Annotated in this window: 98 protein-coding genes and 1 pseudogene (2 of these 99 only partly in view); 60 read left to right on the top strand and 39 right to left on the bottom strand. The window is 59.8% G+C overall.

Going from position 1 to position 115,343, the window contains the following annotated elements:
* The 6 genes from hflK to cfaB all read left to right on the top strand — a co-directional run.
* Positions 1–769 carry the 3' portion of a protease modulator HflK gene (gene hflK, locus ACA068_RS29405; protein WP_497306581.1) on the top strand. It extends 290 nt beyond the left edge of the window, so 769 of the gene's 1,059 nt are visible here — the last part of the coding sequence; the start codon falls outside the window, past its left edge; its stop codon occupies positions 767–769.
* Positions 766–2,676, top strand: a complete 1,911-nt coding sequence (locus tag ACA068_RS29400) for a cation-translocating P-type ATPase (RefSeq protein WP_497306579.1) — start codon at positions 766–768, stop codon at positions 2,674–2,676. Before hflK ends, ACA068_RS29400 begins: the two co-directional genes overlap by 4 nt.
* 119 nt (positions 2,677–2,795) lie before the next feature.
* Positions 2,796–3,050, top strand: coding sequence for a BufA2 family periplasmic bufferin-type metallophore (gene bufA2 / locus ACA068_RS29395; RefSeq protein ID WP_497306577.1), 255 nt, complete (start codon positions 2,796–2,798; stop codon positions 3,048–3,050).
* Between the two features lie 63 nt (positions 3,051–3,113).
* Positions 3,114–3,959, top strand: a complete 846-nt coding sequence (gene bufB, locus ACA068_RS29390) for an MNIO family bufferin maturase (protein WP_497306575.1) — start codon at positions 3,114–3,116, stop codon at positions 3,957–3,959.
* Positions 3,950–4,738 (top strand): HvfC/BufC family peptide modification chaperone, encoded by a 789-nt coding sequence (locus ACA068_RS29385; RefSeq protein ID WP_497306573.1) that lies wholly within the window; start codon positions 3,950–3,952, stop codon positions 4,736–4,738. The genes bufB and ACA068_RS29385 overlap by 10 nt, the downstream gene beginning before the upstream one ends.
* Positions 4,739–4,822: 84 nt before the next feature.
* Positions 4,823–6,007, top strand: coding sequence for a C17 cyclopropane fatty acid synthase CfaB (gene cfaB, locus ACA068_RS29380; RefSeq protein WP_497306571.1), 1,185 nt, complete (start codon positions 4,823–4,825; stop codon positions 6,005–6,007).
* On the opposite strand, the gene cls is transcribed toward cfaB, so the two are convergent.
* Complete coding sequence (gene cls, locus ACA068_RS29375) at positions 6,004–7,443, bottom strand: cardiolipin synthase (protein ID WP_497306569.1); 1,440 nt, start codon at positions 7,441–7,443, stop codon at positions 6,004–6,006. The genes cfaB and cls overlap by 4 nt on opposite strands.
* Before the next feature lie 133 nt (positions 7,444–7,576).
* Here cls and ACA068_RS29370 point away from each other — a divergent pair, with 133 nt between their 5' ends.
* Positions 7,577–8,098: a DUF3617 domain-containing protein gene (locus ACA068_RS29370; RefSeq protein ID WP_497306567.1), complete on the top strand. Its 522-nt coding sequence runs from the start codon at positions 7,577–7,579 to the stop codon at positions 8,096–8,098.
* 77 nt (positions 8,099–8,175) lie between these two features.
* Here ACA068_RS29370 and ACA068_RS29365 read toward each other — a convergent pair whose 3' ends face one another.
* Genes ACA068_RS29365 through folE2 form a run of 7 tightly spaced genes read right to left on the bottom strand, consistent with a single transcriptional unit; the run spans position 8,176 to position 14,323 of the window.
* The gene (locus ACA068_RS29365) at positions 8,176–9,081 is read right to left on the bottom strand and encodes a His/Gly/Thr/Pro-type tRNA ligase C-terminal domain-containing protein (protein ID WP_497306566.1); all 906 of its coding nucleotides are present in this window, start codon (positions 9,079–9,081) and stop codon (positions 8,176–8,178) included.
* Positions 9,082–9,111: 30 nt separating this feature from the next.
* Positions 9,112–10,449, bottom strand: a complete 1,338-nt coding sequence (locus ACA068_RS29360; RefSeq protein WP_497306565.1) for a dihydroorotase — start codon at positions 10,447–10,449, stop codon at positions 9,112–9,114.
* A 2-nt stretch (positions 10,450–10,451) separates the two neighbouring features.
* On the bottom strand, positions 10,452–11,012 hold the full coding sequence (locus tag ACA068_RS29355) for a gamma carbonic anhydrase family protein (protein ID WP_497306564.1): 561 nt from the start codon (positions 11,010–11,012) through the stop codon (positions 10,452–10,454).
* Positions 11,009–11,884, bottom strand: coding sequence for a metal ABC transporter substrate-binding protein (locus ACA068_RS29350; RefSeq protein ID WP_497306563.1), 876 nt, complete (start codon positions 11,882–11,884; stop codon positions 11,009–11,011). The genes ACA068_RS29355 and ACA068_RS29350 overlap by 4 nt, the downstream gene beginning before the upstream one ends.
* Positions 11,885–11,895: 11 nt before the next feature.
* On the bottom strand, positions 11,896–12,762 hold the full coding sequence (locus tag ACA068_RS29345; protein WP_497306561.1) for a metal ABC transporter permease: 867 nt from the start codon (positions 12,760–12,762) through the stop codon (positions 11,896–11,898).
* Positions 12,762–13,430, bottom strand: a complete 669-nt coding sequence (locus ACA068_RS29340) for a metal ABC transporter ATP-binding protein (protein WP_497310683.1) — start codon at positions 13,428–13,430, stop codon at positions 12,762–12,764. Before ACA068_RS29340 ends, ACA068_RS29345 begins: the two co-directional genes overlap by 1 nt.
* Entirely contained in the window at positions 13,427–14,323 is an 897-nt protein-coding gene (gene folE2 / locus ACA068_RS29335; RefSeq protein WP_497306559.1) for a GTP cyclohydrolase FolE2, read from the bottom strand. The genes ACA068_RS29340 and folE2 overlap by 4 nt, the downstream gene beginning before the upstream one ends.
* An 86-nt stretch (positions 14,324–14,409) precedes the next feature.
* On the opposite strand from folE2, the pseudogene ACA068_RS29330 reads away from it, so the two are divergent.
* Positions 14,410–15,173, top strand: a pseudogene (locus tag ACA068_RS29330) (N-acetylmuramoyl-L-alanine amidase).
* Here ACA068_RS29330 and ACA068_RS29325 read toward each other — a convergent pair.
* Positions 15,170–15,547 carry a glutamine synthetase gene (locus ACA068_RS29325; RefSeq protein WP_497306557.1) on the bottom strand — a complete coding sequence of 126 codons (378 nt, stop codon included), beginning with the start codon at positions 15,545–15,547 and terminating at the stop codon, positions 15,170–15,172. The pseudogene ACA068_RS29330 and the gene ACA068_RS29325 overlap by 4 nt on opposite strands.
* 143 nt (positions 15,548–15,690) lie before the next feature.
* On the opposite strand from ACA068_RS29325, the gene zigA reads away from it, so the two are divergent.
* Complete coding sequence (zigA, locus tag ACA068_RS29320) at positions 15,691–16,899, top strand: zinc metallochaperone GTPase ZigA (protein WP_497306555.1); 1,209 nt, start codon at positions 15,691–15,693, stop codon at positions 16,897–16,899.
* Positions 16,899–17,549, top strand: a complete 651-nt coding sequence (locus ACA068_RS29315; RefSeq protein ID WP_497306553.1) for a DUF1826 domain-containing protein — start codon at positions 16,899–16,901, stop codon at positions 17,547–17,549. Before zigA ends, ACA068_RS29315 begins: the two co-directional genes overlap by 1 nt.
* On the opposite strand, the gene ACA068_RS29310 is transcribed toward ACA068_RS29315, so the two are convergent.
* On the bottom strand, positions 17,546–17,902 hold the full coding sequence (locus tag ACA068_RS29310; protein WP_497306552.1) for an NADH:ubiquinone oxidoreductase: 357 nt from the start codon (positions 17,900–17,902) through the stop codon (positions 17,546–17,548). The two genes, ACA068_RS29315 and ACA068_RS29310, sit on opposite strands and share 4 nt — an antisense overlap.
* A 27-nt stretch (positions 17,903–17,929) precedes the next feature.
* On the opposite strand from ACA068_RS29310, the gene ACA068_RS29305 reads away from it, so the two are divergent.
* On the top strand, positions 17,930–18,895 hold the full coding sequence (locus ACA068_RS29305) for a CobW family GTP-binding protein (protein ID WP_497306550.1): 966 nt from the start codon (positions 17,930–17,932) through the stop codon (positions 18,893–18,895).
* Here ACA068_RS29305 and ACA068_RS29300 read toward each other — a convergent pair.
* A complete protein-coding gene (locus tag ACA068_RS29300) occupies positions 18,892–19,305 on the bottom strand; it encodes a DUF3301 domain-containing protein (protein WP_497306548.1) in 414 nt (137 codons plus the stop codon). The two genes, ACA068_RS29305 and ACA068_RS29300, sit on opposite strands and share 4 nt — an antisense overlap.
* A gap of 120 nt (positions 19,306–19,425) precedes the next feature.
* Here ACA068_RS29300 and pdxY point away from each other — a divergent pair, with 120 nt between their 5' ends.
* Entirely contained in the window at positions 19,426–20,298 is an 873-nt protein-coding gene (pdxY, locus tag ACA068_RS29295) for a pyridoxal kinase PdxY (RefSeq protein WP_497306546.1), read from the top strand.
* A 128-nt stretch (positions 20,299–20,426) separates the two neighbouring features.
* Here the strand turns inward: pdxY and ACA068_RS29290 are convergent, their stop codons facing one another.
* Positions 20,427–20,909 carry an acyl-CoA thioesterase gene (locus ACA068_RS29290; RefSeq protein ID WP_219094686.1) on the bottom strand — a complete coding sequence of 161 codons (483 nt, stop codon included), beginning with the start codon at positions 20,907–20,909 and terminating at the stop codon, positions 20,427–20,429.
* A 204-nt stretch (positions 20,910–21,113) separates the two neighbouring features.
* Here ACA068_RS29290 and ACA068_RS29285 point away from each other — a divergent pair, with 204 nt between their 5' ends.
* Positions 21,114–22,877 carry a cation:proton antiporter gene (locus ACA068_RS29285; protein ID WP_497306545.1) on the top strand — a complete coding sequence of 588 codons (1,764 nt, stop codon included), beginning with the start codon at positions 21,114–21,116 and terminating at the stop codon, positions 22,875–22,877.
* Between the two features lie 21 nt (positions 22,878–22,898).
* Here the strand turns inward: ACA068_RS29285 and ACA068_RS29280 are convergent, their stop codons facing one another.
* From ACA068_RS29280 to uvrD, 3 genes are all read right to left on the bottom strand, one after another.
* Positions 22,899–23,306 carry an SMI1/KNR4 family protein gene (locus ACA068_RS29280; protein WP_007943369.1) on the bottom strand — a complete coding sequence of 136 codons (408 nt, stop codon included), beginning with the start codon at positions 23,304–23,306 and terminating at the stop codon, positions 22,899–22,901.
* 136 nt (positions 23,307–23,442) lie between these two features.
* Positions 23,443–24,318 carry a Tim44 domain-containing protein gene (locus ACA068_RS29275; RefSeq protein ID WP_497306543.1) on the bottom strand — a complete coding sequence of 292 codons (876 nt, stop codon included), beginning with the start codon at positions 24,316–24,318 and terminating at the stop codon, positions 23,443–23,445.
* A 291-nt stretch (positions 24,319–24,609) separates the two neighbouring features.
* The gene (gene uvrD / locus ACA068_RS29270) at positions 24,610–26,793 is read right to left on the bottom strand and encodes a DNA helicase II (protein ID WP_056738578.1); all 2,184 of its coding nucleotides are present in this window, start codon (positions 26,791–26,793) and stop codon (positions 24,610–24,612) included.
* Positions 26,794–27,051: 258 nt separating this feature from the next.
* Here uvrD and ACA068_RS29265 point away from each other — a divergent pair, with 258 nt between their 5' ends.
* The 3 genes from ACA068_RS29265 to ACA068_RS29255 all read left to right on the top strand — a co-directional run bounded on the left by ACA068_RS29265 (position 27,052) and on the right by ACA068_RS29255 (position 31,397).
* Entirely contained in the window at positions 27,052–29,925 is a 2,874-nt protein-coding gene (locus ACA068_RS29265) for an EAL domain-containing protein (protein WP_497306541.1), read from the top strand.
* Positions 29,926–30,060: 135 nt separating this feature from the next.
* Complete coding sequence (hexR, locus tag ACA068_RS29260) at positions 30,061–30,927, top strand: transcriptional regulator HexR (RefSeq protein ID WP_008027445.1); 867 nt, start codon at positions 30,061–30,063, stop codon at positions 30,925–30,927.
* A 260-nt stretch (positions 30,928–31,187) separates the two neighbouring features.
* Positions 31,188–31,397 carry a PA3496 family putative envelope integrity protein gene (locus tag ACA068_RS29255; RefSeq protein ID WP_109626853.1) on the top strand — a complete coding sequence of 70 codons (210 nt, stop codon included), beginning with the start codon at positions 31,188–31,190 and terminating at the stop codon, positions 31,395–31,397.
* On the opposite strand, the gene ACA068_RS29250 is transcribed toward ACA068_RS29255, so the two are convergent.
* The gene (locus ACA068_RS29250; protein WP_497306539.1) at positions 31,339–32,301 is read right to left on the bottom strand and encodes a LysR family transcriptional regulator; all 963 of its coding nucleotides are present in this window, start codon (positions 32,299–32,301) and stop codon (positions 31,339–31,341) included. The two genes, ACA068_RS29255 and ACA068_RS29250, sit on opposite strands and share 59 nt — an antisense overlap.
* A gap of 190 nt (positions 32,302–32,491) precedes the next feature.
* Between ACA068_RS29250 and ACA068_RS29245 the strand changes: the two genes are divergently transcribed.
* Positions 32,492–33,907 (top strand): acetyl-CoA carboxylase biotin carboxylase subunit, encoded by a 1,416-nt coding sequence (locus ACA068_RS29245; RefSeq protein ID WP_046030798.1) that lies wholly within the window; start codon positions 32,492–32,494, stop codon positions 33,905–33,907.
* 11 nt (positions 33,908–33,918) lie between these two features.
* The gene (oadA, locus tag ACA068_RS29240; RefSeq protein WP_497306538.1) at positions 33,919–35,742 is read left to right on the top strand and encodes a sodium-extruding oxaloacetate decarboxylase subunit alpha; all 1,824 of its coding nucleotides are present in this window, start codon (positions 33,919–33,921) and stop codon (positions 35,740–35,742) included.
* A 142-nt stretch (positions 35,743–35,884) separates the two neighbouring features.
* On the opposite strand, the gene ACA068_RS29235 is transcribed toward oadA, so the two are convergent.
* Together ACA068_RS29235 and ACA068_RS29230 are read right to left on the bottom strand one after the other, a co-directional pair.
* Positions 35,885–37,744 carry an autotransporter outer membrane beta-barrel domain-containing protein gene (locus ACA068_RS29235; RefSeq protein ID WP_497310682.1) on the bottom strand — a complete coding sequence of 620 codons (1,860 nt, stop codon included), beginning with the start codon at positions 37,742–37,744 and terminating at the stop codon, positions 35,885–35,887.
* A gap of 947 nt (positions 37,745–38,691) precedes the next feature.
* Positions 38,692–41,655, bottom strand: a complete 2,964-nt coding sequence (locus ACA068_RS29230; protein ID WP_497306536.1) for an autotransporter outer membrane beta-barrel domain-containing protein — start codon at positions 41,653–41,655, stop codon at positions 38,692–38,694.
* Between the two features lie 234 nt (positions 41,656–41,889).
* Here ACA068_RS29230 and ACA068_RS29225 point away from each other — a divergent pair, with 234 nt between their 5' ends.
* Positions 41,890–43,242 (top strand): HipA domain-containing protein, encoded by a 1,353-nt coding sequence (locus ACA068_RS29225; protein ID WP_497306534.1) that lies wholly within the window; start codon positions 41,890–41,892, stop codon positions 43,240–43,242.
* A complete protein-coding gene (locus ACA068_RS29220; RefSeq protein WP_497306532.1) occupies positions 43,239–43,517 on the top strand; it encodes a helix-turn-helix domain-containing protein in 279 nt (92 codons plus the stop codon). Before ACA068_RS29225 ends, ACA068_RS29220 begins: the two co-directional genes overlap by 4 nt.
* A gap of 77 nt (positions 43,518–43,594) precedes the next feature.
* Here ACA068_RS29220 and ACA068_RS29215 read toward each other — a convergent pair whose 3' ends face one another.
* Both ACA068_RS29215 and ACA068_RS29210 read right to left on the bottom strand, forming a co-directional pair.
* On the bottom strand, positions 43,595–44,431 hold the full coding sequence (locus ACA068_RS29215) for an amino acid ABC transporter permease (protein ID WP_497306530.1): 837 nt from the start codon (positions 44,429–44,431) through the stop codon (positions 43,595–43,597).
* Complete coding sequence (locus tag ACA068_RS29210) at positions 44,428–45,249, bottom strand: ABC transporter substrate-binding protein (protein WP_497306528.1); 822 nt, start codon at positions 45,247–45,249, stop codon at positions 44,428–44,430. The genes ACA068_RS29215 and ACA068_RS29210 overlap by 4 nt, the downstream gene beginning before the upstream one ends.
* A gap of 110 nt (positions 45,250–45,359) precedes the next feature.
* On the opposite strand from ACA068_RS29210, the gene ACA068_RS29205 reads away from it, so the two are divergent.
* The gene (locus ACA068_RS29205; RefSeq protein ID WP_497306526.1) at positions 45,360–46,259 is read left to right on the top strand and encodes a homocysteine S-methyltransferase family protein; all 900 of its coding nucleotides are present in this window, start codon (positions 45,360–45,362) and stop codon (positions 46,257–46,259) included.
* 133 nt (positions 46,260–46,392) lie between these two features.
* Here ACA068_RS29205 and ACA068_RS29200 read toward each other — a convergent pair whose 3' ends face one another.
* Genes ACA068_RS29200 through ACA068_RS29190 form a run of 3 tightly spaced genes read right to left on the bottom strand, consistent with a single transcriptional unit; the run spans position 46,393 to position 48,161 of the window.
* Positions 46,393–47,064, bottom strand: a complete 672-nt coding sequence (locus tag ACA068_RS29200) for a GNAT family N-acetyltransferase (RefSeq protein WP_497306524.1) — start codon at positions 47,062–47,064, stop codon at positions 46,393–46,395.
* A 17-nt stretch (positions 47,065–47,081) separates the two neighbouring features.
* A complete protein-coding gene (locus ACA068_RS29195; RefSeq protein WP_497306522.1) occupies positions 47,082–47,528 on the bottom strand; it encodes a GNAT family N-acetyltransferase in 447 nt (148 codons plus the stop codon).
* Positions 47,529–47,537: 9 nt separating this feature from the next.
* Entirely contained in the window at positions 47,538–48,161 is a 624-nt protein-coding gene (locus ACA068_RS29190; protein ID WP_497306521.1) for an FMN-binding negative transcriptional regulator, read from the bottom strand.
* Positions 48,162–48,251: 90 nt separating this feature from the next.
* Here ACA068_RS29190 and pdxR point away from each other — a divergent pair, with 90 nt between their 5' ends.
* A complete protein-coding gene (gene pdxR / locus ACA068_RS29185) occupies positions 48,252–49,802 on the top strand; it encodes a MocR-like pyridoxine biosynthesis transcription factor PdxR (RefSeq protein WP_497306519.1) in 1,551 nt (516 codons plus the stop codon).
* A 4-nt stretch (positions 49,803–49,806) separates the two neighbouring features.
* Here the strand turns inward: pdxR and ACA068_RS29180 are convergent, their stop codons facing one another.
* The 8 genes from ACA068_RS29180 to ACA068_RS29145 form a co-directional block, all read right to left on the bottom strand.
* Complete coding sequence (locus tag ACA068_RS29180) at positions 49,807–54,345, bottom strand: dermonecrotic toxin domain-containing protein (protein WP_497306517.1); 4,539 nt, start codon at positions 54,343–54,345, stop codon at positions 49,807–49,809.
* Positions 54,346–54,488: 143 nt separating this feature from the next.
* Positions 54,489–59,054, bottom strand: a complete 4,566-nt coding sequence (locus ACA068_RS29175; RefSeq protein ID WP_497306516.1) for a dermonecrotic toxin domain-containing protein — start codon at positions 59,052–59,054, stop codon at positions 54,489–54,491.
* 152 nt (positions 59,055–59,206) lie between these two features.
* On the bottom strand, positions 59,207–60,307 hold the full coding sequence (locus ACA068_RS29170) for a polyamine ABC transporter substrate-binding protein (RefSeq protein WP_497306514.1): 1,101 nt from the start codon (positions 60,305–60,307) through the stop codon (positions 59,207–59,209).
* Positions 60,308–60,319: 12 nt separating this feature from the next.
* Complete coding sequence (locus ACA068_RS29165) at positions 60,320–61,351, bottom strand: histone deacetylase family protein (RefSeq protein ID WP_497306512.1); 1,032 nt, start codon at positions 61,349–61,351, stop codon at positions 60,320–60,322.
* 248 nt (positions 61,352–61,599) lie between these two features.
* Complete coding sequence (locus ACA068_RS29160; RefSeq protein WP_497306510.1) at positions 61,600–62,592, bottom strand: AraC family transcriptional regulator; 993 nt, start codon at positions 62,590–62,592, stop codon at positions 61,600–61,602.
* 78 nt (positions 62,593–62,670) lie between these two features.
* Positions 62,671–63,666 (bottom strand): IS110 family RNA-guided transposase, encoded by a 996-nt coding sequence (locus ACA068_RS29155; RefSeq protein ID WP_497303007.1) that lies wholly within the window; start codon positions 63,664–63,666, stop codon positions 62,671–62,673.
* Between the two features lie 351 nt (positions 63,667–64,017).
* Positions 64,018–65,022: an asparaginase gene (locus tag ACA068_RS29150; protein WP_497306508.1), complete on the bottom strand. Its 1,005-nt coding sequence runs from the start codon at positions 65,020–65,022 to the stop codon at positions 64,018–64,020.
* A gap of 165 nt (positions 65,023–65,187) precedes the next feature.
* Positions 65,188–66,639, bottom strand: coding sequence for an alanine/glycine:cation symporter family protein (locus ACA068_RS29145; RefSeq protein ID WP_497306506.1), 1,452 nt, complete (start codon positions 66,637–66,639; stop codon positions 65,188–65,190).
* Positions 66,640–66,783: 144 nt separating this feature from the next.
* Between ACA068_RS29145 and ACA068_RS29140 the strand changes: the two genes are divergently transcribed.
* Positions 66,784–67,101 (top strand): hypothetical protein, encoded by a 318-nt coding sequence (locus ACA068_RS29140; RefSeq protein ID WP_497306504.1) that lies wholly within the window; start codon positions 66,784–66,786, stop codon positions 67,099–67,101.
* A gap of 41 nt (positions 67,102–67,142) precedes the next feature.
* Here the strand turns inward: ACA068_RS29140 and aspA are convergent, their stop codons facing one another.
* The gene (aspA, locus tag ACA068_RS29135; protein ID WP_497306502.1) at positions 67,143–68,567 is read right to left on the bottom strand and encodes an aspartate ammonia-lyase; all 1,425 of its coding nucleotides are present in this window, start codon (positions 68,565–68,567) and stop codon (positions 67,143–67,145) included.
* 180 nt (positions 68,568–68,747) lie between these two features.
* Between aspA and ACA068_RS29130 the strand changes: the two genes are divergently transcribed.
* The 5 genes from ACA068_RS29130 (at position 68,748) to ACA068_RS29110 (ending at position 72,537) form a co-directional block, all read left to right on the top strand.
* The gene (locus ACA068_RS29130; RefSeq protein WP_497306500.1) at positions 68,748–69,665 is read left to right on the top strand and encodes a LysR substrate-binding domain-containing protein; all 918 of its coding nucleotides are present in this window, start codon (positions 68,748–68,750) and stop codon (positions 69,663–69,665) included.
* Positions 69,666–69,970: 305 nt separating this feature from the next.
* Positions 69,971–70,462 (top strand): 5-(carboxyamino)imidazole ribonucleotide mutase, encoded by a 492-nt coding sequence (gene purE / locus ACA068_RS29125; RefSeq protein ID WP_017341565.1) that lies wholly within the window; start codon positions 69,971–69,973, stop codon positions 70,460–70,462.
* An 11-nt stretch (positions 70,463–70,473) separates the two neighbouring features.
* Entirely contained in the window at positions 70,474–71,556 is a 1,083-nt protein-coding gene (locus ACA068_RS29120) for a 5-(carboxyamino)imidazole ribonucleotide synthase (RefSeq protein ID WP_438659681.1), read from the top strand.
* A gap of 111 nt (positions 71,557–71,667) precedes the next feature.
* Positions 71,668–71,913 carry a GlsB/YeaQ/YmgE family stress response membrane protein gene (locus tag ACA068_RS29115; RefSeq protein ID WP_497306498.1) on the top strand — a complete coding sequence of 82 codons (246 nt, stop codon included), beginning with the start codon at positions 71,668–71,670 and terminating at the stop codon, positions 71,911–71,913.
* Positions 71,914–72,000: 87 nt separating this feature from the next.
* Positions 72,001–72,537: a DUF3299 domain-containing protein gene (locus tag ACA068_RS29110; protein ID WP_497306496.1), complete on the top strand. Its 537-nt coding sequence runs from the start codon at positions 72,001–72,003 to the stop codon at positions 72,535–72,537.
* Positions 72,538–72,654: 117 nt separating this feature from the next.
* Here ACA068_RS29110 and ACA068_RS29105 read toward each other — a convergent pair whose 3' ends face one another.
* Both ACA068_RS29105 and ACA068_RS29100 read right to left on the bottom strand, forming a co-directional pair.
* Positions 72,655–73,554, bottom strand: a complete 900-nt coding sequence (locus tag ACA068_RS29105) for a D-hexose-6-phosphate mutarotase (protein ID WP_497306495.1) — start codon at positions 73,552–73,554, stop codon at positions 72,655–72,657.
* Between the two features lie 57 nt (positions 73,555–73,611).
* Complete coding sequence (locus tag ACA068_RS29100) at positions 73,612–74,016, bottom strand: acyl-CoA thioesterase (RefSeq protein ID WP_007896491.1); 405 nt, start codon at positions 74,014–74,016, stop codon at positions 73,612–73,614.
* A gap of 382 nt (positions 74,017–74,398) precedes the next feature.
* On the opposite strand from ACA068_RS29100, the gene ACA068_RS29095 reads away from it, so the two are divergent.
* From ACA068_RS29095 to ACA068_RS29060, 8 genes are all read left to right on the top strand, one after another.
* Positions 74,399–75,697: an MFS transporter gene (locus tag ACA068_RS29095; protein WP_497306493.1), complete on the top strand. Its 1,299-nt coding sequence runs from the start codon at positions 74,399–74,401 to the stop codon at positions 75,695–75,697.
* A gap of 258 nt (positions 75,698–75,955) precedes the next feature.
* Positions 75,956–76,954: a phosphate ABC transporter substrate-binding protein PstS family protein gene (locus ACA068_RS29090; protein WP_497269450.1), complete on the top strand. Its 999-nt coding sequence runs from the start codon at positions 75,956–75,958 to the stop codon at positions 76,952–76,954.
* 237 nt (positions 76,955–77,191) lie between these two features.
* The gene (locus tag ACA068_RS29085; protein WP_497306491.1) at positions 77,192–79,474 is read left to right on the top strand and encodes an ABC transporter permease subunit; all 2,283 of its coding nucleotides are present in this window, start codon (positions 77,192–77,194) and stop codon (positions 79,472–79,474) included.
* Positions 79,475–79,489: 15 nt separating this feature from the next.
* Positions 79,490–81,160, top strand: coding sequence for a phosphate ABC transporter permease PstA (pstA, locus tag ACA068_RS29080; protein ID WP_497306489.1), 1,671 nt, complete (start codon positions 79,490–79,492; stop codon positions 81,158–81,160).
* A gap of 157 nt (positions 81,161–81,317) precedes the next feature.
* Positions 81,318–82,151, top strand: a complete 834-nt coding sequence (gene pstB / locus ACA068_RS29075; protein ID WP_497306487.1) for a phosphate ABC transporter ATP-binding protein PstB — start codon at positions 81,318–81,320, stop codon at positions 82,149–82,151.
* Positions 82,152–82,222: 71 nt separating this feature from the next.
* On the top strand, positions 82,223–82,984 hold the full coding sequence (phoU, locus tag ACA068_RS29070; protein ID WP_008150055.1) for a phosphate signaling complex protein PhoU: 762 nt from the start codon (positions 82,223–82,225) through the stop codon (positions 82,982–82,984).
* Positions 82,985–83,151: 167 nt separating this feature from the next.
* Positions 83,152–84,057 (top strand): response regulator, encoded by a 906-nt coding sequence (locus ACA068_RS29065; RefSeq protein ID WP_497306486.1) that lies wholly within the window; start codon positions 83,152–83,154, stop codon positions 84,055–84,057.
* 205 nt (positions 84,058–84,262) lie between these two features.
* On the top strand, positions 84,263–85,159 hold the full coding sequence (locus ACA068_RS29060) for a peptidoglycan DD-metalloendopeptidase family protein (RefSeq protein WP_497306484.1): 897 nt from the start codon (positions 84,263–84,265) through the stop codon (positions 85,157–85,159).
* Positions 85,160–85,365: 206 nt separating this feature from the next.
* On the opposite strand, the gene ACA068_RS29055 is transcribed toward ACA068_RS29060, so the two are convergent.
* The 3 genes from ACA068_RS29055 to phoB all read right to left on the bottom strand — a co-directional run bounded on the left by ACA068_RS29055 (position 85,366) and on the right by phoB (position 88,887).
* A complete protein-coding gene (locus ACA068_RS29055) occupies positions 85,366–86,706 on the bottom strand; it encodes a hemolysin family protein (RefSeq protein WP_497306482.1) in 1,341 nt (446 codons plus the stop codon).
* Between the two features lie 123 nt (positions 86,707–86,829).
* Positions 86,830–88,116, bottom strand: a complete 1,287-nt coding sequence (phoR, locus tag ACA068_RS29050) for a phosphate regulon sensor histidine kinase PhoR (RefSeq protein ID WP_497310681.1) — start codon at positions 88,114–88,116, stop codon at positions 86,830–86,832.
* A gap of 81 nt (positions 88,117–88,197) precedes the next feature.
* Positions 88,198–88,887, bottom strand: a complete 690-nt coding sequence (gene phoB / locus ACA068_RS29045) for a phosphate regulon transcriptional regulator PhoB (protein ID WP_007896474.1) — start codon at positions 88,885–88,887, stop codon at positions 88,198–88,200.
* 152 nt (positions 88,888–89,039) lie between these two features.
* Here phoB and ACA068_RS29040 point away from each other — a divergent pair, with 152 nt between their 5' ends.
* The gene (locus ACA068_RS29040) at positions 89,040–89,432 is read left to right on the top strand and encodes a COG4315 family predicted lipoprotein (protein ID WP_497306480.1); all 393 of its coding nucleotides are present in this window, start codon (positions 89,040–89,042) and stop codon (positions 89,430–89,432) included.
* A 48-nt stretch (positions 89,433–89,480) separates the two neighbouring features.
* Here the strand turns inward: ACA068_RS29040 and ubiA are convergent, their stop codons facing one another.
* Complete coding sequence (gene ubiA, locus ACA068_RS29035; RefSeq protein ID WP_497306478.1) at positions 89,481–90,371, bottom strand: 4-hydroxybenzoate octaprenyltransferase; 891 nt, start codon at positions 90,369–90,371, stop codon at positions 89,481–89,483.
* Positions 90,371–90,934 carry a chorismate--pyruvate lyase family protein gene (locus tag ACA068_RS29030; RefSeq protein ID WP_497306476.1) on the bottom strand — a complete coding sequence of 188 codons (564 nt, stop codon included), beginning with the start codon at positions 90,932–90,934 and terminating at the stop codon, positions 90,371–90,373. The genes ubiA and ACA068_RS29030 overlap by 1 nt, the downstream gene beginning before the upstream one ends.
* Before the next feature lie 202 nt (positions 90,935–91,136).
* Between ACA068_RS29030 and ACA068_RS29025 the strand changes: the two genes are divergently transcribed.
* From ACA068_RS29025 to ACA068_RS28915, 23 genes are all read left to right on the top strand, one after another.
* Positions 91,137–91,304, top strand: a complete 168-nt coding sequence (locus ACA068_RS29025) for a rubredoxin (RefSeq protein WP_007954349.1) — start codon at positions 91,137–91,139, stop codon at positions 91,302–91,304.
* A gap of 20 nt (positions 91,305–91,324) precedes the next feature.
* Positions 91,325–92,473: an NAD(P)/FAD-dependent oxidoreductase gene (locus ACA068_RS29020; RefSeq protein ID WP_497306475.1), complete on the top strand. Its 1,149-nt coding sequence runs from the start codon at positions 91,325–91,327 to the stop codon at positions 92,471–92,473.
* Positions 92,474–92,665: 192 nt separating this feature from the next.
* Positions 92,666–92,941 carry an HU family DNA-binding protein gene (locus ACA068_RS29015; RefSeq protein WP_003213368.1) on the top strand — a complete coding sequence of 92 codons (276 nt, stop codon included), beginning with the start codon at positions 92,666–92,668 and terminating at the stop codon, positions 92,939–92,941.
* A gap of 652 nt (positions 92,942–93,593) precedes the next feature.
* Positions 93,594–95,150: a type VI secretion system protein TssA gene (gene tssA, locus ACA068_RS29010; RefSeq protein ID WP_497306473.1), complete on the top strand. Its 1,557-nt coding sequence runs from the start codon at positions 93,594–93,596 to the stop codon at positions 95,148–95,150.
* Positions 95,151–95,182: 32 nt separating this feature from the next.
* Positions 95,183–95,686 carry a type VI secretion system contractile sheath small subunit gene (gene tssB, locus ACA068_RS29005; protein ID WP_095633651.1) on the top strand — a complete coding sequence of 168 codons (504 nt, stop codon included), beginning with the start codon at positions 95,183–95,185 and terminating at the stop codon, positions 95,684–95,686.
* A gap of 28 nt (positions 95,687–95,714) precedes the next feature.
* Positions 95,715–97,190, top strand: a complete 1,476-nt coding sequence (gene tssC / locus ACA068_RS29000) for a type VI secretion system contractile sheath large subunit (RefSeq protein ID WP_109626782.1) — start codon at positions 95,715–95,717, stop codon at positions 97,188–97,190.
* Between the two features lie 14 nt (positions 97,191–97,204).
* Complete coding sequence (gene tssE, locus ACA068_RS28995; protein ID WP_008150080.1) at positions 97,205–97,612, top strand: type VI secretion system baseplate subunit TssE; 408 nt, start codon at positions 97,205–97,207, stop codon at positions 97,610–97,612.
* A gap of 10 nt (positions 97,613–97,622) precedes the next feature.
* The gene (locus ACA068_RS28990) at positions 97,623–98,129 is read left to right on the top strand and encodes a PAAR domain-containing protein (RefSeq protein WP_497306470.1); all 507 of its coding nucleotides are present in this window, start codon (positions 97,623–97,625) and stop codon (positions 98,127–98,129) included.
* A 5-nt stretch (positions 98,130–98,134) separates the two neighbouring features.
* Complete coding sequence (locus tag ACA068_RS28985) at positions 98,135–98,887, top strand: hypothetical protein (RefSeq protein WP_497306468.1); 753 nt, start codon at positions 98,135–98,137, stop codon at positions 98,885–98,887.
* Entirely contained in the window at positions 98,887–99,192 is a 306-nt protein-coding gene (locus ACA068_RS28980) for a hypothetical protein (RefSeq protein WP_497306466.1), read from the top strand. The genes ACA068_RS28985 and ACA068_RS28980 overlap by 1 nt, the downstream gene beginning before the upstream one ends.
* Positions 99,189–99,482 (top strand): hypothetical protein, encoded by a 294-nt coding sequence (locus ACA068_RS28975; protein WP_497306464.1) that lies wholly within the window; start codon positions 99,189–99,191, stop codon positions 99,480–99,482. Before ACA068_RS28980 ends, ACA068_RS28975 begins: the two co-directional genes overlap by 4 nt.
* Positions 99,469–99,936, top strand: a complete 468-nt coding sequence (locus ACA068_RS28970; RefSeq protein ID WP_497306462.1) for a hypothetical protein — start codon at positions 99,469–99,471, stop codon at positions 99,934–99,936. Before ACA068_RS28975 ends, ACA068_RS28970 begins: the two co-directional genes overlap by 14 nt.
* A gap of 24 nt (positions 99,937–99,960) precedes the next feature.
* A complete protein-coding gene (tssF, locus tag ACA068_RS28965) occupies positions 99,961–101,748 on the top strand; it encodes a type VI secretion system baseplate subunit TssF (protein ID WP_497306460.1) in 1,788 nt (595 codons plus the stop codon).
* Positions 101,712–102,719, top strand: a complete 1,008-nt coding sequence (gene tssG, locus ACA068_RS28960) for a type VI secretion system baseplate subunit TssG (protein ID WP_497306458.1) — start codon at positions 101,712–101,714, stop codon at positions 102,717–102,719. Before tssF ends, tssG begins: the two co-directional genes overlap by 37 nt.
* A gap of 13 nt (positions 102,720–102,732) precedes the next feature.
* Complete coding sequence (gene tssH, locus ACA068_RS28955; protein WP_497306457.1) at positions 102,733–105,381, top strand: type VI secretion system ATPase TssH; 2,649 nt, start codon at positions 102,733–102,735, stop codon at positions 105,379–105,381.
* Positions 105,382–105,391: 10 nt separating this feature from the next.
* Entirely contained in the window at positions 105,392–106,909 is a 1,518-nt protein-coding gene (locus ACA068_RS28950; protein WP_497306455.1) for a sigma-54 interaction domain-containing protein, read from the top strand.
* 270 nt (positions 106,910–107,179) lie between these two features.
* A complete protein-coding gene (locus ACA068_RS28945) occupies positions 107,180–107,320 on the top strand; it encodes a hypothetical protein (RefSeq protein ID WP_007894589.1) in 141 nt (46 codons plus the stop codon).
* Between the two features lie 17 nt (positions 107,321–107,337).
* Positions 107,338–108,534 carry a type VI secretion system-associated FHA domain protein TagH gene (tagH, locus tag ACA068_RS28940; RefSeq protein ID WP_010465268.1) on the top strand — a complete coding sequence of 399 codons (1,197 nt, stop codon included), beginning with the start codon at positions 107,338–107,340 and terminating at the stop codon, positions 108,532–108,534.
* A 5-nt stretch (positions 108,535–108,539) separates the two neighbouring features.
* Positions 108,540–109,040, top strand: a complete 501-nt coding sequence (gene tssJ, locus ACA068_RS28935) for a type VI secretion system lipoprotein TssJ (protein WP_497306452.1) — start codon at positions 108,540–108,542, stop codon at positions 109,038–109,040.
* 2 nt (positions 109,041–109,042) lie between these two features.
* The gene (gene tssK / locus ACA068_RS28930) at positions 109,043–110,374 is read left to right on the top strand and encodes a type VI secretion system baseplate subunit TssK (protein ID WP_094469962.1); all 1,332 of its coding nucleotides are present in this window, start codon (positions 109,043–109,045) and stop codon (positions 110,372–110,374) included.
* 5 nt (positions 110,375–110,379) lie between these two features.
* Positions 110,380–111,255 carry a type IVB secretion system protein IcmH/DotU gene (gene icmH / locus ACA068_RS28925; protein ID WP_461977899.1) on the top strand — a complete coding sequence of 292 codons (876 nt, stop codon included), beginning with the start codon at positions 110,380–110,382 and terminating at the stop codon, positions 111,253–111,255.
* A 13-nt stretch (positions 111,256–111,268) separates the two neighbouring features.
* Positions 111,269–114,808 (top strand): type VI secretion system membrane subunit TssM, encoded by a 3,540-nt coding sequence (tssM, locus tag ACA068_RS28920; protein ID WP_497306450.1) that lies wholly within the window; start codon positions 111,269–111,271, stop codon positions 114,806–114,808.
* On the top strand, positions 114,808–115,343 hold the 5' portion of the coding sequence (locus ACA068_RS28915; RefSeq protein WP_497306448.1) for a PP2C family protein-serine/threonine phosphatase. 193 nt of this gene lie beyond the right edge of the window; 536 of the gene's 729 nt are visible here — the first part of the coding sequence; the start codon lies at positions 114,808–114,810; its stop codon lies off the right edge, out of view. Before tssM ends, ACA068_RS28915 begins: the two co-directional genes overlap by 1 nt.

Below are 115,343 nucleotides of genomic sequence, written 5' to 3'. Positions count from 1 at the left end.
CAGCGATGCTGCCTTGCAGGCCGATCGGGTGGCGTCTTTCGCTACACCGCTGAGCGATGCACTCGCTGGCTCTGGCTATTTGCTGACCGGTGACGCGGGCGTGGTGCAACTGGATGTGCGGGTGTTCTACAAGGTCACCGAACCTTACGCCTTCGTGCTTCAAGGTGAACATGTGCTGCCGGCACTCGATCGGCTGGTGACTCGCAGTGCCGTTGCACTGACCGCCGCGCGAGACCTGGACACCATTCTGGTGGCGCGACCGGAGCTGATCGGCACCGACAATCAGGCGGCAGAACGCCGCGAACGTCTGCGTGGTGATTTGGTGCAAGGCATCAATCAACGTCTTGCCGGGCTGTCCGCGACGGGGCAGGGACTGGGTATCGAAGTGTCCCGAGTCGACGTGCAATCGAGTCTGCCCGGCCCTGCGGTGAACGCTTTCAACGCAGTGCTGACCGCCAGTCAGCAAGCCGACAAAGCCGTCGCCAATGCGCGCACCGAGGCCGAGAAATTGACCCAGACCGCCAATGAACAAGGCGACCGAACGCTGCAAGTCGCCCACGCCCAGGCGAGCGAGCGGCTGGCCAAAGCCTCGGCCGATACAGCCACGGTGTTGAGCCTGGCCAAGGCGCAACAACAAGGCACTGACCCACAAATGTTGCTGCGCATTTACCGTGAACGGCTGCCGAAGATTCTCGGCCAGGCCGGTTCGGTGACGACGGTCAACCCGAAAGACGATTCCCGTCTGATCATTCAGGGAGCCGCGCAATGACCACCCAAACCGACGCCGCACCCAGCCTGTTGTCCTCGGCGGAACAACGCAGCGCTGCACGCCAATTGACCTTGGCCATGCTTGCCCTTGGCTTGCTCAGCCTCGGGTTGATCTGGCGCTGGCTGTCACCGGAGCAGACGGGCGTCAGTCAGTTGCTGTTGGGTTTTGCTTCGTTGCTGGTGGCCGTGCCGGTGATGCGTTCGGCGTGGTACAGCCTGCGATATCCGAGCTTGCACGGGATCACCGATCAGCTGATCGCCCTCGCCATGCTCGGTGCCTGGGCGACGGGTGATCTGCTGACTGCTGCGTTGCTGCCGATCATCATGATCTTCGGCCACGTACTGGAAGAGCGCAGTGTGATCGGTTCCCAGGAAGCGATTCGCGCCCTCGGCAAACTGACCCGCAGTCACGCTCGCAAGGTTCAGGCCGACGGTGCCATCGTCGAAGTCGACAACGGCACACTTAAAACCGGCGACATTGTCGAGGTACGTGCGGGTGACCGGGTGCCGGCCGATGGTCGGGTGTTGTCCGGTCAGGCGAGCCTCGACACGGCCTCGATCACCGGTGAGTCGGTGCCGATCGAGGCGGGTGTCGGCATGCAGGTCTTTGGCGGGGCGATCAACCTCGATGGCCTGCTGCGCATCGAAGTGACACGCACCGGCAACGAATCGACCCTCGGTAAAGTCATTGCCCTGATGCAAAGCGCCGAGCGTTCGAAGCCGCCGATCACGCGTTTGCTCGAACGTTACGCCGGTAGCTACATGGTGTTGGTGTTGCTGTTGGCGGCGGTGACCTGGTTTGTCACCAACGATGCCCAGGCGATGCTCGCGGTGCTGGTGGCGGCGTGTCCTTGCGCGTTGGTGTTATCGGCACCGGCCACGGCGATTGCCGGCGTGGCGGTGGCGGCGCGGCACGGGATTCTGATTCGCAGCTCGGCGTTTCTGGAAGAGTTGGCGGACCTGACGTCGCTGGTGGTCGACAAGACCGGAACCCTGACGTTTGGCACCTTGCGCTTGCAGTCCATCGACAGCCCGCTGGAGGATTGCAGCCACGTGTTGAAACTCGCCGCCAGCCTCGGCTCGGCCAGCAGTCATCCGGTCAGCCGTGCGCTCGCCGGGTTGGTCACGCAGGAGCATTTCCTGCTGCTCTCGGACATCCACGAGCGCCAGGGTCTGGGCGTCGTCGCAATGACGGAGCAGGGCGAAGCTGCACTCGGCCGCCCAGAGTTATTTGCGCAGTTGGGCATCGCCACTTCGGCCGTACCCGAACACGATGGACCGATTGCCGGGTTGGCACTCAATGGCGAATTCCTGGCCTGGCTGCTGCTGGCCGACAGCGTCAAACCCGAGGCGCGTTTTGCCTTGAGCGAATTACGTGAACTGGGTCTGGGTCGCCAGTTGCTGCTCACCGGAGATCGGCAAAGCGTCGCGCACACGCTGGCACGCGATGTCGGCATCAGTGATGTTGAAGCGCAGGCACTGCCTGAGGACAAACTCAACCGCGTGCTGGCGGAAATCGACAACGGTTTCCGGCCGATGGTGGTGGGGGATGGCATCAACGATTCGCTGGCCCTCAAGGCTGGCGTCGTGGGGGTGGCCATGGGCGCGGGAGGTGCGGATATCGCGCTGGCGTCGGCGGACATTGTGCTAATCGGCAGCGACCTGCGTCGCCTCGGAACCTGTGTCCGGTTGAGTCGCCAATGCCGGCATACCTTGCAGGTCAACGTGATCATTGGCCTGGGCTGGACCCTGGCGATTGTCGCGTTCGCGGCATTCGGCTGGCTCGGTGCTGCGGGGGCGATGATTGCAGCGTTGCTGCATAACCTCAGTACGTTGTTGGTGCTCGGTAACGCGGGGCGTCTGCTGCGCTTTCAAGAGCCATTGCTCAAGTTGAAGGATGGGCTTTAGGCGTCCTGAAACTTTTTTTACATCCTCTGTAACGCCGTTGGGGCAGCGCTCTCTAGTGCTGTGTCGGGACTGAACAAACTGTCCAGCCGACAACCCTGACGATTATCGAGGATATAAAAATGAACTTCAAAAACGCCACCGCCGGTGCTGCTCTCGCCTTCGCTGCTGCAACCCTGTTTGCCGGTGTTGCCACTCAAGCCCAAGCCGCCGACGCTGCGCAGGTTCACTGCTACGGCGTGACTTCATGCAAAGGCATGAACGACTGCAAGACTGCAGAAAATGCCTGCAAGGGCCAGGGTGATTGCAAAGGTCACGGCTTCAAGGCAATGACTCAGGCCGAATGCATGAAGGCAGGTGGCAAGGTCGGCGAGTAACCGACCACCGCCTGCCGCCGCAGTGGTGTACGCCACTGCGGCCACTTTGTGAGGAGTCCGCCAATGTCTGCACCCCTTCCTTGCCTGGGCTACGGCCTGGGTTTGCGCAGTGCGTACTATCAACAGATTCTCGAGCAGTCTCCGCCTGTGGACTGGTTCGAAGTCGTCTCCGAGAATTTCATGGTTCAGGGCGGAAAAGCCTTGTACTACCTCGATGCCATCGCCGAGCGTTATCCGGTGGTGATGCATGGCGTGTCCCTGTCTATCGGTGGGCCTCATGCCCTTGATCCTGACTATCTGGACCAACTCAAATTATTGGCTGAACGAGTCAAGCCAGCGTGGATCTCCGATCACCTGTGCTGGAGCCGCGGCAATGCTCATCAGCTTCATGATCTGCTGCCATTGCCTTACACCGAAGAAAGCCTTTATTACGTGGCTGGCCGCGTGCGTCAGGTTCAAGACGCCTTGCAGCGGCCGTTGGTGCTGGAGAACGTCTCCAGTTATGTGCGCGGCGCCAGCGACGATTTCAGCGAGTGGGAATTCCTGGAAGCCCTTAGCCGGCTCAGCGACTGCGAGCTGTTACTGGACGTGAACAATGTCTATGTGAGCTCGCGCAATCACGGCTTCGATCCCTGGACATTCATTCAAGGCCTGCCAGCGAACAAGATTCGCCAACTGCACCTGGCGGGCCACAGCGATTACGGCAGCTACGTGATCGACACCCATGATCATCCGGTGAGTGATCCGGTCTGGACCCTCTATCAACAAACCCTTGAACACCTCGGCCCGGTCGCAACGCTGCTGGAGCGCGATGACCACCTGCCGCCGTTTGAAGAACTGCTGACCGAATTGCAAAAGGCCCGGGAGCTGGGTGACAGCGTGCTGGCCCGGAGGACGAAATGCGCCTGAACGAATGGCAACAGGCCTTTGAAAACTATCTATCGGGAAAGCAACCGGTAGCCAATGCGACGCTGGGAGCGAGCCTGATCGGCGGTCCGACGCTGGATGTGGACACTGGCCTGGCGATCTATCACAACGCTTACCAAGCACGGCTTCAGGAAGTGTTGCGCGGCGACTATCCGGCGATCCTGTATTGGTTGGGGGACGATGAATTTGAAGAGATCGCCGCGGCTTACATTCGCCAATCCCCGTCATTACATTTCAGTTTGAGGTGGTTGGGCAAAGGTTTTGAAACGTTCATCCGCCAACATCTGGTGCCTGAACAAAGCGCAGCGCTTGCGGAGCTGGCGGCCCTTGAGTGGGCTTTCACCCTCGCGTTCGATGCGCCTGAAGGTGCGCCGCTGACACTTCTGGAGATGGCGGCCCTGCCACCTGAGCATTGGCCTTCGCTGCGTGTCAGTCCGAGTACCACCGTGCAATGGCTTGAATGTGCTCACAATAGCGTTACGTTATGGCGTGCAGCGAAAGACGAAAGTGAATTTCCCGGGAGCTCAGCGTTGCAAGTGCCCCAAGTGGTCGTCATCTGGCGCAACGAACTTGTTTGTCACTATCGCAGCCTCGAAACTGACGAAGCAACCGCTCTAAAAGGTATGTTTCAGCACGGCTGGAGTTTTGCTGAACTGTGTTCCGATTTAGCAGTCATCTATGGAGAGGGCGCACCACTTCACGCGGTTACATGGTTGAAGCAGTGGATTCACGACGGCTGGTTACAGCGCCGCGAATCATGAAAAAAGGCTATTAAATCGATAGCCAGCTATTTTTCCAGGATGGTCTACCCTCACATCAGACGTCTGAAACAAGGGGGACTTTCCATGCTCGCGCAACTTCCACCGGCCTTACAGAATCTGCAGTTACCGCTACGCCTGCGACTCTGGGACGGCCATGAATTCAACCTGGGGCCGACGCCCAGCGTCACTATTGTGGTCAAGGACCCACAAATGGTTACCCAGTTCACTCATCCCAGCCTGGACGCGCTCGGAGCAGCGTTTGTCGAAGGCAAGCTTGAACTCGAAGGCTCCATCAGCGACGTGATACGCGTCTGCGATGAATGGAGCCAGGCATTGCTCGGTGACCAAGACAGTCAACCACTGCGCACCCTCCACGACAAGGAAACCGACGCGAAGGCGATTTCCTACCACTACGACCTTTCCAACGCGTTTTATCAGCTGTGGCTCGACAGCGACATGGCGTATTCCTGCGCCTATTTCGAGACCGGCAGTGAAACGCTGGAGCAAGCCCAGCAAGCCAAATTCCGCCACTTGTGCCGCAAGCTGCGGCTGCAACCAGGTGAATACTTGCTGGATGTCGGTTGCGGTTGGGGTGGGCTGGCCCGGTATGCGGCCCGTGAGTTCGGTGCAAAAGTGTTCGGGATTACCCTGAGTAAAGAACAACTGGCATTGGCCCGTGAACGGGTGACCGCCGAAGGCCTGGATGATCTGGTCGAACTGCAACTGCTCGACTATCGCGATCTGCCTCAAGACGGGCGCTTCGACAAAGTGGTCAGCGTCGGCATGTTCGAACACGTTGGCCACGCTAACCTGGCCGAGTACTGCAAGACCTTGTTCGGCGCAGTGAAAGAGGGCGGTCTGGTGATGAACCACGGCATTACCGCCAAGCACACTGATGGCCGTCCGGTTGGACGCGGTGTCGGGCATTTCATCGAGAAGTACGTGTTCCCCAACGGCGAGCTGCCGCACCTGTCAATGATCTCCGCCGAGATCAGCGAAGCGGGGCTGGAGATTGTCGATGTCGAGAGTCTGCGCCTGCATTACGCGCGTACCCTGGACCATTGGAGCGAGAGGCTGGAGGACAATCTGGACGCGGCTTCCAGACTGGTTCCGGAACAGGCGCTGCGGATCTGGCGTTTGTACCTGGCCGGATGCGCTTATGCATTTGCCCGAGGCTGGATCAACCTGCACCAGATCCTCGCGGTGAAAGCCCATGCCGATGGCAGTCATGAACTGCCATGGACGCGCGACGACATCTATAACCCTTAAAGAATCGGTGAAATAAGCCGGGCGATCCGCATGCCGACCTGTTGCAGGCGGCGGGTCTCCCGGCTTTCTTCTTTAGCGATCTCGTGGGCCTGGGCGAAGTCATCATTGAGCATTTGTTCGACCTCGGCGGCAAACGCACTGTCGACGGTCAGCAACATCACTTCGAAATTGAGCCGGAACGAACGGTTGTCCAGATTGGCGCTGCCGATGGCGCTGATTTCACTGTCGATCAACACCACCTTCTGATGCAGGAAACCCGGCGCGTACCGGAACACTCGCACGCCTGCGTGCACAGCTTCGAAGGCATAGAGGCTTGAGGCCGCGTAAACGATTCGGTGGTCCGGCCGTGAGGGCAGCAGCAGCCGCACATCTACGCCTCGAAGAACGGCCAGTCTCAACGCAGCGAATACGGCTTCGTCGGGGATGAAGTAGGGGCTGGTGATCCACACCCTTTCTGTCGCCGCGTGGATGGCTTCGACGAAGAACAATGAACAGGTTTCGTAGGAATCGGCCGGGCCACTGGCGAGCAATTGGCAGAGCACGCCGTCGTCCGGATACACGTCCGGCAGAATCAGCGGCGGCAATGATCGCGCCGCCCAGAACCAGTCCTCGGCAAACGATTCCTGCATGCAGGCCACCACCGGCCCGCATACGCGGACGTGGGTGTCGCGCCAGGGCGCCAGCGGCGGTTTCTCGCCCATGTATTCGTCGCCGACGTTATGCCCGCCGACGAAGCCCAGAATACCGTCGACCACGACAATTTTGCGATGATTGCGGAAGTTGACCTGGAAGCGGTTGAGCCAGCCGCTGCGGGTGGCGAAGGCTTTGACCTCAATGCCGGCGTCACGCAACGGTTGCACGTAACTGTGGGGCAGGGAATGGCTGCCGATGCGGTCGTACAACAAGTGTACCGCCACGCCTTCTGCGGCTTTCTTCAGCAGCAGGGTTTGCAGGCGCTGGCCGAGGCGGTCGTCGTGGATGATGAAAAATTGAATCAGCACCGCTTCCTTCGCGTTGTCGATGGCTTCGAAAATCGCGTCGAAGGTGGCTTGGCCGTTGATCAGCAAGCGCACTTCGTTGTTCGCCAGGCACGGCATGCGCCCCAGTTTCGGCATCGCCCGAAGGGACGCGTAGGCGTTGGAGGCGCGTGCGGTAAGCGCCTCTTCTACCCAAGGCCGCCAGTTGAGCTCGGAGATGGCCTTGCGCATTTCCTCGTTGGCCTGGCGCCGCGCCTTGATGTAGCCATCGAAGGTGCTGCGGCCAAAGACCAGATACGGAATAAGCGTGAGGTAAGGCATGAAGATCAACGACAGGGCCCAGGCGATAGCTCCCTGGGCGGTCCGGACGGTGAGTACGGCGTGGATGGCTGCGATCAGGCCCAGCGTATGAAGCAGTGCAATCATGTAGCCGAAAATGTGCGGTCCAAAGTAATCCATGGGGGGCAGCCTTGCTCCTGAAGATTCAATGCTTAACAGACCATGTTCCGTGCAGAATGTCGCTATTTAATTGGCCCATGAACTGAAGCCTGTGGCTGACGTCTAACGGCCACTACTGATCAGGAGTTACTCGATGAACGTTCGTCTGCTGGGTTTGGCCGTGGCTTTAGGTTTAGCACTTCCTGTGGCCGCTCAGGCGCAGATGCTGCAGCCAGGTTTGTGGGAGTTGACCACGAGCAACATGAAGGTCGATGACCAGAACCTACCGGACTTGCAACTGATCCTCGGTCAGTTGCAGGGCCAGATGACCCCGCAACAGCGTGCGCAGCTGGAGAAGCAGGGCATCACCATGGGCGGAAAGGGGATTCGCGCGTGCCTGACGCCGGAGCAAGTGAAGTCAGACAATATCCCGCTGACGGACCCACAATCGGGTTGCAAACAGGAAATCACTGACCGCAGCGGTAATCAGTGGAAATTCCGTTTCAGCTGCCCGAAAGCGCAGGGTACCGGCGTCGCCACCTTCCTCAGTGATCGTGAGTTCACCACCAAGGTCAACGGCACGTTTAATGCGACCGGCATTCAGCAGAAGGGTAGCCTCGATACCCGTGCGGTTTGGCTGGGACAGGATTGCGGGACGGTTAAGCCGAGAGCTTAAAAGCTTCGCGAGCAGGCGCGCTCCTACAGGGTCGGTGTGTATCCTGTGGGAGCTAGCCTGCTAGCGATGGCGTCGCTTCAGACACCCGCAATACCTATTGACCTCAACCACTCACACACCGCATCAACCGCCATCCTGCCAAAATCCTCCCCGGTACGGCTGCGCACACTGACAAACCCACCTGCTTTTTCTTTCTCCCCGATCACCACCAGATACGGCACTTGCTGGCTGTGCTCGCGGATCTTGTGGCGGACTTTCTCGTTGCGCAGATCAGCACGAGCGCGCACGCCACCCCGGCGCAACGCCTCGGCCACCGACTGTGCGTAATCAGCCTGGCGCTCGTCCATGCTGACGATGATCACGTGCGGCGGCGCCCGCCAGTCTTCCAGTTCCTGTTGGCTGGGCCAGCACGTGCCATAGATCCGTTGTGGCGCGATGCCGCTGATGTGATCGAGCGCGAATGCCTGCAACACCCGTGTTGCGGGGACATGCGGCCCCACTGACATACACTCGAAGTCCCCAAGGAGGTAGGGCAATGACTTTTCCGGGGGCGTCGATCCGGTTGAGGGCTTTCTGCGCCGGATCGAATGGTTGGTTGCTGCCAGGGTCCTCATGCGCGCTTCGATGCCGGCAAGGTCGATCAGACTCAAAGGACGCTCAACCGCGAACTCATAAAAGAAGCCGTCACCCAGTGCCGATCCGGTGTGCAATTGCGCTCTTGGATACAGTTGCTTGATGGCCACCGCCAGCATCAATGCGCAGGAGCGTCGCAAGATCTCCAGCCCATCGGGCTCTTGAGGCGTGACGATGTTGACCCGGGCATCGCACTCGATCATGAACTCACAGTCCACCAGAACGCCGTCCACCCGACCGGCCACGGCCGCCTTGGCCAGCCCGGCGCCGATGCTCGCGGCGAACTCATACACCGACAATGGTTGGTCGTATTCACGCAATGAACCATCGCTCAGGGTGATGTGAATCATGTCGGTGCTCTCGAGTGCAATAAACGCGCGTTAGCGCATAAACCGTAGGGGTAAACCCTGGCAGTTGTCATTAAGACGTTTGTCGTGCCAGGCGATTTGCCCCGATACGATCGTGGTGCTGACGCTGTGGCGAAAACGCTGGCGAGCGAAGGGCGTCCAGCCGCATTGCGACAAGACCGGCTGCCTGGAAACGGCCATGCCTTCTGGCTCTGATTTGATCAAAACAAGGTCGGCCCAGTAGCCTTCGCGCAGATAACCGCGGTCGGGAATGGCGAACAGATCAGCTACGCGGTGACTGGTCTTGGCCACGAGGGTAGTTATCGGCAGCACTTCATTAACCACCAGTTCCATTAACGCGGGCAGGGCGTGTTGCACCAATGGCAAACCGGCCGGGGCCTGGTGGTAGGGCCGTTGTTTTTCCGCCCAGGTGTGCGGCGCGTGATCGCTGCCGATGACGTCCAGTCGATTGCTCATTAATGCTTGGCGCAGGGCATCGCGATCGGCCTGGGTCTTGATGGCCGGATTGCACTTGATCAGGTTGCCGAGGCTCGGGTAGTCGCGATCATCGAACAGCAGATGATGCAGGCAGACCTCAGCGGTAATGCGTTTGTTTGTCAGCGGTTTGTCTTCGAACAACGCCAGTTCACGCGCGGTGGTCAAATGCAAAACGTGCAGGCGGGTGCCGTGTCGCCTGGCCAGGTCCACGGCCATTGAGGACGAACGAAAGCACGCTTCGGCATCGCGAATCTGCGGGTGCACCGCGGCGGGAATGTACTCCCCAAAACGCTCGAGCACTTTCGCAGCATTGGCGTCGATGCTGGGCGTGTGTTCGCAATGGGCCAGCAGAATGGTCGGCACTTCGGCGAACAATCGTTCAAGTGTCTGCGGGTCGTCCACCAACATGTTGCCGGTGGAGGCGCCCATAAACACTTTCACGCCAGCCACTTCGCAGGGATTGAGCGCCGCGACGGTGTCGAGGTTGTCGTTGCTTACGCCAAAGTGGAAGCCGTAGTTGGCGACGGAGTTGATCGCTGCTCGACGCTTCTTGTCAGCAAGTGCCGCGAGGGTCAGGGTTGCCGGATTGGTGTTGGGCATGTCCATGAAACTGGTGATGCCGCCCGCCACGGCCGCCCGCGATTCGGTGAAAAAGCTACCCTTGTCAGGTGCCCCGGGATCTCGGAAATGCACCTGGTCGTCGATCATGCCGGGCACTAGCCACTGCCCTTGAGCGTCGATTTCGACGTGGGCATTTTCGCCGTGGATGCTGCTGGCGATCTTCACGATCCGGCCGTTGCTCACCAGCAGGTCGCCATCGAATTCCCGACCTTCATTCACCAATCTGGCATTGCGAATCAACACGCTGCTCATAGTCAAAACTCGTTCTGCAGGGCTTTGTAGCCGCGCACCAGATCGACGTTGGTGCGCGCTACATCCTCGGAAAATTCCGAGGCACTGACGCTCACCGGTGGGAACTGCGACAGGTCGGTGGTGGGGCCGATGCGGGTGGTGGAGGGCACGTAGAAGTCCTCGGGCAAGTCACGACCGTCGACCACCGAGTTGTGCCGCACCACGCAGCCATCGCCGACCGCGCAGTTGAACAGCACGCTGTTGAAACCGATGAACACCCGATCGCCAACCGTGCAAGGGCCATGAACGATGGAGCGGTGAGCGATCGAACTGAACTCGCCGATGGTCACCGCCGCGCCGGACTTGGAGTGGATCACAACGCCATCCTGAATGTTCGAGTTGGCGCCGATGGTGATCGGCTCCATCTCGCCTGACGCATCCACTTCGTCGGCCCGAATAACGGCGTAGGGACCGACAAATACGTTTTCGCCGATCACCACTTTGCCGCAGATGATTGCAGTTTTATCCACGTAGGCGGACTCCGCAATCAGTGGCAAATCGCCTGAGGGGTTCTTGCGGATCATGGCTTGCTCAATGCGTCGTAGAGGGTGTTGAGGTTGTATTCGAACAGTCCGGCGAAAGTGCTCGCCGGACCGGTCGCGGCGAGCGCGTCGGAGTACAGCGTGCCACCGATGTGCGCACCGCTTTCATCGGCAATCTGCTTAAGCAGGCGGGCATCCTTGATGTTTTCCATGAACACCGCTTTGACCTTGGCCTGGCGAATCTGGGTGATCAGTGCAGCGACTTCGGCGGCCGAAGGTTCGCGTTCCGTCGACAGGCCTTGCGGTGCCATGAAGTCGATGCCGTAGGCCTGGCCCAGATAACCGAACGCATCGTGAGAGGTGACGATCTTGCGATTGCCCGGTGGCAGTGAACCGAGCTTGGCCTTGGCTTCGGCGAGCAGTGCGTAGATCTGTTTCAGGTAGGCCTGGCTGTTGCGTTCGTAGTCGGCTTTGTTCGCCGGGTCGGCGGCGATCAGCGCCTTGGTGATGTTGCTGATGTACAGCTCGGTATTGGCCAGGTTGTGCCAGGCGTGAGGGTCGGGCACGGTCTCGCCGTCTTCATCCAGGGAGCGCGGAATGACGCCGTGGCTCGCACTGATGACGGGGGCCTTGGTCTCGGTGCTGGTCACCAGGCGGTCCAGCCAAGGCTCGAAACCTAAACCGTTTTTGATGATGAGTCTGGCCTTGAGCAAGGCTTTTGCATCGTCCGGGGTCGGCTCGTAGGTGTGGGCATCGGCATCAGGACCGACCATGTTGGTGATCTGAATATGGTCGCCGCCGACCTGATGGGTCATGTCGGCGAGGATGCTGAAACTGGTGACCACCCGAAGTTTTTCCGCCGCAGACAACGACATCGACAGCATCAGACTGAACAGCACGAGTAAAACGCGCATCGGAAAGCACCTCATTGGGATGTGAGCAAAGGCGGGCGGCGCAGCAAGCCGTGCACCGGACCGAACACCACGGACAGCACGTACAAACCGCCCGCCACCAGCACGATCGCCGGGCCGCTGGGCAGCGAGTAATAGAACGACAGCAATAAGCCGAGCCACACCGAAAGGCAGCCGAGCAGGGCCGCGATCGCGATCAACACCGGCAAACGACGACTCCAGAAGCGCGACGCGGCGGCCGGCAACATCATCAAACCGACCACCATCAACGCACCGATGGCCTGGAAACCGATCACCAGGTTCAGCACCACCAGGGTCAGAAATACGCCGTGGGCCAGCGGACCAAGACGGCTGACGGTTTGCAGAAAAAGCGGATCCAGGGTGTCCAGCAGCAAGGGTCTGTAGATCAGCGCCATGGCGATCAGGCTGAATCCCGAGACCCACAGCATGCCGGTTAGCGTCGGCCCATCGACCGCCAGTGCCGAGCCGAACAGCAGGTGAAGCAGGTCCAGGCGTTTGCCGGCGATGCCGAGGATCAGCACGCCGCTGGCGAGGGAAATTGGATAGATCGCAGCGAGACTTGCGTCTTCGCGCAAGCCCGTCCGGCGGGTGATCCAGGCGGCGAGTCCGGCCATGCTCAGGCCTGCGCCAAGGCCGCCAATGGTCAGTGCCGGGAGGCTCAAACCGGCGAACCAGAAACCGAGGGCTGCACCCGGCAGGATGCCGTGGGCCACGGCGTCGCCGATCAGGCTCATGCGACGAAGGATCAGAAACACGCCCAGCGGCGCGGTGCTGCAAGCCAGAACCAATCCGCCAAAGAGTGCCCGACGCATGAATACAAACTCGTGGAACGGTTGCCAGAGCTGAGCGGCAGCGAGCATCAGGCCACCTGCGCTTGCGGTGGTTGGCGGATCAATTCGGTACTGGGTCCAAGGACGCAGCCGCTACTTTTGATCAGAAGGCTTTGAGGAATGTGTTGGCGAACCGAAGCCAGGTCATGACACACGACCACCAGGGTTCGACCTTCGGTGTGCCAGTTATGAAGGTGTTTCCAGAGCAGCGACTGGCCCAGCTCATCGAGCGCGGCGTGGGGTTCATCGAGCAACAGCAAAGGCGCTTCGGCAAGACTCAAGCGGGCGAGCAGGGCGCGCTGCAATTCGCCGCCGGAGAGGGCCATCAACGTGCGCTGTTCCAAACCCGTCAGGCGCCAGTCTTCCAGCACGGCTTTGAGGCGTTGGCGGCGCGCCTCCGGCGATTGTTTGCTGCCCCAGAAACCAGCGGCTACCAACTCCTGAAGGCTGATGGGGAATTGTCTGTCTAGGTGTTGCTGTTGAGGGAGGAAGGAAAGCGAGCCCTTGCGTGGAACATCGAGGCTGACTTTCCCGGCCAAGGGTTTTTGCAGCCCTGCGATGACTTTCAGCAAGCTGCTTTTACCCGAGCCATTGGCGCCAATGACGGCCGTTAGACTTCCTTCGGACAACTCGAAATCTGCGGGCGGTGTGAGCGGTTGACCGGGTGCACCCCAGCGCAATGCCTGGCAACGGATCATGCGGCTACCCAGTTCCATCGGCTTTCGGCAACGGCATCGTGGGCATGAAGGCTTTCAGCGTGGACGACGCGTATGTGGAAGGCGTTGATACCGGGAGAGCGTTTCAGGGCCAGATTCAAACGGCGCGCGGCGTCCTCGCAGAACATCAGATTTTGCCCATTGGCCAGGGCGAAGGCTTGTTCATCGGCGCGCTTCACGGCGGTTTGCACGGCAGTACCGAGTGCCGCTTCGGCGTCATTGATGAGTGCAATTAGCGGCAGGTCATCCAGATAGTCGTCCAGTCGTAGCTGTAAACGTGCGGTGCTCCGTTGGCTGTGAGGTGTCGCAACGATGCCTTTGGTAGAGCCAAGCCACACCAATACATCAGCGTGTTGCAGCGACTTGTTGGCGAAGTCGTCGACGAATTGTTGCTGAATCAACTGCCGGGCAAGTGCGGCTGAACACGGACAGGTCGAGGCGTATGGAACATCGATTTTTAGTTCCACGTGGAACATCGTGTTTTTCAACCGCGCTTCGATGCTCACTTGATAGGTTTTCCAGCCGGCCAACGGACTGATCAACGCCGGTCTTTTGAGCAGTAAATCCGCATCAATTTTTAAGTAAGCGCTGTGGGACAGCCCTTGATGACTGTCGAGAAAGCTTTGAAGAACTCGCCGCAACAGGGCGGGCGTCAGGTTTTCCTGCTCAAGTGCTTCCAGCGCTAAATACAGCCGGGACATGTGAATGCCGCGCGCTTCTCCATCATCGAGGCTCACGCCGGCGTCTGCCTTTGCGCTAAGCCGTTGGCCATCGAACAACACAGGAAGAGCGATGCCGCACATGCCCACCCATTCGAGTGGCAGGGCTTGGCGTGAAGCCTGCGCGGCGATATCCGGCAGAGTCAGCGCATTCATGAGCAGGTCCGTCGTAGGAGTGGAGTTTCGTATGTTATGTTATTACATTGAAATCGACCATGCCTTTTTCACGAGCGGCTTCCAACATGCAAAGACGTCACCTGCTCAACTGGATGCTGGCCTGCGCGGCCTTCGCTTTGCCCTTTGGTGTTTCGGCCACGCAGATTCGCAACGCGCGGCTCTGGCGATCGAATGACAAGCTGCGTCTGGTATTCGATTTGAGCGGGCCGGTGCAGTACAAAACCTTTTCACTGAGCGCTCCCGAGCGGCTGATCATTGACCTGCGTGGTGCCAGCCTCAGCGGCGACTTCAGCCAACTGGCGCTTGGCAATACGGTCATTCGCTCGATCCGTTCCGGGCATTTTGGTCAGGGCGATACGCGGATCGTCCTCGACCTCAGCGGTCCGGTGCGCGGCGCGTTTCATGGCGCAGCGGGAGAACGGCGCGGACTTGTTGGGCGCCACCAGTCTGCTCAATCTCAAGGACAAGGACCCGATGCTCGCCGGGGTCATTCTCGACATGTCGATGAACGCCACCATCGCCGCGAGCTTGCAGCTGGGCAGCACCGTGCTCGGCAGCCTGGCGGGGATCACCACGCTGCATCAGAAGCGCGTGGAACAAGCGGGATTCGCGGTGCTGAAATCGCCGGACGTGCCGTCGATCCTGGTGGAAACCGGCTTCATTTCCAACGCCCGCGACAGCCCGCGACAGCCAGCGACTGGTGACCGCACGCCATCAGCAGGCTGTGGCTGATGGATTGTTCGAAGGATTGCAGCGCTATTTTCAGAAGAACCCGCCGCTCGACAGCTACATCGCCTGGCAACAGCAGCAGAAAAAAGCGCAGGCCTAGCAGCCGCTGATCCTGCTACAGGTAAACCTGGCGCTACTGCCGCCTGAGCTGGAAAAGCGATTGATCGTAGTCCACCCGACTCGCCGGTTGTAACCGACCCAGGCTTCGCCGTCGGAGGCGATACCGGTGAAAAAGGTCAGTTGACCGTAACGGCTGTTGGTCTGCGCCCAATAGCGTTTGCCTACCCTTTCGAAACCGCGCAAGTAGATCGTGCTGCCGACGGTGTTGACGCTATAGGCGTTGCCATCGGCATCCACGCAGGCGAGCAGATTGGCGCTTCGGGTGCATGTGGCCAGGCTCGGGATCTGTGCCCAGGCGTCTACGGAGAGCAACAGCGAAAAGGTAACCAGCGCTGATTTCAGGGCAATACGCATGGGAATTCTCACGGAGTGGGCGGGTTTCAGCATCGTGACCTTTATCGTGGAGGGCAAGAGCGGACTGGCTTGATTGCATTGTTATACTATAACATTGAAATCAGCCCGACACTGCGATCGGGCATCTCTGTGAGGAAATCCTGATGCCCAATCGTCTCCCCGTGACCGTCCTGTCCGGCTTTCTCGGCGCCGGTAAAAGCACGCTGCTTAACTACGTGTTGCGTAACCGCGAGAGCCTGCGAGTCGCCGTGATCGTCAACGATATGAGCGAGATCAACATCGATGGCAGCGAAGTCCAGCGCGATGTCAGCCTGAACCGCGCCGAAGAAAAACTCGTGGAGATGAGCAATGGCTGCATTTGCTGCACCTTGCGCGAAGACCTGCTCGAAGAAGTCAGCAAACTCGCCAGGGATGGGCGTTTCGATTACCTGTTGATTGAATCCACCGGCATCTCCGAGCCGTTGCCCGTGGCGGAAACCTTCACCTTCCGTGATGAGCAAGGGCAGAGCCTGGCCGACATCGCGCGGCTCGACACCATGGTCACGGTGGTCGACGGCATGAACTTCCTGCTCGACTATCAAGCGGCCGAAAGCCTTGCATCCCGCGGTGAAACATTGGGCGAGGAAGACGAGCGCTCGATCACCGACCTGTTGATCGAGCAAATCGAATTTGCCGACGTGATCCTCATCAGCAAGATCGATTTGATCAGCCGCCACGAACGCGAAGAGCTGATCGCGATCCTTGAACGCCTCAACGCTCAGGCGCACATCATCCCGATGGTCATGGGTGAAGTCCCCCTGAAGGAAATCCTCAATACCGGGCGTTTCGACTTTGAAAAGGCTGCTCAAGCGCCAGGCTGGCTGCAAGAGTTACGCGGCGAACACGTGCCGGAGACCGAGGAGTACGGCATCGCCTCGACGGCCTACCGAGCCCGCCGACCGTTCCATCCACAACGTTTTTTCAGCTTCATCGATCGACCATGGGTGAACGGCAAACTGCTGCGCTCCAAAGGCTTTTTCTGGCTGGCCAGCAAGCACACGGACGCGGGTAGCTGGTCCCAGGCCGGTGGCTTGATGCGTCACGGTTTCGCCGGGCGCTGGTGGCGCTTCGTGCCAAAAACCGAGTGGCCGCAGGACGAAGAAAGCACGGCCGGGATCATGGAAAACTGGACGGCCGCCACCGGCGATTGCCGTCAGGAGTTGGTGTTCATCGGTCAGAACATCGACTTCACGCAACTCACCGCTGAACTCGACAATTGCCTGCTGAGCGATGATGAAATGGCCATGGGTGTCGAGGACTGGCGCTTGCTGTCAGATCCGTTCGGCCCTTGGCACGAAGAGGTTGCCGCCTGATGTTGGCGCCCAGCCTGAAGCCGAGGCCGATCGTTCATCAGGTTCAAGGCGAAACGCCGCAAACCTTGACTCGAATTCTTGAGGACGGGGTAAATCTGGCCGTCTGGCGGCGCCAGCTCCCGGCTCACATCAGTGATTTCGGGTGCTTGTTGCTGTCCCTGAGCGAACCGCTGGCTGAGTCGCTGGTCCTGGAATTGTCCAGCGATGACGCCGAACCCAATCTACATGGGCTGGCCTCACGATTCAGCGATATCGAAGGGTATGCCGGTTTCATTGCCGACGTGTCCTGGCTGGTCAGCGCATTCGCCTGTCTGTTGGGCGCCAAGCGCATCGGCCTGCGCGTGCGCGTTCTGGACAAGGCCATGTGCCCGCGCTTTCACGTCGATCATGTGCCGGTGCGGCTGATTACTACGTATTCCGGCACCGGCAGTCAGTGGCTGAAAGAGGGGGTGATGGATCGCCGGCAATTCGGAAAACCTGAAGCCGAACCCACGCAAGATTCGCTGATCGAGCAAATCGCCAGCGGCGAAGTGGCACTGCTCAAAGGCGAGAAATGGCACGGCAACGAAGGTTCCGGCCTGATCCACCGTTCGCCGCAACCCGCGTCGGGCGAACGTCGTTTGATTCTGACCCTGGATTGGCTGGCTTAAGGCTTGAGCCAGTTGCCTTGGCTCTGGCCTTCGCAAAACGGCTTCAGATACGCCGCATCGGTGGCCACGCCGTAATAGTGAATATCCTGCCGGTAAGGCATATTGGCGACTTGGGCGTTGCTGCACACGCCGAACGCGCCGGTGGGGCATTGGTCGACGTATTGCACCTCGACTTTCTGCCCGGGAAGGTTCGGTTGGCAGAATCCGTCGGCGAAGAGCTTTTCCGGGATGTTGCGGTTCTGCTGGCAGACTTTTACGTCGAGTCGCTCGGCTGTGCTATGTACTACGCAAGCCTGGGCCAGCGCTTCGCCGGAACAGAGCGCCAACACCAACGACAATCCCATCAACCGCATCCATTACCTCCTCAGAAAACATCGACCATGTTGCAGAACATTCCCACTCACGTCATTGCCGGCCCATTGGGCGCGGGCAAGACCAGTTTGATCAAGCACCTGCTGGCGCAGCAGCCAGCGAACGAACGCTGGGCGGTGCTGATCAACGAGTTCGGCCAGATCGGCCTCGATGCCGCGCTGCTGACCCAGGACGCCGATGGTATCGCACTGGGGGAAGTGGCCGGGGGCTGTTTGTGTTGCGTGAACGGTGCGCCGTTTCAGATCGGCCTCGGGCGGTTGCTGCGCAAGGCGCGGCCGGATCGGCTGTTCATCGAGCCTTCAGGGCTGGGCCACCCGGCGCAGTTGCTCAAGCAATTGAGTGAAGCACCGTGGCAAGGCGTACTGGCGGTACAACCTTGTGTACTGGTTTTGGATGCCCAGGCGCTCGCGGTCGGTAAACCATTGCCCGAGGCGCAACAGGAGGCGTTGAGCAGTGCCGGTTTGTTGTTGCTGAACAAGGCGGAAGGTCTCGACGTCAATGATCGCCAGCGAATCGCCGCGCAGCTGCCTGCTCGCCCGTTGTACTGGACGCAGCAAGCGCGCCTGCCGTTGAGCGAATTACCGGGCCTTGGCGCTCAGGCGGTGGCGGGTGTGGATAACTTCATCGTGCCCAGGGGATTGGCGCAGATGCCGGCCATCTGGACCGATCCTGCGCTGCCGATTTGCTTGAGTCAGGCGCAGGAGGGCGGCTGGAGTGTCGGCTGGCGTTGGCATCCGACGCAGACCTTCGATGTGGCGCGCGTTGGCCAGTGGCTTGAAAGCATTGCCTGGCGGCGGGCGAAACTGGTTATCCACAGCCTCGATGGCTGGGTTTCGGCGAATGCGCTGGATAATTCGCCGTTGGAATGGCAGCCCAGTGAATGGCGCCTGGATTCGCGGATCGAACTGATTTTTGGTGAGCCGCAGAATATGGATTCACTGCAGAAAGCGTTGGCCGACTGTCGGACCGGTTAAGGACGCCACTTGGTGTGTTCTTGCCGCCACTGGCTCAGCTCGATCACATCCGCGCGAGGCTTCACTACGTCGACCACCGCAGGCGTGTCGTCGAACGGCATCGGGTAGGGCGCCAACTCGATCTGCGCGCTGTGGGCGCCGAACTGAGTGATGGTGCCGTTGTGGCGAGTTTCGCCGGTCACGGTGAACTCGAAGTTGTACACGCGGGCCAGGCGCCGCCGGTCGTTGGCATCTTTGATGAACGCGATCTTTTTCAATGCCACGTTGCCGTCCAGCAGCTCGATGCCGAGCTTGGTGCAATGCAGCTTGACCCGTTCCAGCGCGCGCTCGCGCAGCCCGTGGTTGTGCCACAGCCACGCGCCGCCGGTGGCGAGCAGCATCAACACAAAGATATTTCCGAGGGTCAGCATCAACAGGTTGCTCCAACAAGATAGTGCCAGCTTAACTGCGTCGCCGGTCTGTCGTACAGGCCGTGTTTCGTCGCATACTGCGCGGCTCGAATTTCAATCGTTTGACGGAAAACACACCGCATGAAACGCACGCCCCACCTGCTCGCCATCCAGTCCCACGTGGTGTTCGGCCACGCTGGCAACAGCGCCGCGGTTTTCCCGATGCAGCGGGTCGGGGTGAACGTCTGGCCGCTCAACACCGTGCAGTTCTCCAATCACACCCAATACGGCCAGTGGACCGGTGAAGTGCTGGCGCCGCACCAGATCCCCGAGTTGGTCGAAGGGATCGCGGCGATTGGCGAGCTGGGCAACTGCGATGCGGTGCTTTCCGGTTACCTCGGCAGTGCGGCTCAGGGCCGGGCGATCCTGACGGGCGTGGCGCGGATCAAGTCGATGAACCCCAAGGCGCTGTATTTGTGCGACCCGGTTATGGGCCATCCGGAGAAGGGCTGCAGCGTGCCGGCCGAAGTCAGCGATTTCCTGCTGGAAGAGGCGGCTTCGGTGGCGGACTTCATGTGCCCGAACCAGTTGGAGCTGGACAGCTTCTCGGGGCGCAAGCCGCAGTCGCTGTTCGATTGCCTGGCGATGGCGCGCGCACTGCTGGCGCGCGGGCCTAAAGCGGTGTTGGTCAAGCATCTGGACTATCCCGGCAAACCGGCGGATGGCTTCGAGATGTTGCTGGTGACGGCTGAAGGCAGCTGGCACTTGCGTCGTCCGCTGTTGGCGTTTCCGCGTCAGCCGGTGGGCGTTGGTGACCTGACGTCGGGGCTGTTCCTGGCGCGTGTGCTGTTGGGCGACAGCCTGTTGGCGGCCTTCGAGTTCACGGCGGCAGCAGTGCATGAAGTGCTGCTGGAAACCCAGGCGTGTGCCAGCTATGAGCTGGAGCTGGTACGGGCTCAGGACCGGATTGCGCATCCGCGGGTGAAGTTCGAAGCGACCGCCATCAGCCTCTGAATCCGCAGTGAGCCCATTCGCGAGCAAGCCCGCTCCCACATTGACGCTGTGAACGCCGCAGGACAAATGTGGGAGCGGGCTTGCTCGCGAAGGCTATCTAAGGCACGCCATCAAACAGACTGAACGGCTCAGGCATCGCCCTTGATTTCCTGATACCGCTTTTCCAGTTCCTGACGAATCTGCCGACGTTGCTGTGCCTGAATGAAGCGGCGCTTGTCTTCGCTATTCTGCGGTTGCAGCGGCGGGACAGCCGCCGGTTTGCGGTCGTCATCCACTGCCACCATGGTGAAGAAGCAGCTATTGGTGTGGCGCACCGAGCGCTCGCGGATGTTCTCGGTCACCACCTTGATGCCAACCTCCATGGAGGTGTTGCCGGTGTAGTTGACCGAGGCCAGGAAGGTCACCAACTCGCCGACATGGATCGGCTCGCGGAAAATCACCTGGTCCACCGACAGAGTCACCACGTAGCGGCCGGCGTAACGGCTGGCGCAGGCGTAGGCCACTTCGTCGAGGTATTTGAGCAGGGTACCGCCGTGGACATTGCCAGAGAAGTTGGCCATGTCTGGGGTCATCAATACCGTCATCGACAGCTGGGCGTTTCCGGGTTCCATAGCGTTCTCACGGGTCAAGGCAGAATGGCGGAAGGGCGGCACCTCTGCGGGTGCCTGGAAGGTTTTTTTCAAACCACAGTTATCGGGACGCCGGGCGGCTGGTCGCCGTCACGCCGGATCGATCTGTTTCCATATATTGCACCGCCTTTCTGGCGGAAGTCGCGGTGTTAACCTCCGGACGTCCACCTCAAGGAGCCCGACACGATGCATGCCATCAGTTTTATTCAGGATCTGGCAGTGATCATGTTGGTCGCAGGGGTGGTGACGGTGCTCTTTCATCGCTTCAAACAACCGGTGGTGCTGGGCTATATCGTCGCCGGCTTCATCATCGGCCCGCACACACCGCCGTTCGGCCTGATCCACGACGAAGAAACCATCAAGACGCTTGCGGAACTCGGGGTGATTTTCCTGATGTTCTGCCTGGGCCTGGAGTTCAGCCTGCGCAAGCTGTTCAAGGTCGGAGCCACGGCATTCATCGCGGCGTTCCTCGAAATTGTGCTGATGATCTGGATTGGCTACGAAATCGGCCAATGGTTCGACTGGAACACTATGGACTCACTGTTCCTCGGCGCGATCCTGGCGATTTCCTCGACCACCATCATCGTCAAGGCACTCAACGACCTGAAGATGAAAAACGAGCGCTTCGCTCAGTTGATCTTCGGTGTACTGATCGTCGAGGACATCCTCGGTATCGGCATCATTGCCTTGCTGTCGAGCATCGCGGTCAGCGGCACGGTCAGTTCCGGCGAAGTGTTTTCCACGGTGGGCAAGCTCTCGCTGTTCATGATCGTTGCGCTGGTGATCGGCATCTTGCTGGTGCCGCGATTACTGGCCTACGTGGCGAAGTTCGAGAGCAATGAAATGCTGCTGATCACAGTGCTGGGCCTGTGTTTCGGCTTCTGCCTGCTGGTGGTCAAGCTCGAATACAGCATGGTCCTGGGCGCGTTCCTGATTGGGGCGATCATGGCCGAGTCGCGGCAGTTGCTGAAGATCGAGCGCCTGATCGAGCCGGTTCGCGACCTGTTCAGTGCCATCTTCTTTGTGGCTATCGGGCTGATGCTTGATCCGATGATCCTGCTGCAATACGCCTGGCCGATCGCGGTGATCACCGTGGCCGTAGTGCTCGGCAAAATGCTTTCCTGCGGTCTCGGGGCGTTTATCGCCGGCAATGACGGACGCACCTCACTGCGTGTGGGGATGGGGCTTTCGCAGATCGGCGAATTTTCTTTCATCATTGCCGCGCTGGGCATGACGCTGCAGGTCACCAGCCATTTCCTCTACCCGGTCGCCGTGGCGGTCTCGGTGATTACCACGTTGCTGACACCGTATCTGATCCGCGCGGCTGATCCGCTGTCCATCAAGCTTGCAGCAGTGATGCCGCAACGACTGGGTCGAGTGTTGGGAATGTATGGCGAGTGGCTGCGCAGCATCCAGCCTCAGGGCGAGGGCGCGTTACTGGCGTCGATGATCCGGCGGATTCTGTTACAGGTCGGGGTCAATCTGGCGCTGGTGATTGCGATCTTTTTTTCCGGCGCGTTCTTCGCCAAACGCATGTCCGCTTATCTGCAAGACTGGATCAGCGATCCGAGCTGGCAAAAAGCGTTGATCTGGGGTGGGGCATTGCTGTTGTCGCTGCCATTCCTGATCGCCGCCTATCGCAAGCTCAAGGCGCTGTCGATGCTGCTGGCGGAGATGGGCGTGAAACCGGAAATGGCGGGCCGACATACGCAGCGAGTGCGTCGGGTGATCGCCGAAGTGATCCCCATTCTCTCGCTGCTGGTGATCTTCCTGCTGCTGGCAGCCTTGTCGGCCAGTATCTTGCCGACCAACAAGTTGCTGGTCCTGATCGTCGTGGTTGCGGCCGGGGTGGCGGCACTGCTCTGGCGCTGGTTCATCCGCGTGCACACGCGGATGCAGGTGGCTTTGCTCGAAACGCTGGACAACCATAAGGAAACGTCCGGGCATTGACCACGCGGCGTGTCAGACGACTCAGCTTTCCAGCCAGACGTCCCGTGCCCAGTGCCACACCGATTCCCAGGTTTCTTCGGCAATCAGTTCTTCTTCGGCCTGCCACAGCACCACGGTGCCGTCTTCTTCGACCAGGTAGTAGTCATCACCGTCCTGGCAGATCGGGATCATGCTGCGGTCAACACCTGCGTCCCAGGCGTTGGCTGCAACGTCCGGCAGGTAGGTGTGGGATTGCGGGTCGGTGACGGTCACCGGCTCCAGGCTGCCGTAGACAACATCGCTGACGGTCAACAAAAACTCTCTGAAGACGAAGGGAATGTCGATGAACAGTTGTTCCTCGATTTCTACAATCTGGTCTTCGTCAGGCAACTCCAAGGGGACCGGTACCGGTTCGTTGGCTTCACGCAGTTGTTCGATGATTTCTTCCACGTCCAGGATCCTCTTGCTTGATGGCGCGGTTTAGTTGGGGCGGTTTATACAGTAGCTCGCTACAGATGCAACTGCGAAATAGAAAACCCCGGCCGAGGCCGGGGTTTCTATTACAGCATGCTTAACGCAGAGGGGATCAGCCGTTCTGGCGGATACCGGCCACCAGCCAAGGCTGGTTTTCGCCCTGCGGACGTTCCATGTTCCAGCTTTCGCTGAACGCTTCGCCCTGGTCGAAACGGGAAGTCTTCGACACGCCGGTGAAGGTCAGGGTGGCGATGGTCTTGTCCGCACGATCATCCACGCCGTCCAGTTGAACATTGAGGTTATCAATGAAAGTGGACTGGAAACCTTCGCCCAGGTCGGCACGTTCGCGCTTGAGGAACTCCAGCAATTGCGGTGTCACGAACTCGGCGATCTTGTCCATTTCGTTGGCGTCCCAATGTTGCTGCAGGGACTGGAAGTGGTTGCGGGCCGCTTCAATGAAGTTCTGTTCATTGAACCAGGCCGGCGCGTTGATTACCGGACGAGCGGCAGCAGGTGCCGCCGAGCCACCGAAGATCGAACCCATGCCGGCTGGCTTCTGCTCGAACACTTCACGTTGCATCGGCGCGCCAGCTGGAGCCAGATGCTCCTGCTGCTTGCGACGACGAGCGGCGATGAAGCGGAAGACCAGGAACGCGATGACGGCCATGATCAGGATGTCGAAGATCTGCATGCCCTGGAAGCCGCCGCCCATGAACATGGAGGCCAGCAAGCCACCGGCAGCGATGCCGGCGAGAGGGCCGAGCCAGCGCGAAGCACCGCCGGCCTTGGCGGCAGCGCCAGCGGCACCGGCCGCGCCCGCAGTGGCGGCAGCACCACCTGCGGCAGAAGAAGGAGCCATTTGGCTGGTCTGGTGAGTCGGCGCAGCGCCGGAGCTCTTGCCGCCACCAAAGCGCTTGGCGGCATTGGCGTCGAGGCTCATCGTCAGGCCAATGCACAACGCCATGGCGATGCTAAGAAAACGTTTCATAAAGGGAATTCCCATTTGTGGAGGGCACGCGCGCCATGTTGCACAGCTGAAGTGTTACTGGCTAGCGGCAGAGTGTTTCGGGCTTTTGCCTGACAGGTTGTGTTCAGCTTCAGTCAGCGCAATAAGGCCTGTTAACTTTGGTCTGTAGGACGAGTGGATAAGTTCTGTAGGAAGGGTGAGCCCTGTGGGAGCGAGCCTGCTCACAAAGGCCGCACTGCGGTTTATCAGAAACACCGCGTTATCGTTCTTCGCGAGCAGGCTCGCTCCCACAGAAAAGCAATCAGACAGGCTTTAGATCGCTTCGAGCTTTGCGTAACCCAGCATCAGCCACTTGCTGCCTTCGCTGAAGTTCACCTGCACCCGAGCCTGAGCCCCGGCGCCCTCGAAGTTCAGGATCACACCGTCGCCAAACACCGAATGCCGCACGGCCTGACCGAGGCTGAACCCGGTGTCCGGAATCTCGCTGCCGCCAAACAGGCTGCTGGAGCTCTGTTGCTGACCACCACCGAACGGACGGCTGACGCTGTTGGACAGCCGCACCTCCTGGATCAAGCCTTTCGGCACCTCACGCACGAAACGCGACACCTTGTTGTAGGTCTCGCTGCCGTACAGACGTCGGGTTTCCGCGTAGGTCATCACCAGGTTCTGCATCGCCCGTGTAATGCCGACGTAGGCCAGACGGCGCTCTTCTTCAAGGCGTCCCGGCTCCTCCAGGCTCATTTTGTGCGGGAACAGGCCTTCTTCCATGCCCACCAGGAACACATAAGGGAATTCCAGGCCCTTGGCGCTGTGCAAGGTCATCAGCTGAATGCTGTCTTCATGCTCGTCCGCCTGGGTATCTCCAGCCTCCAGCGACGCATGGCCGAGGAATGCCGCCAACGGCGTCAGATCTTCGTCTTCTTCAGCGTTTTCGAAGTTGCGCGCGGCGCTGACCAATTCCTCAAGGTTTTCTACCCGGGCCTGGCCTTTCTCGCCCTTTTCCGCTTCGTGGTAGGCAATCAGCCCCGACTGTTCGATAACCGTCTGGGTCATCAGGTGCAGCGGCATTTCCATGCACTTGGCGGCGAGGTTCTCGATCAGCTCGATAAACGCACCGAGCGCACCCGCTGCGCGACCGGTCAGGCCTTTATTGGCGACCAGCAAGCGCATGGCTTCCCACATCGACACATCACTGTGGCGCGCATGGTCGCGGATCGCCTCAACGGTTTTCTCGCCAATGCCACGGGCCGGAACGTTGATGACCCGTTCCAGCGCCGCATCGTTGCCGCGACCTTCCAGCAAACGCAGGTAGGCCATGGCGTTCTTGATTTCGGCGCGCTCGAAGAAGCGCTGCCCACCATAGATGCGGTACGGAATGCGCTCGCGCAGTAACGCTTCTTCCAAAACGCGTGATTGGGCGTTGGAGCGGTACAAAATCGCAATATCGCTACGGGCCAAGCCGGTTTTCAGCGCACTTTCGATGGTTTCCACCACGTAGCGTGCTTCATCGTGTTCGTTGAACGCGGCGTACAGATTAATCGCTTCGCCTTCACCGCCATCGGTCCACAGTTCTTTGCCCATGCGCCCGGTGTTGTTGGCAATCAGGGCGTTGGCAGCCTTGAGAATCCCGGCGGTGGAGCGGTAGTTCTGCTCCAGACGAATGGTCTCGGCATCCGGAAAATCGTCGGAATACTGATAAATGTTCTCGATTTTCGCGCCACGCCAGCCGTAGATCGACTGATCGTCGTCGCCCACCACCATCAAGCTGTCGCCGCCCTTGGCCAGCAAACGCAACCAGGCGTACTGCACGGCGTTGGTGTCCTGGAACTCGTCCACCAGAATGTGGCGGAAGCGCTTCTGGTAATGGGCCAGCAAGCCCGGGTGATCGCGCCACAGGTCGAGGGCACGCAGCAGTAATTCGGAGAAATCGATAACACCGGCACGCAGGCAAGCGGCCTCGTAGGCCTCATAAATGCTGCGCATGGTCGCCAGGAAAAGGTCGCCGCTGGCTTGAATGTGTTGCGGACGCAGACCTTCGTCTTTCTGCCCATTGATAAACCACTGAGCCTGACGGGCCGGCCAGCGTTGCTCGTCCAGACCCAGCTCGCGGATCACCCGCTTGACCAGCCGTTGCTGGTCGTCGCTGTCGAGAATCTGGAAGGTCTGGCTCAGGCCGGCTTCCTGCCAATGCGCCCGTAGCAAGCGGTGCGCCAGGCCGTGGAAGGTGCCGACCCACATGCCGGCCGGGTTGATGCCCATCAACTGCTCGATGCGATGACGCATCTCGGCAGCGGCCTTATTGGTGAAGGTCACCGACAGGATCGAATGGGGCGAGGCGTTCTCGACCTGGATCAACCAGGCGATACGGTGCACCAGCACTCGGGTTTTACCGGAACCAGCACCGGCCAGGACCAACTGACGACCCACGCGGGCAGCTACGGCCTGGCGTTGGGCATCGTTGAGGGAGTTCAGCAGAAGGGAGAGATCATCGCGCATCGGGGCATTCTAGGGTGCGCCGTCACACCGGGCAAACCGAGCTTTGCATTAGCCGATGAAAGAAGCACGAATGACGACCGGTCAGTCACTGGCTGCAAGCGTTGGCGGGGCTCGCTCCAAGGGTTTTGAGGGGGCGGCGGGGGGCTGAAATTTTATCGATTTTACGATCTGAGGCAGTTTGGTAAGGGCATCGGCTTGTGTATGCTCCGTCCACGTTTCGGGCTCATGCTCATCATTATAAGAACAAGAACATTGCCTATGACCCTCAGCTCTGACCTGTCGGGCCCCTCTGTGGAGCCTCGGGTTATCCGCAAACAGTACGCCATGGAAATGGCGGTCGAGCGCACGCGCCTGCTCTACCAGGGCTCGCTGCTGCCTACGCTGTTCATGCTGATCAACGGCCTGGTCTGTGCCGGGCTGCTCTGGAGTCCACAGCGCTACTTCATCGTCAGCGTCTGGCTGATCTGGCTTTTATCGCTGGTGGCCTTGCGGGTGATTCAAGTTGCGGCTTTCGATTCGGCCATTCCCAACCGCCAGGCCCACCCGATCTGGCGTCGAATGTTCCTGCTGGGCTCTGCCATGACCGGCCTGACCCTGGCCGGTGCCGGCATCGCGCTGGTCCCCGCAGACAACTTCATCCAGCAGGCCTGGGTGTTCGGCCTGATCGGCGCCGCCGCCCTGTCGGCCAGCGTCGCCTACGCGGTCAGCCTTCCGGCGTTCCTGTCCTTTACCTTGCCCTGCCTGTTGCCGGCCATCGCCTATCTATTCTGGGGTGGAGATGAGCAAGGCCAGGGGTGGGGCTGGTTCGGGCTGATTTTATTGGGCGCGTTGAGCGTGGTGGCCTGGCAGGTCAATCGGTTGATCGACAGCGGCTTGCTGCGGCGCTTTCAGAATCAGGCCCTGATCGAACACTTGCAGCAGGCGCAGAGCTGCGGTGACCAGCTCAATCACGAATTAGCCAAAGAGATTGATCACCGTCGGTGCGCCGAAGACAAGTTGCGCGAAGCCCAGGTCGAGCTGGAAAACCGGGTTGCCCAGCGCAGCCTTGAGCTGGATGCGGCCAACCAGGCCCTGAGCAAGAGCGAAGCGCGGCTGGCGCTGGCGTTGAAGGCCAGTGAACTCGGGTTGTGGGACTGGAACCTGCAAACTGATGAAGTCCATCACACCCAGCTTCAGGAGTTGTTCGGCCTGGAACCGGAATTCGTCACCGCGATGCTCAGCCATCTCAAGCCGCGCCTTCACCCCGAAGACTTGCCGTCGCTGCGCCGTGCCCTGGTCGAGCATTTGAAAGGTCGTAGCGAGGACTACCAGATCGAATACCGGGTGCGGCATGGCGACGGCCACTGGGTCTGGATCGAGGACCGTGGACGAGCGGTCGAGCGCAGCGAAAATGGTCGAGTGATCCGCATGGTCGGCACCCGCCGCGACATCAGCGCGAACAAGGGCCAGGAAGAACAGCGCCAACTGGCGGCGACGGTGTTCGAGGCGGCCAGCGAAGGCATCATGATTTTCGACCCGAATTACGCGCTGATCGCGGTCAATCAGGCGTTCAGCCGGGTTACCGGCTACGACATCGAAGACATGCTCGGGCGCAACGTCGTCGAGTTGCCGTGCAGTCGCGATGCGCGCCGGCACTACGGTGCGATCCATCATGCGTTGGAACAGCACGGCACCTGGCAGGGCGAACTGGTGGAGACCCGCAAGAACGGTGAGCTTTATCCGCAATGGCTGCAACTGAACGCTGTTCGGGATACTCGGGGAAAGGTAAGCCATATTGTCGGCTTCTTCGCCGATCTGTCCGCGCGACGGGAATCCGAGGAGCGCATGCGCTACCTGACCCATTACGACGAACTCACTGGCCTGGCCAACCGTTCACTGTTCCGCGAACGGCTGCGCGAGGCTCATCAGCGCGTGCGTCAGGGCGGGCGTCGCAGTTTGGCGCTGCTGCATATCAACCTGGATCGTTTCAAGCTGCTCAATGACAGCCTTGGTCATGAAGTCGCCGACCAGTTGCTGCAGAAAATGGCCCGGCGGCTGGTCAACGCATTGCCCGAGGCGGACACCATCGCGCGGCTTTCCGGTGACGAATTTGCGGTGATATTCGATGCCTACGGCAACCTGTCGAGCCTGGCGCGAGTGGCGACCCGGTTGTCGACCAAACTGCGTTTGCCGATCACCGTCGATGGCCATGAACTGGTGGTCAGCGCCTCGATGGGCATCAGCATGTTGCCGGACACCGCCAGGGAAATTTCCGCGCTGGTCAGCCAGTCGAACATTGCCATGCAGCACGCCAAACACTTGGGCGGTAACAACTTTCAGTTCTACACCGAAAGCTTGCAGGCCAGCACCCTTGAGCGATTGCAGCTTGAAAATCAGCTGCGCAAAGCCATCGAAGAGAAGCAGCTGCAAGTCTATTACCAACCGAAACTTTGCCTCGCCACCGGACGCCTGAACGCGGCCGAAGCGCTGGTGCGTTGGGATCATCCGACCATGGGGCGCGTGCCGCCGGGGGACTTTATCGGTCTGGCCGAGGAAACCGGGCTGATCGGTCCGATCGGCGAGTTCGTGTTGCGCCAAGCCTGTTGGCAGGCCTGCGAATGGCAACGGCAGGGGCTTGAGCCGATTCGCGTGTCGGTCAATTTGTCGGTCCATCAATTGCGCCAGGGCAAGTTGGTCAGTCTGGTGCGGCAGGTACTGGAAGAAACCGGACTGGCGCCGCACTACCTGGAACTCGAACTCACCGAAAGCCAGTTGCTGGACAGCGTCGAACACATCATCGCGACGTTCCAGCAGTTGCGGGATCTGGGCGTGAAACTGGCGATCGACGATTTTGGCACGGGGTATTCATCCCTGAGCTATCTCAAACGCATTCCTGTGGATTACGTGAAGATCGATCAGGCGTTTATTCGCGGGCTGAGGGAAGGCAGCGAGGACGCAGCGATCACCCGGGCGATCATTGCCATGGCGCACGGCTTGTCGCTGAAAGTGGTGGCCGAGGGGGTCGAGCGGGAAGAGCAACTGGAATTCTTGAAAGCCGAGCGCTGCGATGAAGTGCAGGGTTACCTGATCAGCCGTCCGGTTGAGGCCGATGACCTGGCTGCGCTTTTACGTGAGGACGCAAAACCCCTGTAAGTGCTACATGAAGCGCATGTGGCGTGGAATGGGGACATCGAGTTACGCATTGAGCAGGCAAAAAGCCGATTCATGTAGTATAACTACAAGCTTGCTACATCCCCGGCACCTGCCAATAACAAAGAGTCCAGCCCCTTGAATCTGCTGCAACACATCGCCCAGTCACGCCACCTCTTACGCAAGTCGGAGCTCAAGGTCGCCGACCACGTGCTGCTTGATCCAGCGGCGGTGATGCACAGCTCCATGGCCGACCTGGCCCATAGCGTGGGCATCAGTGAGCCGACCATCGTGCGCTTTTGCCGTGCCATCGGTTGTTCCGGTTTCCAGGACCTGAAACTAAAGCTGGCGCAGAGCCTCGCGGCAGGCGCGAGTTTTGGTCAGTTTGCGATCCATGAAGACGATTCTGTCGCGGACTACAGCCTGAAAATCTTCGACACCACCCTGCACACCTTGATGGAGGTTCGCGAGAAGCTCGATCCGGTGGAATTGCAGAGGGCTGTGTCGCTGATGTCCCAGGCCCAGCGCGTCGAGTTCTACGGCTTTGGCGCATCGGGCGCAGTGGCGGCGGATGCCCAGCACAAATTTTTCCGATTGCTGCTGACCGCGGCGGCGTATTCCGATCCGCACATGCAGGCGATGTCAGCGGTGACCTTGAAGCCGACCGATGTGGCGATCTGCATTTCCCAGTCCGGGCGTTCCAAGGATTTGTTGATCACCGCTAACCTGGTGCGCGAGAGCGGCGCCTCGTTGATCACGTTGTGCCCGAGCCAGACGCCATTGGCCGAACTGTCGACCGTCAACCTGGCCATCGATGTGCACGAAGACACTGAAATCTACACGCCGCTGACCTCGCGTATCGCTCACCTGGTGGTGATCGACGTATTGGCGATGGGCGTGGCCATGGCGCGCGGGCCGAGCCTGGTCAACCACCTCAAGAGCGTCAAACGTAGCCTGCGCAGCTTGCGGCTGTCGCCCAAGTCGGTGAAAGCGCTGGACGACTGATTCAAGACGACACGGACTCTGTGGCGAGGGAGCTTGCTCCCGCTGGGCTGCGAAGCGGCCCCAAAACCATTCACAGCAATTTTCTGTGCAATCGCATCAGGCTCATTTACGACTGCTGCGCAGCCGAGCGGGAGCAAGCTCCCTCGCCACAGGGTGAGCAGCCAACCTATGAGCTTCATCATTTTGTAACCCGCCCGCCGCCAAACCGTCATCCCTCGCGCCTATCTTGAAACTCCCGTAATCGCCTTGGGAGACTCGAAATGGCCCAGCCCTACGAAGAACGCAACAGCGCCGTCAAAACCCGTCGTCAGCAAGAAGATCAGCGCCGCATGGAATTTCGCCGCGCCATCGAAGACCGCTGCGAGCGCCGTCAACTGCTGGCCGAGATCGGCGATTTTCCGGATCTGGAACTCAATTACTGGCAGGCAGCTCCCGCAACTTCCCGTCGAAACGCTCAACCAGCGCGCTGATCTGCACCCGTTCGCTGCGGATAAACGCAAGGAATGCGTGGGCCACCGGCGACAGCCGCTTGGCCTTGGCCTGCACCAGGCACCAGCTGCGATACAGCGGCAATTCTTCGACCGGTAACTCGATCAATCCACCGGTCGCCAACTCAAGGTTCAGGGCGTGGCGCGTCAACAGCGCGACGCCCAGACCTGCCAGCACACATTCACGCTGGGCTTCGGCCGATGCGACCTCCTGGGTCTGGTTGAAGTGCACGCGCTTCTCTTTGAAATACTCTTCGCACGCCAAACGCGTTCCAGAGCCGGGTTCGCGTAGCAACAGGGTGTAAGGCTCGAGGTCTTGCAAGCGCAGCGGTCCCATGTGACACAGCGGATGGTTCGGCGGCGCGACGGCAACAATCGGGTTATTGAGGAACGGCAGAAACTCCAGCCCCATGTCCTGCGGCACCATGGACATGATCACCAAATCGTCGCGGTTGTCGGAGAGGCGCCGAATCACCTGCCCGCGGTTGACCACCGTCAGTTGCAGATTCACTTCCGGATGCTGGCGCTTGAACGCGGCAAACAGGTGCGGCACGAAATACTTGGCGCTGGATTCCACCGCCAGTTTCAGCTGGCCCTGCAGCGATCCCTGCATGTCCGAGAGCTGCATGTCGAGGTTTTCCAGGCGCCCGAAAATGTCCCGGCTGGCGCGCTGAAGTGCTTCGGCGGCTTCAGTCATGTAGAGTTTTTTGCCAACGTAATCGAACAAAGGCTGACCAATCAGCTCCTCAAGTTGACGAATCTGCAGGCTCACGGCAGGTTGTGTGAGCGACATTTCGTCGGCTGCGCGGCTGTAGGACCGCAAATCACAGACCTCATTGAAGATCTGCAATTGACGCAATGTCATACGCATCAATGACTTACGCATTATCTAGAAGCTCCTGCCCCAGGCTGATGAATCAACTATAAGTCTTTACTTATGGCTAACCCAATTATTAATCATTTTTGTTAATCCCTTGTGGGGGCTAGTGTGGGGCTGCGACTAAATCGAAACATTTAGTCACGCGTCGACCTGGTCTAGCAGGTCGTGGGTACCACCGGCTCAAGGGAACCTCCAAGTGATAAAAAAGATCCTGATCGCCAACCGTGGTGAGATTGCCGTACGAATCGTGCGTGCCTGCGCCGAGATGGGCATTCGCTCGGTCGCGATCTATTCCGATGCCGACCGCCATGCGTTGCATGTGAAGCGTGCGGACGAGGCCCACAGCATCGGTGCCGAGCCACTGGCCGGTTACCTGAATGCGCGCAAGCTGGTGAATCTGGCGGTGGAAACCGGTTGTGATGCCTTGCATCCCGGCTACGGCTTTCTCTCGGAAAACGCTGAACTGGCGGATATCTGCGCCGAGCGTGGCATCAAGTTCATCGGTCCATCGGCTGAAGTGATTCGCCGCATGGGCGACAAGACTGAAGCCCGTCGCAGCATGATCAAGGCGGGCGTACCCGTCACCCCAGGGACCGAAGGCAACGTCGCGGACATCGCCGAAGCCTTGGTCGAAGGTGACCGCATTGGTTATCCAGTCATGCTCAAGGCCACCTCCGGTGGTGGCGGCCGGGGTATTCGTCGTTGCGACAGCCGTGAAGAACTCGAACAAGCCTTCCCGCGAGTCATTTCCGAAGCCACCAAAGCGTTTGGTTCGGCTGAAGTGTTCCTGGAAAAATGCATCGTCAATCCGAAACACATCGAAGCGCAGATCCTCGGCGACAGCTTTGGCAACGTGGTGCACCTGTTCGAGCGTGATTGCTCGATCCAGCGCCGCAACCAGAAGCTCATCGAAATCGCTCCAAGCCCGCAACTGACCCCGGAACAACGCGCCTACATCGGCGACCTGTCGGTGCGTGCGGCCAAAGCCGTGGGTTACGAGAACGCCGGCACCGTGGAGTTCCTGCTCGCCGAGGGCGAGGTCTACTTCATGGAAATGAACACCCGGGTGCAGGTGGAACACACCATCACCGAAGAAATCACCGGGATCGACATCGTCCGTGAGCAGATCCGCATTGCGTCCGGCCTGCCGCTGTCGGTGAAACAGGAAGATATCCAGCACCGCGGTTTCGCGCTGCAATTCCGGATCAACGCCGAAGACCCGAAAAACAACTTCCTGCCGAGCTTCGGCAAGATTACCCGTTACTACGCGCCCGGCGGCCCAGGCGTGCGCACCGACACGGCAATCTACACCGGCTACACCATTCCGCCGTTCTACGACTCCATGTGCCTGAAACTGGTGGTGTGGGCGCTGACCTGGGAAGAAGCGATGGACCGTGGCTTGCGCGCCCTCGACGACATGCGTCTGCAAGGGGTCAAGACTACCGCCGCGTACTACCAGGAAATCCTGCGTAACCCGGAATTCCGTAGCGGCCAGTTCAATACCAGCTTCGTTGAAAGCCACCCTGAACTGACCAACTACTCGATCAAGCGCAAACCCGAAGAGCTGGCCCTGGCCATCGCCGCCGCCATCGCCGCCCACGCAGGCCTGTGAGGAATAAAACAATGTCCAACTCTCTACCTACAAAGCGTATCCACGTAACCGACACAATCCTGCGCGACGCCCACCAATCGCTGCTCGCCACCCGCATGCGCACCGAAGACATGCTGCCGATCTGCGACAAGCTCGACAAAGTCGGCTACTGGTCGCTGGAATGCTGGGGCGGCGCGACGTTCGACGCGTGCGTTCGTTTCCTCAAAGAAGACCCGTGGGAGCGTCTGCGCCAATTGCGCGCCGCGTTGCCTAACACGCGTCTGCAAATGCTCCTGCGTGGCCAGAACCTGCTGGGCTACCGCCATTACAGCGACGATGTGGTCAGAGCTTTCGTCGCCAAAGCAGCGGTCAACGGCATCGACGTATTCCGCATCTTCGATGCCATGAACGATGTTCGTAACCTGCGCGTTGCTATCGAAGCCGTAAAAGCGGCCGGCAAACACGCCCAAGGCACCATCGCTTACACCACCAGCCCGGTGCACACCATCGACGCGTTCGTGGCTCAAGCCAAACAAATGGAAGCCATGGGTTGCGACTCGGTGGCAATCAAGGACATGGCCGGCCTGCTGACCCCTTACGCCACCGGCGAACTGGTCAAGGCGTTGAAATCCGAGCAGTCGTTGCCGGTGTTCATCCATTCCCACGACACCGCCGGCCTGGCCGCCATGTGCCAACTCAAGGCCATCGAAAACGGTGCCGACCACATCGACACCGCGATCTCCAGCTTCGCCTGGGGCACCAGCCACCCAGGCACCGAGTCGATGGTCGCTGCCCTCAAAGGCAGTGAGTTCGACACCGGCCTGAATCTGGAACTGCTGCAAGAGATCGGCCTGTACTTCTACGCCGTGCGCAAGAAGTACCACCAGTTCGAAAGCGAATTCACCGCCGTCGACACCCGTGTGCAAGTCAACCAGGTACCGGGCGGGATGATTTCCAACCTGGCCAACCAGTTGAAAGAGCAGGGCGCCCTGAACCGCATGAGCGAAGTGCTGGCCGAAATCCCGCGCGTTCGTGAAGACCTTGGTTTCCCGCCGCTGGTGACCCCGACCTCGCAGATCGTCGGCACCCAGGCGTTCTTCAACGTGCTGGCCGGCGAGCGCTACAAGACCATCACCAACGAAGTGAAGCTCTACCTGCAAGGCGGCTACGGCAAGGCGCCGGGCACCGTGAACGAGAAGCTGCGTCGTCAGGCGATTGGTAGCGAAGAAGTGATCGATGTGCGTCCGGCCGATCTGCTGAAGCCGGAAATGACCAAGCTGCGTGCCGAGATCGGTGCCGTGGCCAAGTCTGAAGAAGACGTGCTCACCTACGCCATGTTCCCGGACATCGGTCGCAAATTCCTCGAAGAACGCGCGGCCGGCACCCTGACGCCAGAAGTGCTGCTGCCGATTCCTGAAGCAGGCGGTGTGACCTCGGCCGGTGGCGAAGGCGTGCCGACCGAGTTCGTCATCGACGTCCATGGTGAAACCTACCGCGTCGACATTACCGGTGTCGGCGTCAAGGCCGAAGGCAAACGTCACTTCTACCTGTCCATCGACGGCATGCCGGAAGAAGTGGTGTTCGAACCGCTCAACGAATTCGTCAGCGGCGGCAGCAGCAAGCGCAAGCAAGCCACTGCACCGGGCCACGTCAGCACCACCATGCCGGGCAACATCGTCGACGTACTGGTCAAGGAAGGCGACACCGTGAAAGCGGGGCAAGCCGTGCTGATCACCGAAGCAATGAAGATGGAAACCGAAGTCCAGGCGGCCATTGCCGGCAAAGTCACCGCCATCCATGTGGCCAAGGGCGACCGGGTGAATCCGGGCGAAATCCTGATCGAGATCGAAGGCTGAGTTAACAGCCTCGATACACCGTTTTAAACCTCGGGGGGGCATGTGCTCCCCTTTTTTTTGTCCGCAGTTGCGCATGGCAAATGTGGGAACGTCGCCCTGAGCAGGCGCGCTCCCACAGGTACTGCGGTGAATCAGTCGTTGATCAGAACGCCATCTTCCACTGGCCCATCACGCCGTGATTGCGGCTGTCAGTGCCGATCTCACCACTAAGGCCGACACCCAGGGTATGTTTCGCTGACAAGCCAAGGTCCAGACCTGCATCAACCAGCAAGCTGTCACGGTCCAGCGGCGCACCGGAAACGGTGAAGTTCTTCCCGCCGCTTGCCAATCGTTGACGGGTGTCGCTGTCGATTTCCCCGTAGGTGTGTTTCCAGCCGGCACTGAAGCGTGGGGTCAGTTGCATGCCGTTATCCAGGGTGTTGATCTTCGCCAGTCGCAGGCCGAACGTACTGTTGAGGTTGTTCTGGGTTTGGTCGTGGACTTTCAACGCTGCCGCGCCACCTTTTTCCGTGTAACCGTCGCGCTGATAGCGTTGGTAGCCAAGGCTGGCAAACGGTTCGATGCTGACATTGGCTCGTCCCAGGTTGTAACCCACTTCCGCGAAGGCCTGCTGGGTGCTGGCCGCATAACGGCCTTCGGGACGGTCGCTGAAACCGTTGTAGGCAACTCGGCGTTTAGTGCTGCCGTCGTGATTGCTGTAGGTCGCGCCCAGGCGCAGTGACATCGGGCCGTTCTGGCGCAGGGCATAAGCACCCAAGTGCCAGCTGTTGAGATCGCCGTCGAGTTCGCGGCTGTCCAGGCGGGTGTCGGACTTGCCGCCCATCACACCGATACGCCATTCCTCATCGACGCCCCAATCCGCGCCCAGGACAAGGCCTTTGGTAGAGGTTTGCAGAGCGTCGTGGTCGCGATCCAGCGTTCCGCCGTGCCCCAAGGCTTGCAGCCAGACCCTGCCGTTTCCTTCGCTGCCGGCGGCCTGGCGTGGTGCGTTGGTTCGGTTGCCGGGTTTGTTGTACGCGCTGGCGCTGTCCAGTTGGCGCATGGTCGAGAGCAGGGAGGCGCTGACCGGGCTGTCACTGTTCAGGGTTGCCTTGGCGAGGTTGGCGTTGCTGTCACCGGCCAGCTGCTCGAGAGCGTAGGTGGCTGTGGATTTATCGGTGGTGAGCAGGGCGGTGACGGCCGCATTGGACGCGCTTGTGTTAGCCGTCGGCTCGGCCACGCTTTGGCCAAACGCTCGAGCATTGTCGTCGGCGGCAAAATCCTCTATCGGCACTCCATTGCGAGCGTAGTTGAGCACCACATCCGTCTTGGAGTAGGACAGGTTCGGCGTCATGTACGCCAGATTGCTGGTAACGCTGCCGAATTCGCCTTCCACCAGGCCGGCTTCAAGCACCGTGTAATCACTGCTTTCGGGATAGTTGCCCGGCAGTGCAGAAACCTCCAGTGAGGCATCCTCAAGCGCTGCAATACCTTCGACGATGATGGTGGGAGACTTGCCGGTAGCCGTTACGCCGTAGGAGAGCGTCGCACCCTCTGTGAATATCAGGTCTCCTCTGACGTGCGGGGCGCCAAGCCGCTCATTGACTTGCAATGTACCGTCTACATAAAGATTGCGTACGTCACCTTGGCCACCGTAGCGACCACCTTCGCGAACAATGGCATCGCCCGCGATGCTGCCCATGTTGAACAGCGTTGCGCCGGCCAATACCTCGGCTCCGTAGTCGAAGTCGTCTTTATCCGTCAAGGACCAAGCGCCTTGCGCGACTCGCAACCCGGAAAAGTTACTGGTTTTGTCGAGTACGCCGCCCTCGGGGGAGTCGAGCAGTATTGCGTTTTTCCCGCCACCGCCCTGGATTTCTCCTGCAAAACTGACTCCGTTACCGATGATTAGAAGGTCATCTTCCTCCCCCAGTTTCAGTGAGACGCCGTCGATGCTTTCGTACCGCCCCACTGTAGTAGTGCGCTTAGTGGTATCGGCATTCGCGAAGTCGTCGAACGTGATCGGTTCACCAGCCTGTGCCGTTTCGAGTGGGGTGTCAGCGGTCTCGGGAAACTCGTAAAGATGGGCTGCAGGATCGCTGGGTTCACCTGCGTGCTCCATCGGACCGATGAACGTTTCTATTGCCAGGAGATCATCTTCAGCCGCCCAGGCGGTGGCACTTTCCTCGGGTGTTGCAGGCGCTTGCGGTGGAAGCGAACCGCCGGCAGTTTCGGGAAAGTCGTAAAGGTGGGCTGCCAGATCTACGGGTTCTGGAACCGCCGGAACAGTTGGCAGCTTAGTCACCGGCTCTTGTGGCTTAGGCGAGGCGGGTTTGACGGCGTGCTCCATCGGAGCAATGAACGTTTCTATTGCCAAAAGATCATCATTAGCCGCCCATGCGGTGACACCGTCCACGGGTGTTGCGGGCGCTTGCGGTGGACGCGAATCGCCGGCAGTTTCGGGAAAGTCGTAAAGGTGGGCTGCATGATCTACGGGTTCCGGAGCCGCCGGAACAGTTGGCAGCTTAGTCACCGGCTCTTGTGGCTTAGGCGAAGCGGGTTTGACGGCGTTCTGCATCGGACCAATGAAATTCCTGATCGCCAAAAGATCATCACGTTTATGCCAAGCGCTTGTTTGAGCTTTCTTGTCGGGCGCTTCGACCGAGGGATCAACCTTGGCTTGCTGAGCCATCGATATATCGATGCAGCCAAGGGAGAGGGCGATCGCCAAGGCGAGTTGGTGCGGGCGATGAATGGACGGCGTGGGCATTGAGTTTGACCTCGTTTTTGAGAAGGTCGAACTCTAGGGAGGAGCGTGGGTGCTTGAATGCCGGGCGTTTCCGGCATTTTTGAAGGGCCTTGGAAATTCGGTTGTAGCAAAAATCCTACTCCGCAGATTACGTGTGCATTGGCCTTCACACGGTGGAATATTTGCCTACAACCTTTCAGGAACGGTCTGTTTTTTACGGATCAGAAACTCATCTGCCACTGCCCAATCAACCCATGATTGCGGCTGTTGCTCCCCATCTCCCCGCTGTAACCAATTCCCACCGAATGCCGCGCAGAAATGCCCAGGTCCAACCCGGCTTCCAGCACCAGACTGTCACGGTCCAGCGAACTGCCCTCAACACTGAACGCCGTTCCCCCGACCACAAACGCCTGGCGCGTCGAGTTGCTGACATCGCCATACGTGTGCTTCCAGCCAGCGGTCATGCGGGGCGTCAGGCTCATGCCGTTCTCCAGCGAACTCAAGTGCGCCAGGCGCAGGCCGAAGGTGCTGCTGAAGTTGTCCTGGGTTTGTTTGTCGACCTGAAGTGCGGCGGCGCCGCCTTTTTCCTGATAGCTGTCGCGGTGATAGCGCTGGTAGCCGAGGTTGGCAAACGGCTCGGCACTGAGTCGGCCGCTGCCCATTGCGTAGCCCAGTTCGGCGAAGGCCTGTTGGCTGTCGGCGTCGTAGTCGCCTTTTGGCCGGTCGCTGAAGCCGTTGAAGGCCACCGTGCGTTTGCTTTCACCCTGATGACCGCTGTACGCGGCACCAAGGCGCAAAGCGAAGGAGCCGCTTTGGCGTAAGGCATAAACGCCGGCGTGCCAGCTCTCGACATTGCCATCGACGCCCGTGGCGTCCAGATCCGTTTTCGAATAGCCGCCCAGAACACCCAATCGCCATTGCGGATTGAGCGCCCAGTCGGCCCCGAGCACACTGCCTTTGGTGCGCTGCTCCAGACCGCTGCTGCCATGCTCGCCATCGAGCTTGCCGTAGCCGCCGATGGCTTGGAGCCAGAGTCGACCCCGGGCGTTCGGGTCGTTGAGGTTGAGGGCTTCGGAGGGAACGCCCGTGGCGGCGAGCACCGGGGTGTCGCGCTGATCCAGGCCGACCAGCAATCCTGAGCCACCGCCCATTTGCTGCATCGCCGACAGCATGCTGCCGCCGATCTGGCTGCTGGCGCCGAGGGTGGCGCTGGTCAGGTTGGCGTTGCTCGCGCCGGCGAGTTGCTCGATGGCATTGCCGGCTGTGGTGCTGGTGGTGTTCAGCAGTGCGTTGTAAAGCGTGTTGTTTTTGCCCATCGAGGCCAGGCTGTTGGCGGCGTTGCTACCGTTACCCGTGACCGCGAATTGGTTGAAAGCGACATCGTTGCGGGTGTAGGTCAGGTCGACTTGGGTCGGGGTGTAAGCGAGGGTCGGCGTGATGAACGCGTAGTCGCTGGTGACCTTGCCGAAGGTGCCGTTGACGCTCGCGGCCTGCAGGACGGTGTAGTGGCTTTGCCACGGATAAGTGCCGCTGCCGGGGTTCACCGCCAGGGTTGAGCCGTTGAGATTGGCAACGCCGCCGACCTTGATCGTTGCGCTGCTGCCATCGGCATTGACGCCGTAGGCCAGGGTCGCGCCGCTGCCCATGGTCAAGTCGTGGGTGATGGTTGCTGTGCCGAGTTGAGTGTTGGTCCGTAACGTCCCGTTGACCAGCAAGTTGCCGACCGAACCGCCTCCGGCATATACACCGCCCGCATCGACGGTCAGAGTGCCAGCGATGCCGCCCTGGTTGATCAGCGTTGCGCCATTGCGTACCGCGCCGCCATCGCTGAAATCACCGCTGCCGGTCAGCGTCCAGGCACCTTGCTTGACCTCCAGCCATTCGAAGTGGCGACTCTCGCCGAAACTGCCTCCCGCCGCGTCGTCCATCACTACGCGGTCGTCACCGCTGCCGCCGTCGACCACACCGACGAAGCGACTGCCGTTGCGCACTGTCAGGCTGTCGTTGCCGCCCCCCAGGTCCAGCGCCAGGCCGTTGCTGCCGCTGATCGTGCCGCCGTTGATAACGGAGTCATCGAACTCACCGACGAACTTCACACCGAAGCCATCAAGGCCCTGAATGGTGCCGAAGTTTTCCAGCGTGGTCGCGGCCACGCCCGAACCGCCGCTGCCGTCGTCCACCAAAATCGCGCTGTTGGCACCGCTGATCAGCGCCCCGTTGGTGTTCAACACATAGCCGCCGCCCAACGCGATGCCTTCACTGCCGTTGGCGAAACCACCCTTGTCGACACCGCCGGCGCCGATGCCCTGAATGGTGCCGTAGTTCTCGATATGGGCGAGCTTGTCGATGTCCACGCCATCACCGTCGCCATTGGGTTGCAGACCCGAATAGGCACCGGTAATGGTGCCGTGGTTGATCACCGTGCCGTCGCCATCGGAGCCAAAGCCCGAGCCATTGCGCCCGGTGATTTGGCCGTAGTTGGTCAGCGTCGCGCCCAGGTCAGTGGTGATGCCATGGCGGCCACCGGAAATGCTACCGTAGTTGGTCACCGTCACACCGGTCGCGGTGTCGATGTCGATACCGTCGAATTTGTTGTCAGCGATTCGAGCATCGCCGGTAGAGATCTCGCCATAGTTGGTGATCGTCGCGTTGGCACCGGTCTTCATGCCATCGCTGGCGTCCCCGCGAATCAACCCACCCGCACGGTTGATGATCGTCGTTCTGACCCCGGCACTGCGCAGCGCATCCAGATCCAGGCCTTGGCCGGTGGTGGAGCGGATGATGCCGCTGTTGTCGATCAGCAGGCTGCCGCCGGCGAAGTTGCTGTCGATGCGCAACGCGTCGTTGAAACCGAGAATCTGCCCACCCGCTCGGTTATAGATGGCGTAGTTGCGTGCCTGGGTCAGGTCACCGCTGCTGTCGATCGCCCGGCCGCCGGTAGAGATGATCTTGCCCGCGTTATCGATCACCACACCCACGCCGCTGGTGCTGTCTTTCAAGGTCACTGCCTTCCCAGCGTTGGTGATGCTGCCCGGCGCCGAAATCGTCAGCGTGTCGCCACCGCCAAGGGTTTGCGCGGTGGTGGTCGGCGTGTCGATCTGCACGTTCTTGAACGGCGCGGCGAGGGCGCCCGTGCTGATCAACAACGCGATGCTGAGTGCCAGGCGCTGGGGGGAGAAGGGCATGTTAGACGACCTTTTTGTTATAAGCGGGCCGTCTTGTATAGCGGAGGGTTTTTACAGATTGATGTCTGCGTCTCTGCGATATCTGCATTATTTTGCAACTTTTGCCACCAGGATAATCTTGTATATGCATTTTAATGCGCTTACGAAGATGTCTAGCGGATCGTTTATGCACTATATTGCATTCAAAGCTTAAAACTTCTCGAAAAAATGCATTTAAATGCAGGTGGTCGCCGCATGTACAACCTGACATTACAGATTTTCATTACAGGGAAATGGCACGACGCCATGGTCTTGAGCTTCGACAGCCCTGAGAAAGGTTTCGAAAGCCGATGCAATTTCGGCTACGAAACACCCTATCTTGTCGCAAACATTGAGGATATTGGATCACCCTTTGCCAAGGCAGTGAGTGCCAGGTTTCCTTTGGACTTCGAGGGTAAGCGATCCAATGCACCAGCATTTCTGCATGACATCGCACCTGCCGGTGCAGCCAAGAGATTTCTTCTGGCGCGCATAGGTCGCGACAAGCCTGCTGATATCAGTATTGATCTTCATTTACTGGCCAGAAGCACTCCGGCACCGATTGGCAACATGCGCATAAAAGAATCCGCCGAGGCGGTAGACCAGCGCGAACCTATAGGGTTTACACGCGAGGATGTCATTAGTCGTGATAACCGGTTTCTCGAATATGCCTATGAGCAGGGGGCTGCAATTGGTGGGGCGACAGGGGCGGGGGGCGAGGCGCCCAAACTTTTGTTAGTTCAGGGCAAGGATGGAAATTTATACCCGGACGCAGTATTGGACGACGCAGACGTGACCCAACACTGGTTCGTGAAGTTCTCTCGCAACAAAGGAAACAGGAACGATCAAGACATCCTCAGAAGCGAATACCACTACTACAAAGCACTACAAAAACTAGACATCGAGACGGTGGCAGAACAGGGCTTGGCGTTGGAAGAGGCGACCAAACCCAGTTTGTGGATGCAGCGTTTTGATCGACAAGTAACCCCTCAGGGTGTCGAGCGTTTTGCCGTGGAGTCGATCTATTCTTTGGCGCAAATAACCACGCCCGGTAGCGCAATGGACCACATGGAGGTTATCCGGCTACTTGCGAGACTCTGGCGTGATGCAGGGCAAGCGGACCAGATCCCGAATCTCGTTGCGGACTATCTGCGCCGGGATCTGCTCAATAAAATCCTCGGCAACTCAGATAACCACGGCCGCAACACCGCAATCATCCGCGACACAGACTCGTTTCGCCTGGCTCCGATTTATGATCTGGCGCCAATGGTGATGGACGACGAAGGCGTAACACGCACCACCAAGTGGCCAAAAGAATTGGAGAGAGCGGGTGATGTTGATTGGCGTGGCGTATGCCGGGCATTGGCTGACATTGCCGATCCGAAGGATCCATTGGCCGCTTTGAATGATGCGCAGAAGTCTTTCGAGCGATTGCGCGAGGATGCCAAACACCTGGCAGCACTCCCCGACATTTTGACCGCCAGTGGCTTGCCCGACGCAACAATGAATCACCCGCGAATTGCCTTGAAAAATCTGGAGCTGCGTTTGAAAGAGTGGGATCTGAAATGAGCATGACCGTTGCCGAGCGCACTGTGCTCATCGAAAGCATCCAGGAAGGGCTGGCTCAAGGCACCCTTGAGATAAGCGAGGCGGTCCGTCGACTACGAATAGAAGTCACAGGTTTGCATCAGACCCAATTCGCAAAAATGTGCAAAATCTCGGTGCGCACGCTGGTGCATATCGAGCATGGAGAAGGGAATCAGACGCTGAAATCGCTGAATGCAGTGTTCAGACCTTTTGGACTGAAGATGGGCGTAGTGCGGATTCGGCGCGACTGGAGCTGATACTGCACCGCACACGGGCGCCCTCTTAAAGATGGCATCTAGGGATCTGCTGCCGTTCGAGGGCAGCGATCCTTAAACTAACTCCGACTCAAATACGCCTTCCCATAATGCCGCTCCATCCTTGCCTGAATCAGCTCCAGCCCAATCGACATCACCCAGTAAATAATCGCCGCCGTCGTCAGCATCTCGATATACCGATAGCTCGACCGCCCATACGATTGCGCCAAAAACATCACCTCCCAAACCCCCATCACGGAGATCAGCGACGAGTCTTTGAGCATCGAGATGAATTGGTTGGTGGTCGGCGGGATGATGGTGCGCATGGCCTGGGGCAGGGTCACGCGCCAGAAGATCACGGTTTCGCGCATGCCCAGTGCCAGGGAGGCTTCGCGTTGTCCATGGGCGACGCCGAGGATGCCGGCGCGGAAGATTTCGCTAAGGTAGGCGCCGTAGTTCAGTGACAGGGCGATGATGCCAGCGGTGACTGCGCCTGGGACGACGCCCAGTTGCGGCAGGCCGAGGTAGATCAGCAGGATCTGGATCAGTAGCGGCGTGCCGCGAAAGAACGAGGCGTAGAAACTGGCGATGCCGAAGGCCACGGCGCTTTTCGACAGCCGCGCCAGGGCGGTGATGAAACCCAGCAGCGACGATGTCACGATTGAGGCCACGCACAGAAACAGCGTCAGCGCCGCGCCTTGCAGGAAGCCGTTCGGCGCCAGGTGCAGGCCGATCAGGTTGGGCAGTTTGTCGAGGATGATCGAGAACTTCAGGTCGAAGCTCAGAAAAAAACTGGCGAACAAACCCAGCATCGCCGCCCACGTCAGGTACAGCCGCGTGCGGAAACCGAAGATCCGTTGCAGTCTCGACTCAGCCACCGGTTGCGGCGGCTGAGGAGGTTTTGGGAAAGAAGTCATTGACTGATATCGGCGCCGATCCATTTTTGCGAGAGCTTGCTCAGGGTGCCGTCCTGTTTCAGTTGCGCAAAGACCTCACGCACCTTGGCGTCCCACTGAGCGTCACCTTTCTCGATGGCCACCGAGTTCGGCTCCGAATACAGTGGCTCGCCGGCCAGCTTGAAGCGTTTGTCTTCGGTCAGGCGCGGTTGCGCGGTGACGAGGTTGGTGAGGATCGCATCCAGTCGCACACCGGCCCCCAGACCCAGGTCCTGGAACGCCACGTTATCGGTGTCATACGGCGCGATTTGCACGTCCTCGAACGGGTACTGCAACTGGGTGTCTTCAGCGCCTTCGATCACCAGATTTTTGTTCAGGTAACTTTCGTAGCTGGAGGCGCTGGTGAGGCCGACTTTCTTGCCGCTCAGGTCCTTGGCGCTGTGGATGCGATCATCCTTGGCATTGACCACGATCACGGCTGGCGAAGCGTAGTACTCGACGGGGAAGTCGAAGACTTCGGCCCGTGCCTTGCTGGGCGTCATCGAGCAAACGCAGATGTCGTAGCGACCACTCCAGCGACCGGCAGCGATGACGTCCCAGGACGGCGTTTCCAGGCGCAGTTTGACCCCCAGTTTGTCCGACACGGCTTTGGCCACATCGACGTCAAACCCGTCGAGTTGGTTCTGGTCGTTGAGGAACGAGAACGGTGGGTAGCTTTCCATCAACACGCCCACCAGTTCTTTCTTCTGCTCGATGCGGTCCAGCGTGGCGCCGCCAAAGGCTTGGCCGGAGGCAGCCAGAATCGTCAGGCCCAGGGCCAGTAGTGGTTGAAATTTCACAGTCGATCCCTGAAAAAAGTGGTTGTGATTAACCGAATGGTGCGTATTAAATAGTTATAAGAACTACCTTGGTAGTGAGTTATTTTCATAAGCATATGAGTGAAAAGCATATGAGCGCAGGAAGCACGGTAATTCTGGATGGCGGCATGGGTCGTGAGCTGCAGCGCGCAGGAGCGCCCTTCAGGCAGCCCGAATGGTCGGCGCTGGCCTTGAGTGAAGCGCCGCAGGCAGTAGAGGCGGTGCACGCGGCTTATATCGAAAGTGGTGCCAGCGTGATCACCAGCAACAGTTACGCGGTGGTGCCGTTTCACATCGGCGAAGAGCGTTTTGCGGCTGAAGGCCAGGCGCTCGCTTCGCTGGCCGGTGAGCTGGCGCGGCGTGCGGTGGAGGCTTCGGGCAAGACTGTGCGTGTGGCCGGTTCGCTGCCGCCACTGTTTGGCTCCTACCGTCCGGACTTGTTCGACGCTGCTCGGGTCACTGAATTACTGACGCCTTTGGTCACGGGGCTGGCGCCTCATGTCGACCTGTGGCTGGCCGAAACACAGAGCTCAATCGTTGAGGCGCGGGCGATTCACGCCGGTCTGCCAAAGGATGGAAAGCCGTTCTGGCTGTCTTTTACCTTGAAGGATGAGGACACGGACGAAGTGCCGCGTTTGCGTTCGGGTGAGCCTGTCGCTGAGGCCGCTGCAGTGGCGGCTGAGCTGGGTGTCGAGGCGTTGCTGTTCAACTGCAGCCAGCCAGAAGTGATCGGTGCTGCGATTGATGCAGCGCGGGAAACCTTCCAGCGTTTGGGGGTGAAGATTCACATCGGCGCGTACGCCAATGCCTTCCCGCCACAACCGAAAGAGGCCACGGCCAACGACGGCCTGGACCCGTTGCGCGAGGATCTCGACCCGCCGGGGTATCTGCAGTGGGCGGCCGACTGGAAAGCGCGCGGCGCCAGCCATCTGGGCGGGTGTTGCGGGATTGGGCCGGAGCATATTGCGGTGCTTGCCCAAAAGTTAGCGTGATGCCAATCGTCGGAACGCCGCCCGGAGCCGGCTCGCTCCCACACGGGTTATGTGTTGATCACAACAGTGTGGTCAACCGAAAACCTGTGGGAGCGAGGCTTGCCCGCGAAGGCGTCCGTCCAGGCGCCGAAAATTACCCGCGGCACTCGGCCAGGGTTTTCACCTGCCCGGAATCCGTCTGGTTTTCATCGGATAGCCACCGCTCAAAACCCGCGCCAATCGCCGGCCATTCTGAATCCAGAATCGAATACCACGCGGTGTCCCGGTTCTGTCCCTTGACCACCATGTGCTGTCGGAAGACGCCTTCAAAACTGAACCCCAACCGCTCTGCCGCGTACTTGGAGCGGGCGTTGCCGTTGTTGCATTTCCACTCCAGGCGCCGGTAGCCCAGCGCAAAGGATTCCTTGGCCAGCAAATAAACCGCTTCGGTGCTTTTCGGCGAACGCTGCATCGGCGCGCCGAAGGTTACGTGACCGATTTCGATACGACCTTGCGCCGGGACGATCGACATCAGACTCAGGAGGCCCTGCACATCACCGCTGGCACGGTCGATCACGCAGAAGAAATACGGGTCGCTGTTGGCCGCATGGTTGTTCAGCCAATCGTTGAAAACGCTGCGTTCCGGGAAGGGGCCGTAAGGCAAATAGTCCCAGAGTTTCGGGTCCGATCCCGGGCCTTGCAGGGCTTGCCACAAACCCTCGGCGTGACGCGCCGGGTCGAGTTTTTCCAGGCGGATGAAACGCCCTTCGATGGTTTGAACCGATGGCGCCGGGACGCCTTTCCAGTCTGCGAGTGAAGTCGACATGGTGTTCTCCTTGAACCTTAAAGGGCTTTGCGAAACTGGATGAAACCGGGGCGTTCGGCGATGCGCTCGTAGAGCTGGATCGCGGTGGCGTTGGTTTCGTGGGTCAGCCAGTGGACCTTGCAGCAACCGTCCGCTTTGGCGGTGGCATACACAAACTCGATGAGCTTGCGGCCGATGCCGGTGCCCCGGGTTTGCGGCGTTACCAGCAAGTCTTGAAGGTAGCAGGAGTTTTCGATGCTCCAGTTCGAGCGATGGTAGATGAAGTTCACCATGCCGACCGCTTTGCCATCGACCCACGCCAACGCCGAATGAGTCGGTTCATGCTGATCGAGCATGCGCTGCCAGGTGCTGTCAGTGACCGCCTCGGCCAATTCGGTGTTGTAGAAGCGCAGGTAGGCTAGCCACAGCGGCAGCCAGGCGGCGTGATCGTCGGCGCTGACCGGGCGAATTTCAATCTGACTCATGTTCATTCCTTAACGCATCAATTGGGCGAGGGCCTGGTCGTGCACATCAGGGCTGGCGGCGAGCCCCTCACGCACACCGGCGATGTCTGCGGTGCTGCGGTTCTGGCTGAGCTTGCGTTTGCCTTCCAGACGCTGGATTGGCAGGGCAAATCCGACGATGGCCTTGAGCATGCCGTCGATGTAGTCGGCGGGCGCGTCGGCGACTTTCCACGGTTGCTGGCGACTCGCTTCGTGACGATCGGTCAGCGCGCTGACCAGATTGAGCAGGCGATCGGCATCAGTGAACACGTCGGCTGTTCCGTAAGCGTGCACGGCGACGTAGTTCCAGGTCGGCACGACTTTGCCGTGTTCGGCTTTGCTCGGGTAAAACCCCGGGCTGACGTAAGCGTCGGCACCGGCAAAAATCACCAGTGCTTCGGCGCCGTTCTGCAGTTCCTTCCACTGGGGATTGCCCCGGGCGAAGTGGCCGTAGAGGGTGCCATTCGGGCCCTGTTCAGGATTGAATAACAGCGGCAGATGACTGGCTTGCAAGCCTTGCTCGCCGTGGGTGACCACCATGGCGAGACGCGTGTCGAGTATCTGCTGCTGCAGTTCCTGCAAATCGTTGATGGCAAAACCGCTGGGGTTGTACATGGAAATATTCCTTGGCGAATGCGTTCATCCTAGGCAGGCTATTGGTCTGTTGTAAGAGCCATTAATGACCAATTTCATAGGTCCATTGTCATGAGCGAAGCGCCGCTTTCACTGTCGTTCAACCCCGCCGGTATCGAACTCGACCGTCGCCAAGGCCTGAGTCGCGAGCTCTATCAGGCCTTGCGTCTGCGGGTACTCGATGGACGACTTGCCAGTGGCACGCGATTACCGGCCAGCCGGGATCTGGCGGCGGCATTGGCAATTTCCCGCAACAGTGTGGTGCGGGCCTACGATCAGCTCTATGCCGAGGGGTTTATCGAAGGGCGCGTCGGTGATGGGACTTACGTTGCGCAATTGCCTAAAACCGCAGTACCTGGGAAAAAATTATCCACAAAAGTATCCACAGGGTTGTCAACAGGGTTACCCACAACCTTATCCACAAATTGGCTGGATTTACCTGTGATTCCATCCAGTAAAGTTATCCACAGCGGTGCGTTGGGGCGCGTAGAAAAGAACCATTTGGCCCTGCCACCGAGCGGTCCGCCGCGTGCTTTTCGGGTGGGTGTGCCGGCGTTCGATCTGTTTCCTTTCGAGGTCTGGGCCAAGCTGAATGCGGCTTTCTGGCGTAAACCGGATTTACAGCAACTGTGTTATGGCGATCCGGCGGGTGATGAGCGTTTGCGCGGCATGATCGCCGCGTATTTGCGCAGTTCGCGAGGAATGCAGTGTTCGGCTGAGCAAATAGTGATCACCAGTGGCGCACAGCAGGGGATTAGCCTTTGTGCACAGCTGCTGGTGGAGCCGGGCGATGGGGTGGCGATCGAGAATCCGGGGTATCGGGCGGCAGGTCATGCGTTCGCCGTGGCCGGTGCGCGATTGCATGGCGTGGCGGTGGACAGTGAGGGCATCGACTGCACCGAATTGAACGGCCTCAGCGATTGTCGGCTGGCGTATGTCACGCCGTCGCATCAATACCCGACCGGGGTGGTGATGAGCCTGGCGCGACGTCTTGAGTTACTGGCCTGGGCCGAACACACCCAAGGCTGGATCGTCGAGGACGACTACGATGGCGAATACCGCTACAGCGGCGCGCCACTGGCCCCGTTGGCCGCCCTCGACCGGCAGGGCCGGGTTTTGTACGTCGGGACGTTTGGCAAAGTTGCCTTCCCGGCGCTGCGCCTGGGTTATCTGGTATTGCCGCCAAAGCTGGTGCAGGCGTTCTCGCAACGGCGGGCGGTGGACGTCCGGCATTCCGAGGTCAGTACCCAAGCGGTCATGGCCGAGTTCATGGCCGCCGGGCATTTCCAGCGGCATATCCGCCGCATGCGCCGCGCGGCCCTGAGCCGCCGCAATACCTTGCTGGCCGGTTGGCCGCAGAATATTCCCGGCATCGGCAACCTGCCGAGTGTTGCGGCAGGGCTGCATCTGACCGTGGCGGTCGACTCACAGGCCCGCGAGCGCGAACTGGTGGAGCAGGCGGCCAGCGTCGATGTCGAGATCAATGCGCTGAGCGGCTACTGGTTGCCCGACTCGACAAAACCTGCGGACCAGCGTGCCGGGCTGGTCCTGGGGTTCGCGGCGGTACCCGAGGCGGCCATCAGCGCCGCACTCGGGCGACTGGAAAAGGTCTGGCGTCGTTAAGTGGCTACGCTGCGGTGTTTGCCTGTGGTTCCAGTTCCAGGAACAGTTTTCGTAGCGCAGGATCTTGTAACTTCCTGAACACCCCATCGATGGGTTCGAAGGTGGTCAACGCCTGTTGCTGTTCCAGTGGCAGCGTTTTCAGATAGTCATCTGACACTTTCAAATGGGCCGCGGTGGGTGTACTCGCCGGACTCGACAGCGTCTCGTAGTGGAAGTGCGCCACCCATAACGGCTGATTGCGGGCCTTGTCGAAAATCCGGTACTCCTGGAAAAAGTCGCCGAGCCCTCGGGTCTGTATGCGCCCACGTCTATCGCGGCTGATGTCGAGCTGCCCGTTTTCATGCATCCATTTGAAAATGCTCTGGGACGGTTTGCGGCGCGTGTAAAGGTCGGCGCGAACACTGACCCCTTCCTTGCGCAGACGAGTGGCCCCATCACGTAACTCTCGGCTCAACGTGGCAACCGGGACAGGCGAGGCTTCGTCCTTCCTGCTGTTGATCACGGCTTGATCAACGCTGCTGGCAGCCTGCTCCAGTTTCAATGCCTGCTGATCGAACACATCCTGAATGTCGGCAGGGATGCGTCTTGGGAGTAAAGCGTCCTTGCGGGTGCGTTCAATGAATGTGTTCGTGTCCAGGTTTAGCTCGATGCCGGCCTCGATCGTTCCCGCATCATCCAGCACCGGAACGGTTTGTTGATAAACCGCGGGGGTAAATGACCTGAGCGGATCCACCGTGGTTTTTTCGGGTTCATTTTTTCCGAAGTCCCGCGGCCGGGTCTTGCGCACCTTGATTGGTTGTCGTGACGTACCCGGTTGTACTCGTTCTACAGGAGGCTGTACGGCCATGGGTTCCGGTTCCGGGAGCAACGTCTGTAACCGGTTTTGTGCGAGCTGCGCGAACTCATCGATGAGCGATTGCACATGATCGAGCCTGGTTTGCTTGAACAGTCCAGGGTACGTGCCCGGCAATTCCTTAAGGCGCTGGTCAGCGTCGGCAAATGTCTCCACGAGACTGTTCAATTCCTCGACATGCGTCTGCACATCGGAATGTTCGCCTTCGCCTTTCATCAGGTCCGCCGTTTGAATCGCGGCCCTCGCGGCGCTCGCAGCAATATGCCCCATCGCCTTACGAGCCTGCTGCATCAGGGGGCTAGCCTGGTCATTGAGGCACAACTCCTGCGCCATGCCGATCTCGTTGGCCTTGATATCCAGCACGGTAAACGAAGGCGCCAGTTTTCTGATCTGCATCGCGCGTTCAATGCCAGGTCGTCCGGCCGCGTGCATGTCCTCAAGTGTTGACGTAAACAGGGTCAGCTTTTCAATCATCTCGTCACCGATGTCGGACGCTTTCTGCACATTGTCGACGAACGTTTGCCAGGCAACGGGTTCGTTTTGTTGGCCTCTGGTTAAAGCACGGGTGGCCAGACCATACTCGGATCGTTTCAGGACAAACCACAAAGACAGATTCTTCTGCAACTCCACGCTTATGCGAAGCAAGTCTTCCCGGTAGTTTTCCGTGCCGCCGAGGGTGCGCCATTCGCGCAGTTGTTCCAGCGCCTGGCGATACTCGCCGATCGTTGTCTCCAGTTTTTCCATGTACGCCGCCGTTCGTGGATCGTAGTTTCCGGCGTTGGCCTGCCCGATGCGGTCATGTAACGTTTTCAGTTCGGTTTCCTTCGCCTTTTCCAGGCTTTTGAAGGCGCTCAGGACCTCCTCCAGATGGCCTCTGCGCTGCTCGTCAACCGCCTCCTGGTGGCGGCTGAACGCATTTCCGGCCCCCCCTCGCAAACGCAGACGCAGGTCGAGCACCCATTGCCCGTGGCCGTTATCCATGAGCATCGGGCCGTTGCGCTCAGGCTGATCCGGGTAAACGATATGAACCTCCTCGTCGCCTTTCACGTCGACGTAAAACCACCGATCACCTACCTGTGCGTAGTTTCTGAAGTTATGTTGGTAAAAATGCGGAGGGGCTTCTTTAGCCTTCGTAACGTTTGCGCTGGCAATATCGAGAGCCGCGACTTTGAGCGTGTCCAGGTAAGCGCCCAGTGCGGTTGGTGTTCGGCGTGGAACCGAGCCGGCCAGCGCCAGGGATGAAAGATGACTGGTCGGAAGATCCGGGGCCAGTGGGGCGGGATTGAGCGTGACAGCCACGGGCTCGACCAGGGGCTGCGCAGCCTTCTCCCTCGACAGCTGCTCGATCCGGGGTTTGCTTGAAACCCTTCTGCGTCGCATCACCGCGTGATGGCTGAGGATAATGCCGATCGCCAGCAGAATGTCCGACACCGACGTCCATTCGATGAAGCGGTCATCCTGGTCATGGGCATCGAGTGCCTGTTGAATCTGATTGATGGTTTGCCAGACCCAGACGGCGGTGCCGACCGCACCGCTGAGAAAATTCGAGGCGACGTTGAAGAGCGCCCAGCCACTGTCCTTCAACACGTCCCAGCGCCGTTTGGCATTGGATTGCGATTGCCGGTCGGCAAGGTTGACCAGCATCCGTGCGTTGCTTTTGAACAGCGCAGACAGAATGTCTCCGGTGATCTCGACGCTTTCGAGCACCACGCGCCCGAACTTGTCTGCGCGCTGCAATGGATTGACGATCTGTTCCGCGATCAGCCACGGAGAGGGCAGTCCGGTGGGAAAAACAGAGCGGGCATATTCAACGCTCAGGTTTTCATCGGGCAACCAGGCCAGCACCGTATCCCTGACGTCACCGGGTTGATGCAACGCGTACAAAAGATTTTGCCTTGAGGGGTATTGCAGCAGGGGCTCATCGAGCATCGGCCGATAGAGCAGACAAGGTCCGCTATGTGCGTCTCGAGGACTGATGACGAACACGTTGTCGACGGTATCGCTGCTGCTGATCAAGCGATGTTGCGGCGTCAGGGTCAGCGGGTAGAGGGCGATGGTATTGGTGGTGACATCGGGATCGAGCAGCTCGCAGATGTATCGGTAACCGCGCTCGTCCACACCGGTTTCTGGCTTGAATCTGGCCTCTAATGCCTGCAGCGGCAGCAAAGAACGCAATTGATCGCGATAGAATTTTTCCTGACGTCGGGAGGCAACCGGGTCCTCCAGCAGCTTGGGCTTGATCAGTTCGGGGTAAGCCTTTGCGATGTCCACTCGAGCAGACACGGTGGTTAGAAATTCAGCGGTGAGCCAATCCGCTACGGTCTCCCCACTCTTGAAAAATACGGTCGCCATGTAGGGCGCTTCGTTCTCCATAGCGAAGTCGGCCAGTGTTTCAATGCGTTGATCAAGGGGGTTGGGGAGGGTGAAATTGCCGGAGGTAAAGCTGTTGGTGATTTTGATCCGCACATCATCGAGCGCAAGACTCGCGGCGCCGACCGCCAGTGGATCGGCGACGATCGCTTCACGCATCAGTTGCTGGGCATAGTCGGTGATGGACGGGATCTCTGCGCTGGCCAATTTGCTGTCCGGTTGGCGATACAACTTGCCGAGCGCATTGATGTATCGGCTGTAGTCTTGGATATCCTCGGATGAGGCTTTGCGCAACCAATCGGGGATCGCTTTGTTCAGGTGCAGGAGTCGCGCTTTTTCGTTGGGGTCAAGTCCGGTTTTGGGCTCGACCTCGATCTCGTCTGCCGCGGCCTCAATAAACTGCAGTGAGTTAATGGCATCCATTTGTGACGACACCAACGCCCACGCCATGTGATCGAAGACGTTGCCTTCCGGCTCGTAAAGCCGCCACGTCAGATCGCGTCCTGCGCGTTGTTCTTCCAGGCGTGCGGGAAGCGAGTTGCCCAATTCATCCATCGAACTGAACGACTCATACGCGCGCTCGATGGTGTACATCACCAGCAGTTGGCGCTTGCGATACGTGGTCTTGAGCACTAGCGCGCCGCCGATCAATAGATGGCGGGTGATGTCATTCTCGACGGTATCGATATCAAGAAGGCACGCCTGAATGGCGGAAAATTCGCTGTTTACATTTTTACGGGTGGTTTTGTCCGGGTCGATGAATACTTCCCGCGCCATCGCGCATTCATCGGCGTCCCAGCCTTTGACCTTCTGCACGTTCAACGCCTTGCGCAGCGTGTCGGAAAGCTCGTGCCAGCGGGGGATCGCATGCCCCTTGGCATTCCAGAACGCCAGTTGCCGTGCTTGAGCCTCGACGAACAGTATCGACGCCGAATCATTGAGTATCTTTGCAATGTCCTCGATGCAGACGGCGAGGTGAACCGGGTTTTTGCTGCCCGGCTCGAGGGTCAGGAAGTGCTCGCCTTCGAGATAGTTGGCCGTTGTTCCATACAGGCCCTGGCGCATCAGCGCCAAGGTCAGTGACTCGAACTCGGTTTGGCCCGCTTCGACATGGTCGTCCACGATGAGCCATTGAGGGGTGCCGACGTAGGCGTCATCAGGGTCGATCTGCAATTCTGGCGAGGTTTTTTCCAGTGCCTGGCGCAGCAGGTACGAAGCCACTTCGTTGAGCGTTGGGCCGTGGCTGGTCAGGCTCACCAGATCACTGGTTTCCACTAAGGGTGTCGAGTCAGTTCGGGGCAGTGAAGTGTTGTTGCTCATGGCGAATACCTCGGCGCAATGACGAGGCCGGGAAAGCCTCTTGGGGCATCGAAGGTAATCAGCCATCGCCCATCGGGGGCGGTAGATAGATATCGCGGGCCAAAAAATAGACCCGCGAATGCGGGTCTCGGGTTCAGCACGGTTTAGGACCCTGAGGCCGAGGCCGACACTTTTGCGAAGAACAGGGTGGTCGCCAGTTGCGCACTGATTTCGCTGCGGTAGATCGAGATCGCCTGGAGGTCGTCGTTGGCGTTGCGGGCCTCGGTTGCGCCGCCCAGCAGCCGTTGCTGCACGGTTTTCAGGTGCGCCGCGGTGAAGGTTTGTGCAGGAGAAGCGGGCTGCGCATAGTGGAAGTGGGCATACCACAGAACACTTTGGCTGCTGTGATCGCGGACCTCATATTCCTCGAGATAGTCTCGTTTACGGCTTTTGAGCAAGCGTCGGCCGAGGTTCTTGACGATGTCGACCTGACCTTCGCTTTGCAGCCACAGGACGCGCTCCGCCGTCGGTGGCTGTAGTTTGGTCATGCTGATTCGCGTCACGCGTCCCTGGTTGTAGAGTCTGGTTGCTCCGTCGTTCAGTTGCTTGGCCACTATGACGGCGGATCCCGGACCACCGTCGGTGGAGTTGGTGGCGATCAGCGCTGCGTCGATTGCACTGGCGGCGTCCTGCAGTCGGTGAGCCTGCTGATGAAACATTTCCTCAATTTCCACGGGTATTCGTCGCGTGCCTTTTGAGTGGGCCTGCGTTCGACGAATGAACGCATCCAACCCATCCAGCAATGCCTGGCCTTGAGCAGTGCTTGCACTCAAGTCAGGTTGGACGCCGCCGGGGGTGACCTGTTTCGGGGCCACTCTTTCAACCCAGACCCCCGGGGTCTTCTCATGAAAGGTCGAGATGACTTTACCGGTCAACGCCGAGGTCACATCAATCAGTTCTGACCCTTGCGTCACGGAGTCGGCACGTGGCTGGCCCACCACCGTACCTTTGTAACGGGTCTTGATGATTCGTTTGGCGGGAGCGGTCGGCGGACGGGAAGGGCCGGGTAGCGGCTCGAGCGCCTGGCGTTCCCGCAGCAAGTTCGCCAGATGTTTCACGGTGTGCTGCTGAAAACCGTCGAGACGTTGGCGCATCAAGTCGAGGGGTGGTTGCAGGAACTGACCGGGAAATTCCGTGGGCAGATCGACGATGCGCTGGTCGGTGATCGTCAGTTGCTCCACCAGATCGCTGAGCCCATCGATCCGCTCCGGCAAGTGCAGCACCTCTTCGTCAGCGATCAGGTCCAGTGAGGCCTGAATCGCTAGGCCTGCATTTTCGACAATGCGCTCCAGTGCCTGGCGCGCTTCAGGTGCGGGCTCAACGCGGTTGTCGAGGCACAACTCTTGACCGAGTGTGATCTGGAACAGTTTGAGGTCCTGTAAATCGAAGGACGGCATGTTGGCTTTGACGTCGCGGATCACTTCGATGGCTTCTTTGCCGAGCAGGTTCAGTTGCTCGAAGCACGCTTGCGCAGCTTCGATTTTGTTGATGTAGCTGGCGGTCAACGCGCCGGTGAGTTGATGGGTTTGCCGAGTGGTCTGTGTGTTTTCCGTTGGCGGGTTGTCGAGAAGATCGAGGGAGAGGCGCATTTGATTGCCGAAAACCGGCTGCTGGTGACCGAACCATTTTTGCAGCAGCGAAAGCTGGAAATCCAGGCGACTGATCATTGCTTTTCGGTAATTGGGAATCGCCTCGCGAGCATTGAAGGCTTTTATCTGTTCCATGTTGGTGCTGAGGAGTGACATCTGCGCGTCTAGCATTTCAAGGTACAAGCGGCGATGGGTGTCGGTGGCTGTAGGCGCCTGTGCGTTTTTTTGAGCTTCCTTGAGTTCTGTTTCGCGGCTTTGGGCCTGGCTTTCGAACGCGATCATTTGCTGTTTCAGTTCAGCCTGGCGTTGCCGGTTTTGTTGTTCCAGCCGTTGTTTCTCCTTGCCCCCGGCCTTGAGCCTCAGCCGCGTATCGATAAACCATTCGCCCCTGGCGTTCTTGATCAGCAGCGGCCCTTTGCGTAAGGGAGACCGGCGCGAGTCAATGATCTGCACATCGTCATTGTCGTTGAGGCTGACTTCGAACCATCGCTGGCCAACCTTCGCATGCCATTTCCCCGAGAGTGAACTGAGGTGTTGGTGAGGACCAGGCTCGCTGGAGGCGGCTGCCATTCCTTTGGGTTCGGCGATGGCCAGTTCATCGAGCAAGACACCCAAGGATGTAGGCGGCAGCGTCGCGATGACATGCAGCGACGTCTCATGGGCCGCTGGAAGCTGATTGAGGTCGGGCAGACGGGTGACCGTGATGGTGTGGGCAGGCTTGCTTTCGGGCGTGATGGATGGCGGCTGGACTTTCTCGGGCAACCGCGAGACGGGCTTGTTGCGAGTGGCGGCCCGATGGGCCAGCACCATGCCGAGGGTCAACAGCAGATCGGTCAGGGCAGACCAGCCAAGTTGGCTGTCGTCGCTCTCTGCGGCATCGGTAATGTCCTGCAAGTCGTCCATGATCTGCCAGATCCACGCGGCCACCCCGGCGGTGCGACCGAGAAAGGGCAGCGCGACATTGAACAGCATCCATGTGCCTTGCTTGAGCGTTGCCCAGCGGGCTTGCGCATTGGACACCGATTGCTGGTCCGCCAGGGTGATCATGGCGTTGGCGTTGGCTTTGAACAGGGCGGCCAGTGGCGCGTCATCGAGGGCTTCTGCACTGAGCGTCACCGCACCCATTTTGCCCAGGGCTGACGTGGGATCGACCAACAATTGGGTCAGCGTCCAGACCGAAGGCAACTCACCCGAAAACACATACTGGGAATAGTTGAAGCGCACATCGTCGGACAGCCAGGCCAGGATCGATTGGCGAAGCGGTTTTTCGTGCTTGATTGCATACAGCAGATTGGCCTCGCTCGGGTACTGCATCAGCGAGGGAGTGAGCAATGGTCGGTACAGAATGCACGGTCCTTTATCGGTGAGTCGTGGACCGATGACGAACATATTGGCGACTTCATCGCCTTTGCTGCCGGCGCGATCACCGGTCTTGAAGGCCAGCGGTCGAATGACAATCTCCAGCCCGTTTACCCTGCGGTCGGCAGCGTTTTGCTGCATGACGGCATTGACGTACTGGTAACCGCGCTCATCAATACCCGCCTCGCCGCGCATCTTGTGCTGCAGCGCCTGCATGGGCAGCTGGGTACGCAGATGGCGGGTGTAGAGGGCCTGTCGTCGCAACGCTTCTTGCGGATCATTAAGCAACTTGCGCTTGATCAGCGCCGGGTAAACCCCGCCGATATCGACCAGCGTGACGAGCTTTTCAAGATAGGCTGGGGTCATCCACACGGGCACAGCGTCGCCGTTTTTGCAGCTCACCGTCTTGTTTCCAAGCGGAACGGCAATCAGGTTTTGCAGCGCCAGCTCGATCAGCGACAGCGTGGTGGTTTGCGTCTTGCCGGGTATCACGACAGCACCCAGCACCACGACGCTGGTGATGCTGATTTCAATGTTTTGCAGGTCCAGGTCCGCTGCCGCTGAATGATCCTTGATCATCTGCGCTTGCAGGGCCTGAAGCGCAAACGCCGGCAGTGACGCGATGCCTTCGTCGAAGGTTTTTCCAGCGTCCTGTTCCCTAAGCTGCGCCAGGTCCATCAAGCGTCGGCTATACCGGGTGAGGTCCGCTGACGACGCGTTTTTCAGCCAGCCGGTCAGTAACCCCTGAACCTTGTTGAAGCGTGACGACGGCAGGGCTTCAAATTCAGTGAAGCTTTTTGCCGCGGCACTGATTTGCGGTGAAAGATGTGTGGCAGAAGTGCGCTGGACCGCACTGAATGAACCGATGGCTTCGACATCGAGCGCAATCAGCGCGCAGGCCTGGTGGTGAAAGAAGTTGCCCTCGGGCTCATACAGACACCATTGCAGGGTTTGCCCGACGCTTGACGTTTCAGGGTGTGCGAACACGGCTTCACCCAGTGCGGCAACCGAGTCGTAACGCTGGAACCCTTCGGTCAGGGTGCGCGTGCCCAATGTGCCCACGAACACGGCGACATCCAGAACGCGCAGGTGTTCGCTGACTGCGTTCTCAAGCCGATCGGTGTCGATCAGGCAGGCCTTGGTCTGGTACTTGTCCTGTGTCCGAGTTGCGCGATTCGGATAATCGAATACGGCTTGGGCCATGGCTTTTTCATCCGCATCCCAGTCTGAGGCGGGATCGGGGCTCCAGATGTCCTGCAACGATTGCGCGAGCGAATGCCAGCGCGGCGTCGAAGGGCTTGTCTCCTGGTTCCAGTAATCAAGCTGTTGTTGCTGATAGGCGATGAACAACTGCGGTGCGAGCGCATTGAGCAGACACCCGATGGCATCGATTTTCACCGGCAGTTGAGCCTGCGGTTCAGCGCCCGGTTGCAGGGTCAGGAAATGTTCTCCATCGATGAGCGTCACCGTCGATCCTGATAAACCGAGTTGTACCAGCACATCGGTGAGCGATTCATACACGTTAGGGCCGGACACGACCTCCGTGCCGGTATCGAACCAGGTCGGGGTGACGACCGTGGCGAGCGTTGGATCAATCTTGAGCTGCGGATACAGCGCGTTGAGCGCAGGGCTCAGCGCGGTCGCTGCGACCTCTCTGATCGAAGGGCCGGTGACCAGCTGGGTCAGTACCTCTTCTGCACTCGGGGCAACGGTTTCGGACATGGTCGTCTCCTGACTGAGAACGCGCCGCTGCTGATTGCGCAGCGCGGAATCGGGAAAAGGTATCGGGCGGCCCAAGCAGTCGGGTGGTACATAAATATTGCAGGCAAAAAAAAGACCCGCGTCGCCGCGGGTCTTCGGTTTTCAGTCGGGTATCAGGTCCCGGACTTGATCTTGGTCCAGACCCGGGTCCGCGCACGTTCGGCATCGCGCGGCAACGGTTGCAGGGTGTACAGCGTGCCCATCGCCGTTTCGGTCGGGTACAGGTTCGGGTTGTTGCGGATCGCCGGGTCGACCATTTCCGTGGCGTCCTTGTTCGGGTTCGGGTAGCCGACGAAATCGCTGACCGGTGCGATCACCTGGGGTTGCAGCAGGTAGTTGATGAAGGTGTAGGCGTCTTCCGGGTTCTTCGCGCCTTTAGGGATCGCGAGCATGTCGAACCAGATTGGCGCGCCTTCTTTGGGCAGGCGCATGTCGACGACCACACCGTTCTTGGCTTCCTTGGCGCGGTTGGCGGCCTGGGAGAAGCTGCCGGAATAACCGACCGCGACGCAGATGTCGCCGTTGGCAATGTCCGCCATGTATTTGGAGGAGTGGAAGTAGGTGATGTACGGACGGATTTTCATCAACAGCGCTTCAGCCTTTTCGTAGTCCGCCGGCTTCTTGCTGTTGGGGTCCAGGCCGAGGTGTTGCAGGGCCAGCGGCAGGATCTCCGACGGCGAATCGAGCAGGGCGACGCCGCACTGCTTGAGCTTGCTGATGTTCTCTTCCTTGAAGATCAGGTCCCAGCTGTCCACCGGCGCATTGTCGCCCAGCGCGGCTTTGACCTTGTCCGGGTTGAAGCCGATCAGGATGGTCCCGTACATGTACGGCACGGCGAATTTGTTGCCCGGGTCGTTGCCTTCGAGCAGTTTCATCAGCTTCGGATCGAGGTGGTTCCAGTTCGGCAATTTGCTGCGGTCCAGGGGCTGGAACACGCCGGCTTCGATCTGCTTGGCGAGGAACACGTTGGACGGCACCACCACGTCGTAGCCGGAGTTGCCGGTCAGCAGCTTGGCCTCGAGTGCTTCGTTGGTGTCGAAGATGTCGTAGACCAGTTTGGTCTGGGTGTTCTGCGCCTTGAAGTCTTCCAGCGCCTTGGGAGTGATGTAGTCGAACCAGTTGTAGACGCGCAACGTTCGCTCTTCAGCGTGGGCGGCGCCACCGAGTACCGTGGCGCACAGTACCGGTGCGATAAAACGCGTGAGTCTGTTCATTGTTCTAATTCCTCATTGGGCGCTTTCAAAACCTTCGAGAACGTTCACGGCATTGATGCCGATTTCTTCTACCGCGTAACCGCCTTCCATCACGAACAGCGTCGGCTTGCCGAGCTTCGCGATGCGCGCGCCCATGGCCAGGTAATCCGGGCTGTCGAGCTTGAACTGGGAGATGGGATCGTCCTTGAACGTATCGACACCCAGGGACACGACGACGATATCAGCGCCGTATTTTTCGATCTCGTTGCAGGCTTGTTCCAGTGCTGCACTCCAGCTGTCCCAGCCGCTGCCGGCCGGCAAAGGGTAGTTGAAGTTGAAGCCTTCGCCGGCGCCTTCGCCGAGCTCGTCTTCATAGCCGAGGAAGAACGGAAATTCGGCTTCCGGGTGGCCGTGAATCGAGGTGAACAGCACATCGCTGCGTTCGTAGAAAATCGATTGGGTGCCGTTGCCGTGGTGGTAGTCGACGTCGAGGATCGCGACCTTTTTGTGGCCCTGATCGAGGAACGCCTGAGCGGCGATGGCCGCGTTGTTGAGGTAGCAATAACCGCCCATCAAGTCGCTGGCGGCGTGATGTCCCGGTGGGCGGCACAGCGCGAAAGCACTGCGAGCGCCACGCTGGATGGCCGCTTGCGCGGTGAGGGCCACTTGCGCCGCGCTGTATGCCGCTTGCCAAGTGCCGGCGGTGATCGGGGCGCCGCCGTCGAAGCTGTAATAGCCGAGCTGGCCGTGCAGGCTGGTGGGGATGATCCGGCGCAAGGTGCGGGCTGGCCAGGTGTAGGGCAGCAAGTCGCCGTCGGTATTGAATTCGGTCCAGCGCGCCCAGGCGCCTTTGAAGAACTCGAGGTAGTCGCGGCTGTGGATGCGCGCGATCGGGTCGAGGCCGAAATCCTGCGGCGCTTCGACCGGGCCGAGGTGTTGCGTTTGCACACGTTGCAGCACATGGTCGGCCCGCGAGGGCATTTCGAAGCAGGGCATCAGTTGCCCGTCCATCAGTTCACAACGGCCGTGGTGCAGGTGGTGATCGTCCGAGTAGATCGTCAGCATTTCTTGTTCTCCGCAGGCTGATTCGGTTGAACACAGTCTTGCGGCGCAGCCCGATTCGGAGAACGGTAGGAAAGGCCAAAAGGGGATTGATATGGCCAAAAAGTTTGACCGAAATTCGCCCCTTGTTGGCGCGACTGTGCCCCGGTGTTGGGCACTCACCCCTGTAGGAGCGAGGCTTGCCCGCGAAGCCTTTGGCGTACTTGAAGACGCCTTCGCGGGCGAGCCTCGCTCCTACAGAGATTTGGGGGTCAAGGGCGGAACTGACTCGGCGCCACACCACTCCAGCGCACAAACGCATGGCGGAAACTCGCGGTTTCGCTGAAGCCCAGCGCCTCGGCGATCCGGTAGATCGGCAGCTGATCTTCGCAAAGCATCAACTTGGCCTGCTCGAAGCGTAACTCATCGAGCAATTCCTGATAGCTGCACCCCAGGTCCTTGAGATGGCGGCGCAAGGTGCGCGCTGAACAATTCATCTGTAGGGCCAAACCTTCCAGCCCTGGCGCTGCATTCAGTTGCGCACGGAGCAACTGCCGAATCCGCCCCAGCCACGCCTGACGCCCGGTGAATTCGGTGTTCTGCTTGCGGCAGCGGTCGACCATGGCCTGATGGGTGATGACATCGGCCAGCGGCAAAGGCTGGTCGAGCCAGCGCTTGTCGAAGGCGAAGGCGTTATCGCGCGCGTCGAAGTGCAGTGGGCAGTTGAAGTGTTCGGCGTAGGTCGCCTGATAATCCGGCGCGGCATGTTCCAGGCGAGCCGCGAGCAATGGCAGCGGGTGCCCAAGCAGGTCGTCGCAAATGACTTTCAACGACACCAGGCAGAACTCGGCGTTGAACACCGCCAGCGCCGGGCTCTCCCGGTAATCGGCGGCCACGAACCAGATGCGCTCGCCGTCCTCTGCCAGGCTCAACTCGAAAAGTGTTCCCAACAGCGCCGGAAAACGCATCGCCAACCGCAAAGCGTCACCGAAGGTGGCACAGGTGAGCAGCGCATAACCGAGCATGCCGTAGGACGAAACGTGCATCCGCCGGCCCAGTTCCAGGCCGATATCACGCTTGAGCGCGACCGCGTTGGCGCAGACCTGCATCTCCTGGTTGGTGGTGATGCGCGTGTCCGCCCGGCTCAGATCCGCCGCGCTGATGCCACTTCCCGCGAGCAGCGCTTCGCTGGACAAGCCTTCGGCCTTGAAGGTGTTGAGCACCAGGGAGACGGCGTTGAGGGTGGTGAGGTGGGAGTGGAGCATGGGTGTTCCAGCCTTGGGATGCTGGAACGGCAGCAAGTTGTATGCCGGGAACTGAACCTGTAGATACTCTGTTCACGGTCAAGCTTTCGCGAGATGTTTTTCGCTAAAAAGCTTGGCCGTATTAAATTCTTCTCCGGAACGCATGCATGCCCATAACCCGGTTAGGTATTTGCGCATGACCGCACCGATGGCCTGCATTTTCTTCTTGCCGCGCGCTACCAGAGCCTCGTAGAAGGCCTTCACATTCTCATCACAACGGATTGCCGTCATCGCCGGCATGAACATCGCTGCGCGCAAGTAAGCATTACCGCATTTGGACATTCGCCCTGGCCGGTTCACGCTGGTGCCTGACTGGGTCAACCTGACATCCAGGCCTGCATAGCGGCTTACCTGCGCCGATTTAAGCGTTACCGGAAGGGTCGTCAGCTCAGCCAGTGCGGCGATGGCTGAGGCCTCTCCAACGCCGGGGGCCGCCAGCATGCAGCGAAACTGCAAACTCAGATCCGGGCATTTGGCGATGGCATCACGTGCGGCTTTCTTCAAGCGATCAATCCGTGTGTCCAGCCCTGCAATCGCCTCTTTCTCATCCTCGATCAGCAGCTCCACACTCGTTTCTGTCGCTTGTAGCGCGTGTAATTCGTTTTTGGCTCGTGTTCGATGACCAATCAGCCGATTGATATGGCGGCCAATCGCACGCAACGTCATTTGATCGGTAGTAGGCGGAACCCAAAGCCTGGGAGTCATGCGCTCGCCATATTCAGCCAGCAATTGAGCGTCTATCTGGTCAGTTTTGCTGTTTTGCAGCATCACTTTTGCAAAATTGTGGAAGCTTTTGGGGTTGATCACCGAGACCGGCAGGCCGGCAGCGTGCAACTCCAATGCAAGATCCAGGTAGTAAATGCCAGTGGCCTCCATGACCACGCTCAGCGGTTTGAGACCTAACATCTTTGTCACGGCAGCCTTACGTCCTTTGGGCGTGTGCTGAATGTCCCACTGGCCTGATGTTTTACCGCTCTGCCGCCATCCCATGACAGACGTGCGCGCACCAATGTCTATGCCGATATGAATATTCATGCTTTTCACTTCCCTGACTTTCGGTAAGATTGCCCCTGGTTCCCCCGACCTCGAACTTCATGCCACTGCAACCTTGTAATGCGAAGTCCGACTTGTCGGCTTCTCGATACTCTTCGTGGTGGGCAATGAGGCGGGGGGGCCTCTCTACAGACAAGGTCAGGAGCAAATCCTGCCTTCAGGAGCGATCGGCCTCCCCCAGAAACGCACTTGCTTTTGTATGAATCCTTGAGCGTAACCTCTTTCGTTGGAATCAAGGTCAACATACAAGGAGCGAGGCTTGCCCGCGAAGCTTTTGGCGTATTCGAAGACCCCTTCGCGGGCAAGCCTCGCTCCTACAGGTCCTGCGGTGTGTCAGCTGAGTTCGCCGCAGAGGTCGAGCTCGATTAGTCGTCGCACTTCAGCGGTGTCCAGCCCGGCACCCAACAACCCATGCAACTTACCGAACGCCGCTTCACGGGTCATACCGCCACCCGACAGCACGCCAACACCACGCAACCGGCTACCGGCCTCGTAGACATCCAGCTCAACGCCACCTTCGTGGCATTGGGTGACGGCGACAACAACCACACCTTTGTCCCGCGCCCGCTCCAGAGCGGCGAGAAATTCAGGGTTGTCGCTCGGCCCGGTGCCGCTGCCGTAGCACTCCAGCACCAGGCCTTGAATGCCGCTGTTCAGCACGCCATCAAGTTGCTCGGCGCCGATACCGGGAAACAATGGCAGCACTGCGACTTTCGCCAGTTCCTTGCTCTGGTTGTAATGCAATTGAGCCGGCAGCGAAGTGACCTTCACACCACCGCCCTGACGCTCCAGCCGCTTGAACGGATGGCGCCCGAAGCTGCGGACTTTCGCGCAACGGGTCGGGTCCAGCAGTTCGCCGTGGAAGTACAGATGCACGCCCGGCGCCAGGCCATGGCCCAGGGCAACCAGCGCACCGCTGAGGTTTTCCCAGGCATCGCTGTCGGTCACGCCGGCCGGCAGCATCGAGCCGGTGAACACCACGCGGGCATTCAGGCCGAGCAATTGAAAACTCATCGCGGCGGCGCTGTAGGCGAGGGTGTCGGTGCCGTGCAGGATCAACACACTGTCGCAGCCCTGGACATCAACGGCGTCGACCACCGCTTCACGCAGTTGCTGCCAGTACGCCGGGCTCATGTTGGCGCTGTCGATCAGCGGCGACATTTCACGAAAGCGCCACTGCGGCACGACAAGGTCAGGCTGGCTGTGCAGATACTCGCGCATCCGCGCTTCAAAACCGGACGCCGGGGCCAGGCCATTGGCGCTGGCTTGCATGCCGATGGTGCCGCCGGTGTAGAGCACCATGACGTGCTGGGCGGCAGGGTAGGAGTTGGGAACCATGGGAAAGTCTCCGCAAGAGATGACATGTGGGAGCGAGCCTGCTCGCGATAGCGGTACATCAGACACCGATGTGTCGCCTGCCAGTCCGCTATCGCGAGCAGGCTCGCTCCCACAAGTTGTGCACTTTAACTGACGGGCGCAGAGGATGCGCCCGTCGTTTACCCATCAGCGTTGCGCTGCGGGTACGCCTTGCAGCTCGGCTTCTGCCTTTGGAGCAGCGGCCGGCGGATTGGCTGGCCAGGCGTTCAAGTCCAGATCCAGGTCCGGGAACTTGCTCGAGTCGAACACCGGCGTCTTGATCCCGGCGGCGCGCTGGTCGTCGTAGTCGCGCAGGATACGCATGCCGACCTTGAACAGCAGGAACAGCGCGATCAGGTTCACGAACGCGAGCATGGTCATGGTGATGTCGGCGAAGGCGAACACCGTGCCGAGGTTTTCGATCGCGCCCCAGAAGATCAGTACCAGCACCAGCACGCGGTAGCCGATCAGCGCCTTGCGGTTTTCACCGATCAGGAAGCGCAAGTTGCTCTCGCCCAGGTAGTAGTTGTAGAGGATCGAGGTGAAGACGAACAACGACAACGCCACGGAAATGAAGCTGCGGCCCCAGTCACCGACTACGGCAGCCAGCGAGTTCTGGGTCAGGGCAATGCCGTCGCCTTCGAAGCCCGGAGTGTAGAAGCCCGAGAGCAGGATCAGCAACGCGGTGCAGGTGCAGATCACGAAGGTGTCGAGGAACACGCTGAACGCCTGAACCACGCCTTGTGCCACCGGGTGCTCGACCGACGCGACCGCAGCCACGTTTGGCGCACTGCCCAGGCCTGCTTCGTTGGCGAACACGCCGCGTTTCACGCCCATGACGATGGCGCTGCCGATCAGGCCGCCGAAGGCTTGATCCAGACCGAAGGCGCTTTTGACGATGGTCATCAGCATCGCCGGAACGTGGTCGAATTGCAGCACGATCACATAGATGGTCACGCCGATGTACACCAGGGTTTTCACCGGCACCAGCAGGTCAGCGACCTTGGCGATGCGCTTGATCCCGCCGATGAACACCAGGCCGAGCAACACCGCCAGGGCCAGGCCTGTGTAGGTGGTGTCGAGGCCGAAAGCGTTGTTCAGCGAGTGGGTCACGGCGTGGGATTGCAGACCGTTGAAGGCGAAGCCGAAGGTGATCAGCAGCAGGAACGCCATGATCATGCCCAGCCAGCGTTTCTGCAGGCCGTGCTGGATGTAATAGGACGGGCCGCCACGGTACGTGCCGTCGGAATCGCAGCGCTTGTAGAGCTGGCCGAGGGAACATTCGAAGAAGCTGCTGGACATGCCGACCAGTGCGGTTACCCACATCCAGAACACCGCACCCGGACCACCCAGGGTCACGGCGATACCAACACCGGCGATGTTACCCGCGCCGACACGGCCGGCGAGGCTGAGCATCAAGGCCTGGAACGAACTGAGTTGCCCGGCGCTGCTTTTCAGGCTGTCGCGGAATACCGCGAACATGTGGAAGAAGTGACGCAATTGAACGAAACGCGAGCGGATCGTGAAGTAGCTACCGAGCCCGACAATGAGCACGATCAGTACTTTCCCTGAGAGGAAGTCGTTAATGACTTCGAGCATGGATTATTCCTCGCTGTTTTTTGTGTAGGCAAATGTTGGGCGGGCAGAAACATCGCGTTACACCGCTGTGCGCGTGGCACAACAGATGAGGCGTGTATTCGTCCCGGTCCCATTTCGCAGGTTTGTTATTAGTTCGGGTTTCGCATGGGTTTGGGCCTCGTTACCGACGACCGCTCACGCGAAGAGGGGCGGCACTATACCTATGAGCGTGCCGTCCGTCTGCACGGTTGTGGTGCAAGCGATAAATCGAAGCCTTTGAAACACCTGACTTTTTTGAGTCAGGCCTTTGTAGGAGTGAGCCTGCTCGCGATGAACGATAACGCGGTGCAACTGAAATACCGCGGTGCCCGCATCGCCGGCAAGCCGGTCTCACTCCTACAGAAGACGGTTGTCCTTTCAAAAGTTAAAAAAAAGGGCTTGGGGAATAAATCCCCAAGCCCTCAAAAGGTGAGAGGTGTCTAGTCCCTCGACCTGGTGAGCGGTGCTACAAGTAACGCGTCGGATCAGGCTTTAAGCGGAACCAGACGCGGAGCAATCATGTTTTCCGGGCGCAGGATGTCGGCGAGCATTTCGTCGTCGAGCAAGCCTTCTTCGCGCACCAGCTCCAGCACGCCGCGGCCGCTTTCAAGGGCGATACGGGCGATGCGGGTGGCGTTTTCATAGCCGATGTACGGGTTCAGCGCGGTGACCAGACCGATCGAGTGTTCGACCAGTTCGCGGCAGCGCTCTTCGTTGGCGGTGATGCCGACGATGCAGTGCTCGCGCAGCATGTCCATGGCGCGTTGCAGCAGGCGGATCGAGTCGAAGATCTTGAAGGCGATCAGCGGCTCCATCACGTTCAGTTGCAACTGGCCGCCTTCGGCCGCGATGGTCAGGGCCAGGTCGTTGCCGATGATCTGGAACGCTACCTGGTTAACCGCTTCCGGGATTACCGGGTTGACCTTGCCGGGCATGATCGAGCTGCCTGGCTGACGCGCCGGCAGGTTGATTTCGTTGATGCCGGTGCGTGGGCCGCTGGACAGCAGGCGCAGGTCGTTGCAGATCTTCGACAGCTTGACCGCAGTGCGCTTGAGCATGCCGGAGAACAGCACGAAGGCGCCCATGTCGGAAGTGGCTTCGATCAGGTCGGCGGCTGGAACCAGCGGTTGACCGCTGATCAATGCCAGGCGTTGAACAGCCAGGTGCTGGTAACGAGGGTCGGCGTTGATGCCAGTACCGATCGCGGTGCCGCCTAGGTTCACTTCGGTCAGCAATTCCGGGGCCAGGGTTTTCAGGCGTGCCAGGTCTTCGCTCAATGTGGTGGCGAAGGCACGGAATTCTTGACCCAGGGTCATCGGCACGGCGTCTTGCAGCTGGGTACGGCCCATCTTCAATACGTGGCTGAATTCAACACCTTTGGCAGCGAACGCCTGGATCAAGCTGTCGAGGCTGGCCAGCAGCGCGTCGTGACCCAGCAGCAGACCCAGACGGATCGCGGTCGGGTAGGCGTCGTTGGTCGACTGCGCCATGTTCACGTCGTTGTTCGGGTGCAGGTATTGGTACTCGCCCTTCTGGTGACCCATGGCCTCCAGCGCGAGGTTGGCGATGACTTCGTTGGCATTCATGTTGGTTGAAGTGCCAGCGCCGCCCTGAATCATGTCCACCACGAACTCTTCGTGGAAATCACCGCGGATCAAACGTGCACAGGCTTCGCTGATGGCAGCGTGCTTGGCTTCGCTCAGGTGACCCAGTTCGCGGTTGGCGTCAGCGGCGGCCTGTTTGACCATCGCCAGACCGACGACCAGCTTCGGGTAATGCGAAATCGGAACGCCGGAGAGACGGAAGTTGTTCACCGCTCGCAGGGTCTGGATGCCGTAATACGCTTGAGCAGGTACTTCGAGTACGCCAAGCAGGTCTTTTTCTGTGCGGAAAGATGCAGCGGAGGACATGATAGAAATCATCTCGATATGGACCCGGTCTGTGCCGGAACGCTGCAAATGCTAGGCTTGTTGAGAATTTTCGGCCAATGCTGTTAAACACTGGCCTATGCACATTCGGCATAATGTCTGTGTGACGCCGTGTGTGCGGCGAGCGTGTGACCTAATTTGGTGCGTGTCCGGGAGGACGTGATGAATCTGGAAAGTAAATGGCTCGAGGACTTCAGCGCCTTGGCCGCCACCCGCAGCTTCTCCCAGGCTGCGGAACGCCGCTTCGTAACGCAGCCCGCGTTCAGCCGCCGAATCCGCAGCCTGGAAGCCGCGTTGGGGCTGACGTTGGTCAACCGCTCGCGCACGCCTGTCGAACTGACGGCGGCGGGGCAGTTGTTTTTGGTGACCGCGCGGACCGTGGTCGAACAGCTCGGCGAAGTGCTGCGCCACCTTCATCACCTGGAAGGCGGGCAGGGCGAAGTGATGCAAGTGGCTGCCGCTCACTCATTGGCATTGGGTTTCTTTCCGCGCTGGATCGCGCAGTTGCGCAATGAAGGCTTGAACATCGCCACGCGGTTGGTGGCGACTAACGTCGGTGACGCGGTGCATGCGCTGCGCGAAGGGGGTTGCGACTTGATGCTCGCGTTCTATGACCCGGACGCGGCCTTGCAGATGGACCCGGAAATCTTCCCGTCGCTGCACCTTGGCCACACCGAGATGCTGCCGGTGTGCGCGGCGGACGCCGACGGCAAACCATTGTTCGACCTGGAAGGCGAGGCCAGCGTGCCGTTGCTCGCTTACAGCGCCGGTGCGTTTCTCGGGCGTTCGGTGAACATGCTGCTGCGCCAGCGTGCGCTGCGCTTCACCACCATTTATGAGACCGCCATGGCCGACAGCCTGAAAAGCATGGCGCTCGAGGGGTTGGGGATTGCCTGGGTGCCGCAGCTCAGCGTGCGCGCCGAACTGGCGCGTGGTGAACTGGTGGTCTGCGGCGGCCCGCAATGGCACGTGCCGCTGGAGATTCGCCTGTATCGCTGCGCGCTGGTGCGCAAGGCGAACGTGCGGTTGTTGTGGCGCAAGCTTGAGGGGGGCGCGGCGCAAGGCACAACCGGTCAATGATGTTTTGTAGGAGCCAGGCTTGCCGGCGAAGGCGTCCGTAAGATCGCCTTCGCCGGCAAGCCTGGCTCCTACAGGATCGGGGTAGATTTACGCTGTTTTTGGCTGACCTCAGAGTCAATAAAACCGGCACTTTGCGCCGTATGACAGATGGTCGTTTCGGGGGCTGTTTATCTGCTTCATTGAGGTATACTGCGCGGCCTTCGGCCGGTTCGTCCGGCCATTTTTCGTACAATCAAGCCACGCATTTCTGCGTGGCTTGTTGTTTTTGACGCGCCTGCGGGCGCCCAGAGAGAAGAGGCACGACGATGAGTGCACTGGTTGGCGTGATCATGGGCTCCAAGTCCGATTGGTCCACCCTTAGCCACACCGCCGATATGCTGGAAAAGCTCGGCATCCCTTACGAGGTGAAAGTGGTCTCTGCCCACCGCACCCCGGACCTGCTGTTCCAGTACGCCGAGGAAGCTGAGGCGCGTGGGATCGAGGTGATCATCGCCGGTGCCGGTGGCGCAGCCCACTTGCCTGGCATGTGTGCGGCCAAGACCCACCTGCCAGTGCTGGGTGTTCCGGTGCAGTCGTCGATGCTCTCGGGCGTCGATTCGCTGCTCTCGATCGTGCAGATGCCCGCGGGTATTCCGGTTGCCACCCTGGCCATTGGCAAGGCCGGCGCGATCAACGCAGCCTTGCTGTCGGCGAGTATCCTCGGCGCCAAGCACCCGCAATTCCACGCGGTGCTGAAAACTTTCCGTGCTGAGCAGACAGACAGCGTCCTGGAAAATCCAGACCCACGCATCGCCTGAGGTTGTTGACGATGAAGATCGGTGTAATCGGTGGCGGCCAGTTGGGTCGCATGTTGGCGTTGGCGGGCACCCCGCTGGGCATGAACTTCGCTTTCCTGGACCCGGCACCGGATGCTTGCGCAGCCGCGTTGGGCGAACACCTGCGGGCCGATTACGGCGATCAGGACCACCTGCGTCAGCTGGCTGATGAAGTTGATCTGGTGACCTTCGAGTTCGAAAGCGTCCCGGCCGAAACCGTGGCGTTCCTGTCGCAATTCGTCCCGGTCTACCCGAGCGCCGAAGCCCTGCGCATCGCCCGCGATCGCTGGTTCGAGAAGAGCATGTTCAAGGACCTGGGGATTCCAACCCCGGCGTTTGCCGATATTCAATCGCAAGCCGATCTGGACGCCGCTGTTGCGTCGATCGGTCTGCCGGCCGTGCTGAAAACCCGCACCCTGGGTTACGACGGCAAGGGCCAGAAAGTCCTGCGCAAACCGGAAGACGTGGTCGGCACCTTCGCCGAACTGGGTAGCGTCGCCTGCCTGCTGGAAGGCTTCGTACCGTTCACCGGTGAAGTCTCGCTGATCGCCGTGCGTGCTCGCGATGGCGAAACCAAGTTCTATCCGCTGGTTCACAACACCCACGACAGCGGCATTCTCAAGCTGTCCGTGGCCAGCACCGACCATCCGCTGCAAGCCTTGGCCGAAGACTACTCCAGCCGTGTGCTCAAACAGCTGGAATACGTCGGTGTGATGGCGTTCGAGTTCTTCGAAGTCGACGGTGGCCTCAAAGCCAACGAAATCGCCCCGCGGGTGCACAACTCCGGGCACTGGACCACCGAAGGCGCCGAGTGCAGCCAGTTCGAAAACCACCTGCGAGCCGTTGCTGGCCTGCCGCTGGGTTCGACGGCCAAGGTTGGCGAGAGCGCGATGCTCAACTTCATCGGTAAAGTGCCGGAGACCGAGAAGGTCCTGGCCATCGCTGATTGCCATCTGCACCACTATGGCAAGGCGTTCAAAGTCGGCCGCAAGGTCGGTCACGCCAACCTGCGTTGTGCAAACCGCGAAACACTGGCCGCGCAGATACTCAAGGTCGAAGCGCTCATCGCCGAATAAACAGTTTCATGTGGCAGCGGCGGAACCATTCAGGGGCCGTCGTTCTCTCATGGCAGGATGCCAAAGTCTGTCTAGGCTTTGGGCATTGCCATTCAATCAGAGGGAAGTGCCATGGGAATTATCGGAACCATCTTTATCGGCTTGATCGTCGGCCTCCTGGCTCGGTTCCTGAAACCGGGCGATGACAGCATGGGCTGGATCATGACCATCCTGCTCGGTATCGGCGGTTCGCTGGCGGCCACTTACGGCGGCCAGGCTCTGGGCATCTATCACGCGGGCGAAGGTGCAGGCTTCATCGGTGCGCTGGTCGGCGCGGTGGTGTTGCTGGTGGTCTACGGCTTGATCAGAAAGAACTGATTCAAGCGACAAAGTCCTCTCTGCGGCGCGCGCGGGGAGGGCTAGAATGCTCGGCGTTCAACAGTCCTTTCCTTACCGAGCACCTCCATGCGCCGTCTTTTTTTGACTCTCCTCCTTTTGGGCAGCGTTTTGGCCCATGCCGGCGAACTGCCGGAAACCGACTGGCTCGAACTGATGCCCAAGTCGGACCAGAAAGCCCTCGAGGCCATGCCCGAAATCGACCACAACTCCCCGGAAGGCGATGGCACCTTTACCGAAAAAGGTGGCATGAAGCAGAGCAAGGGCTTGCCGGCGGTGATGTATTCGACCAAAACCGTGCCGTCGATGAACGACAAGAACATCCGGATCGGAGGTTACCCGGTGCCGCTGGAGTCCGACGCCAAGGGCCGCAGCACATTGTTCTTCCTTGTGCCGTACCCGGGCGCCTGCATCCACGTGCCGCCACCGCCACCGAATCAGTTGGTGCTGGTGCGTTATCCCAAAGGCTTGAAGCTGGATGACATCTACACACCACTGTGGGTGACGGGCACGCTGAAGGTCGAGAAGGTCAACAATGATTTGGCTGACGCGGCGTATGCGCTGGATGCGGCGAAGGTGCGGGTAGTGCAGGAATCAGATTTGTAGGTGATCCAAATGTGGGAGCGGGCTTGCTCGCGAAGGCGGTGTAACAGCCAACGATGATGTTGAATGTTACGGCCTCTTCGCGAGCAAGCCCGCTCCCACAGGGATTTATGGTGTTGTTTAGAGAGGTGCGCTGGCGATGCTCACGCCCAAGGTATGACTGGCACCCGGCGCCAGTGTCACCACATCATCCATCACATTCGCCGTCTCGATGCACAGCATCTTCTGCCAGCCATCGTCGGCCATGTCGCTGAACGCCGCGGCGCGTTCGATCCACGGGTTCCAGATCACCGCCGTGCGCGAACCGCTGCTGGTCAGCTCGATGCGCCGTTCCCAGGCCGGGTCCACAATATTCAGCTTCGGCGGGGCATTGAGGTAAATGCGGTCGGTCTCACCAGCAAAATGCAAATCACCGGCCTGGGTGACGGTTTTCCAGTCATCCAGCGTTTCGATATAGCTCAAACCATCCAGCCCTTCGACATGCACAGTGCGCACATCGCTGACGGCGAAGTAACTGTGCAGCGCCTGGCTGAGGGTGACGGTATCGGTGCCCTGATTGTGGCTGGTCAGGTTGATATGCAGTTGCTCATCCAGACGGATGCTCAACTTCAGATCCACCTGATGCGGCCAGCCCGGAAAGCCGCCTTCGGGGTAGGGCAGGATGAATTCCACCTTCAGGCTCTCACCCTCGGCTTCTATGCCGCCCAATTCCCAATCCATCGCCCGGACGAAACCGTGGGCGGTCGGTGGTTCGTTGCTGACGCGCATCGCCTGGACACTTTGCGGGTTGCGCGGGAAATTGCCGAACCACGGCCAGCACACCGGCACGCCGGCACGGATGCTCTTGCCGGTCTTGAACACGGCCTCGTCGTTGAGCCATATCAGCGGCGGTTGGCCGGCCAATTGATAACTGAGGATGTGCGCGCCTTGCTGGGCGACCAGCAATTCGGCCTGACCGTGGCGGATGCGCCAGCAGTTCAGTTCATCCAGTTTCACGGCTTCAACGTTGGGCGTGCTCATGGGGCAACTCTCGATCAGGAACAATGACTGCAATGGACCGCGTAAAGGTCGCAGTGTTTAACGCGCGCGTGGCGGAACCGAACGAGTACGGCCGCTGCCATCGATCGCGACAAACACAAACACGGCTTCAGTCACTTTACGCCACTCGCTGGACAGCGGATCGTCGCTCCAGACTTCGACCATCATCTGAATTGAGCTGCGGCCGATTTCCAGCGCCTGGGTATAGAAGGAAAGCTGAGCGCCCACCGCCACGGGGACCAGGAACGCCATGCGATCAATCGCCACGGTCGCCACGCGTCCGCCAGCGACTTTGCTGGCCATTGCGGTGCCGGCCAAATCCATCTGTGCCACCAGCCAGCCGCCGAAAATATCGCCGAAGCCGTTGGTTTCACGCGGAAGCGCGGTGATTTGCAGGGCCAGGTCGCCTTGCGGAATTGGATCTTCTTGTTCGAGCTCTATCATGCCGGGGGTGCCTCTGACCCGTGACTCTTCATAAGTACTTCAGGTGAATAGCCGTCTCAAGGAAAAACGATTCAGCCCGAACATACCGCGTTCGTCACGTTTTTCGTAAGGCGCCTAAAGGGAAACTCTGCGAAAGCGACTGAACCACGCAATTACATTGCCTGACAGCCAGCGCGTTTTCGCACAGCAACCCCTTACACATGCTGCAACGCAGCGAGTATATCGGTCGGTAGACTCCGAGACGACCGTCCGGTTCTCATTTTGACCGTCAAATTCGCACCTCTATGTGCTTTTTCGAACAATTTGCTATCGTGCCGGACCTGCCCAAGCCCTCGCCAGCGTTGTTGGGGTTGCAGATCCGACTATAAGAGAAGCCCTTGCCATGACCACAGCGCCCTCTAGCATCGCGCAGCCGACCCAGCCCGCACGCCCGTTGACCCGCAACGACTACAAGACGTTATCGCTCTCCGCCCTGGGCGGCGCGCTGGAGTTTTACGACTTCATCATCTTCGTGTTCTTCGCCACGGTGGTGGGCAAACTGTTCTTCCCGGCGGACATGCCCGAGTGGCTGCGCCTGATGCAGACGTTCGGCATCTTCGCCGCCGGCTACCTTGCTCGTCCGTTGGGCGGCATTGTGATGGCGCATTTCGGCGACCTGTTGGGTCGCAAGAAGATGTTCACGTTGAGCATTTTCATGATGGCGGTGCCGACCCTGATCATGGGCCTGCTGCCGACCTATGCGCAGATCGGCATGTGGGCGCCGATCCTGTTGCTGCTGATGCGGGTGATTCAAGGCGCGGCGATTGGCGGTGAAGTACCGGGTGCGTGGGTATTCGTTTCCGAACACGTGCCTGCGCGTCATATCGGTTATGCCTGCGGCACCCTGACGAGCGGTCTGACGGCTGGCATCCTCCTGGGTTCGTTGGTCGCCACTGCGATCAACAGCATTTACACCCCGCTGGAAGTGTCCGATTACGCCTGGCGGATCCCGTTCCTGCTGGGCGGCGTGTTTGGCCTGTTCTCGGTGTATCTGCGCCGCTGGTTGCACGAGACCCCGGTGTTCGCCGAACTGCAACTGCGCAAGGCCCTGGCCGAAGAAGTGCCGCTACGTGCCGTGTTGCGTGACCACCGCGGTGCGATTCTGATTTCCATGTTGCTGACCTGGCTACTGTCCGCCGGCATCATCGTGGTCATTCTGATGACCCCGACCGTGCTGCAGACCGTTTACCACTTCTCGCCGACCACGGCGTTGCAGGCCAACAGCCTGGCGATTGTGTTCCTGAGCGTGGGCTGCGTGGTTTCCGGTGCCCTGGCTGACCGTTTCGGTGCGGGTCGAGTGTTCGTGTTTGGCAGTGCGGCGTTATTGTTCAGCTCGTGGACGTTCTATCACAGCCTGTTCAATCACCCGGACTGGCTGTTCCCGATGTACGCCCTGACCGGTCTGCTGGTCGGGACTATTGGTGCAGTGCCCTACGTGATGGTCAAAGCCTTTCCGGCGGTGGTCCGGTTTAGCGGGCTGTCGTTCTCCTACAACCTGGCCTATGCGATTTTCGGTGGTTTGACGCCGATGGTGGTGACGCTGCTTCTGAAGGAAAGCCCGATGGGGCCTGCCTATTACGTGGCGATTATTTGCGGGGTCGGGATTCTGGTGGGTGCGTATCTTTGGAAGAAGGGTCGATAAACCACTTCTTTCATTCAGCGCACTGGCCCCTTCGCGAGCAAGCCCGCTCCCACATTCGACTCAATTGGACACAAACTCTGTGTTCAGGTGTAGATCCAGTGTGGGAGCGGTCTTGCTCGCGACGAAAGATGACGCGGTATTCCTTAAAACATCCAATGCTGGCCTTTCATCTAATTGTCATATTTCAGCCATAGAGTGTTCACACGGCCTGCCGATACTTGGCCCCGACTAACACACCCTATCTGCTAGGAGTAAGGCATGAAACTGAAGCGTTTGATGGCGGCAATGACTTTTGTCGCTGCTGGCGTTGCGACTGCCAACGCGGTTGCCGCTGTTGACCCTGCTATCCCGAGCTACACCAAGACCACTGGTGTGTCGGGCAACCTGTCCAGCGTCGGCTCCGATACCCTGGCCAACCTCATGACCCTGTGGGCTGAGAACTACAAAAAAGAATACCCGAACGTAAACATCCAGATTCAGGCTGCCGGTTCTTCTACCGCGCCACCTGCGCTGACTGAAGGCACCGCTAACCTGGGCCCGATGAGCCGCAAGATGAAGGACAACGAGCTGCAAGCCTTCGAAACCAAATACGGCTACAAGCCAACCGCTATCCCGGTTGCCGTGGACGCCCTGGCTGTCTTCGTGCACAAAGACAACCCGATCCAGCACATGACCATGGAGCAAGTCGACGCGATCTTCTCCTCGACTCGTCTGTGCGGTGCTAAAACCGACGTGAAAACCTGGGGTGATCTGGGCGTGACCGGCGACCTGGCCAACAAGCCGGTTCAACTGTTCGGTCGTAACTCGGTATCCGGCACCTACGGCTACTTCAAAGAAGAAGCCCTGTGCAAAGGCGACTACAAGCCAAACGTCAACGAACAACCAGGTTCGGCTTCGGTCGTGCAGTCGATCAGCTCTTCGCTGAACGGTGTTGGTTACTCGGGTATCGGCTACAAAACCGCTAGCGTGAAGACGGTGGCCCTGGCCAAGAAAGGCAGCACCGAGTTCATCGAAGACACCGAAGAAAACGCCCTGAACGGCAAGTACCCTCTGTCGCGTTTCCTCTACGTTTACGTCAACAAAGCCCCGAACAAGCCTCTGGCCCCGCTGGAAGCCGAGTTCGTGAAACTGATTCTGTCCAAACAGGGTCAGGAAGTTGTAGTGAAAGACGGTTACATCCCACTGCCAGCCAAGGTTGCTGCAAAAGCACTGGCTGACCTGGGTCTGCAAGAAGGCGGCAACGTCGCAAAGAAGTAACACCCTGAGTCCGGGATAAACCCGGACTCTGTAGGAGCGAGGCTTGCCCGCGAAAGCCGTGGTTCAGTCAGCATTGATGTTGAATGTAATGACGCCTTCGCGAGCAAGCTCTGCTCCTACAAATGCCGGTACGCCGGCCCCCAAATTTCCGGTCCACTGCCAGTTCCCGCTGGCGGTGGATTTGTTGCGTCACCGCATTGTCATCTTTCTGTCATACAGGATCGCTAGGGTGTGCGCATGAATGATCTGGCCAATTCCACCATGACTACTAATCCCCCCAAGCGAATTGATTTCAATACGCCTGAGCTGCAACGCAAGCGCCGCATCCGCGCGCTCAAGGATCGCCTGACCCGCTGGTACGTCCTCGTGGGCGGCCTCGCCGTTCTCGGCGCGATCACGCTGATCTTTTTCTTCCTCGGCTACGTCGTCGCGCCGCTGTTTCAGGGCGCCGACCTGACCGCCCAAGACGCCATCACGCCCGCCTGGATGCAAGACGCCGGCAAGCCGTTGATGATCTCCCTGGAAGAACAGAACCAGGTCGCCATGCGGGTTTCCGACAAGGGCCAGGCGTTGTTCTTCGATATCGACAGTGGCGCCGAACTCAAGCGCGTCGATCTGCCGATCCCGGCGGGCACCACGGTCACGTCCATTGCTGAAGACCAACCCGGCCATCCGCTGGTAGCGGTTGGCTTGTCCAACGGTCAGGCGCTGGTGTTCCGTCACACGTACAAGGTCAGCTACCCGGACGGCAAGAAGACCATCTCGCCAGCCATCGAATACCCGTATGGCGAAACCCCGATTGCGCTGAACGAGGCGGGCGGTGCGCTGGAGCATGTCAGCCTCAACGCCAACGATACGACCCTGATGCTGGTCGGCTCCACCGGGTCTCAACTCAATGTTTTGTCGCTAACCAGCGAAGAAAACATGATGACCGGCGAAGTCACCAACGAGCAGAAGCGTATCGATCTGCCGCAGATGAGCGAGCCGGTGAAGAACATCTTCGTCGACCCGCGTCAGCAGTGGCTGTACGTCATCAACGGTCGTGCTCAGGCCGACGTGTTCAGCCTGCGCGACAAGAGCCTCAACGGTCGCTACAAGCTGCTTGAGAACGGCGATGCCGAGATTACCGCCAGCACCCAGTTGGTGGGCGGTATCTCGCTGATCCTCGGTGACTCCAAAGGTGGTCTGGCCCAGTGGTTCATGGCTCGCGACCCGGACGGCGAACTGCGTCTGAAGCAGATTCGTACCTTCCAGATGGGCACTACGCCGATTGTTGAGATCAGTGCTGAAGAGCGTCGCAAAGGCTTCGTAGCCCTCGACGCATCCGGCAAGCTTGGCGTCTTTCACAGTACCGCTCACCGCACGTTGCTGGTCGATCAGGTGGTGGAAGGCCAAGGCATTTTCGGCATGTCGCCGCGTGCCAACCGTATCATCGTAGAGGCTAACGGTAAGGTGCAGCCGCTGCTGCTGGACAATCCGCACCCGGAAGTTTCGTGGAGCGCGTTGTGGAGCAAGGTCTGGTACGAGAACTACGACGAGCCTAAATACGTCTGGCAATCGACCGCTGCCAACACTGACTTTGAACCGAAGATGAGCTTGTCGCCGCTGACCTTCGGTACCCTGAAAGCCGCGTTCTACGCCATGCTGTTGGCCGCACCGCTGGCCGTCGCTGCTGCGATCTACACCGCGTACTTCATGGCCCCAAGCTTGCGCCGCAAGGTCAAACCGGTGATCGAGCTGATGGAGGCGATGCCGACGGTGATCCTCGGTTTCTTCGCCGGCCTGTTCCTCGCGCCCTATGTGGAAGGGCATTTGCCGGGCATCTTCAGCCTGCTGATGCTCTTGCCGATTGGTATTCTGGTCGCCGGTTTCGTCTTCAGCCGCCTGCCTGAGTCCATCCGCCTGAAAGTGCCGGACGGCTGGGAAAGCGCGATCCTGATCCCGGTGATTCTGTTTGTGGGTTGGTTGTCGCTGTACATGAGCCCGTACATGGAAACCTGGTTTTTCGGCGGCGACATGCGCATGTGGATCTCCCACGACCTGGGCATCACCTACGACCAGCGCAACGCTCTGGTAGTCGGTCTGGCCATGGGCTTCGCGGTGATCCCGAACATCTACTCCATCGCCGAAGACGCCGTGTTCAGTGTGCCTCGCGGCCTGACCCTCGGCTCGCTGGCCCTCGGTGCCACGCCGTGGCAGACCATGACGCGGGTGGTGATCCTCACCGCCAGCCCGGGCATCTTCTCGGCGCTGATGATCGGCATGGGCCGTGCGGTGGGTGAAACCATGATCGTGCTGATGGCCACCGGTAACACGCCGGTCATGGAAATGAACCTGTTCGAAGGCCTGCGCACCCTGGCCGCCAACGTCGCGGTGGAAATGCCCGAATCGGAAGTCGGCGGCAGCCACTACCGCGTGCTGTTCCTCTCGGCACTGGTGCTGCTGTTGTTCACCTTCGTCATGAACACCCTCGCAGAACTGATTCGTCAGCGTCTGCGCAAGAAATACTCGTCGCTTTAAGAAAGGTAGAAGTCTGTGAAACAGAACTCCCTGAAAGGATGGTTCAAGAGCGGCGCCCCCGGCGTCTGGATCAGCGGTGGCGCGGTGTCCATCGCGGTCATCATGACCATTGGCTTGCTGGCGGTGATTGCCGTGCGCGGTCTGGGCCACTTCTGGCCGGCGGACCTGGTGCACGCCAGTTACAACGTGCCGGGCCAAGCCAACCACCTCGTCATCGGCGAAGTGGTGCAGAAAGAAGAAGTGCCGCGCGAGCGCCTGAAAAGCGCTGGCCTGCCGGTGCCCGATCAGGGCCCGGAGTTCATGACCCGCGAGTTGATCAAGGTTGGCAACCGTGACCTGAACGGCAACGACTTCACCTGGATCGTCGGCGAGTGGCTGACCAACCAGAAGACGCCACCCGAGCTGATGGCCATCGAGCGTCGCGAGTGGGGCAACTTCTACGGCTACCTGGTCAACGTCAAGCAGGACGGAAAAGTCATCGCTGAAGGCGAAGCCGCATGGCCCGAGTTGCAGGCCCGTGTTGCTCGCGTCAACCAGCTCGCGGCTCAGCTCAAGACCCTGGAAAAGGTCGACATCGGCGCGATCAACGCCGGTCTGGAACGTGTGCGTCTGCACGGTCGCAAACTGGAACTGGCCGGCCAGCTCGACGCCGCCGCGCAAGCGGACCTGGAGTCCGAGCGCGCCGAACTGAACGCTCGTTATCAGGACATCGAAGCACGCCTGAACGACCTGCACGCCCAGTTCAACCGCGACAGCCTGACGGCCCGCGATGCCAATGGCAAAGAAATCGAAATCGGCATTGGCAAAGTGGTTCACGCCTTTCAGCCGAACGCCATGGGCACCTTCACCAAGATCGGCTTCTACTTCAGCAAGGTCTGGGAGTTCTTGAGCGACGACCCGCGTGAAGCGAACACCGAAGGCGGGATCTTCCCGGCGATTTTCGGCACCGTGATGATGACGTTGATCATGGCGATGATCGTGACCCCGTTCGGCGTGTTGGCAGCGGTTTACCTGCGTGAATATGCGAAACAGAACGCAATGACGCGCTTGATCCGCATCGCGGTGAACAACCTCGCGGGTGTTCCGGCGATCGTTTACGGCGTGTTCGGTCTGGGCTTCTTCGTCTATGTGCTGGGCGGTTCGGTCGACCGGTTGTTCTTCCCTGAAGCATTGCCGGCGCCGACTTTCGGCACGCCGGGTCTACTCTGGGCGTCCCTGACCCTGGCGCTGCTGGCGGTGCCGGTGGTGATCGTGGCCACCGAAGAAGGCCTGGCGCGGATCCCTCGCACGGTGCGTGAAGGCTCGTTGGCCCTCGGCGCGACCAAGGCTGAAACCTTGTGGAAGATCGTGCTGCCGATGGCCAGCCCGGCGATGATGACCGGCATGATCCTCGCCGTGGCGCGCGCCGCCGGTGAAGTGGCGCCGCTGATGCTGGTGGGTGTGGTGAAACTGGCGCCGTCGCTGCCACTGGACGGCAACTACCCGTACCTTCACCTGGATCAGAAGATCATGCACTTGGGCTTCCACATCTATGACGTCGGCTTCCAGAGCCCGAACGTCGAAGCTGCGCGACCGCTGGTGTACGCCACGGCGCTGCTGCTGGTGCTGGTGATCGCGACGCTCAACCTGTCGGCCGTTTATATCCGTAACCATCTGCGCGAGAAGTACAAAGCGCTGGATAGCTAATCACCGCCCCCCCTGTAGGAGCCAGGCTTGCCGGCGAAGGCGATTTCAAGGACGCCTTCGCCGGCAAGCCTGGCCCCTACAGAAGGCAACACCGCTGGCCCATTTTTGTGAGGCCAGCGGCAAACCGAACCGAATTTGTTAGCACAGGGAGCCTCCCATGCAGCACGAAGCACATACCCACGGCATCAACATGTCTGCGCTGGGTCGCGACAAGCAGAGCCTGAGCCTTGAGCAGGAAACCGTGGCCATCGAAGTACCGGGCCTGAACCTGTACTACGGCGACAAACAAGCGCTGTACGACGTCAGCCTGAACATCCCGAAACAACGCGTAACCGCCTTCATCGGTCCGTCCGGCTGCGGCAAGTCCACGCTGCTGCGGACCTTCAACCGCATGAACGACCTGGTCGACGGTTGCCGCGTAGAAGGTGAAATCAACCTGTACGGCAACAACATCTACCGCAAGGGCGAAGACGTCGCCGAACTGCGTCGTCGCGTCGGCATGGTGTTCCAGAAGCCGAACCCGTTCCCGAAAACCATCTACGAAAACGTGGTTTACGGCCTGCGCATCCAGGGCATCAACAAAAAACGCATCCTCGACGAAGCGGTCGAGTGGGCGTTGAAAGGCGCGGCGCTGTGGGACGAAGTCAAAGACCGTCTGCATGAGTCGGCACTCGGCCTGTCCGGCGGTCAGCAACAACGTCTGGTGATCGCCCGTACCATCGCCGTGGAGCCGGAAGTGCTGCTGCTCGACGAACCGTGCTCGGCACTCGACCCGATCTCGACGTTGAAAGTCGAAGAGCTGATCTACGAATTGAAATCGAAATTCACCATCGTCATCGTGACCCACAACATGCAACAGGCCGCGCGGGTTTCCGATTACACGGCGTTCATGTACATGGGCAAACTGGTGGAATTCGGCGATACCGACACCCTGTTCACCAATCCGGCGAAGAAGCAGACCGAAGACTACATCACCGGTCGTTACGGCTAGGAAGCTGTAGTTGCTCACTGAATTGACGCTGCGGTCCACCGCACCTAACCGGACGCTCCAAGGACGCCAACATGATTAGTAAAGAAGGCCTTACCCATCACATCTCCGCGCAGTTCAACGCCGAGCTCGAGGAAGTGCGCAGCCACCTCCTGGCCATGGGCGGTCTGGTGGAAAAGCAGGTCAACGACGCGGTGACCGCGCTGATCGAGGCCGACTCCGGCCTGGCCCAGCAGGTTCGTGAGATCGACGACCAGATCAACCAGATGGAACGCAACATCGACGAAGAATGCCTGCGCATTCTGGCCCGCCGTCAGCCGGCGGCGTCTGACTTGCGTCTGATCATCAGCATCTCCAAGTCGGTGATCGACCTGGAGCGCATCGGTGACGAAGCGACCAAGATCGCCCGCCGCGCCATCCAGTTGTGCGAAGAAGGCGAGGCCCCGCGCGGTTACGTCGAGGTTCGCCACATCGGCGACCAGGTGCGCAACATGGTGCGTGACGCGCTGGACGCCTTTGCCCGTTTCGATGCCGACCTGGCGTTGTCGGTGGCCCAGTACGACAAGATCATCGACCGCGAATACAAGACCGCACTGCGTGAGCTGGCGACCTACATGATGGAAGACCCGCGCTCTATCTCGCGGGTCTTGAGCATTATCTGGGTACTGCGTTCGCTGGAACGCATCGGCGACCACGCACGCAACATCTCGGAGCTGGTGATTTATCTGGTGCGCGGCACAGACGTGCGTCACCTGGGCCTCAAGCGCATGAAAGAAGAAGTTGAAGGCACAAGTGGCGAAACCGCTAATGTTCCGGGCAAAGCTGACGATAAGTAAGACTGCCCAAGAAAAACGCCCGGTCCTTTGGCCGGGCGTTTTTTTGTGTGGTTTTCGACTTCAAAAGCAGCACCCGCGAACGAAAAGTCCCGGCGTGACTGAAAGTTTTTGGCAATGTGCCATCAGCAAAACGGTATGCTTGCCGGGATTTTTTCGAGGGGTGATGGATGAGCAAGATCAGTGTGTTGGTGGTGGACGATGCGGCATTCATTCGTGACCTGGTAAAGAAGTGCCTGCGTAACTACTTCCCGGGGATCCGGACCGAAGATGCCATCAACGGCAAAAAGGCTCAGGCCATGCTGGCCAAGGAAGCGTTCGACCTGGTGTTGTGCGACTGGGAGATGCCGGAAATGTCTGGCCTGGAACTGCTGACCTGGTGCCGCGAGCAGGACAACCTCAAGACCATGCCCTTCGTGATGGTGACCAGCCGTGGCGACAAGGAGAACGTGGTCCAGGCGATTCAGGCCGGCGTTTCCGGCTACGTCAGCAAGCCCTTCACCAACGAACAACTGCTGACCAAGGTCAAGCAAGCGCTCAACAAGGTCGGCAAGCTCGACGCCTTGATGAACGGTGCGCCAACCAAAATGAACTCGGCCTTCGGCAATGATTCCCTGAGCGCGTTGACCGGCGGCAAGGCGGCCGTGGTCTCAGCTCCCGCACCGGCGGCAGCCCCTTCGCGCGGTTTGCTCAACAGCCCACCGGTCAAGGCGCCGGTCGCTGCTTCCGCACCGGCCAGCGGTCGAGGTCAAGGCCAGTTGCGTTTGCCAGGCGGCATTCAGCAGTGCGTGATCAAAGCCTTGAGCATCAAGGAAGCGCTGCTGGTGGTGAAGCGCACCGACACGTTGCCGCAAGTCCTCGACAGCGCCGTGCTTGATCTGGAGCAGGGCGACAACGCTGAAGTTGCTCGCCTCAATGGCTACCTGCACGCCATCGTCGCGTTTGAACCGAAACCCGACAGCGACTGGCTGCAACTGACCTTCCGCTTTGTCGATCAGGATGCGCAAAAGCTCGACTACATCTCCCGATTGATTGCCCGTGGTACGGCGCAGAAGCACTTCGTACCTGGCGCGTAATCTTCATCGACTGAGAGTCCGTCTTCGCGGGCAAGCCTCGCTCCTACAGATCACACCGACCTGTAGAAGCGAGGCTTGCCCGCGAAGGGGCCATCAAATTCACCGCACATCCCCTTTGCTGCCCATTTTGAAACATCTGCCGACTACCCGGGTCCATTGCAGCTGCTAGGCTCCTTCCCAGGCCTTACTCGACAGACTCTTGCCCATGCTCGCGCGCCTGCTGTTTTTCTGTGGTCTTTTCATGGCCTCCACCTCGGCTGTGGCCATGACGATCTACAAGTCCACCGACGCCAATGGCGTGGTCTCCTACAGCGACCGCCCCACGAAAGGCTCTCAGGTGTTCGTTTTTCGTGATCGCATGGTCGAGCACCTTGAGCGTCAGGTGTACCTGGAGATCAAGAAGCAGAAGGGCGTGGACAGCGTCTACGTGCGCAACGACCTGTATGCGCCGGTCGAGATCGAACTGAGTTTTGCCGGACTGAGCAATGTCAGCGGCGCGCCGAGCCGACCGATCCGCCGGGTGATGCCGGCCCGCAGCAACATCCGTCTGGCGCTGCTCACGGCGACGAAGACCGGAAGGCCGTTGGCGTACACCCCAAGGTTCGAATATTCCCTGGGCGACCCTTCAGGGGCTGTCATGGCCTATCGGTATCCGCTGCCCTGGCGTGGCGGGCCGTTTCGCTTGAGTCAGGGCAACAACGGCCAGTACAGCCATTTCGGCGCCAAGAACCGTTACGCCATGGACATTGCCATGCCCGAAGGCACGCCGATCATTGCGGCGCGTGGCGGGGTGGTGGTGAAAACCGAAAATGCCCAGACCGGGCGCGGTACCGATCCGTCGGGCAATTTTGTGCGGGTGCTGCACGATGACGGGACGATGGGTGTGTACCTGCACCTCAAACAAGGTTCGGTCAGTGTTCGCGAGGGGCAACGTATAGCGGTGGGCAGCGCACTGGCCCTGTCGGGCAACACCGGCAACAGCAGCGGGCCGCATTTGCATTTCGTGGTGCAGCGCAATACGGGGTTGGGGCTGGTGTCGATTCCGTATCAGTTCAATCAGCCGGTGGGGGCGTTGCCCAACTTTGCGCTGGGCAAGCAGTGATGAAGGTGACGCGGACTTAGTGTGGCGAGGGAGCTTGTCGGACCGCCGCACCGTCCCGCTCGGCTGCGCAGCAGTCGCAGGCCGGTGAATCTAATGTGCCTAGAGGATCGCGGTTGCAGGATTGGGGCCGCTTCGCAGCCGAGCGGGACGTGCGGCGGTCCGACAAGCTCCCTCGCCACAACAGCCACTCGTCGCCGGTACTGCGCTTAATCCAGCATCAACACCTTGGCCAGGATAATCTTCGGCCCTTTCATCTTCTTGATGATGATTCGCAAGCCTTCGACTTCCAGCACTTCTTCCTCTTCCGGCACCCGCTTCAGGGTTTCGTAGATCAGCCCGGCGAGGGTCTCGGCTTCGATGTGGTCCAGATCGATGCCCAGCAGGCGTTCGACCTTGAACAGCGGCGTATCACCCCGTACCAGCAGTTTGCCCGGCTGGTAGGCGAGGATGCCGCGCTCAGCCTTGCGGTGTTCGTCCTGAATGTCGCCGACCAGCACCTCAAGCACGTCTTCCATGGTCAGGTAGCCGATGATGTTGCCATCGGCTTCTTCGACCAGGGCGAAGTGCGAGCCACCCTTGCGGAACTGTTCCAGCAACTGCGACAGCGGCATATGGCGCGAAACCCGCTCCAGCGGCCGGGTCAGTTCGGCGAGGTTGAATGACTCGGGAATGTGGTCCAGGGCCGCCAGTTCCAGCAGCAAGTCCTTGATGTGCAGCAGGCCGACGAACTCCTGGCTATCACTGTCGTAGACCGGATAACGGCTGAACTTGTGGCGACGGAACATCGCCAGGATTTCCTTGAGCGGCGCGTTGAACTCCAGCGTCACCAGGTCTTCCCGAGAGTTGGCCCAGTCGACCACTTCCAGCTCGCCCATTTCCACCGCCGAGGCCAAAACGCGCATGCCTTGGTCGCTCGGGTCCTGGCCACGGCTGGAGTGCAGGATCAGTTTCAGTTCTTCACGGCTGTAGTGGTGCTCGTGATGCGGGCCGGGTTCACCCTGGCCGGCGATCCGCAGGATCGTGTTGGCGCTGGCGTTTAGCAGGTAGATCGCCGGGTACATGGCCCAGTAGAACAGGTACAGCGGCACCGCGGTCCACAGCGACAGCAGCTCGGGTTTGCGGATGGCCCAGGATTTCGGCGCCAGTTCACCGACCACGATGTGCAGGTACGAGATGACGAAGAATGCAGCGAAGAACGATACGCCTTTGATCACTTCGGGCGACTGCACGCCAACAGCTTCAAGCAAAGGTTCGAGAATGTGCGCGAACGCCGGTTCACCGACCCAGCCGAGGCCGAGGGAGGCGAGGGTGATACCCAATTGGCACGCCGAGAGGTACGCATCGAGCTGACTGTGAACGGTGCGCAGGATGTGTCCGCGCCAGCCGTTTTTTTCAGCGATGGCCTCGACCCGGGTCGAGCGCAACTTGACCATGGCGAATTCCGCCGCAACGAAAAAACCGTTGAGCAAAACCAGGATCAGAGCAAAAAGAATCATGCCGAAATCGGCGAAGAGTGTCGCGAGGGTCAAGCCAGGGGAAGGGTCCATGATGGAGTTTTGCGGGTTCCGTGTATTCGAATAGGGGGTCAATGCGGTGCCTGAAGGGCAGGCACAAGTCAGCCAATGTAGCGGCTGACCGGGCGATTGCCTAGTGGCGAGTGCTGGCCGGTATCAGTCGGCGGTGCTGATGACGCGCGTTTTCGTCACTTGGGCGGGCGCGAAATGGCAGGTAAAGGTGCTGCCGTGGCCCGGCACACTGCTGATTTCCATCCGCGCGCGGTGGCGCAGCAGCACGTGTTTGACGATCGCCAGCCCGAGCCCCGTGCCGCCGGTGTTGGAGTTACGACTGGAATCGACGCGGTAGAAGCGTTCGGTCAGGCGCGGCAAGTGTTTGCTGTCGATGCCGATGCCGGAGTCCTGCACACTCAGGTGTGCGCCTTGCTCATCGCCCCACCAGCGAATGCGGATATTGCCTTCGGCCGGGGTGTATTTCACCGCGTTGAACACCAGATTGGAAAACGCGCTGCGCAATTCGGCCTCGCTGCCCTTGAGCAGAATCGTCGGATCGGCTTCCAGGGTGATGCGTTGGTTTTTCTGGCCGGACAACTGCTGAGCGTCACTGGTGATCGATTGCAGCAAGCCGTCGATGGCCACGGGCTGATTGTCCGAGGGGTAATCGGTGGCTTCCAGTTTGGCCAGCAGCAGCAAGTCGTTGAGCAAGGTCTGCATGCGCCCGCCTTGCTGCTGCATCTGCTGCAAGGCACGGGACCAGCGCGGGTTCACGTCCTCGACGTTGTCGAGCAGGGTTTCCAGATAGCCGCAGATGACCGTCAGCGGTGTGCGCAATTCGTGGGAGACATTGGCGATGAAGTCTTTGCGCATCTGTTCCAGTTGATGGATACGCGTCACGTCGCGAACCAGCATCAAGTGTTCGTTGTTGCCGTAGCGGGTGATGTACAGCTGAATGCGCAGCCGATCATTGATCGGTGACGGGATTTCCAGCGGCTCGGCGTAGCTGTCCTGCTCGAAGTATTCCTTGAAGCGTGGATGGCGCACCAGGTTGGAGACCGGCTGACCGCTGTCTTGCGGCGTCTTGAGGCCGAGCAGGGTTTCGGCGGCGCGGTTCCACCATTCCAGGTTGCCATCGCTGTCGAGCATGATGACGGCGTCTTTCAGCGCGGCAGTGGATTCCTGAACCCGATCGATCACCGCTTGCAGGCGCCCACGCACACGTTGGTCGCGACGTTGCAGGTGGTAGATGCTGTCGAACACTTCGCCCCACAAGCCATAGCCATCAGGCGGCGCTTCGTCGGGTTTGTGCAGCCGCAGCCATTCGTGCAGACGCAGCAACTGCTTGAGGGTCCAGGCCAGGTAAAGGCCCAGGCCCGCGGCGAGGCTCCAGCCGTAGAAACCGGTAATCAGGCCGATCACCAGACACCCGGTCACCAGCAACAGCATGTGGCGGATCAGGGTGCCATGCCAGTTTTGGTTCAATTGAACACGCGTCCTTGTCAGCTTGTCGGGCGGGAAAGTTCCGGGTCAGGCTTTGGTCGAAAAGCGGTAACCGGTGCCCCGCACGGTTTGTACCAGATTTTCATAGGCATCACCGAGGGCTTTGCGCAGACGGCGGATGTGCACGTCGACGGTGCGCTCTTCGACATACACGTTGCCGCCCCAGACTTGATCCAGCAACTGGCCACGGGTGTAGGCCCGTTCCTGGTGAGTCATGAAAAACTGCAGCAGACGGTATTCGGTCGGGCCCATCTCGGCGGGTTTGCCGTCGATGGTCACGCGGTGGCTGATCGGGTCGAGCAGCAGGCCGCCGACTTCGATCGGTGCCTCGCCGTCGGTAGGGCCGGCACGGCGCAGCACGGCTTTGAGGCGCGCCACCAGCTCACGGGGGGAAAACGGCTTGGTGATGTAATCGTCAGCGCCAACTTCCAGGCCCTGGATCTTGTTGTCCTCTTCGCCCTTGGCGGTGAGCATGATGATCGGGATGTCCCCGGTCAGCTCATCGCGCTTGAGGCGTCTGGCCAGCTCGATGCCGGACGTGCCGGGCAGCATCCAGTCGAGCAGGATCAGGTCAGGCTTGCGGTCGACAATAATGGCGTGGGCCTGCTGCGAGTTCTCAGCCTCCAGGCAGTCATAGCCGGCCATTTCCAACGCAACGGCGATCATTTCGCGAATGGGCGCTTCGTCGTCGACGATCAGAATGCTCCTGCCAACCATGCCTTAATCCTCTTGTCATTTAACTGTCTTGTGCCGCATTAGATAACGGAATTATTGCAGTCGTGTGACAACAATTTAGCAGGCCGGCGATAGTCATGATCCTGAACTAAGCTCTAAGTCCGAATCCTGACAACCACAAAAGGAAGGTTTCCATGAAGCAATACTCGCAATCCTTCAAAGCGTTGATGCTGACGGCGGTCATGGCTTTACCATCAATGGCCTTCGCGGCTGAGCCTGCAATGATGAAAGGCGATGTGATGGTCGATCAAAAGGGCATGACGGTGTACATGTACGACAAGGATGCTGGCGGCAAGTCAATGTGTAACGATGAGTGTGCCAAAAACTGGCCGCCAATGATGGCTCCGGCGGGTGCCAAGGCCGAGGGCAAATGGAGTGTCATTAAGCGTGATGACGGCATGATGCAATACGCTTACGACGGCATGCCGCTGTACACCTTTGTGAAGGACGAAAAGCCTGGAGAAATGAAAGGTGACGGCATGAAAGATGTCTGGCACGTCATCACCAATTCCGGACCAAAAAAGTAAGCGAGTCCAGAACCACAAACCTGCCCCCGTGCCGGGAGCAGGTTTGATTCAGCGCAACCCGTAATCCAGCACAATCCCCACAAAAATCGCCAACCCGGCCCAGTGGTTGTGCAAAAACGCCTTGAAGCAACGCATCCGGTCCTTGCCGCGGGTGTACCAGAACTCCCACGCAAAACAGCCCGCCGCCGCCAGTAGCCCGAGGTGGAACCAGCCACCGAGCTCGAACTTCGATCCCGCCAGCAACAGGCAACCCAGCGCCAACCCTTGCAAGGTCAGGATGATCGCCCGGTCTGCGTCGCCAAACAAAATGGCGGTGGATTTCACGCCGATCTTCAGGTCGTCGTCGCGGTCGGTCATCGCATAGTAAGTGTCGTAGCCCACGGTCCACAGCAGGTTGGCAATCCACAGCAACCACGCCGCCGCTGGCAGTTCACCGGTTTCGGCGGTGAACGCCATCGGCATGCCCCAGGAGAACGCCGCACCCAACACCACTTGCGGGTAATAGGTGTAGCGCTTCATGAACGGGTAACTGAGGGCCAGTGCCAAACCGCCGAACGACAACCAGACCGTGGCCGCATTGGTGCACAGCACCAGCAGGAAACTCACGCCCATCAGCAAGGCGAAGAACACCAGGGCTTCTTTGGAGCTGATCTTGCCGCTGACCAAAGGGCGCTGTTCGGTACGTTTCACGTGGCCGTCGACCTTGCGGTCCGCCCAGTCGTTGATCACGCAGCCGCCGGCGCGGGTCAGCACCACGCCAAGCACAAAAATCACAATGTTGGCCAAGGACGGCGAACCTTTGCCGGCAATCCACAGCGCCCACAGCGTCGGCCACAGCAGCAGATAAATGCCGATCGGCTTGTCCATGCGCGTCAGCTGAATGAAATCCCAGGCCCGAGGGTTCAAGCGGTTCAGGGACTTGAGCAGGCTCTGGTACATCAGCAGTTCTCCGGGTGGGCGCGGGTGGCGAGCCACAAGGACGGCAAGAAGATCTCGGCCACCAGCACGCTCAGGGCGCCACGGTCGAAACGCGAGCGACGGCCCCACAGTCCGGGGGCCCGGGAAGCCAATGGCAGCCATTTCTGAGGATAGTGACAAACCTCGATGGCGCGACGCTGGAACGCCTGATCGCAAAACAGCAACTCACCCAATGAGCGGCTACCCAGTTCGTCCATGTGCAAACCGTCGCCCTGCAAGGCGCTGCGGGCCGCGACGCTGCGGGCAAACACCCAGGCTTCACCGTGACTGCGCAGATACACCTCGCGCACCCAACCTTCACTGCCTTCCTCCAACTCCAGCGCAGCACATTCGTCGGCGCGCAGCGGTTGCCAGCCTTCAAACAGCGGCGTGACGCTGAAACCGTCATTCGACAAGCGGATCAGGCGTCGGGTCAGGGAGCCTTCGTCGAACAGCCAGTCGAGAGTAGACGTGTCGGGGAGGGGCGTCAGTTGGCTTTGAGGGAGCCACAGCGGGGTTGCGGAGGGGGATTTTGAGTGCGGCACAGTGAGTCATTATTGGCAGCAAATGAGGCGGTGAGCTTACCATGTCAGCCAGCGATTTTGATTGATCCGGGCCGCCGTTGCGCCGAACACGCTTGCATCTGCCGGGCCCGATCAGTACAAAACGCCCCTGAGCCGGACGGCAGCGCTCCAACCATCGACCGTTCGCGCCGGCAATAAGCCTGAATCCTGAGGAAGTACCTGAATGAAAAAGTGGCAATGTGTGGTCTGCGGCCTGATCTATAACGAAGCCGACGGCTGGCCGGACGATGGCATTGCGCCGGGCACGCTGTGGCAAGACGTACCGGAAGACTGGCTGTGCCCGGACTGCGGCGTGGGCAAGATGGATTTCGAAATGATCGAAATCAACTAAGACATTGAGAGGAGTAAGGAATGAACGCACCTGTCGTGATCGTCGGCACCGGGCTGGCTGGCTACAACCTGGCCCGGGAGTTTCGCAAACTCGATGGCGAAACACCGCTGCTGCTGATTACCGCCGATGACGGACGCTCCTACTCCAAACCGATGCTCTCCACCGGTTTTGGCAAGAACAAAGACGCCGACGGTCTGAGCATGGCCGAGCCGGGCGCCATGGCCGAGCAATTGAAGGCCGAAGTGCGCACCCACACGCGCATAAGCGGCATCGATCCGGGCCACAAACGCCTGTGGATCGGTGAGGAATCGGTCATCTATCGAGACCTGATCCTGGCCTGGGGCGCAGAAACCGTGCGGGTGCCAATCGAAGGCGACGCGGCTGACGTGGTGTTCCCAATCAACGACCTGGAAGATTACGCCCGTTTTCGCGCGGCAGCGGCGGGCAAGCACCGGGTGTTGCTGCTCGGTGCCGGCCTGATCGGTTGTGAGTTCGCCAATGACCTGATCCTCGGCGGCTACGAGGTGCAACTGGTTGCACCCTGCGAGCAAGTCATGCCGACCCTGCTTCACCCGGCGGCAGCCGCTGCGGTGCAGGCCGGGCTGGAAAGCCTGGGCGCGCGTTTCCACCTTGGGCCGGTGCTCAACCGCTTGCAGCGCGTGGCAGACGGCGTGGAAGCGCATCTGTCCGATGGTCAGGTGATTGCTTGCGACGTGGTGGTCTCGGCCATTGGCCTGCGTCCCCGCATCGATCTGGCGGCGGCGGCCGGTGTGCAGGTCAATCGCGGCGTGGTGGTCGATCGCCACCTGAAAACCTCCCACGCCAATATCTACGCCCTGGGCGACTGCGCCGAGGTCGATGGGCTGAATCTTTTGTACGTCATGCCCCTCATGAGCTGTGCGAGAGCGCTGGCTCAGACCCTCGCCGGAAACCCGACGGCGGTGAGTTATGGTCCGATGCCGATCACGGTGAAAACCCCAGTCTGCCCGTTGGTGGTTTCACCGCCGCCACGGGGTGTGGAGGGCGTCTGGACGGTCGAAGGGCAGGGTGCGGACGTCAAAGCTTTATGCCGCGATGCCAGCGGAAAACTGCTCGGTTATGCCCTGACAGGCGCGGCGGTGATGGAAAAACTGGCCCTGAACAAAGAGCTTCCGGCACTGCTGGCGTAAATACCGGTCGTTCTGTCGGAATCACCCCTCTTTTGCCCCTACAAAGGTCGCGCCGAGACTGGCGCGGCTCTTCGCTGCGTGCCATCCTCACTCCCGTCTGCCGCAGAGTAGAGCACCTGCGGCGCTTTGGGCGCTGTTCCAACGAGAACAGCACGGACATAACAACAAAAAACCGTCAAAGGGGCTTCACTAATGCGTAAACCAGAACTCGCCGCTGCAATCGCTGAAAAAGCAGATCTCACCAAAGAGCAGGCCAACCGCGTTCTCAACGCCGTTCTCGAAGAAATCACCGGCGCTCTGCACCGCAAAGACAGCGTCACGCTGGTGGGCTTCGGTACCTTCCTGCAACGCCATCGCGGTGCCCGCACCGGCAAAAACCCGCAAACCGGTGAGCCCGTCAAAATCAAGGCCAGCAACACTGTTGCGTTCAAGCCAGGCAAATCGTTGAAAGACAGCGTTAATCCATAATTGCGGCGAACTCCCTGAATAACGGGGAGAACCGTATAGAAAAATGGGCACACCGATTGAACCGGGTGCCCATTTTTTATGCGCGGTTTTTTGTTTTGTATATGTGTTGCGTGGACTGATTAATACATTCTGGAAAAGAACTGCCCTTATCCAAATGTTCGCGCCCCCGCCCTTAAAATGACCGCTTTATATAAAGTGCCATCACGGAGATGGCACTTTCTTAATTCTCCGTTGTCGCCCTTCGTTCCATTCACAGATGACCGCAATCTTTCGGACAGTTCCTACATTCATTCGCTTTTATTGTTGGCATGCTTCAACCCTGCTGCCATGGAGGTGCCGTCCCCGGTTTGATGAAGGTGGCGGCGACAGCTCTGCCTCAATGCTTTCGGCGCTGTCCAATGATGAGGTGAATATTAAATTGATATCAGGGAATCCCCTTACACATATAGGGAAATCTCCTACACGTAATAAACAGCACTTCGTCTTGTTGTTTAATCAGATGCTTGCTAGTGGCCATCATCGTGAGTACGATGCGCGCACTTGAAAGAGCACGAACTCAATTGGATGAGACTCATCGCAGCTCTTTGATTCTGTCCCTGCGTCATTGGAACTCCAATGGGCGTATGACTGTAATCCTAATTAAAGGCCATGGATGTCCTACTCAAGCAAACTTTCCGCTCATTACCTCGAACTCGCAAAAGCCTCTGTTTCCAAAGAGAATTTCGCGGGCGAGGACGTTCGTTTTTCGAGCGAATATGAGGCACTGGAAAGCGAGCTGGCGAAAGCCTCGTCCATGCACGAAAGCGGTCAGATCGACTGGCTGAAAATCCGTGAAAACAGCGAAAACCTGCTGCGTACCCAATCCAAGGATTTGCGGGTCGGCGCCTGGCTGACGTGGGCCTTGTACCAGCGCGAATCGTTCCAAGGCCTGCTGGCCGGCCTCGGTTTGCTGCACCACTTGTGCGAGAACCACTGGGCCGAAGTTCACCCGAGCAAGGCCCGTACCCGCTCCGCTGCGATCAGTTGGCTGGTGCCGCGTCTCGAGCAGGTGCTGACCGAAAACGTTGCGATCAAAGAGCAGTTGCCGATGTTCCGGCGGCTGGTCGAGCACCTTGAAGGCCTCGATGCCGCTTGCACCGAGCACTTGGGCGACGACGCGCCGCTGCTGCTGCCGATCTCCCGCCGACTGAAAAACATGGTGCAACGCGCCGCCGACAACCAGCCGGAACCCGGCGTGGTGGGCGCTGCGGTGGCCCAGGTCAAGCAAGCCGCCACGCAGTTGTTCACCCCCGGCGCACCGATCGACAACGAAAAAGAAGCCCACAAGGCCCTGCGCGCCCAGCAGGAAAGCGCCCGTCCGTTGTGTGCCTGGTGGCTCAAGCAGAAAGCCACCGACCTGCGCGCCTTGCGCCTCAATCGCACGCTGCTGTGGCTGCCCATCGACGCGGTACCTGAGCGAAATGCCGAGCAAATCACCGTGCTGCGCGGCTTGCCCGCCGACAAGCTCAAGGCCTATCAGGACCGCTACGATCAAGCCAAATACGCCGACCTGCTGGTGGAACTGGAGGCGAGCCTGGCGAAGGCGCCGTTCTGGTTCGATGGCCAGCGAATGGTCTGGGAGTGCCTCCAGGGCCTGAACGCCGAGATGGCAATGCGCGAAGTGGAAATCCACTTCGCGCTTTTGATTCAGCGCCTGCCCGGCATCGTCGAATTGCGTTTCCACGACGGCGCGCCGTTTGCCGATCCGTCCACCCGCGCCTGGATCAGCGCCAGCGTCATGCCGCACCTGCAAAGCGCCAGTGCGCCGCGCAAGGTCGAAGTCGCCGACACCCAGCCAGCCTGGGAAGTGGCCCTCGAAGAAGTCCTGCCGATCCTGCGCAAGGACGGCCTCAAGGCCGCTGTGCAGATCCTCAAGCAGGGGCTGCAAAGCGCCCAGGGCGGACGCGTCCGGTTTTTCTGGCAGTTCGCCCTCGCGCGGCTGTGCTTCATGGCCAAGAAATACGAACTGGCCAAGACCCAACTCGAAACACTCGACCAAACATTACAGGACTCAGGCCTGAACGCCTGGGAGCCCGATCTTGCGCTGGAAGTGCTGCATTTACTGCATAGCTGCTGCGAGTTGTTGCCGCAGAACCATGCCGTACGTGAACGCAAGGAAGAGATTTATCGCAGGCTGTGCCACCTCGATCTCGAAGTGGTACTCGAATAGGCCCCAGGGCCACAACCGCAAGGAGAATAGCCATGGCCAAAGAAGGCTCGGTAGCCCCCAAGGAACGCATCAACGTCACTTTCAAACCTGCCACCGGTGGTGCACAGGAAGAGATCGAACTGCCGTTGAAACTACTGGCAATCGGTGACTACACCCACCGCAAGGACGAACGCAAAGTCGAAGATCGCAAGCCGATCAGCATCGACAAGATGACGTTTGACGAAGTGCTGGCCAAGCAAGAGCTGAACCTGACACTGAGCGTGCCGAACCGTCTTCAGGAAGAAGGTGACACTGAAGAACTGGCCGTGAAACTGCGCGTCAACTCGATGAAGGACTTCAACCCGGCCTCGCTGGTCGAGCAAGTGCCTGAGCTGAAAAAACTGATGGAACTGCGCGACGCGCTGGTGGCACTCAAAGGCCCACTGGGTAACGCGCCTGCGTTCCGCAAAGCCATCGAAGGCGTTCTCGCCGACGACGAATCCCGCGGTCGCGTACTGGGTGAGCTGGGCTTGAACGCCGCAGCCCAGGACGCCTGAGTCTCTATCAGCCAAGGAAGCCAACACAATGAGCACTAGCGCAGCACAGCAAAAGAGCAAAGAGAACGGCGAATACAGCATTCTCGACAGCATCATCGCCGAAACCCGCCTGACACCGGATGACGAAGCCTACGACATCGCCAAGCGCGGTGTGTCGGCCTTCATCGAAGAGCTGCTCAAGCCGCAGAACAACGGTGAGCCGGTCAAGAAAGCCATGGTTGACCGCATGATCGCCGAGATCGATGCCAAGCTCAGCCGCCAGATGGACGAAATCCTGCACCACCCTGACTTCCAGTCCCTGGAATCGTCGTGGCGTGGCCTGCAGTTGCTGGTCGATCGCACGAACTTCCGTGAAAACATCAAGATCGAAATCCTCAACGTCTCCAAAGAAGACCTTCTGGACGATTTCGACGATTCGCCGGAAGTGATGCAATCGGGTCTGTACAAGCACATCTACACCGCTGAATACGGTCAGTTCGGTGGTCAGCCTGTGGGCGCGATCATCGCCAACTACTTCATGTCCCCAAGCTCGCCGGACGTGAAACTGATGCAGTACGTGTCCAGCGTTGCCTGCATGTCGCACGCGCCGTTCATTGCGGCTGCCGGCCCGAAATTCTTCGGCCTGGAAAGCTTCACCGGCCTGCCGGACCTGAAGGATCTGAAAGATCACTTCGAAGGCCCGCAATTCGCCAAATGGCAGAGCTTCCGCCAGTCGGAAGACTCCCGTTACGTTGGCTTGACCGTGCCGCGTTTCCTGCTGCGTAACCCGTACGACCCGGAAGAAAACCCGGTCAAATCGTTCGTGTACAAAGAAACCGTCGCCAACAGCCACGAGCACTACTTGTGGGGCAACACCGCCTACGCGTTCGGCACCAAGCTGACTGACAGTTTCGCCAAATTCCGCTGGTGCCCGAACATCATCGGCCCGCAGAGCGGTGGCGCGGTTGAAGACCTGCCGTTGCACCACTTCGAAAGCATGGGCGAAATCGAAACCAAGATTCCTACCGAGGTTCTGGTTAGCGACCGTCGTGAATACGAACTGGCCGAGGAAGGCTTCATCTCCCTGACCATGCGCAAAGGCTCCGACAACGCGGCGTTCTTCTCCGCGAGTTCGGTGCAGAAGCCGAAGTTCTTCGGCATCAGCGCAGAAGGCAAGGCCGCAGAGCTGAACTACAAGCTCGGCACCCAACTGCCATACATGATGATCGTCAACCGCCTGGCTCACTACTTGAAAGTGCTGCAGCGCGAGCAACTCGGTTCGTGGAAAGAACGTACCGACCTCGAACTGGAACTGAACAAGTGGATCCGCCAGTACGTGGCCGACCAGGAAAACCCAAGCGCCGAAGTCCGTGGCCGCCGTCCACTGCGCGCTGCCCAGATCATCGTCAGCGATGTCGAAGGCGAGCCTGGCTGGTACCGCGTCAGCCTGAACGTGCGCCCGCACTTCAAGTACATGGGTGCAGATTTCACCCTGTCGCTGGTTGGCAAGCTGGACAAAGAGTAAGCGGAGCCTAACTCATGACTGGATACGGCAGCCTTTTCGAACGCCTGGGTGGCGACGCGGACAAACGCGTCGGCTGGAGCCGCGAGGTCTCCGCCATGGCGTCCGTGGCTGCCCATCTGGCCAAGATGCTCAGCACCCGTGCGGGCAGCGTGCAAACGCTGTCCGATTACGGGCTACCCGATCTCAATGACATGCGTCTGAGCCTGCACGACTCCCTGAGTCAGGCCCGTCTGGCCATCGAAAATTTCATCGAAGCCTACGAGCCACGCCTGAGCAATGTGCGTGTCATTTCCCTGCCGCGTGATCACGATCAGCTTCGCCTGTCCTTCAGCATCGAAGGCCTGCTGGAAGTTGATGGTTTCAAGCGTCAGGTCAGTTTCGCCGCGCGCCTGGATGGCAGCGGTCAAGTCAAGGTCAACTAAGGAGATTCGTATGTCCGGCAAACCCGCAGCCCGCGTATCCGACCCCACCGCTTGCCCGCTCCCCGGCCACGGCACCAACCCGATCGCCGCCGGTTCCGGCGACGTTTTCTTCGACGGCCTCGCGGCCGCCCGCCAAGGCGATGCCTCGGCGTGTGGTGGTGCGATGTCGGGCGGGTTGGCGACGACGGTTTTGATTAACGGCAAACCGGCGGCGACGGTGGACTCTGTTGGGACCCATGGCAACAAGGTTACGGCCGGGTCCGGGACGGTGATTATCGGGAATTCGCATTCGCCGGTGCCGTTTGTGCCGCCGTTGCCTTTGATTTTTCCTGGATTTGATGAGCAGTTTGTCCTGACTGACAAGAGCGGAGCGCCTATGGCAAACCGTCGATATCTCTTGACCCGAGAAAATGGTCTTCAAGAGGAAGGCGTTACCAGTGATACAGGCCTGACTCATCGAGTAGCGCGGCACAGTAGTGCGGAAAAAATCGACATCTACGTTGCGTCAGAGGATTGATACAAATGACGACTGACGTATTACAAACATCAACCGGGATATTTAAAAAGGTTGCTACGATCAGCAGTACTGCTACTGCGGATAGGACACCGAAAAATATCGTGGTGGAAGAAGGTCTGACGGTTTATCTCGGTGGTGCTGGGATGACCGGTGGATATATCGATGATCAGATCAAGTCACTGCGCATGGCCGGTATTAGTGGTGCAGTAGTAGGCCGTAATACTGAAGGTCAATATGCTGATGCCGTTGCTGGGGTCAATAAGCACCGTTATAGGCTTAAGAAGATTAACGGCATGTCGGACACTGGGCCGTATAGTGTAGAGGCGGACTGGAGCTTGAAGTCGTTAGGGATCAGTCGATCTATTCCAGTCGGAGGGCAATTTAATCTTATTGGTTATTCCTTCGGATCGCTGGTGGCCGCCCAATCAGCTCTTTATTACGCAGATAAAGGGCAGGCAGTTGATTATCTTGTGTTGATAGGCTCTCCCATTTCTGAAGAAATGCTTGGAGAGGTTAAACAACAGTCGTTTATAAAACATGTGGTTGTTCTTGATCTGAAGGAACATGGCGACCCGATCCATGCGGGTATGTCATTTTTCGACTTGGCTGAACATGCTCCATTGCTCGGCTCGCAGATGACCGAGTCCAGCGAGCGTAAGGAAGGTGTAGGGCATTTTTACTACGGTATTGACGGGCCTTCAGGTGAGAAGCGCCGGCTGGAATTGGCAAACTCACTCTACGGGCAGGGCTTGCGTTGATGAGCAGTGCAAAAAAAGTCAGAGCATTGATCATCATCTCAATCGCTATGATCGTACCGTTTGCATTGTCGGAAATTTATGCGGTTGTCCGGTTTGGGTTTGCTGAACCTTATAGCTATTTGCTATCCGTTCCGTTGGCGATTATCTCGTTCTTGCTGTTGCAGTTCGCTATTGGTTATGGGGTGGTGAAAGGGTGGGCGGTCTGCAGAATGCCTAGTAACTACTATTTATTGGTGCTTTGGATAATCAGCTTGTTGGCGCTCTTTGTGCTTCCTATGTTTTTTTCAGGTGGGCCAATGTCGTGATTAGCTATTTTTATTTTTTTGCCTCTGCGATTTTGCTGCTGATGTCATTCACTGACCCAAAAACTGAATGGTCAGTGACTGGTGCCGATGTTTACGGCAGTTTGTTTGTTTTTTGTGCCGTGCTTTATATTCCGCTGATGGCATGTGCTATTTATTATTTTGTAAAGGCCGTGGTAGTTGTTTTTAGGTCGAAGCGCTTACAAGGTGGGTTTCATCCCTTGGTCGTCACCGCTGTAGGTGTTGTTGCTCTTTATAGTTTCAATCACTGGGTGTTCAGTGAAATTTACTAACGATTCGGCGCAGGGCATTCGGAACAGTGAAGGCTGCCCTCATCAAAATTTTTTCAGGGCAGCACTCTGGTCTCCGCTCTTGGTGATGTTGACTTTGACACTGGTTGAGCAGGGCAACGAATACGCGGCGGTTCTGGACTTGCAACAAATGCTGTTGATCTACGTTCTCTCATTCGGAATCCCGGCCTACATCGCCTTTGCTCTGTGGGCAACGCGAGTAATGAACGGGAAAACCGAACAGCAAATTTTGAGAAGTGTGTGGCGCGCACCGTTGACGTTCATCCCTTTTTACGCCGCCCCATGGGTGATTTATGGATTGGCCCATGTGTTTTTGGGGAGCGTCGCCGGGTTCCCGATGATGCTTGGCTGGCTGGCTTTTTTGCCGTACCTGCTCATCGCCGGTTACGTGGTTTCCGGTCTGACGGTCGCGCTCTACAGGACGTTTTTTTCATGAGATCCACCACCAGGAAGGTACCCCGTGTCCTTTAACCACTACTACCAAAGCGAACTCACCGCACTTCGCCAGTTAGGTCGTCGATTCGCCGAGCGTAGCCCGGCATTGGCGCCTTTCCTTGGCCAGGCCGGGCGGGATCCGGACGTGGAGCGGTTGCTGGAAGGTTTTGCATTCCTGACCGGCCGCCTGCGCCAGAAGCTTGATGACGAACTGCCAGAACTCAGCCATTCCCTGATGCACCTGCTGTGGCCCAACTACATGCGGCCGCTGCCGGCGTTCAGCATTTTGCAGTTCGATCCGTTGAAGCGTTCGGGGCCTGCGTTGATGGTCGAGCGCGACACGCCGGTCGAGAGCGTGCCGATCGATGACGTGCGTTGCCGCTTCCGCACCTGCTACCCGACCGAGGTCTTGCCGCTGGACCTGGCCGCGCTGAATTACTCGGTGAAGGGCGACGGTTCGCTGTTGAGTCTGCGTCTGGAGATGAGCGCAGACGGTCACTTGGGCGAGCTGGAGCTGAGCCGCCTGCGTCTGCACTTCGCCGGCGAGCGCTACATCAGCCAAATGCTGTACCTCAGCCTGCTGCGCAATCTGGAAGGCATCGAGCTGATCCCGCTGGACGGCGCCGGCAAACCCATCAATGGCGTCAACGGCATGCCGATGGCGTTCAAGATGCCCGGCGACCGCGTGCAGCCGGTAGGTTTCGCTGAAGAAGAAGCGTTGATTCCGTATCCGCTGAACACCTTCCGTGGTTACCGCTACTTGCAGGAATACTTCGCCTTCCAGGACAAGTTCCTGTTCGTCGATATCAACGGTCTGGACCTGCTGAAAGCCCTGCCGGAAGACACGCTCAAGCAAATGCGCGGCCTCGAATTGCGCTTCGACATTCGCAAGAGCGGCATCATGCGGATGCGCCCGACGCTGGACAACGTGAAGCTCTACTGCACGCCGATCGTGAACCTGTTCAAGCACGACGCCTTGCCGATCCGCCTCGACGGCAAGCAAGACGAATACCTGCTGCTGCCCGCCGAATTCGACCTGCAAAACTGCGGCGTGTTCTCGGTGGAAACCGTCACCGGCTGGAAGCCCGGCGGCCTCGGCTATCAGGAATACGTGCCGTTCGAATCGTTCGAGCACGACCCGAGTTTCGACGTGCCCAACAGCCGTCCGCATTACAGCATTCGCCAGCGTTCGTCGCTGTTGCACGACGGCCTCGACACCTACCTGAGCTTCGGCATCCGCCACACCGAAGCCCACGAAACCCTGTCGATCGAGCTGATGTGCACCAACCAGAACCTGCCGCGCAAGCTCAAGCTCGGCGACATCAGCCAGGCCTGCGAAGAAACGCCGGAGTTCCTGAGTTTCCGCAACATCACCCCAGCCACACCGAGTTACGCGCCGCCGCTGAATCGCGACTTCCTCTGGAAGCTGATCAGCAATATGTCGCTCAACTACCTGTCGCTGGCCGACGTCAATGCGTTGAAGGTGATTCTGGAAACCTACGACCTGCCGCGCTACTACGACCAACACGCTGAAAAAGTCAGCAAGCGCCTGCTGGGCGGGCTCAAGTCGATCAAGCACCAACACGTCGACCGATTGCACCGAGGGTTGCCGGTTCGTGGGTTGCGCACCGAGCTGACCATCGACCCGGAAGGGTATATCGGCGAGGGCGACCTGTTCGTTTTCGCCTCGGTTCTTAACGAGTTTTTCGCGCTTTACGCCAGTCTCAATTCGTACCACGAGCTGCGGGTAAAAAGCACACAGGGAGAGGTGTACCAATGGACACCACGTATGGGCCTTCAGCCGCTGCTTTAAGCGGGCTGACCCGAGGAATACGCGAGTACTCGCTGTTTCAGGCCGTGCTGCTGGTGGTTGACCGGCTGCGCGAGGCCCACCCGCACCTGAGCCAGGACGATCTGTACGACCAGCTGGAATTCCAGGCCAACCCGAGCCTGGGTTTCCCTGGCAGTGACGTCGATCGCGTGGAATTTTTCCACGAGCACGGGCAGATGCGCGCGCGCCTGCGTTTCAACCTGATCGGCCTGGTCGGCTCCGGTTCGCCGCTGCCGGCGTTCTACGGTGAACAGGCCCTGGGCGACAGCGAAGACGGCAACCCGACCCGCAACTTCCTCGACCTGTTTCACCATCGCCTGCAACGGCTGATGCTGCCGATCTGGCGCAAATACCGCTACCGCGCCAGTTTCGAGAGTGGCGCGCTCGATCCGTTTTCTTCCCAGCTGTTTGCGCTGATCGGCCTCGGTGGCGAAGAGATCCGCCGGGCCCAGGAACTCAACTGGAAACGCCTGCTGCCGTACCTCGGTTTGCTCAGCTTGCGGGCGCACTCGGCGGCGCTGATCGAAGCGGTGCTGCGTTACTACTTCAAGCACGCCGAACTGACCATCGAACAGTGCATCGAGCGTCGCGTGGAGATTCTCGACGAGCAGCGCAATCGTTTGGGCCGCGCCAACAGCCTGCTCGGCGAAGACCTGGTGCTGGGCGAACACGTGCGCGACCGCAGCGGCAAGTTCCGCATCCACATCCGCGAACTCGACTGGCAACGCTTCCACGAATTCCTGCCGATCGGTTTCGGCTACCAGCCGCTGTGCGCGCTGGTGCGGTTCACCCTGCGTGACCCGCTTGATTACGACATTCGCCTGGTGCTGCGCCAGGAAGAAATCCGCGAACTGCGCATCGGTGAGCAAAACGCCTGTCGCCTGGGATGGACCAGTTGGCTGGGCCGCGAAAAAGCGGACGGCGTGGTAACCCTGGGCAGCAAAATTCATTAAGGACAGATGACCCATGATCAACGTAGACCTGCAACAACTTATCCAGGCGCTGGACGCCGAAACCCGTCGTGACCTGGAAAGTTCGGCCGAACGTTGCGTCGCCCGTGGCGGCAGCAAAATCCTCGTCGAAGACTTGCTGCTTGGCCTGCTGGAGCGCCCGCAAGGCTTGCTCGCACGCGCGCTGCAAGACGCCGAAGTGGATGCCGGCGAACTGAGCGCCGCGTTGCAATCGCGGGTCGAGCACAGCGCGTCGCGCAACCCGGTGTTCGCCCCGGAACTGGTGCAGTGGCTGCAAGATGCGTTGCTGGTGGCCAACCTTGAACTGGGCCAGAGCCAGGTCGAGCAAGCCGCGTTGATCCTCGCGCTGCTGCGCAACCCGATGCGCTACGCCGGCAGCCGTTATCAGTCGTTGCTGGCCAAGCTGAACATCGAGCGCCTGAAAGAATTCGCCCTGTCGCAGAAAGAACAACCGGCCACCGGCAAGCCTGCCGTACCGGGTGAATCGCTGCTGGAGCGCTTCACGCATAACCTGACCCAACAGGCCCGCGACGGCAAACTCGACCCGGTGCTGTGCCGCGATGGCGCGATCCGGCAGATGGTCGACATCCTCGCCCGTCGCCGCAAGAACAACCCGATTGTGGTCGGCGAGGCCGGTGTCGGTAAAACCGCCATCGTCGAAGGCCTGGCCTCGCGCATCGCCGCCGGTGAAGTGCCGCAAGTGCTCAAAGGCGTGGAGCTGCTGTCGCTGGACATGGGCTTGTTGCAAGCAGGTGCCAGCGTCAAAGGTGAGTTCGAGCGTCGCCTCAAAGGCGTGATCGACGAAGTCAAAGCCTCGCCGAAACCGATCATCCTGTTCATCGACGAAGCCCACACCCTGATCGGCGCGGGCGGCAATGCCGGCGGTTCCGACGCGGCCAACCTGCTCAAGCCTGCCCTGGCCCGTGGTGAGTTGCGCACCATCGCCGCCACCACTTGGGCGGAGTACAAAAAATACTTCGAAAAAGACCCGGCCCTGGCCCGTCGTTTCCAGCCGGTGCAACTGCACGAACCGACCGTCAGCGAAGCAGTGACCATCCTCCGTGGCCTGGCTCAGGTCTACGAGAAGAGCCACGGCATCTACCTGCGCGATGACGCGGTGGTTGCGGCGGCGGAATTGTCGGCGCGTTACCTCGCGGGCCGTCAGCTGCCGGACAAAGCCGTCGACGTGCTGGACACCGCTTGCGCCCGTGTACGCATCAGCCTCGCCGCCGCCCCGGAAAGCCTGGAGCGCCTGCGTGGCGAACTGGCTGAAGGTGGCCGTCAGCGTCAGGCCCTGCGCCGTGATGCCGAGGCCGGTCTGCTGATCGATCACGAAGCGCTGGACGCTTTGGAAGATCGCCTGGCTGCCGCCGAAGAGGAAATGGTCGCACTGGAAACCCTGTGGACCGAACAGAAAGAACTAGCCGAGCGCCTGTTGGACCTGCGTCAGCAACTGGCCAAGGCGCGAGAAGCCGCCGCCGTCGAGCCAATCGTCACGGTTGAAGAAGACGCCGAAGGCACCGTGATCGAAACCCTGGTGGTGGACGAAGCGCACAGCGTCGAAACCCTGGAAGCCGCACTCAACGAAACTCACAAAGCGCTGACCGAGCTTCAAATCAAAGAACGTCTGGTGAGCTTCGAGGTCTGCCCGCGTCTGGTGGCTGAAGTGATCAGCGCCTGGACCGGCGTGCCGTTGGCGCAACTGGCCCGCGAGCACAACGCCAAGGTCGCCAGCTTCGCCACCGACCTGCGCACGCGCATTCGTGGTCAGGAACAAGCCGTGCATGCGCTGGACCGCTCAATGCGCGCCACCGCTGCCGGCCTCAACAAACCTGACGCCCCGGTTGGCGTGTTCCTGCTGGTCGGCCCGAGCGGCGTCGGCAAGACCGAAACCGCGCTGGCCCTGGCCGACTTGTTGTACGGCGGTGATCGTTTCATCACCACCATCAACATGTCCGAGTTCCAGGAGAAGCACACCGTCTCGCGCCTGATCGGTGCGCCACCGGGCTACGTCGGTTACGGCGAAGGCGGCATGCTCACCGAAGCCGTGCGCCAGAAGCCGTACTCGGTCGTGTTGCTCGATGAAGTCGAGAAGGCCGACCCGGACGTGCTGAACCTGTTCTACCAAATCTTCGACAAAGGCGTGGCCAACGACGGCGAAGGGCGCGAAATCGATTTCCGCAACACGCTGATCCTGATGACCTCGAACCTGGGCAGTGATCGCATCAGCGAGCTCTGCGAAAACGGCGCACGGCCGACCGCCGAAGTGCTCGAAGAAACCATTCGCCCGGTACTGAGCAAACACTTCAAACCGGCGTTGCTGGCGCGGATGCGCGTGGTGCCTTACTACCCGGTGGGCGGCCCGGTGCTGCGCGAGCTGATCGAAATCAAACTCGGTCGTCTGGGCGAGCGTCTGAACCGTCGTCAGTTGGATTTCACTTTCTCCCAGGATCTCGTCGATCACTTGGCCGAGCGTTGCACCCAAAGCGACAGCGGCGCGCGTTTGATCGATCATTTGCTCGACCTGCACGTGCTGCCGTTGGTGGCCGACCGCTTGCTCGATGCGATGGCCACCGGTGAAAGCCTCAAGCGTGTGCACGCGACGCTCGACGGCAACGCCAGCGTGACGTGCGAGTTCGCCTGAGGTGGGTGTGATGTTCACTCAAGTGCCGCAACCGCTGGTTTATGCCGAAGCCTTGCTGGCGCAGTTCGCCAGCCTGTCGCGCGCGGCGGACGGCGCTGCGCTGCTGGGTGACTTCGTGCGCGGGTTGGCCGAACTCAGTGGTTGCGAGCTGACGCAGCTGTACCTGCTGGACGCGACTCACACATGCCTGGGGATGAACGCCGAGTGCCTCAACGGCATCCTGCAACCCCGGGAAGCGGAGAGCCTGCCGGCGGATTACAACGGTGAACAACTGCTGCAATTCGCCCTGTGCCAGAACCGCGTGGTGAGCCTCAGCGAGTTGAGCGGCAGCCTGCACGAAACCAGCTTCCTGCCACCGCAAGCCACGCCCTGGCAGTCGCTGTTGTGTGTGCCGCTGGTCAATCAACAGAAAGCTGTCGAAGGCTTGCTGCTGTGCGCCAGTCGCCGGCACATCGACCTGCAAGGCTTCGCCGATTCTCTCGCTCAACTGGGTTCGTTCGTGCTGGGCCAACTGCATCTGTTGCAGCGTTTGCGGCAGCCGACGGGTGAGGCGAGACCGCTGAAAGCCAGCGTTCCGAGCGCCAGCGGTTATGGCCTGATCGGCAAGAGCAAGGCCATGCGCGAGACCTATTCGCTGATCAGCAAAGTCCTGCACAGCCCGTACACCGTGCTGCTGCGCGGCGAGACCGGCACCGGCAAGGAAGTGGTCGCGCGCGCGATTCACGACTGTGGCCCGCGCCGTTCCCAGGCGTTCATCGTGCAGAACTGCGCGGCGTTCCCGGAGAACCTGCTGGAGAGCGAACTGTTCGGCTACCGCAAAGGCGCATTCACCGGCGCGGACCGCGACCGCGCCGGGCTGTTCGATGCGGCCAATGGCGGCACCTTGCTGCTCGATGAAATCGGCGACATGCCGTTGTCCCTGCAAGCCAAGCTGCTGCGGGTGTTGCAGGAAGGCGAGATTCGTCCGCTGGGCTCCAACGACACCCACAAGATCGACGTGCGCATCATCGCCGCGACGCACCGGGATTTGTCGGTGCTGGTCAGCGAAGGCAAATTCCGCGAGGACTTGTACTACCGCCTCGCGCAGTTCCCGATCGAGCTGCCGGCCCTGCGTCAGCGCGAAGGCGACATCCTCGACCTGGCCCGGCACTTCGCCGACAAGGCGTGCTCGTTCTTGCAGCGCGATGCAGTGCGCTGGTCCGATGCGGCGCTGGATCACCTGTCCGGTTACGCCTTCCCCGGCAACGTGCGTGAACTCAAAGGCCTGGTCGAACGCGCGGTGCTGCTGTGCGAGGGCGGCGAGTTGCTGGCCGAGCATTTCTCCCTGCGCATGGAGGCCATGCCGGAAGACAACAGCCTGAACCTGCGCGAACGCCTGGAGCAGGTCGAACGCAGCCTGCTGCTCGATTGCCTGCGCAAAAACGACGGCAACCAGACCCTCGCCGCCCGCGAACTCGGCCTGCCGCGCCGCACGCTGCTGTACCGCCTCGGGCGCCTGAATATCAATCTGGGTGATTTCGATGGTTAACGTTTTTTTCGGCCAACCACTACCTGTGGCGAGGGAGCTTGCTCCCGCTGGGCTGCGCAGCAGCCCCAAAACCATGCGCCGCGGTGCATCCGTTAAACCGCATCTGATGATCTACGACTGCTTCGCAGCCGAGCGGGAGCAAGCTCCCTCGCCACAGGGACTTGTGCCAGATCCTCAGGCCAGAGCGCTCGGCTTCATCTCATCCGCTTCTGATAGCGCCGCCCAACCGGGTCGGCGCTTTGTACTTTGTCTACCCCTGGAGACCCTCTGATGCCTGTTCGTCACTGGCAAGCCGTCCTGCTGACCCTCGTCGTTTTATGCGGCCTCGGCGGCTGTAGCGGCAATTACAAATACAACGACAACACCTATCGCCCATTGGGTGATCCGCAGGCGGTCAATCGCGGCAAGTGACCGCAAGGAGTATCACCATGGAACTGGTTTTCGAAATGCTGAACACCAAGCAGTTCGTGCCCACGGATTTGTGCCAGAAGACCTTCAAGCAGGCCGGTGGCGTGATTGGCCGGGGCGAGGACTGCGACTGGATCATCCCGGACCGCAAGCGTCACCTGTCCAACCACCACGCGTTGATCAGCTACCGCGAAGGCACGTTTTTCCTGACCGATACCAGCAGCAACGGTATCCAGGACAGCGAAAGCGGCGCGCGCCTGCGCAAGGGCGAAGCGATGCGCATCGAACATGGCAGCGTGTATGTGCTGGGTGATTTCGAGATCCGTGCGCGGCTGGTGCGCGACCCGGCGACCTTCGACGTGGAAGTCGGTCGTCCGCAAGCGGCCGGCAGCATCATTCCGGACGATGCGTTCCTCGACCTCGACCCGCTGAACGCCCTCGATCAGCAAGAGCGCGTGTATTCGGAAATCGACGAACTGATCTCCCCGAGCACGACCATCGAGGACACCCGTCAGCGCGCTGACTATGCGCGCATCGACATGGAAAGCCTGATGGTCCCGGAGCTGATCAACGCCCCGGCAGAGCCAGCCCCTGCGCCACCGCCCAAAGCGGTCGAGCGTCAGAGCGAAGGATTCTGGGAGCATTTTGGTGCCGCGCTGGGCGTGGACCTCAAAGGCCTCGACCACGACGCCCGCGAAGCCCTTGCGCTGAACGCTGCCCGCTTGCTCAAGCAGAGCGTCGGCGGTTTGCAGCAGAGCCTGCGCACCCGCAGCGAACTGAAAAACGAACTGCGCCTGGCCCAGACCACGGTGCAAGGCACCCACAAAAACCCGCTGAAATTCGCCGTCGATGCCGGCGAAGCGCTGGGCATCTTGTTGCAGCCGAACAAGCCGGGCCAGATGCCGCCCGAGCAAGCGATCTCCCGTGCGTTCCGCGATTTGCAGGCGCATCAGGTGGCGTTGCTGACCGCCAGCCGTGCCGCCGTTCGCGGCACGCTGGAACACTTCTCGCCGCAGCAACTGACCCTGCGTTTCGAGCGCGACAACAAGCCGTTGCTGGCCACGTCCGGCAGCCGCTGGAGAGCTTACGGTCGTTATCACCAGGCCCTGCGCCAGGATGATGACTGGAGCGAGCGTCTGTTGGCCCGCGACTTTGCCCAGGCCTACGAAGAACAGATTCGCCTGATTTCCACCCTTCACACCGACCACCAAGGATGATGCGCATGTCTCGCTGCTCGACCGCTTTTTTCAAGACGCTGACGGCGTTCGCGGCCCTGGTGCTGCTGGCTGGCTGCTCGTCGCTGTCGCCGTATTCCCACGTCACCAAGCTCAACCTGAAGCTCACCGCCAGCGATCAGTTGAACCCGGACCTCAACGGGCGTCCGTCGCCAATCGTCGTGCGCCTGTTCGAGCTCAAGCACCCGGTGACCTTCGAGAACGCTGACTTCTTCAGCCTGTACGAGCGCGCCAAGGAATCCCTGGCCCCGGACCTGGTGGCCAGCGAAGAAATTGAACTGCGTCCAGGTGAAACCGTAGAGATGAAACTCAGCGTGGAGGAGGGCAGCCGCTACGTTGGCATCCTCGCCGCCTACCGTGACCTGCCGGAAACCAAGTGGCGCTACACGGTGCAAATCACCCCGGTGGAAGTCACCGACGCAGACCTGACCCTCGATCAGGCCGGCATCCGCAACAGCAACGAAACGCTCGCCAAGGCAGATGACTGAACATGAACTCCCATAAAGTCATTTGGCAGGAAGGCATGCTGCTGCGTCCGCAGCACTTCCAGCATAACGACCGTTATTACGACCACCAGATGAAGACCCGTACCCAGTTACTGGGCAGCTACACCTGGGGCTTCCTCAATCTGGAAATCGATTTGCAGTTCCTCAACATGGGCAAACTGGTGATCAGCCAGGCCTCGGGGATTCTGCCGGACGGCAGCCTGTTCGAACTCGGCGGCAACACTGAGCCGCTGGCCCTCGACGTGCCGCCGAACACTGGCAACACGCCGATCTACCTGGCGCTGCCGCTGGTCACCGGCAATCACATCGAGTCCCGCCGCCCGGAGCAATCCGACGTGCTGGCGCGCTACACCGCGTATGAAGCGGAAGTCGCCGACTCCAACGCCGGTGACGATTCCGCGAGCCAGGTCAGCTGCGGCCGCCCGGACTTCAAACTGTTGCTCGGCGAGCAGCAGAGCGACCAGGCCTACGTGAAACTGAAGATCTGTGAAGTGCTCGACACCACGCCCGACGGCGTCATCAGCCTCGACCCGGATTTCGTGCCGACCTACATTCAGGCGCATGCCTCCAGCTACTTGCTGTCGTGCCTGAAAGAAGTGATCAGCATGCTCGGTCACCGGGGCGACACCATCGCCGAGCGCATCCGCTCCAACGGCAAAGTCGGTGGCGCGGAAGTCGGCGACTTCATGATGCTGCAACTGATCAACCGCACCGAACTGCTGCTGCGCCACTACCTCGGCCTGGAGCAGGTTCACCCGGAAGAGTTGTACCGCACGCTGCTGACCATGCTCGGCGACTTGGCAACCTTCTCCAGCGACAGCAAACGCCCGCGTCTGGACAGCCGTTATCAGCACAGCGACCAGGGCGCGAGTTTCCGCAAACTGATGGAAGCGATTCGTCAGGTGCTGTCGATGGTGCTCGAACAGCACGCCATCGAACTGGTGCTGCAAGCGCGTCAGTACGGGATCATCGTCTCGCCGTTGCACGACCACAAACTGCTGGGCTCGGCCTCGTTCGTGCTCGCGGCCAGCGCCAACTGCGACTCCGAAGAACTGCGCCACCGCTTGCCGGCGCACCTCAAGGTCGGCCCGGTGGAGCGCATCCGCCAACTGGTCAACCTGCATCTGCCGGGCATCAAGGTCAAACCGTTGCCGGTGGCCCCGCGGCAGATCGCGTTCCACTCCAACAAAACCTATTTCATTCTCGAACTCAGTTCCGAAGACCTGGCACAACTCGAACGCTCCGGCGGCTTCGCGTTCCACGTGTCCGGCGAATTCGCCGAGCTTGAACTGAAATTCTGGGCCATCAGGAACTGACCGACATGATCAAGGACATGGAACACAACCAGGACGATAAAACCGTCCTGCTCGACCGCCAGGGCCACGGCCCGGCGCAGAGTCCGCTGACCGATTTCGCCGCACCGCCGCGTTTTGAACAGCTCGAAGAACGGATGATTTACGCGGCGCGTTTGCGCCCGGCGGAGTCCTTCAACATCAGCCTCAATTCGCTGGTGGCCGCCGCGTCCGATCTGTTGTCGGAAGTGGTGCGGCTCAAGCACAGCGACACCCGCGAAGACATGTACGCGCTCAACGAGCGACTGACCGCCGGGCTGAAACTGTTTGAAGTGCGCGCCCTGCACAACGGCGCCGAAAGCAGCCAGGTGATGGCCGCGCGTTACGTGCTCTGCACCGTGGTCGACGAAGCCGTCGTGACCACACCGTGGGGCAACGAAAGCGAGTGGTCGCAGATGAGCCTGCTCAGCAGCTTCCACAACGAAACCTTCGGCGGCGAGAAGTTCTTCCAGTTGCTGGATCGCCTGTCGAAAAACCCGGTCAAGCACCTGCCGATGCTGGAGCTGATGTACCTGTGCCTGTCCCTCGGTTTCGAAGGCAAGTACCGCGTGCAAGCCCGCGGCATGCTCGAACTTGAAGGCATCCGCGACGCCTTGTATCGCCAGATCCGTCAGTTGCGCGGCGACGTGCCACGTGAGCTTTCGCCGCACTGGGAAGGCTTGAACGATCAGCGCCGCAGCCTGGTGCGCATCGTGCCGGCGTGGATGGTGGTGCTGTTCACCGTGGTCTGCCTGGTGGTGATGTATTCGGGTTTCGCCTGGGTGTTGGGCGAGCAACGCGAAACCGTTCTGCAACCTTTTCAGCAGCTAGATCCGGCCGCGGTCCAGCCGCAGTCGCAGCCGTAAACAGGGACGTGTGATGAAAAAGTTTTTCAAGAAAGTCGGCGCATTCTTGCGCAAGACCTGGGTCTGGACCTTGCTGGTGGTGCTGTTTGTCGCGCTGCTGGTGTGGTTCGTCGGGCCGCTGCTGGCGGTGGACGATTACAAGTTCTGGGAAGGTTCGACCGCCCGCCTGCTGACCATCAGTGTGCTGTTCCTGATCTGGGGCCTGACCATGGTCTTCGTCAGCTGGCGCGCCGGTGTGCGCAAAAAAGCGGTCGAGGACACCGAAGACGGTCAGGATCGTATCCGCCGCGAAGAGCTGATCGACGAAGAGCAGAAAGAGCTTCGCGTGCGCTTCAAGGATGCGCTGAAAACCCTGAAGACCTCGAGCCTGTATCGCGGTCGCAGCGAGCGCTGGCGCAGTGATTTGCCGTGGTACTTGCTGATCGGCCCGCAGGGCAGCGGCAAGACCAGCCTGCTGGACTTCTCGGGCCTTGAGTTTCCGATCAACAAGATCGACCGCAAACTGACCCGCGACACCCTCGGCACCCGTCATTGCGACTGGTATTTCGCCGACCACGGTGTGCTGATCGACACCGCCGGGCGTTACCTGACCCAGCCGGATGCCGAAGTCGACGGCAGCGCCTGGAGCACCTTGCTCGACCTGCTGCGCAAGCGTCGCCGCAACCGCCCGTTGAACGGCGTGTTGGTGACCATCCCGGTTGAACTGCTGCTGGGCAACACCGAGCAGGACCTCGACACGTTGGCTCGCCAGGTGCGTGCTCGCTTGCAGGATGTGCATCAGAAATTGCACGTCGATGTGCCGGTTTATCTGGTGCTGAGCAAGGCTGACAAGCTGCTCGGTTTCGACGAGTTCTTCGATCAGCTGACCCGCGAAGAAAGCGATCAGGTACTCGGCACCAGTTTCCGCAAGGAACAGAGCGGCACCGACGTCGCCGTCCTGCGCGCCGAGTTCGAAGAGCTGCTGCGTCGCCTGAACAGCCAGGTCATCATGCGCATGCACCAGGAGCGCGACACCCAGCGCCGTGGCCGCATTCTCGACTTCCCGCATCAACTGGGGCAGATCGGCGAGCGTTTGTGCCTGTTCGTCGACATGGCGTTCACCGGCAACCGCTACCAGCGTGTCAGCCAATTGCGCGGTTTCTACCTGACCAGCGCGCCGCACCTGACTCAAGAGATGGACCAGACCACCGCCGGCATCGGCGCCAGTCTGGGCATGAGCGCCGGCATGCTGCCGACCTTGCGCAGTGGCCGTTCGCGGTTCATTCACCATTTGCTTAGCCGGGTGATTTTCCCCGAGGCCGACCTAGCCGGTCTGGACAAGCGCGAACGCAGCCGCATCCATTGGGGTCAACGTGCGTTGTACGTCGGCGCACTGGCGGCACTGGCATTGTTCGGCATGCTGTGGGCGGGCGGTTTCTCCGCCAACTACGAGCGTCTGGAAAACCTGCGCAATCTGGCAACAAACTGGACTCAACAGCGCTCGGCCCTGACCGCGCGTGATGATTCCATGGCGGTGCTCAAGTCCCTCGACACCAGCTACGCAGCGACTCAAGTCTTCCCGAAAAAAGGTGACGTGAGTTACCACGAACGTGGCGGCCTGTACCAAGGCGAAGACGTCAATCCAGTGGTCAAGGACGCCTACGAGCGTGAACTCGAAGCGCAACTGCTGCCGAAGGTCGCGACCCTGCTGGAAGGGCAGATCCGCGCCAACATGAAGGACCGCGAACGCCTGCTCAACAGCCTGCGCGCGTACCTGATGCTGAACATGAAAGATCGTCGTGACGGCCCATGGCTTAAGGATTGGGTCGCCACTGACTGGTCCCAGCGTTACGCCGGCAACACCGCGGTGCAGAACGGCCTGAACACGCACTTCGAGCGTTTGCTCAAGCAGCCGTTTATCTACCCGCTGAACGATCAACTGGTGGCGCAAGCGCGTCAGGTCCTGCGCAGCGAATCGCTGGCCAACGTGGTTTACCGGATGCTGCGCGAGCAGGCCCGCAACCTGCCGGAATACCGTTTGAGCCAACACATCGGTCCGCAGGCTTCGCTGTTTGTCGGCACCGATTACGTGATCCCGGGCTTCTACACCCAACAGGGTTATCAGCAGTATTTCTCGGTTCAGGGCAGTGCGCTGGTCACCGACATCCTGCGTGACAACTGGGTACTGGGCGAAGGCTCGGGCATCAGCGGCATGGACTTGCGTCGTCTGATGGTCGAACTGGAGCAACTGTACTTCCGCGACTACGCCAACTTCTGGAGCGAAGCAGTCGGCCAGGTTGCCCTGCCACCGATCAACGATGCGGGCGAGGGCGCCGAGCAACTGGCGGGCCTGACTTCCGCCAACTCCCCAGTGCTGCAACTGCTGGTGGAAGTGCGCGAGAACACCCGGTTCCCGGCAGAAGCCGAACCGGCTGATCAAGCGGCTGATGCCGCCGGAGCACTGGCCGATCAGAAAGGCAAATTGGGCAAGCTGGGCAAACTGGCGTCTGCCGCAGCGGACCAGGCCTCGGAGATGGCCGCGATCAAGAACCTGCCAGACACCGCGAAGAAATCCCTGCAACGCCGCTTCGAACCGCTGCACCGTCTGCTGGATGACAACAACGGCCCAGCCGCTGATTTGACCCCGGCACTGACGGCGCTCAACGACCTGCAACTGCAACTGGCGAGCCTGGCGCGTGCCAGTTCCCCGGATCAGGCCGCGTTCGAAATGGCCAAAACCCGCATGAGCGGCCAGCGTGATGCGCTGAGCAACTTGCGCAATGCCTCCAACCGTCTGCCGCGTCCGGTCAGCGTCTGGTTCAACGTCCTGGCCGAAGATACCTGGCGTCTGGTGCTGAACGATTCCTACCAGTACCTGAACCAGCGTTATCAGAGCGAGCTGTACAGCTTCTACGGCAAGGCGATCAACAAGCGATACCCGTTCAGCGCCCACAGCACCAGCGACGTTGCGATCAGCGACTTCCGCGAGTTCTTCAAGGCGCAGGGCATCAACGATCGCTTCTTCGAGACCTACATGCGTCCATTCGTCAGTGGCGATCCGGGCAACTACCGCCTGCGCACCATCGACGGCCACAGCATGCCGATCTCCAAGGTCTACCTCGACCAGATGGCTGCGGCCCAAGTGATTCGCCAGAGCTTCTTCTCGGTCAACCCGGCCGAGCCGCAAGTGCAGTTCAAACTGGAGCCGTACACCCTCGACCCGGCCGTCAGCCGTTCCGAGTTCAAGTTTGGCGACAAGACCATCGAATACCGCCACGGCCCGATCGTGCCGGTGTCGTTCAAATGGCCGACCGACGCTGAAGACGGTCGCACCAGCCTGGTCCTCGACAAAATGGCCGGCCGCCCGATCGGTATCGAAAAGAACACCGGCCCATGGTCGCTGTTTCGTCTGTTCGACCTGATGCAGACCGAGTACTTGAGCGGTCGCGATGTGCTGGTACTCAAAGCTGACGTGGGTGGCCTGCGCGCCAATTACCTGCTCAGCAGCCAGCGCACACCGAACCCGTTCGACATGGGCGTGCTGCGCACCTTCCGTATGCCGGTGCAGCTCTGATGCTGGTTGCCAGTCCCTGGCGCAGCGCTGCGCGTACCGATCCGGGCAAGGTTCGGGCGCGCAACGAAGATGCTTTTCTCGACTGTCCACAGCAGGGGCTGTGGGTGGTCGCGGACGGCATGGGCGGTCATCAGGGGGGCGACATTGCCAGCCAGTTGATCGTCGCCAGCCTGGCGGAATTGCCGGTGCAGGACGACTTCGACGAACGACTCAAAGGTATCCGCCAGTGCCTGCACTGGTTGAATCGCCGCTTGGGCCAGGAGTTGACCGTCACCGCCGGACGCCACGACAGCATCATGGGCAGCACCGTGGTGGCGCTGCTGGTGGAAGGCAATCGCGCGGCCTGCATCTGGGCCGGCGACAGCCGTTGCTACCTGTGGCGTGGCCAGCGCTTGTATCAGCTGTCCAAGGACCATTCGCTGCAACAGCAACTGATCGACGAGCAAAACATGAGCGTCGAAGACGCCCGTGCGCATCCGTCGGCCCATGCCCTGACCCGTGCGGTCGGGGCCGCCGATGTGCTGACGCTGGACGT

Source organism: Pseudomonas sp. LBUM1660, assembly GCF_059695935.1.
Note: the sequence above shows the minus strand (reverse complement) of the source record. Positions and strands in the feature narration are given on the sequence as shown.

Coding starts and splice junctions, on each gene's coding strand:
- ACA068_RS29105 (WP_497306495.1), bottom strand. CDS start 73,554: ATGAGCACGCCCAACGTTGAAGCCGTGAAACTGGATGAACTGAACTGC.
- ACA068_RS29155 (WP_497303007.1), bottom strand. CDS start 63,666: ATGAATATTCATATCGGCATAGACATTGGTGCGCGCACGTCTGTCATG.
- ACA068_RS29205 (WP_497306526.1), top strand. CDS start 45,360: ATGAGCGCAGGAAGCACGGTAATTCTGGATGGCGGCATGGGTCGTGAG.
- ACA068_RS29315 (WP_497306553.1), top strand. CDS start 16,899: ATGTTGGCGCCCAGCCTGAAGCCGAGGCCGATCGTTCATCAGGTTCAA.
- tssM (WP_497306450.1), top strand. CDS start 111,269: ATGAAAAAGTTTTTCAAGAAAGTCGGCGCATTCTTGCGCAAGACCTGG.
- ACA068_RS29140 (WP_497306504.1), top strand. CDS start 66,784: ATGGGTTTGGGCCTCGTTACCGACGACCGCTCACGCGAAGAGGGGCGG.
- uvrD (WP_056738578.1), bottom strand. CDS start 26,793: ATGCGCGATGATCTCTCCCTTCTGCTGAACTCCCTCAACGATGCCCAA.
- ACA068_RS28950 (WP_497306455.1), top strand. CDS start 105,392: ATGTTCACTCAAGTGCCGCAACCGCTGGTTTATGCCGAAGCCTTGCTG.
- ACA068_RS29350 (WP_497306563.1), bottom strand. CDS start 11,884: ATGCGCGTTTTACTCGTGCTGTTCAGTCTGATGCTGTCGATGTCGTTG.
- ACA068_RS29090 (WP_497269450.1), top strand. CDS start 75,956: ATGAAACTGAAGCGTTTGATGGCGGCAATGACTTTTGTCGCTGCTGGC.
- ACA068_RS29385 (WP_497306573.1), top strand. CDS start 3,950: ATGCGCCTGAACGAATGGCAACAGGCCTTTGAAAACTATCTATCGGGA.
- pstB (WP_497306487.1), top strand. CDS start 81,318: ATGCAGCACGAAGCACATACCCACGGCATCAACATGTCTGCGCTGGGT.
- ACA068_RS29145 (WP_497306506.1), bottom strand. CDS start 66,639: ATGCTCGAAGTCATTAACGACTTCCTCTCAGGGAAAGTACTGATCGTG.
- ACA068_RS29175 (WP_497306516.1), bottom strand. CDS start 59,054: ATGTCCGAAACCGTTGCCCCGAGTGCAGAAGAGGTACTGACCCAGCTG.
- zigA (WP_497306555.1), top strand. CDS start 15,691: ATGCCCAATCGTCTCCCCGTGACCGTCCTGTCCGGCTTTCTCGGCGCC.
- ubiA (WP_497306478.1), bottom strand. CDS start 90,371: ATGTACCAGAGCCTGCTCAAGTCCCTGAACCGCTTGAACCCTCGGGCC.
- ACA068_RS29255 (WP_109626853.1), top strand. CDS start 31,188: ATGGCCCAGCCCTACGAAGAACGCAACAGCGCCGTCAAAACCCGTCGT.
- ACA068_RS29195 (WP_497306522.1), bottom strand. CDS start 47,528: ATGAGTCAGATTGAAATTCGCCCGGTCAGCGCCGACGATCACGCCGCC.
- ACA068_RS29200 (WP_497306524.1), bottom strand. CDS start 47,064: ATGTCGACTTCACTCGCAGACTGGAAAGGCGTCCCGGCGCCATCGGTT.
- tssE (WP_008150080.1), top strand. CDS start 97,205: ATGACTGGATACGGCAGCCTTTTCGAACGCCTGGGTGGCGACGCGGAC.
- ACA068_RS29040 (WP_497306480.1), top strand. CDS start 89,040: ATGAAGCAATACTCGCAATCCTTCAAAGCGTTGATGCTGACGGCGGTC.
- ACA068_RS29265 (WP_497306541.1), top strand. CDS start 27,052: ATGACCCTCAGCTCTGACCTGTCGGGCCCCTCTGTGGAGCCTCGGGTT.
- ACA068_RS29225 (WP_497306534.1), top strand. CDS start 41,890: ATGTACAACCTGACATTACAGATTTTCATTACAGGGAAATGGCACGAC.
- phoU (WP_008150055.1), top strand. CDS start 82,223: ATGATTAGTAAAGAAGGCCTTACCCATCACATCTCCGCGCAGTTCAAC.
- ACA068_RS29230 (WP_497306536.1), bottom strand. CDS start 41,655: ATGCCCTTCTCCCCCCAGCGCCTGGCACTCAGCATCGCGTTGTTGATC.
- bufB (WP_497306575.1), top strand. CDS start 3,114: ATGTCTGCACCCCTTCCTTGCCTGGGCTACGGCCTGGGTTTGCGCAGT.
- ACA068_RS29115 (WP_497306498.1), top strand. CDS start 71,668: ATGGGAATTATCGGAACCATCTTTATCGGCTTGATCGTCGGCCTCCTG.
- tssJ (WP_497306452.1), top strand. CDS start 108,540: ATGTCTCGCTGCTCGACCGCTTTTTTCAAGACGCTGACGGCGTTCGCG.
- ACA068_RS29355 (WP_497306564.1), bottom strand. CDS start 11,012: ATGATCCGCAAGAACCCCTCAGGCGATTTGCCACTGATTGCGGAGTCC.
- tssB (WP_095633651.1), top strand. CDS start 95,183: ATGGCCAAAGAAGGCTCGGTAGCCCCCAAGGAACGCATCAACGTCACT.
- tssG (WP_497306458.1), top strand. CDS start 101,712: ATGGACACCACGTATGGGCCTTCAGCCGCTGCTTTAAGCGGGCTGACC.
- oadA (WP_497306538.1), top strand. CDS start 33,919: ATGTCCAACTCTCTACCTACAAAGCGTATCCACGTAACCGACACAATC.
- ACA068_RS29150 (WP_497306508.1), bottom strand. CDS start 65,022: ATGGTTCCCAACTCCTACCCTGCCGCCCAGCACGTCATGGTGCTCTAC.
- folE2 (WP_497306559.1), bottom strand. CDS start 14,323: ATGAATGCGCTGACTCTGCCGGATATCGCCGCGCAGGCTTCACGCCAA.
- purE (WP_017341565.1), top strand. CDS start 69,971: ATGAGTGCACTGGTTGGCGTGATCATGGGCTCCAAGTCCGATTGGTCC.
- pdxY (WP_497306546.1), top strand. CDS start 19,426: ATGAAACGCACGCCCCACCTGCTCGCCATCCAGTCCCACGTGGTGTTC.
- ACA068_RS29095 (WP_497306493.1), top strand. CDS start 74,399: ATGACCACAGCGCCCTCTAGCATCGCGCAGCCGACCCAGCCCGCACGC.
- ACA068_RS29215 (WP_497306530.1), bottom strand. CDS start 44,431: ATGACTTCTTTCCCAAAACCTCCTCAGCCGCCGCAACCGGTGGCTGAG.
- ACA068_RS29300 (WP_497306548.1), bottom strand. CDS start 19,305: ATGCTGACCCTCGGAAATATCTTTGTGTTGATGCTGCTCGCCACCGGC.
- ACA068_RS28985 (WP_497306468.1), top strand. CDS start 98,135: ATGACGACTGACGTATTACAAACATCAACCGGGATATTTAAAAAGGTT.
- ACA068_RS29400 (WP_497306579.1), top strand. CDS start 766: ATGACCACCCAAACCGACGCCGCACCCAGCCTGTTGTCCTCGGCGGAA.
- ACA068_RS29100 (WP_007896491.1), bottom strand. CDS start 74,016: ATGATAGAGCTCGAACAAGAAGATCCAATTCCGCAAGGCGACCTGGCC.
- tagH (WP_010465268.1), top strand. CDS start 107,338: ATGGAACTGGTTTTCGAAATGCTGAACACCAAGCAGTTCGTGCCCACG.
- phoB (WP_007896474.1), bottom strand. CDS start 88,887: ATGGTTGGCAGGAGCATTCTGATCGTCGACGACGAAGCGCCCATTCGC.
- ACA068_RS29220 (WP_497306532.1), top strand. CDS start 43,239: ATGAGCATGACCGTTGCCGAGCGCACTGTGCTCATCGAAAGCATCCAG.
- ACA068_RS29120 (WP_438659681.1), top strand. CDS start 70,474: ATGAAGATCGGTGTAATCGGTGGCGGCCAGTTGGGTCGCATGTTGGCG.
- ACA068_RS29170 (WP_497306514.1), bottom strand. CDS start 60,307: ATGAACAGACTCACGCGTTTTATCGCACCGGTACTGTGCGCCACGGTA.
- ACA068_RS29130 (WP_497306500.1), top strand. CDS start 68,748: ATGAATCTGGAAAGTAAATGGCTCGAGGACTTCAGCGCCTTGGCCGCC.
- ACA068_RS29325 (WP_497306557.1), bottom strand. CDS start 15,547: ATGCGTATTGCCCTGAAATCAGCGCTGGTTACCTTTTCGCTGTTGCTC.
- ACA068_RS29370 (WP_497306567.1), top strand. CDS start 7,577: ATGAACGTTCGTCTGCTGGGTTTGGCCGTGGCTTTAGGTTTAGCACTT.
- ACA068_RS28980 (WP_497306466.1), top strand. CDS start 98,887: ATGAGCAGTGCAAAAAAAGTCAGAGCATTGATCATCATCTCAATCGCT.
- ACA068_RS29345 (WP_497306561.1), bottom strand. CDS start 12,762: ATGCTCGCTGCCGCTCAGCTCTGGCAACCGTTCCACGAGTTTGTATTC.
- tssK (WP_094469962.1), top strand. CDS start 109,043: ATGAACTCCCATAAAGTCATTTGGCAGGAAGGCATGCTGCTGCGTCCG.
- ACA068_RS28945 (WP_007894589.1), top strand. CDS start 107,180: ATGCCTGTTCGTCACTGGCAAGCCGTCCTGCTGACCCTCGTCGTTTTA.
- ACA068_RS29060 (WP_497306484.1), top strand. CDS start 84,263: ATGCTCGCGCGCCTGCTGTTTTTCTGTGGTCTTTTCATGGCCTCCACC.
- ACA068_RS28990 (WP_497306470.1), top strand. CDS start 97,623: ATGTCCGGCAAACCCGCAGCCCGCGTATCCGACCCCACCGCTTGCCCG.
- ACA068_RS29055 (WP_497306482.1), bottom strand. CDS start 86,706: ATGGACCCTTCCCCTGGCTTGACCCTCGCGACACTCTTCGCCGATTTC.
- ACA068_RS29285 (WP_497306545.1), top strand. CDS start 21,114: ATGCATGCCATCAGTTTTATTCAGGATCTGGCAGTGATCATGTTGGTC.
- ACA068_RS29340 (WP_497310683.1), bottom strand. CDS start 13,430: ATGATCCGTTGCCAGGCATTGCGCTGGGGTGCACCCGGTCAACCGCTC.
- ACA068_RS29290 (WP_219094686.1), bottom strand. CDS start 20,909: ATGGAACCCGGAAACGCCCAGCTGTCGATGACGGTATTGATGACCCCA.
- cls (WP_497306569.1), bottom strand. CDS start 7,443: ATGGATTACTTTGGACCGCACATTTTCGGCTACATGATTGCACTGCTT.
- ACA068_RS29160 (WP_497306510.1), bottom strand. CDS start 62,592: ATGCTCCACTCCCACCTCACCACCCTCAACGCCGTCTCCCTGGTGCTC.
- cfaB (WP_497306571.1), top strand. CDS start 4,823: ATGCTCGCGCAACTTCCACCGGCCTTACAGAATCTGCAGTTACCGCTA.
- bufA2 (WP_497306577.1), top strand. CDS start 2,796: ATGAACTTCAAAAACGCCACCGCCGGTGCTGCTCTCGCCTTCGCTGCT.
- ACA068_RS29165 (WP_497306512.1), bottom strand. CDS start 61,351: ATGCTGACGATCTACTCGGACGATCACCACCTGCACCACGGCCGTTGT.
- ACA068_RS29250 (WP_497306539.1), bottom strand. CDS start 32,301: ATGCGTAAGTCATTGATGCGTATGACATTGCGTCAATTGCAGATCTTC.
- tssA (WP_497306473.1), top strand. CDS start 93,594: ATGTCCTACTCAAGCAAACTTTCCGCTCATTACCTCGAACTCGCAAAA.
- phoR (WP_497310681.1), bottom strand. CDS start 88,116: ATGCTGTTGCTGGTGACCGGGTGTCTGGTGATCGGCCTGATTACCGGT.
- ACA068_RS29085 (WP_497306491.1), top strand. CDS start 77,192: ATGAATGATCTGGCCAATTCCACCATGACTACTAATCCCCCCAAGCGA.
- ACA068_RS29275 (WP_497306543.1), bottom strand. CDS start 24,318: ATGAAACGTTTTCTTAGCATCGCCATGGCGTTGTGCATTGGCCTGACG.
- ACA068_RS29025 (WP_007954349.1), top strand. CDS start 91,137: ATGAAAAAGTGGCAATGTGTGGTCTGCGGCCTGATCTATAACGAAGCC.
- tssC (WP_109626782.1), top strand. CDS start 95,715: ATGAGCACTAGCGCAGCACAGCAAAAGAGCAAAGAGAACGGCGAATAC.
- icmH (WP_461977899.1), top strand. CDS start 110,380: ATGATCAAGGACATGGAACACAACCAGGACGATAAAACCGTCCTGCTC.
- ACA068_RS29110 (WP_497306496.1), top strand. CDS start 72,001: ATGCGCCGTCTTTTTTTGACTCTCCTCCTTTTGGGCAGCGTTTTGGCC.
- ACA068_RS29015 (WP_003213368.1), top strand. CDS start 92,666: ATGCGTAAACCAGAACTCGCCGCTGCAATCGCTGAAAAAGCAGATCTC.
- ACA068_RS29305 (WP_497306550.1), top strand. CDS start 17,930: ATGTTGCAGAACATTCCCACTCACGTCATTGCCGGCCCATTGGGCGCG.
- aspA (WP_497306502.1), bottom strand. CDS start 68,567: ATGTCCTCCGCTGCATCTTTCCGCACAGAAAAAGACCTGCTTGGCGTA.
- ACA068_RS29065 (WP_497306486.1), top strand. CDS start 83,152: ATGAGCAAGATCAGTGTGTTGGTGGTGGACGATGCGGCATTCATTCGT.
- tssH (WP_497306457.1), top strand. CDS start 102,733: ATGATCAACGTAGACCTGCAACAACTTATCCAGGCGCTGGACGCCGAA.
- ACA068_RS29180 (WP_497306517.1), bottom strand. CDS start 54,345: ATGAGCAACAACACTTCACTGCCCCGAACTGACTCGACACCCTTAGTG.
- ACA068_RS29190 (WP_497306521.1), bottom strand. CDS start 48,161: ATGTACAACCCCAGCGGTTTTGCCATCAACGATTTGCAGGAACTGCAG.
- ACA068_RS29310 (WP_497306552.1), bottom strand. CDS start 17,902: ATGCGGTTGATGGGATTGTCGTTGGTGTTGGCGCTCTGTTCCGGCGAA.
- ACA068_RS29365 (WP_497306566.1), bottom strand. CDS start 9,081: ATGATTCACATCACCCTGAGCGATGGTTCATTGCGTGAATACGACCAA.
- pdxR (WP_497306519.1), top strand. CDS start 48,252: ATGAGCGAAGCGCCGCTTTCACTGTCGTTCAACCCCGCCGGTATCGAA.
- ACA068_RS29360 (WP_497306565.1), bottom strand. CDS start 10,449: ATGAGCAGCGTGTTGATTCGCAATGCCAGATTGGTGAATGAAGGTCGG.
- ACA068_RS29020 (WP_497306475.1), top strand. CDS start 91,325: ATGAACGCACCTGTCGTGATCGTCGGCACCGGGCTGGCTGGCTACAAC.